The following is a 115,343-nucleotide window of genomic DNA, read 5'->3' as shown; positions in this document are numbered from 1 at the left end:
TGCGCGCCACAGTGAAATCTCGGGCCATGCCTCGAGAAGCGGGTGGGCGATGCGGCCACTGTCATCCACCGTCGCAGCGGCATCCCGGGAGATCGCTGGGGTGTCAGGAAGGACGGGGTCGATATCGAAGCGCACTTGCTGGGCGCCCAACGAGGTTTCGGCCGGTGCCCAGATCGTGTCGTTTGCGAGTCGAAGAACGAGAGTCACGCCGAGGGTGGAGGCATCCTGCGCCGCTCGATGGATATCCGTGGGCAAGGTGATCGTTGCCGTTTCCCCGGCGGCGACCGACGGCGTCGGGATGCGGGTGATGTAGAGCGGCCCATCGGGGGAGTCGACGTGAACGTCCAGGGCGAACTGCGACAGGTCGGCGAAGTACTGACGGTTTCTAATCGTTACAGTGCCAGCTTTGGCCGCTGCGGCCCCGGAGACGATGCGAACGGGGCTGAATATTCCGCGAGCCTCGAACATTGCGGGGCGGGGGACGCCATTCGCGTCGGCGATACCGTTCAGGAGTACCGTCCCGTCGTGCGGCGTGTCTCCGAAGTCGCCGCCGTAGAGACCGCGCCCAGTTCGGTCGGGATCCAGCGCGTGGTCCTTGAACTCCCAGATGAAGCCGCCTTGCAATCCCACTGTGCTCTCGATGAGGTCCCAGTAGTGAGCAAGATTACCGGTGGAGTTTCCTTGGGAGTAGGCATACTCGCACATGATCAGCGGACGGTCGGCTCGAGGATCCGCCGCGTAGGCGGCAAGCGCATCGAAGGAGGGGTACATCGGGCACAAAATGTCGGTCCCGTGATGGCCTGCATGCCAGTCGAGGGAGATAGCGCCCTCGTAATGCACCGGTCTCGAGGGGTCGTATCGGCGGACCCAACCGGCCGCCGCGTCGTGATTGGCGCCGTAGCCCGCCTCATTGCCGAGCGACCAAGCGATGACCGAAGGGTGGTTTTTGTCACGCAGGACCATTCGGGAGAGGCGATCCACGTAGGCGGGAAGATACCGCGGGTCGTCGCTCACGTACGGGAACGCGTGTGCTTCGATGTCGGCCTCATCGATGACGTAGAAGCCGATCTCGTCGCACAAGTCGAGGAATTGGGGGTCGTTCGGATAATGGGACGTGCGCACCGCGTTGAAGTTGAACTGCTTCAGGAGGCTGAGCTCCTCGAGCATCTGGGCGGTGGTCAGGACGCGACCTGTGTGCGGGTCAAAGTCGTGTCTGTTCACGCCCTGGATGAGCACAGGCTTTCCGTTGACGAGCAGCTCGCGACCGCTCACCTCTACGCGACGGAACCCGATTCTGAGCCTCGTCTCATCGCTGACGCGTCCACCGGGCTCAACGAGTTCGATCAGCAGCGTCTCCAGGTGAGGTGTCTCCGCTGACCACGGCGGCACGTCTAGGTCTGCAATCTCCACCGTCGCAGTGCCTGCGACGGGCTTCGGGGCAACCGACGCGGCCAGCCCGGCGCTCGCACGCTCGAGCCCCGTCGGCGCGGGGGCGCCCGCGGCATTCAGGGAGAGCAGGTCCATAAATCCGTCGGGGAACATCGCCGGAGGTTGTGTTGTCCGATCGGTGGACATTACTGGGAGTCCCTGGAGGGCAACGCGGGGCGCGATGTCGACGTCAAAGACTCGATCGAGGACTGTCACCCGAATCTGATGCCCCACGTCTCGCTCCGCGTCTAGCCCAACTGTGCTGACGGTGAGCCTCAGCGACCCCCGCTGGGTCTCAGGATCGAAGTCTGGGCGGGCGAAGACATCCGCGAGACGAATGGGCGCGAGCACGGCCAGAGTGATGGGGCGACTGATTCCTCCATGCCACCACTGATCCTGGTCTTCGATGTAGGTGCTCGAGGACCATTTGCTGACCCTCAACTCCACATGGTTCGTTCCCGAACGGACTGAGTCGGAAATGTCGAACTCCGCCGCCAGGTGGGAGTCAGTGCTCATCCCCACAAACTCACCGTTCACGAAGACGCGAAGGTGCCCCTCGGCCGCGCCGATGCTCAAGATCGCCCTGTTTCCGGCCAGGTCATCGATGTGCACGGTGGTGCGGTAGACACCTGTGGGATTGTGCGCAGGCGTCTGCGGAGGAACGGCGTCAAAGGGAATTGTGACGTTCGTGTAGTGCGGACGATCGGTCTGCTCGGTCATCGTCCACAACTCCGGAAGGGACACTTTGTGCCAGACCTCGCCCGGGTGACCGTCCGGGTCGGAAAGTAGCTGGAACTCCCATTCGACCAGGGTCCTGCTGGAGGGGCGTCGGAGGGCATGCATCGGAAGGCGCGAGACGAAGGGTTCGGTTGAGTCCGGGCCATGGAAGCGCGCCGTGCGGTGGGTCATCGAGTGCTCCTTTGAACTGCGGTCATGGTTCCTGCCCCGTTTGATGCCGCGGGACTCATCATCACGGTATCACGTGTTACTCAAAGGCTTCTGTAGAAAAGATGCTTACGGGGGTGCTCGGTCTCGACTCCGTGAGGCGACAAACCTTTGCGTCGTGACGGCGCAAGTTGGTGTGCCCGGATGTTGACGATGGGCACAAGACGGAAGCGTTGAATCTCTCTATTGATGAGTGCGTGGATACCACTGGCTAGTGGGGCAGCGCATCCGCCTCTGATGGCGCGTGCGTCGACCTGATCTGGGCGAGGATCCCATCCATCGTTCTGAAGACAGCGGCTGTGTCGGCGCCTGTATGCAGCGGGTGCTCGCGTAGGCCCTGCTTCAGGGCGTCCATCACTGCCCGCACCATGGGCACGTATCCGCTACCCTCACGGGGGTGGGTGATCAAGCCGGGCTCACGAAACACACGCCTTAGGTCGCCGGCATGGATTTCCAGGTCGGTCGTCGCCCAGAAGGGTGGCGAGAGGGTGAGCCAGCCCTCGGTACCCGCGACAGATGCGGTCAGCTCGGTGAACTCCACCATTGAACAGGCGCACTGCGCGTAGCGCCCCCCGCTGAACTCGAGGGTGAAGTGCGCGGAAAAGTCCAAACCGTCATCGCGCACTGCTCCGGAAGCAATGATGCCGGTCGGTTCGCCCAGCACGCTCTGAGCGAGCGTGACGGGATAGATCCCCTGGTCGAGCAAGGCGCCCCCGCTTCGGGACAGGTCGGTTCGGCTGCCAGTCGGGTCGGGGAAAGGAATTCCGAACGAGGCACGAAGATTGCGGACGTCTCCGATGACTCGGTCTCGGAGCTGTTCATGGAGCGCCGTGTAGACGGGACTGAACTTCATCCACATGGCCTCCATGAGGAAGACATCCTGGGCGCGAGCAATCTCGAACAGCCCCTCCACCTCTGCGGTGTTCAGCGCCATGGGCTTCTCGACGAGCACGTGCTTGCCCGCCTGCAGTGCGCGCTTCGTCATCTCGAAGTGGAGCGCGAAGGGGGTGGCGATGTAGACAGCGTCGACTTCCGTGTCCTGCAGCACGACCTCATAGTCCGCGGTCGAGCGCGGGATTCCGAATTCGGAAGCGAACCTCTCAGCATTCCCGCGATCTCGTGAGTGCACGAGTACGACATCGGCCAGTTCCTGCATATCTGGCACGACGCTGCGAGAGACTGCGCCTGTCCCGACAACGGCCCACTTGGTCACAAAATGCTCCAATTCCGAGATCAAGACTGCCGCGCCGCACTCCGGCCCCGGTCAACCGACCGGGACTACGATCGTGGTGTCGCTTACGCCCTCCGCGGTGGCCGTCATGCTGAACTTGCCGGCGCCGGTGGCGCGCACCACAGCCAACGCACGTCCATCGAACGTGGAGTGCTCCGAATCCACGAAGGACTCTGCCGTCACGGGCCGTCCGCTCGCGAACCCCAGAAGCGTGGCGGGACCGTCTAGCGATATCCTCACGATCCGGTCGGCTGCGGTGTGCAGAATTCCACCGGCGTCCTCGAGCTGCACCTCCACGAAGATGAGGCCCCCCATGGCGACTGCGTCCTTATCGGGACGTAGCGTCAAGCGGATGTCCGTCCCCGGTGTGGTCAGAGTGGTGCGGCCGGTTTCAACACCTTCGTTGCAGGAGACGGCAGTGAGCTCGCCGGGCTGATACTCCACATCGAAGTCGGCACGAAAGGCGCGAGTCTCGCCAACGCGGGCGATGCCCAAGCTCACACCGTCGAGGAAGAGCTCCACATCGGTTCCGGCGCTGTAGACCTCGACGTTCGTACGCTGTCCCTCCGACCCCCGCCATGACCAGCTCGACACGGTATCGCTCCACGCCCACGGTGACACCGCCCGGAAGCCCTGGCCGTAGCGTTCGGGACGCTGCACCGCAATGTATGGCTGGCGGCGCAACCCGAATACCGTCTCCCGGTAATAGGAGACCGGGCGACGGAAGCCCGTGATGTCGAGGTCGCCCGTGAAGGCAGTGAGTCCCGGAAAGGTCGTCGCGAACCCAGACCCGCTGTCGTCGGTGGGCTCGTCATAGCGAAGAACGCCGATACCCGCCTCGCCGAGGTAGTCGAATCCGGTCCAGGTGAAGTCACCCAGCACATGCGAATTCGACTGGACGAGGGCCCAGTTCGCGTCGATGTCGCCGGGCCACGTTTCGGTGCCCAGTATGACGCGATCCGGAAACAGCTCGCGGTCGAGTTCGTAACGCGCAACCCCGTAGTTCATGCCTGCAACGTCGAGGACGGCGAAGGACTCTTCGGTTCGGGACGTCACGGGCTCAGAGGACTGGATCTGATTCATCATCGCTCCGATGGCCCCCATCATCGTGTTGACGCCACCGCCGGCAGCACCCGGTTCGGCGGAGGCGCGTCGACGGCGACCTTCGAGGACCATGTCCAGGACGGATACGAATCCGTTGATGCCGTTGGTCACGAGCCTCGTGGGATCCAGCTCACGTACCTTCTCGGCCAAGCGGCGACTCCACACCGCGCCGAACCGGTCCCCGGTCTCAGGTATCTCGTTTCCAATTGAATAGAAGATGACCGACGGGTGATTGATGTCCTTCGCGACGAGTGACGCGATGTCTTTCTCCCACCACTGGGGGAACTCGAATGAATAATCGAAGGCCGTCTTGGCTTGGGTCCACATGTCGAATGCTTCGTCCATGACGAGCATCCCCAGCCGATCGCACGCGTCGAGCAGGGCGCTGCTTGCCGGGTTATGGGCGCTGCGAATCGCGTTGAAGCCGGCTTCCTTGAGCAGACGTACCTTTCGCTCCTCCGCGTCGCCGAAAGCCGCGGAGCCAAGCGGCCCGTTGTCGTGATGAATGCAAGCGCCTCGAAGCTTCACCGAGCGCCCATTGATTCGCAGGCCGCGGACGGGGTCGACCTTCAGCGTGCGGATGCCGAATTGAGTGGCCGTGCTGTCGATCACATCGTCGGCTGTCACTTCCACGCGCGCTGTGTACAGCTCCGGGGTGTCGACGTCCCAAAGTGCTGGCCCCGCGACGAGGAGTCGCTGCCTCGTGACTGCGGTGCTGTGAGGGAGCAGTGTGAGGGGCGTGGTGCCACGAGCGACTTCGGTCCCCGACGCGTCCTCGACCACGGTATCGATCCGTGCTGTGATGCTGGTCGACAGAAGGCTCTCGATGTCGGCCGATACGACTACGGTCGCCCACTCTTGGTCCACATCGGGGGTTGTAACCCGCAGTCCGTCGACCGCGACATGCACGGGGTTTTTGACGACCAGGTGGACATCGCGGTAGATGCCGGCACCGGTGTACCAGCGTGAGTCCAGGTGCGTGCGAGCATCGACCCGAATCTCGTTGTCGGTGTCGAAGTTGATGAACGGGTCAATTCGCACCGTGAACCGCGAATACCCGAAAGCATCCTGCCCTGCGAGCGCGCCGTTGACGTACACATTGGCGTTGCGGTACACGCCATCGAACTCCAGGGCTATGAGCTTTCCTCGGTCCTTCGACGGGACGTTCAGCAAGCGTCGGTACTCGAACGCACCGCCCCGGAAGTAGCCGGTCGTCTCTCCGCGCGGTGCTTCCTTGGAGCGTTCCGTTCCTATCAGAGCATCATGGGGCACCGTAACCTCACGCCAGTCGTTGCCTTCTGCCCCCCCGATCTCATCGAAGGGAGTCGCCTTGGCGCGAAAGCTCCAGCCGTCGTTGAGCGCCGCGCGCATCAGCGACCCATATCCACGTGGGGGAGACTATTGCTCTTCATCTAGGGCACTTTCCTGGTTGCATATCGAGGCTCGATCCCGCAGGGCTCACCAAAGTAACACGTGTCAACGCAGAGTGGGCGATGGACCCCTCGGAGGGCGTCTACGCGGAACGTCCTCGACGATGTCTGGAGTCCGTCCCTACGCCGCGTGGAAGTCATGCGACGATGGCATGATGACCACGAGCCCGGGATTGCCGCGCCCGGCGACGAGCGCCGACGTCGCCCGTCACGCCGGCGTGTCCCGGTCGACGGTCAGCAATATCCTCAACGGCAATGATGCTCGGTTCTCGGACGAGACGCGTAGGCGAGTCCATGAGGCGGCCCGTGAGCTGGACTATCGGCCGTCCGTCGCTGGGCGATCTCTCGTCAGCGGACGCAGCGACACCATTGTCGTCCTCGTGGCGAACTCTAGCTTCGCTGCGCACTTTCAGGACGCCGTTGATCGCGTCATGAAGAGCACCCGACAGATCGGAGGGAACGTCGTCATCCGAATGGCCGGCGAGACCCCCCAGGCGACTTCGGACGCCGTCGCCGTGTTGCGCCCGCTCGCCGTTGTCGACTTCGGAGTTCTCTCCCCGGACGAGCGTGCGTCCCTCGAGGCGCGCGGCACGATCATCGTGCCGTCCCTTCCAGTCACGCATGAATCAGATGACCTTGATGGCGGTATCGCAGCTCTCCAGGCGTCCGCGCTGTTGGAGCATCATCCAGCAGCGCTGTGGTTTGCGGGGTTGACGCGTCAAGAGCGGGATCCCTACGTCCCGAGTCGGTACGCCGCACTCGCGAAGGTCTGCGAGAGGGAAGCCCTACCCCGTCCGGGACGGATCGACCTCGAATTGACCGTGGAGAGCGGGGTGTCGGTCCTCCGGAGGGTGCTCGATGGACCGATGCCCGCTGGCATTGCCTGTTACAACGATGAGGTCGCTTTGACGCTCGTCGCCGCGGCGCGCGAACTCGGGGTGGAAGTGCCGAGCGCGATCGCGGTCGTGGGTGTGGACAACTCGCCGCTCGGGCGCATGTGGTCGCCGCCGCTCACGACAATCGACACTGACCTCCTGGGAATGGTCGACGCAATCACGGTGGAGTTGCGCATTCGTCTGGGAGAAGAAGGGCTCGAGATGCCTCGCAGCCACAACAACTTCTCGCTGGTCCGCGGCGGCACCGCCTAGCGAGCGGTTCGAGGCGCAGGGCGCGCCCATGTGCCGTCAGTGCCTGGGAGTCTCCTCGCCGCTTCGACTGAGCTGTCGGGGCTATATCCTTCGGGTCCCCACCGTCGACCCTTGCTCGTGCGGTTGACACGTCTCCCTGCTTCACGACTAGTGTGGTGACACGTGACACCAGGGTCACTGTACGACCATCGAGAGACACAATCATGAGCACTGAGCCTCCGACGTCCCCCTCGGTCCACGAGAACGGCCGGGTTGCGGACACGGCCTTTTGGCAGGCGGTGTCTCGCATTCGCGACGGTGCCCCCATCGCAGACGAAGCATCGACACTGCTGCGCGAGCTGACCGAGGAGGAGAAGCTGGGCCTCCTTGACGGAGACGGCGAGTTCTGGTCGGGCATGGCCGCTATGGGAAAGCAGTACAACGCCACCCCCATCGTCATGGGTGAGATCGCGAGACTGGGCGTGCCCGGTTTTCGCTTCAGTGACGGGCCGCGCGGGGTCGTGATGGGTGAGTCGACGGCGTTTCCCGTCTCCATGGCGCGCGGCGCGACGTGGGATCTTGCGCTCGAAGAGGAGATCGGCCGCGCCATCGGCGCCGAGATGCGCGCGCAGGGGGGCAACTTCTTCGGAGGGGTTTGCATCAATCTGCCGCGCCATCCAGCCTGGGGTCGTGCGCAGGAGACGTACGGCGAGGATCCGTACCTGCTCGGCGAGTTCGGTGCCGCTCTGGTCCGCGGTGTGAAGCGTCATGGCATGGCGGTCGCAAAGCACTACGCCCTCAATTCGATGGAGAACGCACGGTTCAAAGTCGATGTAGCCGCGGACGATGCAACCCTCCACGAGGTCTACCTTCCGCATTTCAGGCGTGTTGTCGAAGAGGGCGCTGATGGGATCATGACGTCCTATAACAGCGTCAACGGCGAGTGGGCGGGCGAGAACGAGACCCTTCTGGAGCGAATCCTTCGCGCTCAATGGGGCTTCGAGGGTGTCACCATCTCCGATTTCATCTTCGGTTTCAGGAATTCCGCAAAATCGGTTCGCGCCGGCCTCGACGTTGAGGCACCGATGAGGCAGCAGCGTGCGCGCGATCTTCCGAGCGACCTCAATGCGGGTCGTCTCAGCTGGGAGCATGTGGAGCGAGCCGCGCGAAGAGTGCTCACCACTCAACTGCGCTTCTTTGCCGGTGACCGTGACGCTGAGCCCGAGCCATCCGTCGTGTTTTCTGCCGATCATCGTGCGCTCTCGCGGCGAGCAGCTGCCACCTCGGCCGTGCTACTCAAGAACGACCTCGTGGGAGGTCTCCCGGTCCTGCCGTGGAACCCCCATGTGACGCGTTCCGTGGCAGTGGTGGGACGGCTGTCTGATATCCCCAACACCGGCGATAAGGGCTCCTCGAATGTGCACTCGCCGCATGTAGTCAGTCCCCTCGAAGGCATCCGCGCCGCTGTCCCTCACGCCACCGTCGTTCACGTCGGAGACGACGACCCTGTCGCGGCAGGCCTCGCGGCGTCGCGGGCCGACGTCGCCGTTGTGGTGGTCGGTTACACCGCCGAGGACGAGGGCGAGTATCTCGGTGACTCGATGCTCAGTACCCCGGGGCTGCGTGCGGTTTTTCCCGCGTTCCCGCCCGGGATGGCGATGCCATCGGCAGAGGATCGCAACGACAACCTCATGGGCACAGCCGCTGGGGGGGATCGCGTCTCGCTGCGGCTGCGGTCCGCGGATGTCGAGATGATCTTGGCAGTTGCCGAAGCGAACCCGCGGACGGTCGTGGCCATCGTGACCGCTGGGGCCGTGATCATCGAGGAATGGGAGCCTAGCGTCTCGGCCATCCTCGTCAGTTGGTACGCGGGGAGCGAAGGCGGCCATGCGCTTGCCGATGTCATTTTCGGGGCGGTGGACGCCTCCGGGCGCCTGCCCTACTCGATCCCTAAGACGGAGGACCACTTGCCGTTCTTCGACGCGGACGCGGAGGCAGTGACGTACGACCGCTGGCACGGCCAGCGGCTTCTCGATCGGGACGGGCACCAGGCGGCCTATCCGCTGGGCTATGGCCTCTCGTACACGGAGTTCACCATCGACGACGTCGTCGTCGGTCCACTTGAGGGCGAGCGTTTCGGCGTTACCGTTCGGGTTACGAACTGTGGTGACCGCCCCGGACGCCATGTCGTCCAGATCTACGGTGTGGTCGATGCGGAGGACTTTCCCCGCCGATCCCTGCTCGGTTTCGCCGCGATCGACCTCCCGCCCGGCGAACAGAGGGCGATCGAAGTGACGGCATCGGTGCGCCCGATGTTGCGGTGGACGGACTCAGGCTGGGCGCCCGCGAGCTCGGCGGCCGTGATTGAAGCGGCTTCGTATTCCGGGGACCCCAACGCGGTATCGGGTGCGCTCTCGCTCGGCTAACGACGGCCTGTTTCGTGTGATGTTGCGCTCTCGATGGACTTAGTAACACGCGTGCCCTACTCTAGTGACGCGTGTCACCTGGCTCGGCGCGGTCGCTGATGGAACCCGCACCAAACAGTCCACAGAAAGACGCGACACCACCGAGTCATCACGATTCGGATAACAGCAACTGACAAAGGAGTCCTTTCAGATGAAATTCACTGCACGCATCCGAGTCGCGGCAATCGCCGTCGTCGCGGTGACCGGCCTTGCGCTCGGCGGCTGCTCCGGCACCACCGAACGCCCGGCGGAGACCGGTTCGACGGACGACATCCTCAGGCTCTCCGTGGGCTCACCGCCCTCAAGCTTCGCCATCGGCAACCTGTCGGGCAACGACGCGATGATCACCCTCTCCCTCTTCGATACCCTCCTTCTGACCAGCACGGACGGTCAGATCGGTCCCGGCCTCGCGGAGTCGTGGGAGTACTCCGACGACCGCACGGAGCTGACGCTCCACCTGCGGGACGGTCAGGAGTTCACGGACGGAACGCCGGTCGACGGGGAGGCCGTCGCCGCATCGCTCGAGGTGTCGCGCGCAGGAGCCGGCACAGCAGCGGCGTTCTCCTCCGTCGAGTCCATTGCCGTAGCAGACGACACGACCGTGGTGATTTCGCTCAGCGCTCCCGACGCGTCTCTCGTGCCGGTTCTCGCCACGTTCAACGGTGCCTTGGGCGCCACTGCGTCGCTGGACGCCGAGGACGCGCAGCTCGAACCCGTGGGGTCGGGTCCTTACATTCTTGATGACGAGCAGACGACCGTCGGGTCTGTATACACGCTGACCAAAAACCCCGACCACTGGAACGCCGACGCGTATCCCTTCGAGACCGTTGAGTTCAGCGTCATCGCGGATCCGACCGCTGTACAGAACGCCCTGCAGTCCGGGCAGCTCGACTACGCCGGCGTCTCGTCGGAGTCGATTGCTGCACAGTTCGACTCGAGCAAGTTCACCAGCGGCACCAACATCCCGAGCTCCATGTCCTCGCTGTGGCTCATCGACCGCGAGGGTGCAGTCGTTCCCGCGCTCGGAGACGTGCGTGTGCGACAGGCGATCAACCTCGCCATCGATCGCAGCGGCATTGCGGCGGCCATCAACCCCGGCACCAACACCGCGACCAATCAGGTCTACAACCCCCGGGGTGAGGCGTTCAGCGAAGAGATACTCAACGCAGATGACTTCAACGTTGAGAAGGCCAAGGATCTGATGGCGGATGCCGGCTACGAAGACGGCTTCGACGTCACGATGCCGAGCACCTTCGTGTCCACCCCGTACGAGTCCGTGTTGGCGCAGGCACTGGGGGACATCGGCATCCGCGTGACGTGGGAAGCCGTTCCTTTCCAGGAGTTCTTCGCGAAGGTCCTGGGTCGCAACTACGGCATGTACTTCATGGTGAACGGACTGTCCGCAACGGACGCCGGCGACACGAATGCCGTACTGCGAGGCGTCTTCAACGCGTTCGAGACGGCCACGCCGGAACTCGACGCACTCCTGAAGACCGCGAATGCCGCCACGGACGAAGAGGCGGGTGCCGCGTTCCGTGCAATCAACGAGTACTTCGTCGAAGAGGCATGGTTTGCACCCGTGAGCGTTATCGGCGGCTACTACGTCCACTCGAATGACGTCGATTACACCTCGCCCGCCGTGCCCCAGCAGTCCGTGCGACCGTTCGCGCCCGCCGCGGACTGACGTCCCAACCCGAACGCTCATGCGGGGACCGACACCTGGTCCCCGCATGAGCGATGGAGTACACCGTGTTCACATTCCTTCTTCGGCGCATAGGCGCGGGCCTCGTGCTCATGTTCGTCGTCACCGCCATCACATTCTTCTTGACCTACGGCGCGAACATCCCCGTGGCACTGAATATCCTCGGACCGACCGCTACACCGGGTCAGATCGCCGCGCTGAATGCGGACCTCGGGTTGGACAGGCCGATCCTGGAGCAGTACGTGAACTGGGTCGCCGGCATCTTCCGTGGTGACCTCGGTGTCTCCTACTTCACGCGTCAGCCCGTTGCCGAAGCGATGGCGAGCCGCCTGCCGGTCACGCTGTCCGTTGTCGTCGTGGCCTGCATCATTACGATCGCCGTCAGCATCCTCCTCGGTGTCGCATCGGCTACACGCGGAGGCATCCTCGACTCGATCCTGCAGGGTATCTCTACGGTGGCCTATGTCTTCCCGGCGATCGTGCTGGGTGTGGTGCTCGTTTACGTCTTCGCCATCGTTCTCAAGTGGGTTCCGGCCATCGGATTCGTTCCCATCAGCGAGTCACCCGGGGGTTGGTTCGCTTCGGTGATCCTTCCAGGCTTCGTGCTTGCCATCGGCGGCATTGCCTCGCTCGCCGCCCAGATTCGTGGGTCGATGATCGATGAACTGAACAGGGACTACGTGCGCACCCTGCGCAGCCGCGGCATCTCGGACACGTCCATCCTGTTGAAACATGCCCTTCGAAACGCTGCAGGACCCGCGCTGACGACGTTCTCGCTCCTCTTCATTGCGATGTTCGGCTCGTCGCTTTTCATCGAGAAGATCTTCGCCCTGCCGGGCTTCGGCAGTTACGGGTTCCTTGCCACGACGCAAGGCGACCTCCCCGCGATGCTCGGGGTGACCCTGTTCAGTGTTGCCCTCGTCGTGGTGGTCAACCTGCTCGTCGACCTCGCGAACGGCTGGCTCAACCCGAAGGTGAGACTGTGATGACCGTCTACGACACCGAAACCGTGGTCGTCGCCGACGAATCCTCGGCAAAGAAGCGGGCCGGCGCCTTCGCGCGGCTCGTCCGCAAGCCTGCCGGTCTTGGTGCACTCGTCGTCATCCTCGGCATCGTCCTGCTGGGGATGCTCGCCCCCGTGCTGAGTTCCCACAACCCGAACTTCAGCTCACTTGCGCTGGTCAACGCGCCGCCGGGAACGGGCGGTTACATCCTCGGCGGCGACCAGTACGGGCGTGACATCTGGGCGCGAGTGCTCGCATCCATCAATGTCTCCGTCATCTCGGCTCTGATCGGTGCGGGCGTGGCTATCATCATCGGCACGGTGTTCGGCCTGATCGCGGGTTATGTGGGCAAGCGCGTAGACGCGACGATGTCGTGGATCTTCAACCTCCTCATGACCTTTCCCGCACTCGTGCTCGTCATCGTGCTGTCTCCTGTGACCGGCGGCACTTACCAGGCAATGATGCTCATCTTCGGCATCTTCCTTGCGCCGGGAATCTTCCGCCTCGTGCGCAACGCGGTGGTCGGCGTACGCAACGAGCTATATGTGGACGCGGCGAAGGTCGCTGGCCTGAGCAATTGGCGCATCCTGAGCCGTCATATCTTCTACGTGGTACGCGGACCGGTGATCATCGCAGCGGCATTCATGGCCAGCACCGCCATCGGGGTGCAGGCCGGTCTGGCGTTCCTCGGGCTCGGTTCCACACAGATTCCGAGCTTCGGCTCTATGACGAACGATGCCTTCGCCAACATCTATGCCTTCCCCCTTCAATTCCTATGGCCGTCACTGTCGCTAGCCCTGCTCACCGGAAGCCTCGTACTCCTCGGTAACGCTTATCGGGACGTCCTCGCCGGTCCCCAGACCTCCATGAAGCGCCGCCGCCGACTCACGTCTGAGACCGTTGCCGCAGTCACCCAGGTCACGGCGACCCGGCCGCATGCGGATACGCGGGGCGGGCTCCTCGCCGTGCGCAACCTCTGGGTGAACTACCCGCAACCCGACGGCAGCGAGAAGAGCGTAGTGAAGGGGATTTCTCTTGACGTGAGTCCCGGGGAGATCGTCGGCCTCGTGGGCGAATCGGGCTCAGGCAAGACACAGACCGCCTTCGCCACGCTCGGCCTGCTCCCGAAGGACGCCCGCGTCCATGCCGACGAAATGACCATCGCGGGTGAGGACCTTCTAGGCAAAGACTCCCGCGGCATGCGACGTGTACGCGGCAGCGTGATCTCCTACATTCCCCAGGAACCGATGTCAAACCTCGATCCGTCATTCACCGTCGGAAGCCAACTCGTGGAAGGCCTGCGTGCCGGTATGTCACGCAAGGAGGCCAAAGAGACGGTCCTGCAGCTGCTCGCGCGGGTGGGTATCCCGGACCCTCATGCGACGTTCCACTCCTACCCGCATCAGATCTCCGGAGGCATGGCCCAGCGGGTACTCATCGCTGGAGCAGTCGCCACGCGTCCCAAACTCCTCATCGCGGACGAGGCCACAACCGCGCTGGATGTCACTGTGCAGGCTGAAATCCTCGATCTGCTGCGTGACCTCCAGGGTGAACTGGGGATGGGCGTCCTACTGGTTACGCACAACTTCGGCGTCATCGCCGATCTCGCCGATCGCGTCATCGTCATGCGCAACGGCGAGGTCGTCGAAAGCGGCGACGTCCGTTCGATCTTCCGCAATCCCGCGCACGATTACACGAAGGAGTTGGTCGGCTCCATCCTCGATGAGGCCACGGTGCGCAGCGACCCACCCGCCCCGGCCTCAGACGTGAAGGAGGACTCGCCGTGACGAATCTGTTGGCCGTTTCGGACCTGCGGTTGCGGTACCCCGGCAGAGGATTCCGCACTCGTTCCCCCGAGGTGTTGAAGGGCGTGTCGCTCGGGATCGCGCCGGGCGAGACACTCGGCCTCGTCGGTGAGTCGGGCTCCGGCAAGACCACCATAGGACGGGCCATCCTAGGGCTTGCGACTCCGACGGGCGGGACCATCACATTCGGGGGCAGCGACATCACTCATTTGGCCACCCGCGCCCGACGCCGCTACGCCCGTGATATCCAAGTGGTCTTCCAGGACCCCTATACGTCGCTGAACCCCGCCTTGCAGATCGCTGACATCCTCTCGGAACCACTGATTGCCCAAGGGGTAGATGCAAAAGAAGCGAGCCGGAAGGTCCTTCAGCTCCTTGACCGGGTCGGGCTCCCAGCGAACGCCGCGCAGCGCTATCCGCGAGAGTTCAGCGGCGGTCAGCGACAGCGGGTGGCCATTGCGCGTGCGCTGGCGTTGAGCCCCAAGCTCATCGTGTGCGACGAACCCGTGTCAGCCCTTGATCTGACGACGCAAGCGCGTGTGCTCGATCTATTCATCGAGTTGCAGCGCGAGACCGGCGTCGCTTACCTCTTCATCACCCATGACATCTCGGTCGTCCGTCACATCAGCCACCGAGTCGCGGTCATGTATCGCGGCGAAATCGTCGAGACCGGGCCTACCGGGAGCGTGACGGACGAGCCGCAGCACGAGTACACCAAGAGCCTGCTGCTCGCGGCGCCGGTCGCGGATCCGGACCGTCAGAAGGCCCGTAGAGAGACGAGGCGCGCCCTCCGGCTCGCATCACTGGAGACATGATGTCTGGCGCGTCAGAGCCGTCGAAACTACCATTCCGATGGCCGGAGGACAGGTTCCGTGAGCGGGCAGATCAACTCTCGGCGATCGCCCGCTCAAAGGCGCGCTTGGCCTCCATGACATTCTGTCCACTCAGTTGTCGAAACGAGGCAAGAATCTCGTCCGCCAGATCGAAGGTCGGACTGACGAGCCACAGAGCTTGCAAACCGTCCCATAGGGCGACGAATCGTCGCGCCACAGCCTCCGGCTCGAGGTCCGGGTGGGCGAGACCGCGATGCTGGCGGTGGCGGAGCATGTTCGCGAAACCCTGGATCGCGGCGGCGTTGTGAGTCATGAAGTATGCGTGCGCTGGATGCTCCGGTTCCTGCGCGCGTGCGCTCAAATAGACGACCAGGCGAACTTTCCATTCGTGTTGCGCGTCAAGACGCGCCAGCACGGATACGACCTGGTCGGCGTCGCCCAGTTGGCTGTCGTCGCGACTTCCCACGTCGTCGGTGGTGAGCGTGTCCGACAGTTCGAGCGCCGCGACGAGCACGTGGTCCCTCGTCGGGAAGTGATAAAACAGGGAACGCTCACTGAGGCCTGCCACGGCTGCCACCTGCGACATCGTCAGCTCGATGTGGCCCCACTCCTCAATGACAGCAAGAGCGGCTCTCGCGATCACAGCCCGCCGTTGCGCAGACTTCGCGTACGGTCCACGTTCCGCCCGTGTGCTCATGCCGCCACATTAGCCCCAATTATGCAGTTAGCTCCGGTTTTAGAGCCAATGCTGCCTGGCAGGCTTGGCATTCCGCGAATACAGTGGCGACCAATTGGGGAGTCATATCTGCTTTTGACGCCCCAGTACTACCCACGCAGAGCCCGTTCGACGAAGGAGTCACGCCATGAATGAGTCGCCGTCCACCCCACCAGGAACCGATGCGCTGCCGTCACCGACGTCCGCGTCGATGGACGGAGCCGCCGCCATCGGGGAGGGGATACTGACACCCACCGACTCACTCGTCGCCCGCGCCCGCGTCAGCGCCGGGTACATCTGGCTGCTGGTGCTCGCGACGCTCGGCTCGTACGCGGCGCTCGTGGCGCCCATCGGCATCTCCCTCTCGCTCCGGGTGCAGGAACTCGCGCCGGAAAACACCGAGTGGTTGGGCTACGTCGTCGGCGCCGGCGCCATTGCGGCGACGATCTCTCAGCCGCTCGTCGGCATGTGGAGTGACCGTACCCGCTCCGGGCTCGGACGCCGCCGGCCGTTTGCGATCGGTGGCACCCTGCTCGGTCTGACGGGGCTCGCTCTGATGGCCGTGGCGCCGAGCGTGCCCCTGCTCGCCGCCGCGTGGGTCGTCACCCAGCTCGGCTGGGCCACCGTGCTCAGCATGCTTCTGCTGTCGCAGGCCGACCGGCTCCCCGAGGAGCAGCGGGGGAAGGTCGCCGGGCTCAGCGGCTTCACGACGATGATCGCCTCGGTACTGGGCGTCGGGATCGCCAGCGCATTCATCGGCAACAACTTCCTGGTCTTCCTCGTCCCCGGGGCCTTGGGCGCGGTGGGCATCGCACTGTGGGTCATCCTCGTGAAGGAGCCGAGCAGCCGCGACATCGTCGTAGCGAACAAGCTGACCGTAGTGGGAGCGCTTCGCGACATGGGGTTCAACCCCAAGCGTTACCCTGACTTCGCGTGGAACTGGTTCGGACGACTGTTCTTCAATTTCGGCGTGACATTCGCGACGACCTTCACCACCCTCTTCTTCGCGTCGCGCCTCAGCGAGGGAGGGCGCGTCGCTGACATCGGCGGCATCATCGTGATCCTGTCGCTCTTCGGTGTTCTCTCCGCCGCGGGTGGCGCCATGCTCGGTGGCTTCCTGTCCGACAAGGTCAAGCGCCGCCGCATCTTCGTGCTGCTGGCCGGGATCGCCTTCACCGCCGGCGCGCTCATGATGGCCTTCGGTGGTTCTGACGTCGTGGTGCTCTTCACCGGATCGATCGTCGCCAACATCGGCTTGGGCGTCTTCTCCGCCGTCGACCAGGCGATCGTGCTCGATGTGCTCCCCGAGCGTGACACCAATGCAGGACGCTTCATAGGGATCAACGGGTACTCGAGCTCGATCGCGCAGGGCCTTGCGCCGATCGCCGCCGCTCCGCTCCTGCTGATCGGTGTCACCGGTGCTGACAAGAACTATGGACTGGTGCTGGTCATCGCGGCGGCATGCACGCTCATCGGAGGCACAGTCGTGATGCTCAAGGTTCGCGGCACCAAGTAGTCGACGCCCACGAGAAATGACACTCCAATGACTGAGGCAACCGATCCGCGCTACCGTGACCGCACGCTGGCAGTCCCCGACCGCGTAGAAGACCTCATGGCGCGACTTACAGTCCAGGAGAAGGCGGGCCAACTGACCCAGTTCTTCTACTTCGGCGGACTCGGCGAGATCCCGGCCGACCTCGACCTCGGCTCGCTGCCGCCTGAGCACCAGGCGTTCGTGCGTCAGCCGAAGATGGTGGAGGATGCCGCGGCAGCGGGGCAAGCAGGTTCGGTGCTCTTCGTCACGGATCCTCAGATCGCCAATCGGCTTCAGAAGCTCGCTGTTGAACGGAGCCGTCACGGCATCCCGCTGATCTTCGGATTCGACGTCATTCACGGCCTCCGCACGATCTTTCCGGTGCCCATCGCGCAGGCGGCGTCCTGGGACCCGGTGATGATCGAGGCGAACCAGGCCGTCGCTGCGCGGGAGGCGCGGGCGGCGGGCATCCACTGGACATTCGCGCCCATGGTCGACGTCGCACGCGACGCACGGTGGGGTCGCATCATCGAGGGGGCCGGCGAGGACCCCTACCTGGGCTCAGCCGTCGCCGCCGCACAGGTGCGTGGTTTCCAGGGACACCTCGGCCCAGAGAGCATTCTGGCGGGCCCAAAGCACTTCGCGGGTTACGGGGCCGCTCGAGGCGGGCGCGACTATGACGACGTCGAGATCTCCGACTCGGAGTTGCGCAACGTCTACTTCCCGCCTTTCCAAGCGGCGATCGAGGCGGGGGCGGCGACCGTCATGAGTGCCTACATGGACCTCAACGGCGTACCTGCCACCGGCAACTCCTGGCTACTCACCGACGTCCTGCGCGACGAGTTCGGCTTCGAGGGACTCGTTGTCTCTGACGCCAACGCGGTGAAGTCGCTCGAGACCCAGCACTTCGCAGCCTCGGCGACCGATGCCGCGGCACGAGCGGTCGGTGCGGGACTGGACATGGAGATGTGCATGTTCGATCCGGCATTCGCGAACCTGCCTAAAGCCGTCGCGCGCGGAATCCTCGAAGAGGCGACCATCGACACGGCGGTGCGGCGCGTGTTGACGGTGAAGTTCGAAATGGGCTTGTTCGAAAACCCCTACGTCGACGAGTCTCTCTCCACCTCGGTGCTCGGCGCTGCACAGCACCGCGATCCCGCGAGGGTTGCCGCAGAACGCTCGGCCGTCCTGCTGAAGAATGACGCCGTACTCCCGCTGGATGCCACTAGTCTGGGGTCGATTGCGGTGATCGGCCAGCTGGCGGCCAGCAAGCGCGACACCCTGGGGCCCTGGGTGTTCGCCCACCGCACGGACGAAACCGTCACGGTCCTCGAGGGCATCCGTGCGCGTGTCGGCGATCGCGTGGGGGTCGAGCATGCGCTGGGCGCCGGCATCCCGGCCCGAGCGTTCCCTTCGATGTTCGACCGCCAGGATTCGACCGTCGTCAACACGCCAGCCGACTACGACGATGACGCGGCGATCGCCCGTGCGGTCGAGATCGCTGCGGCGGCCGACATTGCAGTCGTGGTCGTCGGAGAGCGCCAGAACCAGATCGGCGAGAACGCGTCGAGGTCGACTCTTGACCTTCCGGGTCGCCAGCTGGAGCAGCTGCAGCGCATAGCCGAGACTGGCACACCCGTCGTCTTGCTCGTCATGTCGGGCCGTCCGCTCGATCTGCGCTGGGCGGATGAGAACGTGCCGGCAATCCTTCAGATCTGGTACCCGGGCACGCGGGGCGGCGATGCGGTCGCCTCTTTGCTGTTCGGCGATGCCTCTCCCGCCGGGCGGTTGCCCTTCACCTGGCCGCGCCACGTCGGACACGTGCCGATGGTCTACTCGCATTTGCGGACCTTCGAGCCGGACAACCAGGGGCGGCGCTACTGGGATGAGGCGTCCACGCCGCTGTATCCGTTCGGTCACGGGCTGAGCTACGCGGCCTTTCGCTATGACGCACTGTCCGTCGACCGAGACGTGCTTCTCGTCGGCGACACGGCCACCGTCTCCGTCGAGGTCACCAACATCTCCGACCGCCCAGCGGACGAGGTCGTGCAGCTCTACATTCATCAGCGGTATGGCCGCTCATCCCGTCCGCTGCGCGAGCTGAAGGGATTTGAGCGGGTCACGCTTGCGCCAGGCGAGTCCCGCACGGTCACCTTCGACCTCGGCCCGGACGAGCTCCGCTACTGGAGCGCCGCAGCGAATGCGTGGGTTCAAGACGAGACCACCCTCGACATCTGGGCGGGTGGTGACTCGACGGCACCGCTGGCTACATCGATCACCGTCGCCGTCACCACTGAAGGAGAAATCAGATGAGTACCTTCCCTCCGACGTTCTTGTGGGGAGCGTCGACGTCGCCGCACCAGATCGAAGGCAACAACGTCAACAGTGACTGGTGGGCTCGTGAGGGGCTCGTGCCAGGCATGGAACCCAGCGGTGACGCCAACGACAGCTACCACCGGTATCGCGAAGATATGGAGATGCTCGCGGGTGCCGGACTGACCTCGTATCGGTTCGGTATCGAGTGGGCTCGCATTGAACCGCGACCCGGCCAGTTCTCCAACGCCGAACTCGCACACTACCGACGCATGATCGACACCGCTCTCGAGCTCGACCTGACACCGGTGGTAACCCTCCATCACTTCTCCAACCCGCGCTGGTTCGCCGAGGAGGGCGGATGGCTATCGCCGACGGCGACCGAACGGTTCGCCGCGTATGTCACGAAGGCGAGCGAGATCCTGGACGGCGTCAAGTGGGTCATCACAATCAACGAGCCCAACATGATGGCAATGATGGTCATGCTGCAAGAAGCGATGCGCGCCGGGCAGCTATCGCAATGGCAGAGCCCGACGGTAGAGGGCGAGTCTGACCGCGACCGGATCGCCGCCGCCCTCCCCGTACCCACGCCGGAGTATGCGCGCCCCTTCATCGCCGCCCACCTCGCGGCCCGCGCGATCATCCGCAAGCGCACTGATGCCAAGGTGGGCTGGTCCATCGCCAATGGCGCGCTCTACTCCACTCCGGAGAACGCCGCCAAGCTCATGGAGGTGAGGCACAGCGGGGAGGATCTCTACCTCGAGGCCTCGGTCGGCGATGACTTCATCGGTGTGCAGGCGTACTCCGCACAGGAGGTCGACGCGAACGGTCTCGTCCCTCATCCGGAGCACCCGGATAACACCATCACGGGTGCCGCATACCGTCCGGACGCGCTCGGTACAGCGGTGCGCCACGCCGCTGCGGTCACCGGGCTCCCCGTGTTGGTGACCGAGAACGGGATCGCCGCTACGGACGACACGCGCCGGATCGCCTACACGACGGAGGCGCTGCGGCACCTCGAGTCGGCGATCAAGGACGGCATCGATGTGCGCGGATACCTGCACTGGTCACTGCTCGACAACTACGAGTGGGGGCATTGGGGCCCGACGTTCGGCCTCGTCGCCGTTGATCGAGCAACGTTCGTGCGTACCCCGAAACCGAGCCTCGCCTGGCTCGGATCCGTCGCCCGAACCCACGGTGACTCGTTGGGAACAGCCTGATGACCACCACGCTCTTCACCGACGATTGGACCTTCCGCCGCGAGGGTGAACCGACGTCAGCGGTCGTGCGACTCCCGCACGACGCCATGGTCGGCGAAACCCGCTCGAGCGACGCGGCGACCGGTAATCACGGCGGCTACTTCCCGGGCGGGGCTTACGTCTACACGAAGACATGGCTGGTCCCGGACGACATCGCAGATCGGTCATACTCGTTGTTCTTCGAGGGCGTCTACGGCACCACGCGCGTCGTGCTCGACGGACGGGAGGTCGGGCGTTGCGACAGCGGCTACCGGGAGTTCACCGTGCCGCTCGACGGCCTCGGCCCGGGCGACACGGCAACCATCGAGGTGCACGTCGACAACTCCGACGTCCCGAACAGCCGGTGGTATACCGGCTCAGGGATCTACCGGCCCGTCTGGCTGGAGGCATCGGGCGCGCTGCGGATCGCACGCAACGGCGTGCATGTCATCACCCGGTCGATCGCCACCGCAGCCGACGTTGAGGTCCTCGTCCGGCTCGAGGGGAAAGCGCCACCGAGCGCGACCGTCTCGGTCGAGTTCGCCCACGCCGACGGTGTCGTGGCGCAGAGGGTGACGTCGACGCCGACGGGCGGTACCGTGACCGTGCCGGTGCGCGTCCCAGATGCGCACCCGTGGTCAGCCGAATCGCCGGAACTCTACGACGTCCGGGTGGACCTGGCAGTCAACGGAGAAACCGTCGACCGTCAGATAATCCGCACAGGCCTGCGCACGGTGCAGGTCGATGCCCGCCGCGGTCTGCGCATCAACGGCGAGCCCGTGCTGCTGCGTGGAGCCTGCGTGCACCACGACAGCGGCATCCTGGGCGCCGCAACCTTCGCCGCCTCCGAGTACCGCCGCGCGCGCCTGCTCAAAGCAGCCGGCTTCAACGCGATCCGCAGCTCCCACAACCCGCTCTCCCGCGCCCTTCTCGACGCCTGCGACGAACTCGGCCTCTACGTGATGGACGAGCTCACGGATGTCTGGCTTACGCACAAGACACCGCACGACGCTGCTGACCGCTTCGAGCAGACCTGGGAGGCGGACGCCGCGTCGATGATCGCAAAAGACCGCAACCGGCCCTCGGTGATCATGTACTCCATCGGCAATGAGATCGCCGAGACCGCGAAGCCCGGCGGTGTGGACGCCGCGCGGCGGATCAACCGCTACTTCGCCGCGAACGATCCCACCCGACCCACGACGCTCGCAGTCAACCTGCTGCTCAACCTCATGTCCAGCCGAGGCGCCTCCGCGTTCGAACGCGAGGAGTACACGGGCGACAAGAAGGCGAGCAAGCCCAAGAGGAGACAAGCGACCAGCTCGGCGGCGAACATGGTGACGGCCCGGCTCGGCAGCATCATGAACATCGTCTCCCGCCTCCCCGCGGCTGACCGCGCCAGCTGCGAGGCGTTCGCGGCGGTCGGCGTGGCCGGTTACAACTATGCGTACGGGCGCTACGTATCTGACCGCAGGAAATATCCCGAGCGTGTCATCGTGGGCAGTGAGTCCATGCCCGGAGACCTTCCGGCGATCTGGAAGCGCGTGACGAAGGTGCCCGGCGTCATCGGCGACTTCATGTGGACCGGATGGGACTACCTCGGCGAGGCCGGCATCGGCGTGTGGAGCTATGGATCCGAGTCAGGCAGCATCAACAAGCCCTACCCGGCGTTGGTCGCAGGTCCGGGCGCGTTCGACATCACCGGCATCCCCGGCGCCCCCGCTCTGCTCGCATCCGCGGTGTGGGATGCCGCAGACGCTCCGGGGATCGCGGTGCGACCCCTCGACATCGCCGGGAGACGCGCGAACAAGAGCCCCTGGCGCGCAAGCGATGCGATCTCCAGCTGGTCCTGGCGGGGGCTTTCCGGGAAGGCGCAGATCGAGGTCTACTCGGCCGACGATGAGGTCGAACTGCGCCTGAACGGTCGTTCTCTGGGTCGGAAGAAGACCGGGCTCCGGGCGGCCTACACCGCGCGGTTCCGCACGGTGTATGAACCGGGTGAACTGGTCGCGATCGGGTACCGCAACGGGCAGGAGACCGGCCGCGCCACACTCCGCTCCGCCAACACGCCCGCCCTCCGGCTCCGGAGCGAGTCCATCGCCCTGGCCGGCGCGGACGACCTCGCCTACGTGTGGATCGAGCTTGCCGACGAGCACGGCACAGTCGACTCCCACGCGACCGACACAGTGACCGTCGCTGTCACCGGGGCAGGGACGCTCGTGGGCCTCGGCAGCGCCGCGCCGAGCACCGAGGAATCCTTCACGGACCGCGAGCACAGCACACACCGCGGCCGCGCGCTGGCGATCGTTCGTGGCACAGCGGAATCGGGCGAGATCACCCTCGCCGTGGAGTCGAAACGCCACGGCGCGGCGATCCTCACCCTCCGCAACGAAGCCATCGTCACCGCCGAACCCGGCACGCCAGGAAAGGTCCACGCATGGCCGACACCGTAATCCGCCCCGGACAGCCGTGGCTTGATACCTCCGGCAACCGCATTCAAGCGCATGGCGGTTCGATCTTTTACGAGGACGGTGTCTTCACCTGGTACGGCGAGAACAAGGAATACACCACCCCGGGCAGCGGGAACTGGCACTGGGGCGTACGCGCCTACACCTCAACCGACCTCGCGAACTGGGACGATCGGGGCCTCATCATCCCGCCAGTCCTCGATGACCCGGCCTCGCCCCTGCACCCCGTGCAGAAGATGGATCGGCCCCACATCATCTTCAACGAGCGCACCGGCAAGTACGTTTGCTGGCTCAAGATCATGGGCGAGGACGAGCAGCAGACCCAGGCATCCACTGTTCTCGTCGCCGACGCGCTCCTCGGCCCCTACGAGATGGTGCGCACAGGACTGCGGCCACTGGGCATGGATGCCGGCGACTTCGACCTTGTCGTCGACCCCGCCACGGGGAAGGCCTACTACTTCTTCGAGAAGGTGCACACAGATCTCGTCTGCGCCGAACTGACCGACGACTACACGGATGTGTCAGGCGTCTCGAGCATCCACTTCCCGCACCCCGGGCCGCCGTACAATCGCGAAGCGCCTGCCTACTTCACGCGGGACGGTCTGCACTACCTGGTCACGTCGAGCACAACGGGCTACTTCCCGAATCCCTCCGAGTTCGCCAGCGCGCCGGACTTCCACGGCCCCTGGACCGTGCTCGGCAACGCACACCCCACCGATCCGTCACGCACGTCTTTCCACTCGCAGATCAGCTCGGTGTTCCGGCATCCGCACAAGAAGGACCTCTACATCGCGTTGGCCGATCGGTGGCTCCCGGAGCTTCCCGAGGGGATGCCGCACGTCTTCGACGCGATCGCCGCGCGAATGGAGGGGCGTCCCGGCCCTCAGGTCCAGGGCCTCGATCTCCGCGCGATCATGGCACTCGGCGCGGGCGACAACACCGCCATCGCCGACTACGTGTGGCTGCCCATCCGCTTCGACGGCGATACTCCCGTCATCGACTGGCTCGACGAGTGGAGCCCGGATGACTTCGACGACGTGCGAACGGCGGTCGGCGCATGAGAGCTAGCAGACTGCGCACCGAGTACCTCGACCGGCCATTGGGGCTGGGTATCGCCCAACCCCGATTCTTCTGGAACTGCGACGGCGGCCTCACTCAGACCGCCTACCAAGTGCGCGCGACGCGCCAGGGCGAGACCGTGTGGGATAGCGGAAAGGTGCTGTCCTCCCGCATGGTCGGAATCCGCTATACCGGCGAGGAACTCGGCAGTCGCGACCGCGTCGAGTGGACGGTCACGCTCTGGGACGAGCATGACGCCCCCGGGGAGCCAAGCTCCTCCTGGTTCGAACTCGGACTTCTGGATGCCGCCGATTGGAAAGCTCAGTGGATTACGGGAGACTATTCACCCAAGCGCAATGCCCGGTATCCGGTCGACTGCTTTCGACGACGGTTCCGAACTGAAAAGGTGGTCAGTAGAGCGCGGCTCTACATCACCGCTTGCGGCGTCTACGACGCCCACCTCAACGGGCGCCGCGTCGGCGATGTCGAACTTGCCCCCGGCAGCACCGACTACCGCAAGCGACTTCAATATCAGGCCTATGACGTCACCAGTCTCCTCGCCGAGAGCAACACGCTCGACGTTCGACTCGCCGACGGTTGGTACCGCGGATCGATCGGGGCGTTCGGCCCAACTAACGTCTTCGGGCGCGCTACCAAGTTCCTCGCCCAGCTCGAGGTCACCTACGACGACGGCACCACCGAGAGCATCCTGAGCGGGGACTCCTTCCAGTGGAGCAACGACGGGCCGCTTCGGTTCGCTGACCTCAAGGATGGCGAGATCTGCGACGGGAACCGCACTCCCGCGTACGGAGGGCGGGCGCGCGTGACGAAGCCGGCGATTGTGCCGACGGCATCCGACAATGTCACGGCGCGGACCAAGGAACGCTTCACCGCGGCACTGCTGACTACTCCGAGCGGCGCGCGTGTCCTGGATTTCGGGCAGAATATCGCCGGATTTGTTGAGTTCGCCGTCACCGCACGCCGCGGTCAGCGTATTCGGCTCCGGATGGGGGAGATGCTTGACGAGAGCGGGGAGTTCACTCAGGGAAACTTCCAGTTGCACAAGCCAGTCAAGGAATTCGGGCGCGCGACCGAAGTCCTCCTCATGACAGGGAAGACGAACCTCGTACGGGGGACGATGCAACCCACCCCCAAACAGCAGGTGGACTACCTCTGCGCCGACGGGCTTAACCGATATCGCACGAGCTTCGCCGTCTTCGGCTTCCGATACGCGCTCATTGAGACGGACGTCGAGTTCGATCCCACGGATTTCGCAGCCGTCGCGGTGTACTCCGACATGGAGCAGACGGGCGAGTTCGAGTGCTCGAACCCGGACGTGAACAAACTGCTGGACAACACGCGATGGAGCATGAAAGGGAACTTCCTCGACGTGCCCACGGACTGCCCAACCCGGGAACGCTTGGGATGGACCGGTGACGCGCAGGTCTTCTTCGACACCGCCGCTTACCTGATGGACGTCACGGGCTTTTATCGCAAGTGGCTGCGCGACCTTCACGATGCTCAGCAGAAGTCCGGGAAGGTGTCTGCGGTCGTTCCGTACAACGGCGTCGCGATGATGTATGACGCCACGGGTGGCTCGGTCGGGTGGGCGGACGCGGCGGTGCTTGTTCCCTACCGGTACTGGAAGCGGTACGGCGACGTCGACCTCCTGCGGGACTTCTACCCGATGATGCGGGACTATGCCGAGTACATGATCTCCCGCACGGGGCACAAAAACCGGAAGGCGGCCGCGGCCAACCCCTTCAACAACTTCGTCTACGAGAAGGGCATGCACCTGGGGGAGTGGCTCGAGCCGGAAGAATTCCGCGACGCCGTGACCGGGACCTCCCGACCCTCCCGAACCGAGGAGGCCACGGCCTACCTTCACTACACGATGCGCCACCTCGCCGAGATCTCCGGCGTGCTCGGCGAAAGCACGGATGCCGCCCGGTACTTGAGGTATGCAGATGGTGCGAAAAGGGCATACAACCACCTCTTCGTCCAGGGCCGGCCCATTGATACGGACCGACAGGCGAAGCTCGTCCGGCCGCTGGCGCTCGAGCTCCTCGACGCGGAGGTCATCGACGCCGTCGGAGAGCGACTCGTGAAGGCTGTCGAGAACCGCGACTATCGCGTCGGCACCGGCTTCCTCTCGACGCCCTTTGTGCTGCCCGTTCTCACTGCGATTGGTCGATCGGACGTCGCCTACCGGATGCTCGAGAACGAGCAGGCTCCCAGCTGGCTCGCCGAAGTCAAGGCTGGAGCCACCACCATCTGGGAAGACTGGGAGGGTAAGGAGAGCCACAATCACTACTCGCCTGGATCGGTCAGTCAATGGTTGTTCGATACTGTCGCCGGCATCCGCGTGGATGGCGAGAACCGATTCGTTATAGCGCCCACTCCAGGCGGAACGCTCACCCATGCCGGGGCGGTGTACACCAGCCAATACGGACGAGTTGAATGCGCGTGGGAGATGCATGGGGGCGAGCTCCGTGTCCGCGTCGTCATACCGGCGAACACGACCGCCGAGCTGCGACTCTCTGGGGCTGTCCACCACCTTCAACCCGGCGAGCACGAAGTGACTGCCTGAGCGGCAAAATCTACCCTCGCGGCGCTCCTGATTCGACCGCGGCGACCGTCCATTGCCTGCCTAGGGTGTTGTCCGACACGACCGGAGGGCGGTATCGCGCGCCCCATAAACCGAAGGTACTGAGCTTCCACACGTCTTGCAGATCGAGGGCCGCGCCCGCTGACGCGGGCGCGGCGGCGCACCTCTTTGACGGAAGATAGGCGGTGCCGGATGTCAGTGTCGATGCGGGTGATGAGCGCGGGGGATGGCTACAGGTATCTTCTCCGCACGGTCGCCGCTGCTGATGGCGAGCGTTCCCTCTCCACCCCGCTGACCCGCTATTACGCCGAGGCCGGCACACCACCCGGACGGTGGCTCGGAAGCGGGGTGCCGGCGCTCGCAGACGGGAGGATCCTGGCCGGATCGACGGTGTCCGAACCTCAGTTGGAGCTGCTCTTGGGAATGGGGCGAGACCCGGGAACGGGCGCGCCTCTCGGCCGGGCATATCCCGAGTACGCGGCGCTCGAGCAAAGTGCGAATGGCCTGTCCAGCGCGCTGGGCCAGCCAATAGCTACAAACCCTGGCGTCCGGCGGCGCGCTGTGGCCGGCTACGACTTCACCTTCTCGCTGCCGAAATCGGCATCCGTCCTGTGGGCGATCGCCGACGCCGACACCCAAGCCAAGATCGCCGACGCGCATCACCTGGCGATCGACGACGTGCTGGCATTCATGGAGCGGGAACTGGCTGCGACCCGCGCCGGCGAAGCGGGGCGTGACGGTGCCGTTGCGCAGGTCGAGGTCACGGGCTTGATCGCCGCAGCCTTCGATCACTTCGACTCGCGCGCGGGCGATCCGCAATTGCACACGCACGTTGTGGTGAGCAACAAGGTACGCACCGTGTTCGACGGCAAGTGGCGCTCGCTCGACGGGCGACCGCTGCATGCGGCGACCGTGGCTCTGTCCGAGTTGCACAACGCCGTCTTCGCCGACCATCTGACGCATGCACTCGGCCTCGGGTGGGAGCAGCGCGAACGCGAAGCGGATCGCAATCCTGTTTGGGCGATCTCCTCCGTGCCCGAGCATCTCGTCTCCGAGTTCTCCTCGCGCTCGCGACACATCGACGTCGAGAAGGACCGGCTCATTGATGAGTACATGGCCACGCACGGACGCGTCCCATCGAAGGTGACGATCATCCGGCTGCGGCAGCAGGCGACGCTCGCGACTCGTCCCGAGAAGCATCTCCGCTCGCTCGCCGACCTCACGCTCGAGTGGCGCACCCGTGCCAGTCGACTCCTCGGCCGCGACGCGACCGCTTGGGCGCGCGACGCGATGCATGACGAAAGAGCCTCCGCTCTGTTGCGTGCGGAGGATGTGCCCCTCGGCATCCTGAACCAAGTCGCCGCGCGCGTGGTCGAGGCCGCGAGCGAACGCCGTTCCACTTGGGGGCGGTGGAACCTCTACGCCGAAGCCGCACGGCAGACGATGGGGTGGCGCTTCGTCGCAACCGAGGATCGCGAGGCGGTCATCGGAATGATCACGGATGCTGCCGAGGAACTCTCTGTGCGGCTCACGCCGCCCGAACTTGCAGTCTCGCCGGCCGACTTCCGACGCGCTGACGGGACAAGCGTCTTCCGCCCGAGGAACTCAGAACGATACTCGTCGATTGCGCTGCTGAATGCGGAGGAGTGCCTGCTCGCCGCGTCGGGCACGACGAACGGTTCGGTCGTCAGCGCTGCAACCCTCGAGCACGCCGAGCGAGCCCGCCGCAATCACGGGCTTGTCCTCGGGCAGGATCAGCGCGCGGCGCTCCATTCGATTGCATCATCGGCTCGCGCGCTCGATGTCCTCATCGGGCCCGCCGGTGCCGGCAAGACGACAGCGATGCACGCGCTGCGACTCGCGTGGGAGCACGAGCACGGACGTGGCTCGGTCATCGGGCTCGCACCTTCTGCTGCCGCCGCGCGCGACCTTGCCGACGATCTTGGTATCGCCACTGAGAACACTGCGAAGTGGTTGCACGAGCATCGCCAAGGGCGTGCGGCGGTGCGCGCCGGTCAGCTCGTGATCATCGACGAGGCATCCCTCGCCGGCACTCTCGCGCTCGACCACATCTGCGTAGTGGCCAGGCACGCAGGCGCGAAGCTGCTATTGGTAGGGGACTGGGCGCAGCTGCAGTCGGTCGACGCGGGTGGAGCATTTCGGATGCTGGTCGAAGCACGCTCCGACGCTCCCGAACTCGCAGAGGTGCATCGCTTTCAGCAAGCGTGGGAGAAGGACGCGTCCCTCGACCTCCGCAACGGGCGGCTGCAAGCACTGGATGCTTACGGCTCGCACGGCCGCATCATCGGGGGCGACGCCGACGCGATGGCCGAGGAGGCCTACACCGCGTGGCTAACCGACGTGAGGTCGGGAATGGCGTCGGTGCTCATCGCCGATACGGGCGATGCCGTCGACGCCCTCAACCGACGGGCGCGCGCCGAGCTGATCCTCTCCGGCGTCGTGGATGCCAGTGCCGAAGCGCCGTTGCGGGATGACGCGGCGGCATCCGTGGGAGACATCGTCATCACCCGGAAGAACGACCGTCGACTGCGTTCCGGGCGCGACTGGGTACGCAACGGAGCCAGGTGGACGGTTTTCGCCGTTCGTCGCGACGGCTCGCTGCGCGTGACGAAAATCGGCGGCGCCGGCGCGCGACCGATCACTCTGCCGGCCGGGTACGTGGCTGAGAACGTCGACCTCGGCTATGCGGTGACCGCCTACCGAGCGCAGGGAGTCACGACGGACACCGCGCACGCAGTCGTCGAGCCCGGAACGACGCGCGAGAACCTGTACGTCGCAATGACGCGGGGGAGAGCGTCAAATATGGCGTATGTGGTCGTGTCTCGTCCTAACGACAATCACTCCGCCCGGCATCCGGGAGACCACGCGGATGCCACTGCCCGCGCCATTCTCGTAGGCGTTCTTGCCCATGTTGGCGCCGAGCTGTCTGCTCACGAGACCCTCGCCGCGGAGCAGGAGAGTTGGGGGTCGATAGCGCAACTCGCTGCCGAGTACGAGACGCTCGCGTCGACCGCCCAACGGCCGAGGTGGGCCAACCTCATGCGCGCATGCGGGCTCTCCGACGCCGTGGTCGAGGCTGCGATCGCATCGGATGCCTTCGGCGCTCTGACCGCCGGCCTCCGGCGCGCCGAAGGGCTCGGACACAACGTCGACGCGCTGCTCCCACGAATCGCTTCTGCGCGCGGGTTCGAGGACGCTCAGGATGCGGCGGCCGTGCTCCACGAGCGACTCGAGCGAGTTCTCGCTCAGCCGTCGAGTGGCAGCTCGCGGGGGAGTGGGCGTCGGCTGATCGCAGGTCTCATCCTCACGGCGATGGGGGAGATGGATGCCGAAATGCGGCGCGCCCTCAACGAACGGGCACAACTAATCGAGGAACGAGCCTCGGTGCTGGTCGAATCCGCACTGACGTCGCGAGAGAAGTGGATCGCGTTGCTCGGGCGCGTGCCCATCGACGCGGCGCGGGCGGGCGCCTGGCGGCACCAGGCGCGCATCGTCGCCGCCTACCGTGACCGGTACGGCGTATTCGAGGATGACGCGCTCGGTGCTGCCGCTATCTCGGCAAACCAGCGGATGGATGCCGCGGCTGCAGGAATGGCGCGGGATCGCGCGATTCGGCTATCGGCGGATGCCGCTCCTGCACAGTCGCAACGACCGCCGATGCGCACTCAATCCGTCCACAGTCTGTAGCCGGCGGTCCTATCCCAGCGTGAGGGGCGGGCGTACCCTGAGCGCAAGCGCTAGCTCCACGCCTGAAGGAGAGGCCTGGCCGATGTTCCAACTGCTGATCGCATTCGTGAGTCGCGTCTACGCGTTCTTCCAGCGGAGTATGCCGACGAACATCCTGATCCGCGCCACCCACACGCGGCGCGGCCTCAAGTGGGGGCTGCCCGCGATGCTCCTCGCGGTCGTCTACATCGTTATCGCCGCAGCGCTCGCACGGTGGGTCGCCGGCGGCGCGCCGGGATGGATCAACCTGCTCGTGCTGCTGTCCCTGTGGAACGCGCTCAAGTTCGCGGTCAATGGACCGATCACTGTCGTCCGGTTGGCGCGGGTGCGGGCGTACGAACGGCGCTACCGGGACGGGAGGCTCGCGGGTCAACCTCGACAGACGCCTGTGGACGATCGGACGCCGGTGGAGCCGCGCTGACTGATTCGGTGCCCGTTGCGGTGGCGGTCATCGAGCATTTCTGCGGGCGGGGCCTCTGACGCAACATCGCCTGGTCCTCGGACTCGACCACGTCGACCCCTGGGCCGATCACTCCGCCGCGTCGGCGGCGTCGGGGGAGCCCGCGATCTGCACCACGATCATCAACGACGGTGGCCCCGGCTGGCCGTACCTGCTGGTCTTGCTGTTCGTCTGGAACGCCTTCAAGTTTCCACTGGATGGGGCCCGTAAGCCTCATTCAACTCATCCACGTCCGAACGAATGAGCTGACGCCTCGATCACTTTCTTTCCGCGGAACTGGTCGTGCTTCGCGCAAGAGCCCTGGCACGGGCGACAATTGACCGCATGGCGAGGATGGACGATCACGAGAAGCTGCGGCGGTTCGTCTTGCGTGCGCGGCGGGTGCAGGCGCACTCGATCGTCCAGAACTGGGACGAGTTGCTGCGGCACGCGCAGGGAAGCTTCGACGGTCATATCGACGTGACCGGTCGCATGACCATCACGCGGCGCCTCCCGGCTGATGAGGAAGTCTTCGAGTCGTTGGCTTCGAGAGTGAGGCCGTTGACAGTTAAGTCTGAGCCCGTCTACTACGTGAAGGTCTTCGACGCGATCGAGCACCTCATCCGGGAAGCGGATGTCGACGACGTGCTCCGAGCTCGTCTGCAAGAGCTTCGGCGTGCGTGGGACGCTTCCGAGATTCAAGGAACCCAAGTTCAGGCATATTCTGTGCAATCGGCCCGCATTGATGGGTCCGACGCGACCAACAAGGTCTCGGACACACAGCTCGCCGCCGCTTGGCTGTATGCCGACCTTGTCCATGCTGACGCTCAAGGGCCGAAGCAGGACGCGTTGGCGTTCTCTCTTCGCGAGCGATATGCCGCGGCCGTGCGCGTGTTCTCTCATATGGCTGCTCTGACGGTGGCGACCTTGCGGATAGTCGAGTCGCTGCGGGATGCGCAGGTGCTCGCTCTGGACGACTCGGCGTGGCAGAACGATGTCACCATTGGTACGTCCGAACTGATCGAGGAGGCAAGGGCCTACGTTGCGCCGGTGGGTAGCGAGGTGCCGGACATGCGCGATTCTCTGGAGTTAACCGAGGACTGGAGCGCTTTCACTGTCACGGAACTGCTCAGGCAAGACCCGACCAACCATGTCCGCGTGGTGCTGCGCGACGGCAACGGCGAGATCACGGAGGCGCACGACGCGGCTGTCGCTCGTCGCCGCCCTGACACTTCCGTCGCTGAATGGGATGTGCTGGTCGCGGGCAGCGTCATGTTCAAGTTCTCCTTCGACATCCAAGGCGAGCGGATGACTGACGCCCACTTCCGAGGTTGGGAGGCGTTCGATTCGACCAATGGCCTCAAGCTCGCATCGACGCGCTTCATGCTTCAGTTCCACCGCTCTACTGCGGTGGCCTTCGAGGTTGGTGGAAGCGAGCTGCTGTCCCTTGGCCCGCCGGCTATCTCCGACATTGAACAACGTGAGCTGGAGGTGATCGCGGAGACGGTCAAGGACATCGTCAGGATCGAGCGTCTGAGCGGACAAACCGTCGAGCCCTGTAACGGCCGTTTTGACGACCGTGACCGTGTGCGGCTGCGGCGGGCTCGTTTGCTGATGGAGGGGCAGATCGTCCACGCCATGCGTCACCCGGTCACGGTAACGGCCCCTGAAGGCAAGCCGCCGCAGGTAGTGGTAATTGCCGCCGGGACGCTGGACGTCGGCGGCGCAGAAGTACCTACGCCGCAGACCGTCATGCGTCACCCTGCAATGACAGCTGCGGAGACCGGACTCGCTCCCGAGACGGGGCCTGCGGCGAAGACGTACCGGATGGAGCCGCCCCCTGGTGAACAGTTCTTGGCTTGGGTTCCCGGGCTCGCTGAGGTGTCTGGTGACGAAGACCTCCTCGTCACTGCGTCGTGGGAACTGATCGGCATCGATGAAGAGAGATTCAGCGGCTGACCAGTGGTAAGGAGTCCAGCGGGCGCGTACGAGCGAGGGTGTCCGTCCACGTTATTAGCCTGAGGGCGTCGCGATCGTGGGCTTGGAGCGACAGCAAGGGTTGCTCTGCTCGCCGAGATGACCTCGACGCGGGTGTCGATCGGCGTCGAGAAACTCTACAAGCTAAACCTCGGACTCATCGCCCTGGACCCGACCACAGGTCGCCCACCAAGTTAGAGATGCAGAAGCAGCGACACAAGCTCGTCCCCATGCACGCAGCGGTCATGCGTCACTGGTCGTCTATACCATCAACATATGACCCGTCGAAACTCAGCGCGCGCGATAGCCGAAGCCCGTCGGCGAGGTGCCGCACAGGAGCGCCGCGGTCAGAAACGGGAGACCTCGCCGCCTGCCAGCCCAGCGTCAACTAGCGTGCCAACCGCCCCGCAGGCTGCGTTGTGGGTTGCTTCCCGAGCCGGTGCGCGTGCCGGGCGCGGCTTTCGTTTTCAGGATCTGGTCGCCACGCTCGTTGCATTGCGTCTGTGGAGCGAAGGTGACGCGACAGCGGTCGTGACACCGGAAGGGTATGACGACATTTCGGTGCAGTCGTCGAGTGGGTCATTCTTCATCCAGGTGAAGTCGCGACGCGAGAGCGCGGGAGATTTCGCCCCGACAGACCTGCGAAAAGACTTACGTTCCGTCGCTAAGGCCTGGGTGAAGCGCAGGGAAGTCGAACTCCCCGCTGCGACAATCCTCTTGCTTGAGCGCCCGGTCGCTCGAATCCCAGTACCCGAGTGGGGGAGTGAGGCTGCACAACCTGGCTCGAGTCCTCCGAGCGAATTGGCCAAGGAACTGGATGCTCTGTCCTTCGAAAACGATCAGGATTCGGTTGCCTTTGCGGCCTCAGCCTCAGTTGTAATCTGTCCTGATCCGCACGCGCAGGCGATCAGCATCGTTGCCGGGGCTCGTAGTTTCCCGGATGGACTTGCGGAAATCATTGTGGCTTCCGTTTGCACCCAGGTGGGACAGGCTAGCGACGCCAACGCGGACCCGGATGTCGCGAGGCGCGCGGCCGTGGACATCGCAGGCATCGATGTCCTCATAGACCAGGTCCTTGCGACCGTTGACCTCGAGTTGCTCGATGAGGCAAGGTCGCTGGGGGTCTGCGAGGCAATCGACTGGAGATCATCTGCTGATGGTTCGGACCTACGTCAGGGCGTGCAAGTGGGAGCTCCTCATGTCGCTGCCGGATTGCTCGTGCCCCGTGTTGAACTAACCCAGCAGGTGATCGAAGTCGCGGCGGTCCGCCGGTTGGCGGTCATCGCCGGGCCGAGCGGCAGTGGCAAGAGTGCACTCGCCTACGCAGCCGCGCACGAGACCCGGGGTCTGTATCGCTGGCAGCATGTCCACTCGCTGACACCAACGGGGCGCACCGGGCGCGATGCCGTCGCACTTCTTTCCGCACGCATTGAGTCGTTGCGGCCGAGCGCGTATGCCCCTGTAGGAGTCCTCATCGACGACGCTGGGCGCCACGACCCAGATCTCCTCGATCGACTACTGAGACGGCTCGCGGATCTGTCGAACGTCATCACCGTTGTTTCGATTCGGGAGGAAGACCGCTTTCCTGTCCCGCTACTGTCGGCCATTGCCACGATAACGCCCATGCTTGACGACACCTTTGCAGAGCAACTTTGGCGAGACTACCGGGCTGACAATCTCACCGAATGGGCCGGATGGCGGGAACCAGCCGAGCGAGCAGGCGGCCTCCTACTGGAGTACGTCACTCTGCTCACCGAAGGCGTGAATCTTGACACGGTCGTCAGCGCGCAAGTCGCCGCACGCGAAGCAGACCCGAGTCGACATCTTGAGCTAGAGATCCTCCGGCTCGCATCGTGTGCCAACCAATACGGCGTCGCCGTCCCTGCCCACTCGATCGAATCCGCTCTGGATGCCGATCGCGGCGCATTCACCGCCGCCAGCCGCCGCCTCATCGACGAGCACCTCATCGTTGAGGACTCGGGCAACCTCATACGGCCGCTGCACGAGATCCGCTCCGCAGCAATCGCCCGGGCAGCTCACCCCTTCGGACAGCAGGAGACCCTCCAGCGCATTGTCCCTCTGGTGACCAGCGCCGAACTCGCGCGATTCCTCCGACGCGCACTCGGGTCCGGGGCTGACCAGGCCGTAGTGATCCAGGCCGCAACCGAGCGCATCACACGCGATCACACCCTCCAGACGCTCATCTCAGTCGCATCCGCTTTCCGTGCTGATGGACTTCGGCGGCGGGCCGACGACTGGAAGCGCATCCTCGATGAATGTGAAGTTGATGCTGGCAACGCTGTAACTGCGTTCACGATGTCCCGCACAAAGCCACGCCCCGACACAGAACAGCTCTTTAAACCCGAGATTCTGGCAGCCGTCGAGCGGCTCCGCAGCGTCCCGACCGATCCGGATCTGCAACCCCTATGGCAAGAGATTGACACGACGCTGGTCGAAGAGCTCACGACCGCCGCGGTCCCCGATGATGAGGCAATTCAACTCCTTTTGCAGGCCATCACCGTACTTCGCGGTTTTGACGTCACAGCCCTGGAGTCCACGGCGGGTGCAATCGGTGCACGCCTGACGGTATGGCCGCTGCACGACGCGGCCGATATGACGGAGGCGTTGCGCCGCGCGGCACCCGAACTTGCGGAACGCGCTGTCATTACAGCCGGCGGCGAGCAGCTCCTCCTGCGTAGGATCGCGACAGAAACACCGTGGCTAGCGTCGCTGGAACGCGTAGACGACGGGGTGGATGGCAGGTGGATCTTCGTCGACGAGGAGCTACAGCCGAACCAGAACGAGGCTGTCGTTGAGGTCTGCCGACTGGCCCTCGCTCTTGCGCCGACAGCGTTGATCGCACGGGTAAGTGCCGTTGATGCCCTCGGGCGTTTGGTCAAGCTCGGCGACTACCCGCTCGTTGACAAAGCGATTCCCCGAGAGAACCTGCCACATACCCTCGAAGTCTCCGAGAACAGAGCCCAGGCTCGAGCGTTGTCTCGAAAGTACGGCGCGGGCACGCTGACGTCCAAGCTTGCGGCTGAGGCTAAAGCACTCGGGGCGCTCATCGACCTGCTCCCCGAAATCACAATCGCCCACCTAGGTGATCGGACTGTGCCTCAAGCGATTGTTCGTCAGTTCGAATCAGTGAACGCGCTACTTTCCGAGATGGACTCCCCGGCAGACGAGGGCTACACGGACGAAGTGCCCGGCGCTCTCGGTGACTATCCCGTCGAGAGCGACGCCATCACCGTCGTGCGATCGATGCTCCAGCACGTCATTCCAAACCTTGCACGGGCAGATGTCGCCGAGCGGCGCCCCATCCTGACTGTCGGAACGCTCGACAGTCTCATCGCAAAGGTCGGTGCACTGATCGAACTCGACCGATACCGCTACCTCGCCGACCCGCCCGATTGCGCTCAGCTACTCGACTGTCTCCGCCATTTGCGAATGGTCGCGTCCGCCAGCGCAGGATCGGACTTATCAATGCGCGTATCCATGCGGGCTGCTGCTGGGCGACACACGGGAACCGCTCGGATCGCAGCAGCAGCCGCCGTTGCGACCGAGCGCTCTTCCGCAGCCTTGCAGAAAGAGGGTGAACGAACGCGACTTGCGCTCGCAAACGCGGGGTACGCGGTCGCTGTAGTGCCGAGCTCCTCCGACCACACGATGATGAGTTGGCCGCCCGGAGACCTAGTGATCATTGTGGAAGGAGAGAGCGTCCTCACCCATCTAAATGCTCTCGCATCTCTCGCGGATGCTGCGAGAGATGCTGTTGAACAGCCAGACCGGCGTGTATGGATTGGACTGCGCTCAGCCGATGGCTACTTGTCTGCCTCGATCTTCCAGGTTGCGCATCACGGGGTGATCCCGCTTGGCGATCGTGGAGCGCCTTCCGCATTCGCAGGCTCGATCGCTGCGACACCAATCTCTGGTCCCTACGGGGATTACCTTAAGCAAGCTCGTCGTCTCTCATCGATCGCGGCGGTCATTGCGATCCGCGGGAGCAATCTGATTCCCGACGAGGAAGGACGGGTGCTTGACGAATCGTGGGACCGTCTTGTCGGCCTCAAAGCGCAACTCGATGAACTCACCTCCGCTCACGCTGGAACCGAGTACGTGTCCGCGCTCAGCAACATTTTGACGGTCATCGGCTCAGCGATCACTGATGACCTGTCCACCGCAAAGGACTCAGCGGAAGAAGGCCGATCTGGATGGGATGAGATCGTGAGCCTGCAAAGCCCGCTGCTGCTTGACACAGACCAAGCGGCAACACCAGGAACCGATGCTGCGGTCGTCTATGGCACGGCCGTTGTCATCGCGGACATCGAGGACCATTTTGAGGATGCTGATGATCGCATTGCACAACTGCAAGAGCACGGTCCGAGTTCCTAAACGGGCAGGTCGTCCGTTATCGACTACTACATCACCCGCCAGGCCGCACGCGGTCTGACGATGGGCATGGTCACCAGAACCCTCGCCGCCGTTGCCCACTCGCATACATCTGCCGGTGTCAATAATCCCACTGACTGCGAACTGGTCCGCCGCGTCCGCCGCGGCCTGCGCCGGATCCTGGGGGTCGCACCCCGCCGCCCGGCACGCCCACTGCTGGTCGAGGACCTCCGCGACATCTCGGCTGCCGTCGATCGAACGACCGCGGCCGGAAAACGTGTCGCCGCGCTCATCATGCTTGGTTTCGCCCCGCCCTGCGCCGATCAGAACTCACCGCGCTGGACGTCGCGGACATCACCTCCAATCCGGGTGGGCTGCTGATCACCGTGCGCCGGTCCAAAGGCGACCTCCGCGCACTCGGCCAGACAATTGCGGTCGCCGAAAGGCGGTGGGCTGACTCGGATCCCCTCGCAGCGCTGCACGCCTGGCTGCACATCCGCCCCCGCGCGGCAGGACGGGTGTTCACCCGTGTGCACGCGAATGGCACCGTCTCGAGCTATCCGATCACTGCCGCCAGCGTGGCCCGAATCGTCAAGACTCGCGCGCACGCGGTGGGATTCTCTGCAGACCGGATTACCGCTCACTCACTGCGCGCCGGCCATGCCAGCGTCTCGATCTGCTGCATGAACGGGCTGGTCACAGACCGCATGAAGTCGTCGTCGAAGATTCGTCCCAGCGAACCCGAGGGGAGTGCCCCCTTGAACGCGGTCAGATCCTTCGGGTCCAGCGGCTCGCCGTCGTCGCCACGAATCGTGAAACGGATGCGCGTGTGCTGCGGGGTCTCTCCCGAAGTGTCGTCGGCCGGCACGGCGCCCTCGTCGGCGGACGCCTCTTCTTCGCCCTCGTCGAAGGGTTCGTCGTCGTCAGATGGGGCGATCACGGCGGCCATCCGACCAGCGAACCACACGCTGCGGGCCCGCCGCGTCTCGCCTATGCCTCTTGCCGTCGCTGCGCGTGCGCGGAAGCGGTCGTCCGCACTGTCCGAGAACCTGTCCGTTTACTCCCCGTAGCCGTCCGTAAACGTCCAGAGATAGACTGAGCCCCAGACGGCATCTGCTGTCTGGGGCTCAGTAAATTGCTGGCCTCGGAACCGGGAGTGCGGTCCCTAAGACCCCTCGGAATCAGACTCCGAAGTACAGCTCGTACTCGAACGGGTGCGGACGGGCCGCGATCGGCCGGATCTCGTTCTCGATCTTGTACTCGATCCACGTCTCGATGAGCTCGGGCGTGAACACGTTGCCGCGCGTGAGGAACTCGTGGTCGGCACGGAGCGCCTCGAGCGAGTCCAGCAGCGAGTTCGGCACCTGCGGAATGTTCTTGGCCTCCTCGGGCGGCAGCTCGTAGAGGTCCTTGTCGACCGGCTCGTGCGGCTCGATGCGGTTCTGGATGCCGTCCAGGCCAGCCATCAGCTGAGCGGCGAACGCCAGGTACGGGTTGCCCGAGGCATCCGGAGCGCGGAACTCGACACGCTTGGCCTTGGGGTTCGAACCCGTGATCGGGATGCGGATGGCAGCGGACCGGTTACCGGCGGAGTACACCAGGTTGACCGGAGCCTCGTAGCCCTTCACCAGGCGCTTGTAGGAGTTCAGCGTCGGGTTGGTGAACGCCAGCAGGGCGGGCGCGTGGGCGAGGATGCCACCGATGTACCACCGCGCGATGTCGGAGAGCTGCGCGTAGCCCTTCTCGTCGTAGAACAGCGGCTTGCCATCGAGCCACAGCGACTGGTGGGTGTGCATGCCCGAGCCGTTGTCGCCGAAGAGGGGCTTGGGCATGAAGGTCGCGACCTTGCCCCACTCGAGCGCCGTGTTCTTCACGATGTACTTGAACTTCAGGATGTCGTCGGCCGCGTGCACCATCGTGTCGAAGCGGTAGTTGATCTCCGCCTGGCCGCCGGTGCCCACCTCGTGGTGCGAGCGCTCCAGGATGAGACCAGCGTCGATCAGGCGCAGGCAGATGTCGTCGCGCAGGTCGGCCTGCTTGTCGACCGGGCTGACCGGGAAGTAGCCGCCCTTGTAGGGCGTCTTGTTGGCGAGGTTGCCGCCCTCCTCGACGCGACCGGAGTTCCAGGCGCCTTCCTCGGAGTCGACGTGGTAGAAGCTGGAGTTCTGCTTCACCTCGTAGCGCACGTCGTCGAAGATGTAGAACTCCGCCTCGGGAGCGAAGAACGCGGTGTCGGCGATGCCGGTGGAGGCGAGGTACTTCTCGGCCTTCTTGGCGACCTGGCGCGGGTCCTTGGCGTAGATCTCGCCGTTGCGGGGGTTGTAGATGTCGAAGAGCATGATGAGCGTCTTCGCCTCGCGGAACGGGTCGAGGTACGCCGTCGACACGTCCGGGATCAGCTGCATGTCGGACTCGTGGATGTTCGCGAAACCGCGGATCGACGATCCGTCGAACAACTGGCCGACGGTGAAGAACTCCTCGTCGACCGTGGATGCGGGAATGTTGAAGTGCTGCTGCACACCCGGGAGATCCGTGAAACGGATGTCGAGGAACTTGACGTCCTCGTCCTGGATGAACTTCAGCACCTCGGATGAATCACGGAACATGCGCTCTCCAAAGGTGGGGCTTGTGTCGGGACCCGTCGGGACGGGCACTATCGAACCTATCCCGAGGGGGTTGCCCTGCAGTATCTCCCGTGTTTCGGGCGTGTTACGTGAGGCGGTTAGGCTGGATACGTGCCCGAAACGCCTGTCGACAACGTCTATCCCGGCGAGCGGCTGGGTCTTCCCGCCGATGGCCCGGGCAGCATCGCCCCTCTCGGACGCCGCGTCGGCGCCCTGTTCATCGACTACACGAGCGCGTACATCATCGCCATCGCGATCACGCTGGCGACGGCGGGGGACTACGCCGCACCCCCGATGCTGATCCTGTCGATCTTCGCGGTGCTGCAGGTTCTCTTCATCCCGACGATCGGCGGCAGCCCCGGGCACCGCATGCTCGGCATGCGGCTGAACCTCGCCTCGGGCGGGTGGCCGGGACTGTGGCGTCCCATCGTGCGCACGCTGCTGCTGGTGATCGTGATCCCCGCGGCCATCTGGGACGCCGACCAGCGGGGACTGCACGACAAGGCCGCCGGAACCGTGCTCGTCCGCGGCTGAGACCGCCCTGCGGTCCCCGCTCAGCGGTCCCCGCTCAGCGCGGACGCGGCGCGCGGACCTTGGTGGGGTCGATGCCCTTGGGGATCGGCAGCGACGTGACCGACTTCGACACCGAGTCGACGCGCTTGATGACCGCGGCCATGGTCGCCCGGTCGATCTTCTTCGGCAGCGACTTGATCGTGGATGCCAGCTTCGAGATCGGCACCTCGTCCTCGCCGTGCCCGACGTACAGCACCGTCACCGGAACACCGGAGGCCACGCGCTGCACCTTGCCGCGCTCGTCTGCCACCAGCCGCGTGAGGCGGCCGCGAGACCCCTCGCCCACGATGACGACGCCGCCGCGACCGATCACGCGGTAGACCGCGTCCTGGGTCTTGGGGTTCACGCCGACCGGCATCTCGGAGGCCTGCCACTTGCGGCCGAGGCCCGTGGAGAGGATGTGGCCCGCTGCGCCCGGCATCCCGTCGATCTTCTGGTACATCGCACGCGTCGAGAGTCTCGTCATCGTGATCATCGCACCGAGGAAGCCGGCCATGAGGCCACTCAGGCCCCAGAGGACGACGCTCCACCAGGCGAACGGCGGGATGAGGAACCCGACCAGCACGCCGAGCGCGAGGCCCAGCACGATGATGCCGATGAGGACCCATCCGAGCCACGGATAGACATTCTTGGTGAAGGTGAACAGCGACTTGATCTGAGAGAACAGACCCGGGCGCTTCTCTGGTGCGGGCGTGCGTGCGGCCATGCCCTCCAGCCTACCTTTCAAGCGCATCCTCTCCTGCACAGGATCACACCGCCGCGATCCATCCCCGGATGCCACATGCGGGCGCCCCGCTGCGGCTTCCGCCGCGCAGACTCGTCCGCATGCACAGCCCTGCCGCCCCCGTCGACCCCACACCTCTCGCCGGAGGCGGCGCGGTGCTGCGGGTCGTGCGCCAGGGGGCGCCCTGGCCCGGCACGATCGTGCGGCATGCCGACGGCGAGAGCGCCCTGCACGTGGACGCCGAGCTGTTGCAGGGGACGACGGTGTGGCGCGCCGCCCCCGACGGTCACATCCTCGCGCCGAGGGAGGTGGTGCGCACCGCATCCGGCCACGAGGCGGTGTTCGCGCTCTGCCACGGCAGGTTGGACCACGTGCTCCACGAGCGGCGCGAGGCGCAGGCGCCGCCTTCGGCGGGGGAGTGCGTCACGGTCGCGGTGAGCGTGCTGCGTGGCACCGAGGAGGCGGGGCCGGGGGCATGCGGGCAGTGGTGGGTCACCACCGAGGGCCGTCCCGTGCTCGCACTGGGCGGCACGACCCCGGCAGCCCACGCCTCCCGCGACATCCTCACCCTGATGTCCGCTCACGTGACGGGAGGGGTGGCCGATGCCCTGCAGAGCGCGGGTGCCGCCGTCGCGGACCCGCGGCCGGACGCCCTCGAGCGCGCGGAGGATGCCCTGTTCGCCGCGGCGGAGCCGGCGCCGCTGGTGATCGACCTGCCGGCGCCGGCACGTGCACTGTCGGTCTCGGTCACGGCGCGGCCCCACACGGGGCCTGCGGCGGCGTTGCGGGGAGCGCTGGAGCGTCACGTCGACGGCGACGTCGCCGAACAGGTAGGGCACGCAGGCGACGAACTGCGGCGCCGCTGGCAGCGCAGCCGGGAGCGGCCTGCCGCGCGGCGCGCCGCACGGCAGGCCACGACTCGCGGGCGCACGCGGCCCGTGGGCACGCAGCCGCCGCCGACCGCCCCGAGTCGCGCCGCCGCTCGGCCGACCCGTGTCAGGCCCGTCGTCGTGGCGTGCGCGGTCGCGGGACTCGTCCTCACCGCGGGTCTGCTGTGGCCCTCGGATGACGGTTCGGCGACGGCGTCGCGGGAGGCCACGCCCGCCGAGATCGGTGACGCGTCTGCGGCGGCGACGCCCTCGCCCGTTCTGACGCCCATGGCGGCTGCGGACCCGGTCGCCGCCGCCGAGTCCCTGCTCAGTACCGCGGCCGCCTGCGCGGATGACACCTGCGTCAGTGCTCTGCGGGAGACGCCCGGGCGCCCGGTGATCGACGGCGTGCTGGCGCTCCCACCCGCAGAGCGGCACGTCACGCTCGTCGACGACTACGGGGGAGTCGCGGTTCTGCGCGTATCGGCCGACGGGGAGAGCTCGGACCGCCTGCTGGTCATCGTCGACGCCGGCCACAAATGGCTGATCCGCGACGCCTACGACGTCGCGGATCAGCCATGAGAGGTGCCGGGGTCAGATTCCGAGGGAGCCCTCGAAGTCCGCCGCCTCGAGGCGGGCCTTGACCGCGCCGAGGAACCGGGCAGCGTCGGCGCCGTCGACGACACGGTGGTCGTACGAGAGAGCCAGGTAGACGTAGGAGCGCACCGAGATGGCATCCTTTCCGTCCACCGACACGATGCCGGGGCGCTTCACGACGATGCCGGTGCCCAGGATCGCCGTCTGCGGCAGGAACACCACGGGGGTGTCGAACAGGGCGCCACGCGAGCCGGTGTTGGTCAGCGTGAACGTGCCGCCGGCCAGCTCGTCGGGCTTCAGCTTGTTGTTGCGGGTGCGCGAGGCGAGGTCCGCGATCTCGTGGGCGATCTGGGCGATGTTCTTGTCACCGGCGTCACGCAGCACGGGAGTGAGGAGACCTCGCTCGGTGTCCACCGCGATCGAGAGGTTCTCGCTGGCGGGGTAGACGATCTTGTCGCCGTCCACCGTCGAGTTGATCACGGGGAAAGCCTTGAGCGCCTCGGCGGCGGCCAGGGCGAAGAAGGGCAGGAACGACAGCTTGTCGCCCGTCTTCTCCTGGAAGGTGCCCTTCATCTTGTCGCGGTAGTTCGCCAGCTTGGTGACGTCGACCTCGACGACCGTCGTCAGCTGGGCGGTCTGCTGCATCGACGCGACGGCACGCTCGGCGAGCACCTTGCGCAGGCGCGACATCGGCTGCGTCGTACCGCGCAGCGGCGACACCTCCAGCGCCGGGGCGGCGGGAGCGGCCGGGGCGGCCTCTGCGGCGGGGGCGGACTCGGCCGGCTTGGCGGCAGCTTCTGCGGCGGCGAGCACGTCCTCCTTGCGGATGCGACCACCGACGCCGGTGCCCTTGACACTGGCGAGGTCCACGCCCTGCTGCTGCGCCAGGCGGCGCACGAGCGGAGTGACATAGGTGAGCGAGTCGTCATCGGCCGCGAGCGACAGCGAAGGCGACGTGGCCGGAGCGGGCGTGTGCTGCGGAGCCGGGGCGGCCTCGGCAGGAGCTGCCTGCTGCGCCGGAGCCGGCTGGGCGGGAGCCTCAGCGGGTGCGGCCTGCTGGGCAGGAGCCTGCTGCGCGGGAGCCTCGGCGGGAGCCTGCTGGGCGGGCTCCGGAGCCTGCGGCGCCGGCTCGGCGGGAGCCGATTCCTGCGGTGCGGGCGCCGCGGCGGGCGCGCCGGAGCCGATGCGGGCAAGAGCGGCGCCGACCTCGACGGTCTCGTCCTCCTGGGCCAGGATCTCGACCAGGGTGCCGGCGAAGGGCGAGGGGATCTCGGTGTCGACCTTGTCGGTCGAGATCTCCAGCAGCGGCTCGTCAACGGCCACCTCGTCGCCGACCTGCTTCAGCCAGCGGGTCACGGTGCCCTCGGTGACGCTCTCGCCGAGCTCCGGAAGAAGCACGTCCTTCGCGTCGGACGCGTCGGCCTGTGCCGCGGGTGCGGGCTGTTCGGCGGGCGCCGGCTGCTCAGCGGGGGCCGGCTGCTCGGCCGCGGGGGCCGGGGTCTCGGGTGCGGGGGTCTCGGCGGCGGGCGCTTCGGCGGCGGGTGCCGAAGCACCGGAGCCATCACCGATCTTCGCCAGTACCGCGCCGACCTCGACGGTGTCGTCCTCCTGCACGAGGATCTCTTCGATGACGCCGCTGACCGGCGAGGGGATCTCGGTGTCGACCTTGTCGGTGGAGATTTCCAGCAGACCCTCGTCCGCCTCTACCGTGTCCCCGACTTGCTTGAGCCAGCGGGTGACCGTTCCCTCGGTGACGCTCTCGCCGAGCGCGGGGAGGACCACGGAAGTGCTCATGAGCTTTGTCTCCTTCTGATGGCGAATTCTCAACCAGCTTAGTTGCCTGGGGGCTCCGGCGCGTCAGCGGGCGTGCAGCGGCTTGCCTGCGAGCGCCAGGAAGGCCTCGCCGAGCGCCTCACTCTGGGTGGGATGGGCATGTACATAGGGGGCGATGTCCTCGGGGTGGGCTTCCCATCCCACGGCGAGTTGCCCCTCCGTGATGAGCTCGCCGACCCGGTCGCCGGCCAGATGCACGCCGATGACCGGCCCGTCCGCCAGGCGGACGACCTTCACGATGCCGGCGGTGCCGAGTATCTCGCTGCGGGCGTTGCCGGCCAGGTTGTACTCGTAGGTGACCACCGCGTCGCCGTGCGCCTCTCGGGCGGCGGCTTCGCTGAGACCGACGGATGCCACCTCGGGGCTGCTGTAAGCGACGCGCGGGACCTGGGAGTCGGGGACGATCACGGGGCTGAGGCCGGCGATGCGCTCGGCGACCGCGATGCCCTGCTGGAAGCCGCGGTGCGCCAGCTGCAGGCCCGCGACGATGTCGCCGACGGCCCAGACACCCGCAACGCCCGTACGCAGCTGGTCGTCGACCACGACGAATCCGCGGTCGAGCGCCACACCGGCATCCTCGAACCCCAGTCCGTCGGTGGCCGGGCCGCGGCCGACGGCCACGAGCAGGTAGTCCGCGTGGAGTTCGGTGCCGTCCTCGAGTCGAACCGTCACGCCGTCGGGCGTCTGCGTCACGCCGGCGAACCGCACGCCCAGGCGCGACGCGATGCCGCGCTTGCGGAACGCACGCTCGAGTGCCTTGCTCAGTGCGACGTCCTCCGTGGGCACGAGGTGATCCAGCGCCTCGACGATCGTGACCTCGGCGCCGAAGGAGCGCCAGACGCTGGCGAACTCGACGCCGATGACGCCGCCGCCGAGGATCACCACGTGGGCCGGGATCTCGTCGAGCTCCAGTGCCTGCTCGCTGGTGAGGACGCGGCCGCCGATCTCGAGGCCCGGGAGGGTGCGGCTGTAGGAACCGGTCGCGAGCACCACGTCACCGCCGCGGTAGAGGTCATCGCCCACCTGCACGGCGCGGTCGGGGGTCAGCCGCCCCGCGCCGGAGACCACCGTGATGCCGCGGGCGGCGACGAGCCCCTGCAGGCCCGCGAACTTCTTGGCGACGATCGCTTCCCGGTAGCTGCGGACTCCGGCGATGTCGACCCCCTCGAGCGCGGCGCGCACACCCACCGTCGCGGCGTGACGGGCCGAGTCCGCCACTTCGCCGGCGTGCAGCAGCGCCTTCGTGGGAACACATCCCCGATGCAGGCACGTGCCGCCGAGCTTGTCCTTCTCGATCAGCACGACGCTCTTGCCGAGCTCCGCCGCGCGCAGGGCCGCGGCGTATCCGCCGCTGCCGCCGCCGAGGACCACGACGTCCGAGGTGTGCTCGGCCATCAGTGGCCTCCTGCGGCGACGAACTCGATGAGGCTGCGCACCGCGGCCGCGGTGGGTCCCTTGTCCGTCGCGCCGAAGCCGGCTCCCTTGTTCCATCCCGAGCCGGCGATGTCCAGGTGCACCCAGGGGATGCGCTCGGCGTCGGGTGCGTCCGAGATTCGGCCGACGAACCGCTGCAGGAACAGCCCCGCGAACATCGTGCCGCCGGCGGAGTCGCCGATCTTGGAGTTCTGCATGTCGGCGATGGGGGAGTCGAGCTCCTCCTCCATATGCGTGGGCAGTGGCAGGGCCCAGGCATCCTCACCGGCACGGCCGGCGGCCTCGAGGAACGCCTGCACCGCGGCATCCTCACCCATCACACCGGTGTGGCGCGTGCCGAGGGCGACGATGACGGCGCCGGTGAGCGTCGCCACGTCCACGAGCACGTCGGGGCGCTCGCGGCTGGCCGCCACCAGACCGTCCGCCATCACCAGTCGGCCTTCGGCGTCGGTGTTGAGCACCTCCACCGTGGTGCCGTCGAGCATGCGCAGCACATCGCCCGGGCGCGTCGCGTGCCCCGAGGGCATGTTGTCGGCGATGCACAGCCATCCGGACACCCGCACGGGCAGCTGCAGCGCAGCCGCGGCGCGAACGACGGCCAGCACGACGGCCGCACCGCACATGTCGTACTTCATCCCGACCATGCTGACGGCAGGCTTCAGCGACAGCCCGCCGCTGTCGAAGGTGATGCCCTTGCCCACCAGCGCGACGTGACGCTCCGCGCCCTCGGGGGCGTAGTCCAACCGCACGAGGCGCGGGGGCCGCGCGGACCCCTGGCCGACACCGAGGATGCCGCCGAAGCCCTGCTCCTGCAGCTGCTTCTCGTCGAGCACGGTGACGGTGACGGGCAGTTCGGCCACCGACTGCACCGCGCTGTCCGCGAGCTGCGCGGGGGACTGCCACTCCGCCGGGGTGTTCACGAGGTCCTTCACGAGCGCGGCGGCGTCGCCGACGGCGGTCACCTCGGCGAGGTCGGCTTCGGTCAGCTCCTGCGGGGTGTGCACGATCACGCGCGTCGCGCGCCGTTTGCCGCCATCGCTCTTGTAGTCATCGAACCGGTAGCCACCGAGCACCGCGCCCTCGGCGGCCGCCCGCCACAGCTCCGGTGCCGCGAGCGGCGCGGCGACGGCGAGCGACTCGAATCCGGTGGTGGTGCGCAGCACCGATCCGACGGCGTCGCGCACGGCTGCGGCATCCGGCGCGTCGCCCGTGCCGACGATGATCAGCGGAAGAGAGGAGATCGCCGGGAGGAACACCCGCTGCTGCGCGCCCGGGGCGCCGGTGAAGGCGAGGGCCGTGAGGGCGGATGCCAGACCGGGCCATGCGTCCAACGCATCGCCGGCGGCATCCAGCGGGGGAAGGGCCAGGACGAGGGCATCTGCCTGCGCCTCGGTCAGCGGAACGGTGCTGTGTGCGAGCTCAGGAAACGGCATTGCCCCATCCTAGGGTCGGCATGTTCGCTGTCAGCGGGAGTCACGACGGCCGCGTGGGCGCGCACGCCTCGTAAAGTTGGGGCATGCCGTTTCCCGGACCCCTCTATGAGCGCGTCGCATCCGCGCCGCCGGTCCCCGCCGGGCTCCCCATGATCATCGCGCTCACCGGTTTCACCGATGCCGGGGGAGCCGTGGCGCGCGTCATCCAGCAGTTCCGCGATGACCTCGAGCCGTCGCCGGTCATCACGTTCTCGAACGACGCGCTGCTGGACTACCGGGCGCGCCGGCCGATCGTGTCGTTCCAGGCCGACCACCTCACCGACTACCGCCCGCAGCGGCTCGAGCTCGCCCTGGCACACGATGCCGTGGGTCAGCCGTTCGTCCTGCTCTCCGGCTACGAGCCGGACTTCGGGTGGGAAGCCTTCTCCGAGACCGTGCTGGGCCTCGCCGAAGGTCTCGAGGTCTCGACTGTCACCTGGGTGCACTCCATCCCGATGCCCGTGCCGCACACCCGCCCGATCGGCACGACCGTCAGCGGCACCCGCGCCGAGCTGACCGAGGCGCATTCGGTGTGGCAGCCCCACACCCAGGTTCCCGCCACCGTCGGGCACCTGCTGGAGTACCGATTCGCGCAGTCGGGCACCCGCGTGGCGGGCTTCGTGCTGCTCGTGCCGCATTACCTGGCCGACACCGAGTATCCCGCCGCGGCGCTGGCGGCGCTCGACAGCCTGACCGTCGCGACCGGGCTCGTGTTCGACGGCGACGAGCTGCGCGAGGACAACCGCGAGTTCGTCGAGAAGGTCACCGAGCAGGTCTCGGGCAGCGATGAGCTGAGCCGGATGCTGCAGGGGCTCGAGGAGCGCTACGACTCGTATATGGCGGGGTCGAACCTCGGCCAGCCCATCATCCACACCGGCGACCTCCCGAGCGCGGATGAGCTCGCCGCCGAGCTGGAACGCTTCCTGGCGAGCCGGCCCCGAGGGGACGACGACAAGCGGGGCGGCGGCGGACTGGGCTGAGAACCGGGGAATGCCGAACGGACACTCAGCGTTATTTCAGGTGCGGCCCGTCGGGGTGCGCGCGCAACGTATGAGAGAATAGACAATCTGACCCGTTGTCGACTGGTCGTGGCTCCGCCCGCGGAGGCTCGATGGACTTGACAAGGGTCTTACTAGTGTCCGAGAACCAACCGACGATCGTTCGTCGGTGAAAGGCGAACCGTGACGTCAGGCACGAAGACCACCACGCGCTCCCGCGCCACCGCGGAGACCGCGGCCGCTGAGCCCGAGACCGACGAGACGACGACGTCCCCGGCCACGAAGACCCCCGCCAAGAAGGCCGCCGCAGCCAAGAAGCCGGCCGCCAAGAAGGCGCCCGCGAAGAAGGCGCCCGCGAAGAAGGCGAGCACCTCGAAGGCGAAGGCCGACGAGGAAGACATCGACGACGAGGAGATCGTCGACGTCGATCTTGAGGTCGACGTCGACGCGGATGCGTCGGACGGCGACGGGGACGACGACACGCCGGCCACCCCGGCCCGTACGAAGGCGAAGCCGGACGACGCCGCGGCATCCGACGATGACGACGACGAGGACGAGAAGAAGCCGGCGACCGAGCCGCTTCCCACCGGAGCCATCGTCATCTCCTCCAGCGACGAGGACGACGTCCCCGTCTACTCGACGCAGATCACCGGCGCCACGGCCGACCCGGTCAAGGACTATCTGAAGCAGATCGGCAAGGTGCCGCTGCTGAACGCGGCCGAAGAGGTCGAGCTCGCGATGCGCATCGAGGCGGGACTGTTCGCCGAAGAGAAGCTCTCGCACATGTCGGCTTCGGAGAAGTCGTCGCAGCTGGGCCTGGACCTGCAGTGGGTCGCCCGTGACGGCCAGCGCGCCAAGAGCCACCTGCTGGGCGCGAACCTGCGCCTGGTCGTCTCGCTCGCCAAGCGCTACACCGGTCGCGGCATGCAGTTCCTGGACCTGATCCAGGAGGGCAACCTCGGCCTCATCCGTGCGGTCGAGAAGTTCGACTACACCAAGGGCTTCAAGTTCTCCACCTACGCCACCTGGTGGATCCGCCAGGCGATCACCCGCGCCATGGCCGACCAGGCTCGCACCATCCGCATCCCGGTGCACATGGTCGAGGTCATCAACAAGCTCGCCCGCGTGCAGCGGCAGATGCTGCAGGACCTGGGCCGCGAGCCCACGCCCGAGGAGCTCAGCCGCGAGCTGGACATGACGCCTGAGAAGGTCGTCGAAGTGCAGAAGTACGGCCGTGAGCCGATCTCGCTGCACACCCCGCTCGGCGAGGACGGCGACAGCGAATTCGGCGATCTGATCGAGGACACCGAAGCGGTCGTCCCGGCGGACGCCGTGGGCTTCACGATGCTCCAGCGTCAGCTCGAGTCGCTGCTGGATTCGCTGTCGGAGCGCGAGGCGGGCGTCATCCGCATGCGCTTCGGCCTGGGCGATGGCCAGCCGAAGACCCTCGACCAGATCGGCGACACCTTCGGCGTGACCCGCGAGCGGATCCGTCAGATCGAGTCGAAGACCATGGCGAAGCTGCGGCATCCGTCCCGTTCTCAGTCGCTGCGGGACTACCTCGAGTGATGAGCGAGATTCCGATGTCGGCCGTTCCCAACGACGGCAAGGCCCTGACCGTGACGGTGGACGGCGCCACGTTCGAGCGGATTCCGATCCGCACGCGCGTCGTGATGCCCGCGGACGACCTCGATGCCTTCATCCGCGAGTACGCAGCGGACGTCGTGCAGCCGGGCGACCTGTTGTTCGTGACCGAGAAGATCGTCGCCATCACGCAGGGCCGGTCGTACCCGATCGACTCCGTGCAGCCGCGCAAGCTCGCGACGTTCCTGTCGAAGTACGTCACCAAGACCTCGTACGGGATCGGCCTCGGCATGCCCGAGACGATGGAGATGGCGCTGCGCGAATGCGGCACGCCGCGCATCCTGTTCGCCGCCGCGGTCGCCGCGGTCACGAAGGCGTTCGGGCGCAAGGGCGACTTCTACCGCATCGCCGGTGACAAGGCGCGCGCGATCGACGGCCCGACGAGCGGCACGATCCCGCCGTACAACAAGGCCGTCGTGCTCGGTCCCGAGCGACCGCGCGAGGTTGCGGCACATCTGCAGCAGCTTCTCGGCGGCGGATTCGACGTCGCCGTGGTCGATATCAACGACATCGGCGGCAACATCCTCGGGTCGACGATGGACAAGGCCGGGGAGGCGCGGCTCGTGCGGATTCTCCGCGACAACCCGCTGGGCCAGGGCCACCAGTCCACGCCGCTCGGCATCGTCCGCCCCTCCTGACGCGCTGCCGAGTGAGTATTCGGCACATCGAGTGAGTATTCGACCCCGCGAGTGAGCGCTCGCGGGGTCGTTTGCGTCGGCCGAGTGAGTATTCGTCGCGTCGAGTGAGTATTCGTCGCGTCGAGTGAGTATTCGACCCCTCCGTCATGGCGGATGCTCACTTGGGTCGGTCGCAAGGTGGACGCGTCGCCGACGGCATCCATTCGACGCCCGCCTCTGACTTGCGGCCGCCCCGCACTGCAGCATCTGCTGGCCTTCGCGGGCACCGCGAGAGCATGGTGCGGTGCCTGATGCGATCTTCGACCATACGAGAGTGGCAGCGGTCTACGATCCGCTGGACCCCGACTGAAGCGACCTCGAAGAGTAAGCGCGTCGTGATAAGTGAACTCGGCGCTGAGAGCGTGCCGACATCGGATGCGGCACCGGGACATTCGCCGTATTGTTGGCCACCCGCGGCGTACGGGTGATCGGGGTTGACCCGGCGGCTGCTTAAGTCGCGATCGCACGCGGGAAGCCGGGCGCGGATGCTGTGACGTGGGTTGACGGAACCGTCGACGATCTGCCCCCGTTGCAGGTAGACGCGGCGACGATGACCGCGAACGTCGCTCAAGTCTTCCTGAGCGACGCCGAATGGCTCGCAACGCTGCGAACAGCCCGCGCCGCGCTATGTCCCGGGGGCACGCTGGTTTTCGAGGGTCGACGGCAGGATGCCAGCTCAACGCCGTGACAGGCAGGGCTCAGACACCGCGAATACTCACTCGGCACCGCGAATACTCACTCGGCACCGCGAATACTCACTCGGCAGCGGGTCAGAAGCCCATCGCGGCGCGGTAGCGGGGGAGATGCCCGTGACGGATCCCCGTCGCCGTGGGCTTGTTCTCGAAGACACCCGCGCCCCAGTTGCCCTCCACCAGCAGCGGCCGCTCCGGGCCGACGACGATGTCCCAGCCCACGTACCGCACCTGCGGCACCACGAGCGCGACGTCGGTGATGAGCTCCCGCACCTGGTCCATGAGCGGCAACTGGAAGTCGGCGATGCGGTAGCCGGTCTCGGGGTGCGTCTCGTACAGGTTCCCGTGCACGTCGTAGCCCTTGCCCAGCGCGTGGCCGTTCTCATCGAGCACCGTGTAGAACCCACCGAACGACCCCTGGTCGCTCACCTGCCCGCGCCCGAACTTCTGCGCCATGTTGATGATCTCGACGGTGCCGTCATCCTTCACGAACGTCGTCACGCGCGTGGTGTTGACGGTGCCGGGGCATGTTGCGGCGATGTCGGGATGCTGCTCGATGTTCTCCTCGATGAGCACCTCGCCACGGGAGATGAGGTCGCGGTGGAACTGTCCCCAGTCCTCGACCTCGGAGGCGAGGTACCGACGCACGCCGAGCCCGGACTTGCTGACCGGCACCTTGGCGATGAGCACCGGATGCCGCTGCGCGAACGCTTCGAGCTCGGCCGCGTTGCCAGACGTCAGTTCGAGCCACTCCCGTCCGAGGAACCGGTCGAAGTCGCGATTGAAATCGATCTTGTTGTGGAAGCGGTGCACCTGCGTCGGGTCGTCGTACCGGTTGGAGAGCTCCAGGGCGAGCGGACTGGTCACCCACGTGGCGCGCTCGGCGCGCGTGAGGATCGCGAAGTCGAACTCAAGGTAGTCGTTGAAGCCGACGCGGTGGCGGGCAGCCGACCACAGCATGTCGGCGAGGACCACGGGGTAGCGCTTGCCGTGCACTTTCGCCGTGAAGCGCGCCCGGTCTGTGACCGACGCGACGTCGATGCGGCGGGCACGCTCGAGCAGAACGCGGAAGCGGTGTTGGAGCGCGAGGCCACGCGAGGCCATGGAAAGTCCTCCCCGGACGAAAAAGCGGTGCCCCGCCAGTCTAGGCGGGGCACCGCAACAGGCCGTGACGGCCGTAGGTCAGTGGGACTCGATCAGCCGCGCCGTCTCGTCGTGCCAGCTCGTGGCCACGGCACGGAGCTTCTCTTCGTACTTGCGCCCGTGGTGAGCGCAGAAGAGCAGTTCGCTGCCGTTCACCTCCGCGGCGATGTACGCCTGCGCTCCGCAGGAATCGCACCGGTCGGCCGCGGTCAGGCGGTAGTCGAGGACGGCGGTCTGGTCGTTGTGGGTTGAGGTCATGCTCATCTCGTGCCTCCTCGGGATGTCGCGCTGCTGTCGGTCCTCACATACAACCACGCAGACTCCTGGATCATGCCGCGATGCGACGACATTTCGCTCAGCGCGTACGCCCGCAACCGGGCCGGGCGTGTCGGTCTGCTGAGCCCTGTGTGTGTCGAGGGCTCGCTGTCAGCTCCCCCCGATACCCTTGAGGATTGTGACTTCCGAGTACTCCGCCCATCATCTCCAGGTACTGGAAGGTCTCGAAGCCGTACGCAAACGGCCGGGCATGTACATCGGCTCGACCGACTCCCGCGGCCTCATGCACTGCCTCTGGGAGATCATCGACAACTCCGTCGACGAGGCCCTCGGCGGCCACGGCGATCGCATCGACATCGTCCTGCACTCCGACGGCAGCGTCGAGGTGCGGGACCGCGCCCGCGGCATCCCCGTGGACATCGAACCCCGCACCGGGCTCTCCGGCGTGGAGGTCGTGTTCACCAAGCTGCACGCCGGCGGCAAGTTCGGCGGCGGCTCGTACGCGGCATCCGGCGGTCTTCACGGCGTCGGCGCCTCGGTCGTCAACGCCCTGTCCGAGCGGCTGGACGTCGAGGTCGACCGCGGTGGCAAGACCTGGGCGATGTCGTTCCACCGCGGCGAACCGGGTAACTTCGCCGGATCGACGCCGGATGCCCCGTTCAGCCCCTTCGAGCGCGCCAGCGAGCTGCGCGTGGTCGGCAAGACCCGCAAGGGCGTCACCGGGACACGCATCCGCTACTGGGCCGATCGGCAGATCTTCACGAAGGATGCCGCCTTCAACCTCGACGAGCTCGTGCAGCGCGCCCGCCAGACCGCCTTCCTCGTGCCGGGCCTCGAGATCGTCATCCGCGATGAGCGCGGCACAGCGCGCGGCGAAGAGGCGGTCGAGACCAGCTACCGGTTCGACGGCGGCATCTCGGAGTTCGCCGAGTTCCTCGCCCCCGACGCGGCCGTCACCGACGTGTGGCGGCTCACCGGCACCGGAACCTTCACCGAGACCGTGCCGGTGCTGCAGCCGACGGGCGCGATGGTGCCGACCGACGTCGAGCGGGAGTGCGTGGTGGACATCGCGCTGCGCTGGGGCACGGGCTACGACACGATGACCCGCTCCTTCGTGAACATCATCGCGACCCCCAAGGGCGGAACGCACCAGCAGGGCTTCGAACAGGGCCTCATGAAGGTGCTGCGCGCCCAGGTCGAGCAGAACGCCCGCCGTCTCAAGGTCGGCAACGACAAGCTCGAGAAGGACGACATCCTCGCGGGCCTCACGACCGTACTGACCGTGCGGCTGGCCGAGCCCCAGTTCGAGGGCCAGACGAAGGAGATACTGGGCACCCCGGCCGTGCGCCAGATCGTCGCGAACGTCGTCACGCGGGAACTGACGGCACGGTTCGCCTCCACGAAGCGGGACGACAAGACCCAGACCGCGCTGGTGCTCGACAAGGTCGTCTCCGAGATGAAGGCGCGCATCTCCGCGCGCACCCACAAAGAGACGCAGCGGCGCAAGAACGCCCTGGAATCCTCCTCCCTCCCCGCCAAGCTCGCCGACTGCCGTACGAACGACGTGGAGCAGTCCGAGCTGTTCATCGTGGAGGGCGACTCGGCCCTCGGCACGGCCAAGCACGCGCGAAACAGCGAGTACCAGGCGCTGCTGCCGATCCGCGGCAAGATCCTCAACGTGCAGAAGGCATCGGTGAGCGACATGCTCTCCAACGCCGAGTGTGCCGCGATCATCCAGGTGATCGGTGCCGGCTCCGGGCGCTCGTTCGACCTCGCCTCGGCTCGCTACGGCAAGATCATCCTGATGAGCGACGCCGACGTCGACGGCGCGCACATCCGCACGCTGCTGCTGACGCTCTTCTTCCGCTACATGCGCCCGCTGATCGAGGAGGGGCGCGTCTACGCGGCCGTGCCGCCCCTTCACCGCATCATCGTGGTCAACCCCGGCTCGAAGCCGAACGAGACGATCTACACCTACAGCGAGGCGGAGCTGCACGCCCTGTTGGCCAAGCTCACCAAGGCGGGCAAGCGCTGGCAGGAACCGATCCAGCGGTACAAGGGTCTGGGCGAGATGGATGCCGATCAGCTCGCGAACACCACGATGGACCGGGCGGGGCGCACCCTGCGCCGCGTGCGCCTGCAGGATGCCGACGTCGCCAACTCGGTGTTCGAGCTGCTCATGGGAAGCGACGTCGCCCCGCGCCGTGAGTTCATCGTCGATTCGAGCGACCGGCTCGCCCGCGAGCGCATCGACGCCTGACCCCACCGCGGTCGCTGATCCGGCGCAGCGAGACGAAACGCGCCGTTCCGAGCAGCGCTCGATCAATAGGGTGGGCAGATGACCCTGAGCCGGCCGCGCGTCATCCCCGTCCGCAAGGGGCAGGTGCGGCCCACGGGGTCCTGGCTCTACGTGTGGGTCGAGGTCGGCTCGGGCGCTGTCGCCTACGTGGGCGGCACCGGCTTCGACCCGGAGCTGCGGGCGTACCTGCACGTCGCGAGTGAGGATCCCCGACTCGGACGGGTGCGAGCGAGCGTCCCTCACTACGACGATCGGGACTTCGACGTGCTCGCGTTCGCGTTGCCGGAGGGTGTCGACCGCCGGCACGCGAGAGAGGCTCTGATTGCGCGCCTGTCCGCCGCCGGCGACGATGCGGCCGACCTGCGAGATGTCACCGACCACATCGTGCAGTCCCTGGAGGACCACCGTGGCACGGTTTCCTCGGAGACGGCCTACTGATGCGGTCCGCGGGCGGTCAGGCGATGACGGTGCCGACGGCGCCGATCACGTCTTCCAGGGGCTGGCCCGAGGCGTCCCGCTTCGCCCCCGGCGCGGCGAGGGTGCGCACGGCACCGTCCGGACCGACGGCACGCGGCTCGACTCCCACCCACGCGAGCGAGAGGGTGTCCTCGCCCTTCAAGAAGCGCTGCGCCCGCACGCCGCCGGTGGCCCGGCCCTTTGTGGGGTACTCCGCCAGGGCAGAGACTTTGCCGCTGCCGGCATCCGTTCCCGTCAGCGTCTGCGAGGTGTCGGCGATCGTGACCACGACCGCCTCGTCCTCGGTGCCCGCGGCGACGACGCCGAAGAAGATCGCCTGCTGCCCCTCGGCGAGGCGGATGCCGGCCATGCCGCCGGCCGACCGCCCCTGGGGGCGCACCGCGGTGGCCTCGAACCGCAGCAGCTGTGCGTCGGTGGTGACGAAGACGAGCTGAGCGTCGTCAGGAGCCACGGCGGCGCCCACCACGCGGTCGCCGGGCTTGAGCGCGATGATCTCCGCATCGTGCTTGTTGCCGATCTCGGTGGCCGCGACGCGCTTGACCACGCCCTGCGCCGTGCCCAGTGCGATCGGAGGATTCTCCGACAGCGGCACGAGGGCGATGACGTGCTCGCCGCCGCTGAGGCCGAGGTACTGGTCGGCGCGCGTCCCGGCGGCCGGCTGCACCGAGTTGCCGGGCACCGAGGGCAGGTCGACGGGGGAGAAGCGCACGAGCCGTCCGGTGCTGGTGACGGCGCCCAGGTCGCCGCGGGTGGTCGTGTCGACGCTGGAACGCACCGCGTCGTGCTTGCTGCGGCGGGCCGGCGGCACGATGCCGGTTCCACCGTCGCCGTCGGCATCGGTGCGCAGGTCGGCGCGGACCATGCGGCCCGTGGCGGACAGGAAGACGCGGCAGGGCGCGTCGGCGATCTGCAGGTCGGCGGGCGCGGCGGCGCGCGACCGGGCGGAGACCGGCGGTCCGCCGTTGAGCAGCAGCGTGCGACGCGGGGTGCCGTAGGTCTCGGCCACGGCGTCGAGCTCGCGGGCGACCTGCGCGCGCAGCAGCACGTCGCTGCCGAGCAGCTCCTCGAGGTGGGCGATCTCGCTCTTGAGCTGGTCGCGCTCGGCCTCGAGCTCCACGCGGGAGAACTTGGTCAGGCGCCGCAACCGCAGTTCCAGGATGTACTCCGCCTGCAGCTGCGACAGGTCGAACACGTCCATCAGGCGGGTGCGCGCCTGTTCGCCGTCGTCGGACGCGCGGATCACCTGGATGACCTCGTCGATGTCCAGGATCGCGATCAGCAGACCCTCCACCAGGTGCAGGCGCTCCTGGCGCCGGGCCAGCCGGTGCCGTGTCCGCCGCGTGACCACGTCGATGCGGTGCTTCAGGTAGACCTGCAGCAGCTCGCGCAGGCCGAGCGTCTGCGGCTGGCCGTCGACGAGGGCGACGTTGTTGATGCCGAAGGAGTCCTCCAGCGGCGTCAGCCGGTACAGCTGGGTGAGCACGGCCTGCGGGTCGAACCCGGTCTTGATGCCGATGACCAGGCGCAGCCCGTTGTTGCGGTCGGTGAAGTCGGTGAAGTCGGCGATCCCGGTGAGCTTCTTCGCCGTGATGGCGTCCTTGATCTTCTCCTTCACCCGCTCGGGACCGACCATGTACGGCAATTCGGTCACGACGAGACCGGTGCGTCGCGGTCCCAGCGATTCGATCGAGACCTTCGCCCGGGTGCGGAAGCTGCCCCGGCCGGTGGCGTAGGCATCCTTCACGCCGTCGAGACCGACGATCACGCCGCCGCCGGGCAGGTCGGGACCGGGGACGAACTCCATGAGCTCCTCGAGCGTTGCCTCGGGGTTGTCGAGGAGGTGCACGGCGGCGCCCACGACCTCGATGAGGTTGTGCGGAGCCATGTTCGTGGCCATCCCGACGGCGATGCCGGTGGTGCCGTTGACGAGCAGGTTGGGGAAGGCGGCGGCGAGCACCTCGGGCTGCTGGAACTGGCCGTCGTAGTTGGGGACGAAGTCCACGACGTCCTCGTCGAGACTCTCGGTGAGGGCGAGGGCGGCCGGCGCGAGCCGCGCCTCGGTGTAGCGGGCGGCGGCAGGTCCGTCGTCGAGCGAGCCGAAGTTGCCGTGGCCGTCCACGAGGGGAACCCTCAGCGCGAACGGCTGGGCGAGGCGCACGAGCGCGTCGTAGATCGCGGTGTCGCCGTGCGGGTGCAGCTTTCCCATCACCTCGCCGACGACGCGGGCGCTCTTGACGTGACCGCGGTCGGGACGCAGGCCCATCTCGGCCATCTGGTAGAGGATGCGCCGCTGCACGGGCTTCAGCCCGTCGCGGGCGTCGGGGAGCGCCCGCGAATAGATGACGGAGTAGGCGTATTCGAGGAAGGACCCCTGCATCTCCGTGGAGACGTCCACGTCCTCGATGCGCTCGACGACGGCGGCGGGGGCGGGGGCTTTGCGCGATGCGGCCATGTCCGGTGTTGCGTCCTCGGGTGACGGGGGAGAGTGGGCCGTCGACCCCGTATGGGAGACTGGCCGCGATGTCTTCCAGCCTACCTGCGGACCCGGCCGCGGCCCGCAGCCTCACCGGGGTCGTCACGCACCTGCGCGCGTCGCTCGCCGGTGAGGACGAGTGGCTGCGGCCCGCCCGCAGCGCGATCGTCTTCGTCATCGACGGGTTGGGCCGTTCCAACCTCGCCGCCCGTTCCGGCCACGCCCGGTTCCTCGCCGGCGCGATGACGAAGAAGGACATCGCACGCACGGTCTTCCCCAGCACCACCGCCGCCGCGCTCACCAGCCTGCTGACCGGGGTGGACCCGGGCATGCACGGCATCGTCGGGTACCGCCTGCGCATTCCCGGCACGGACGAGGCGCCCAACCAGCTCAAGGGCTGGGAGAGCCATGGGCTCGACCCCCTGACCTGGCAGCGGGCGGAGCCCCTCTTCGCCAGCGAGTCGCGGGCGGGACGCCCCTGCTTCGTCGTCACGAAGTCCGAGTACGAGAACACGGGGTTCACCGAGGCCACCCTGCGCGGGGCCGCGTTCATCGCGGCGGACGACCTCGACGAACGCATCGAGCGCGCGGCGGAGGCGGCGGCTCGGCATTCCGGCGCCCTCGTCTACCTCTACGCCCCCGAACTGGATTCGCTCGGGCACCGCTACGGCTGGGAGTCCGACGAGTGGTCGGCGGGCTTGGAACGGGTGGATGCCGCAGCGCAGCGGCTCTCCCAGCTCATCGCCCCCCGCACCGGTGTCGTCATCACCGCGGATCACGGAATGGTCGACGTGCCGCGGCACCGGCACCTGCTGCTGCGCGACGGCGACGGACTCACCGACGGGGTGCGGGTCATCGGCGGAGAACCGCGGATGCTGCACCTGTATGCCGAGCCCGGCGAGGCCGCCGCCGTGCACGCCGCCTGGCTGGCCGCGGAGAGCGGCCGATCATGGGTGCTCACCCGTGACGAGGCGGTGCAGGCGGGGCTGTTCGGCCCCACCGACCCCGAGGTGAGGCCCCGCATCGGCGACGTGCTCGTCGCCGCCCGCGCCGGAATCGCGTACTACGACGACCGCGCGCGCGACAAGAGGCCGCAGCGCATGGTCGGCCAGCACGGCTCCATCACGGCAGAGGAGCGGATCGTTCCGCTCATCCGGCTCGGAGCGTACGCGGGTTAGGACTCTTCGGTGCGCGCGCCGAAGACGATCTCGTCCCAGGAGGGCATCGACGGACGCCCACCACGGCGACGTCCGCCGTTCTCCTCGGAGCGGGACTCCTGGCCGGAGGGCGCTGCATGCTCGGTCGACTGAGGTGCGGCGGGCCGCGTCTGAGCGTCGGAGGACTCGAAGATCGCGACCGGCGACGGCGATGCCGTCTGCGGCGTGGCGGCCGTTCCCGGCAGCGGCTCGCGCTGTCCGCGGCGGCGGCGCAGCGCTTCGAGCAGGTCCGCCGTCTCTGACGAGGTCACCGGCAGGTCCGGCGCGCGCTTGATCGCCGCGGACTGCGCCGCCGGCGCGGTGGGGGTGCGCACGTCGGGCGCGTCGGAGTCCGGCTCGATCTCGATCGTGCGTCGGGGACCGAACGCGCCGCTGTCGAAGCGCGATTCGTCCTTGCCTGCGGGGTGGTCCAGAGCGCGCAGTCGCGGGATGAGGCCCTCGGGCAGAGAGCCCTGCCGGGACAGCTGCGTGGCATCGCTGTTCTGCGGCGCGAGCGTGCTGCGACGGGGGTCGAAAGTCCAGCGAGCGTCGTGATCGACGTCGTTCGCGGTGAACTCGAGCTTCACGATCCAGCCCGACTGCTCGCGCCAGCTGGTCCAGCGCTCACCCACGGCGCCCACTTCGGCCAGCTTGGCGCGCACGGCGGCCCCGAAAGTGGGCTGCGCGTCGGGCTCGAGTTCGCTGCCCACGAGCACGGGGACGGCGAGAGCCTGCCCCACGACATGCTCGCGCTCGGCGAGCACGGGGCCCTCATAGCGCCGGACGTCTTCGAGCCGGGCGCCGAGGAGCTCGGCGACCTCGGCCGCGGACAGGCCCGAGCGGATGTGCGCCTGGATGTCGCGGGGGCTGACCTTGGGCGCAGGCCTGTCGCCGTCGCGGTCGCGACGGGCCTTGCGCAGTTCGACCCGAAGCACGTCGTCGATGGGGAGGGCGAAGCGCTCGCCCCTCTCGGTGGCGAGGACGATCGTGCCGTCCTCGGTTCCGATCACCTTGAGCTGTTCCATGCGAAACACGCCTCCCAATCTGCCGCGTGCGGCCATGGTGTCACGCCCCGGCCCCGGACCCGGGAATATCCGGGGCGCGCCGCGAGTTTCACGGGTCGGCCGTGGAGGCAGGCTGGGGGTCAGCCGCGAGCATTTGCGAAAAGGCATCCCGTCATGCAAACTATGGCCGCCCGATCGGGCGAACACGCACGCTGAACTGGAAGTAGAGACGTTCGAGAATGGCCACCGATTACGACGCACCGCGCAAGACCGAGGATGACAGCGAGTCGATTGAGGCGCTCAAGGAGCGCGTGCCCGACAAGCTCTCGGGCGCCGTTGACGTCGAGGATTCCGACAACCCGTCGGGGTTCGAGCTCCCCGGCGCCGACCTGTCCGACCTCGAGCTCGACGTGGTGGTGCTTCCCCCGCAGGAGGACGAGTTCACCTGCTCGAACTGCTTCCTGGTGAAGCACCGCTCGCAGCTCGACCACGAGAGCGCCGCTGGCGCCGTGTGCTTGGAGTGCGCGGCGTAATACCCCTCAGACGCCCGACCGTGCAGCGCGGATCACCGCGCTGAGGCGGTCGGGCGTTCGGCTTGAGAGCAGCCACAGCGGGGCGGGATCACGCGGGTCGTCGAGGGGGACGCGCACGACGCCGTCGATCCCGGGCCTCACCAGCATCCAGGCGCGCGGATCGAGCTCCGGCCCGCGGGCGGCGCGGGCCGCTTCGCCCACGAGGGCTTCGGGATCGCCCAGAAACCGCAGCTCGATCTTGGCCCGCCCCGCGTGCAGCCAGCCGTCCCGCACCTCGATCACGGGGGAGAGGGCGAGCATGAGGGCGACCACGGCAACGGTGACCGCACCTCCCACGACGAGGCCGGCCGAGGGGTCGAAAGCGGTGAGAACGAGAGTGGCCATCGGGCCGACTACCGCGGCGCTCGCGAGCACCCAGAGCGAGGGAGTGAGCCGCTCGCGATACGCGTATGCCGGGCGAGTGCCGGCCTCTGTCTTCTGCATTAGCCTCGTGGGGTGACCGATTCCGTGGACGTTCCCATTGTTGCATCCGAGGTTCCGGCATACGCCCATCCCGGCGACGCGGGAGCGGACCTGGTCTCGACCGAGGCCGTGCGCCTCGAGCCCGGGCAACGGGCGCTGGTGGGCACCGGCGTGCGCATCGCCCTGCCCGAGGGCTACGCCGCGTTCGTCGTGCCGCGCAGTGGTCTCGCCGCCAAGCACGGCATCACCATCGTCAACGCGCCCGGCACGATCGACGCCGGCTACCGCGGCGAGATCAAGGTGGCTCTGCTCAACACCGATGCCCACGAGCCGTATGACATCGGCGTCGGCGATCGCATCGCCCAGCTGATCGTCATGCCGGTGCCCCGCGCGCGGTTCATCCCCATGGCCGAGCTGCCCGACAGCGTCCGCGGGGAGGGCGGGTTCGGCTCCACCGGCTACGACAAGACAGGAACCGACGCATGACCGACGAAACCCCCCAGGGCGCTCCCGCCTCCTTCCCCTCCAAGGCTGCGCCCGGCGATCGGGCAGCGAACGGGCCGTTCGACGAGTCCGAGGCGAATCCGGTGCGCCCCTACATCGACCTGGGCGGCATCAAGGTGCTGCCGCGCGAGGGGCTGAATCTTCGACTCGAGGTGGAGGAGCAGACCAAGCGCATCGTCGCCGTGGGCCTGGACTACGCCGACTCGACGCTCCAGGTGCAGCCCTTCGCCGCGCCGCGATCCACCGGACTCTGGGACGAGACGCGGGAGCAGATCCGCCAGCAGGTCCGCCAGCAGGGCGGGCGTGTCGAGGAGCGGGAGGGCCCCCTCGGCGCGGAGCTGCTCGCCGAGGTGCCTGTCGTGGCGGCCGGCGATGGAGCCCCCGCGGGGATGCGTCTCGCCCGCTTCGTCGGCGTGGACGGGCCGCGCTGGTTCCTACGAGGCGTCATCGGCGGAGCGGCGACCTCCGACACGGATGCCGCGGAGCGCGTGGAAGACCTCTTCCGCTCCCTGGTGGTCGTGCGCGGCAACACCCCGATGCCGCCGCGGGACCTCATCCCGCTGAAGATGCCCGCGACGCCGGGCAGCGCGTGACCACGCCCTCCGAGGGGCCGGGCATCACGCCACCGGAGCCCGAGCCGCGCGCAAGCGACATCCTCGGGCAGGCGCTCGGCGGCGCCGCACGTCGTGCGGGTCTGGACCCGAACGAGGAGCGACCGACGGGCCACGTCGTCTGGCACGCCATGGGCGGCTGGCGGGGCGTCGCGGAGTCGGTGCTGCCGGGCCTGGTGTTCGTCGTCACCTACACCCTCACCTATGACCCTTCGACCGACGAGTCGAACCTGCCACTCAGCCTGGGGCTGTCGGTCGGCCTCGCACTGGTGCTCACCGTCATCCGGCTCATTCAGCGCACCCCGCCGTCGGCGGCACTGGGCGGACTCATCGCCACCGCCGCGGCCGCCGCGCTTGCGCTGTTCACGGGGCGCGGCGAAGACAACTTCGTCCCGGGCTTCATCACCAACGCCGCGTACGGGACGGCTCTGCTCGTCTCGGCCCTCATCGGCTGGTCGCTCATCGGCCTCGCCGCCGGCTATCTCATGGGGGAGGGCACCGCCTGGCGACGCGACCCGCGCAAGCGGCGGGTGTTCTTCTGGTTGACCCTCGCCTGGGCGGCGCTGTTCTTCGCCCGCCTCGCCGTGCAGCTCCCGCTCTACTTCGCCGGTGACGTCACCACCCTCGGGACACTCAAGCTCGTCATGGGCCTGCCGCTGTTCGCACCCCTCATCGCCGTCACATGGCTCGCCGCGCGCGCTCTCTACCGCCGCCGCCCGGAGTGATACATTTATCTTGATATCAAGATAAATTGCACCCCCGGACGGGTAAGGCGCGCCTCACTAGCCGCGACCGACCGCACCGGGGGATGATGGAGATCGGGCGTCTGGGATGCCCTTTTCCGCGGCCGACGAAGGAGACACGCGTGTCCAGTGTTGACAGCTTCGGTGCCAAGAGCACCCTGACGGTCGGCAGCACCGACTATGAGATCTTCCGCATCGAGACGGTTCCGGGATACGAGAAGCTCCCGTTCAGCCTGAAGGTGCTGCTGGAGAACCTGCTGCGCACCGAGGACGGTGCGAACGTCACCAAGGAGCAGATCCAGGCGCTCGGCTCGTGGAACCCGGCTGCGCAGCCCGACACGGAGATCCAGTTCACGCCGGCCCGCGTCGTCATGCAGGACTTCACCGGCGTGCCCTGCATCGTCGACCTCGCCACGATGCGCGAGGCGGTCACTGCCCTCGGCGGCGACCCCAACAAGATCAACCCGCTGTCGCCCGCCGAAATGGTCATCGACCACTCGGTCATCGCCGACCTCTTCGGCACGCCCAACGCCCTCGAGCGCAACGTCGAGATCGAGTACGAGCGCAACGGCGAGCGGTACCAGTTCCTGCGCTGGGGCCAGACGGCGTTCAATGACTTCAAGGTCGTCCCGCCCGGCACCGGCATCGTGCACCAGGTGAACATCGAGCACCTCGCCAAGGTCGTCTACGACCGCGAAGTCGACGGCGTCCTCCGCGCGTACCCCGACACCTGCGTCGGCACCGACTCGCACACCACCATGGTCAACGGCCTCGGCGTGCTCGGCTGGGGCGTCGGCGGCATCGAGGCCGAGGCCGCCATGCTGGGCCAGCCCGTGTCCATGCTGATCCCGCGGGTCGTCGGCTTCAAGCTCACCGGCGAGATCCCCGCCGGCGTCACCGCCACCGACGTGGTGCTGACCATCACCGACATGCTGCGCAAGCACGGCGTCGTCGGCAAGTTCGTGGAGTTCTACGGCGCCGGCGTGGCATCCGTGCCGCTGGCCAACCGCGCCACCATCGGCAACATGAGCCCGGAGTTCGGTTCCACCGCGGCCATCTTCCCGATCGACGATGTCACCCTCGAGTACCTGCGTCTCACCGGCCGCCCGGAAGAGACGGTCGCCCTCGTCGAGGCATACGCCAAGGCGCAGTCGCTCTGGCACGACGCCGACCGCGAGCCGGGCTTCAGCGAGTACATGGAGCTCGACCTCTCCACGGTCGTCCCCTCCATCGCCGGCCCGAAGCGGCCGCAGGACCGCATCCTCCTCTCCGAGGCGAAGACGCAGTTCCAGCACGACATCCTGAACTACACCGAAGTGACCGCGGAGGACACCGTCGAGGTCGAGGGAACGTTCCCCGCCTCGGACCCCGGCACCACTCCGGGCGTCGAGCACGAGCACGTGTCCGAGGACGGCGTCTCGCACCAGCACGAGGACCAGCACGCCGAGTCCGCGCTGCAGTTCAGCGGTTCCACGCACCCGGCATCCAACCCCGTCAAGGTGACACCGCGCGAGGGCTCGCCGTATCTGCTCGACAACGGCGCGGTGACCCTCGCGGCCATCACGTCGTGCACGAACACGTCCAACCCGTCGGTCATGATCGCGGCGGGCCTTCTCGCCCGCAAGGCGCGCGAGAGGGGCCTGAAGCAGAAGCCGTGGGTCAAGACCACGCTCGGCCCGGGCTCGAAGGTCGTCACCGACTACTACGAGAAGTCGGGACTCGACAAGGACCTCGAGGGCCTCGGGTTCTACACGGTCGGCTACGGGTGCACCATCTGCATCGGCAACTCGGGTCCGCTCATCGAAGAGGTTTCGCAGGCGGTCAACGACCACGACCTGGCCGTCACCGCGGTGCTCTCGGGCAACCGCAACTTCGAGGGCCGCATCAGCCCCGACGTGAAGATGAACTACCTGGCATCCCCGCCGCTGGTCGTGGCCTACGCGCTGGCAGGCTCGATGAACTTCGACTTCGAGACGGACGCGCTGGGCAAGGACTCCGACGGCAACGACGTCTTCCTGAAGGACATCTGGCCCGCCACCGATGAGGTGCAGGAGATCATCGACTCCTCGATCTCCCGCGAGCAGTTCATCAAGCAGTACGCGACGGTGTTCGACGGCGACGAGCGCTGGCAGACCCTGCCGACGCCGACGGGCCCCATCTTCGAGTGGGACGAAGAGTCCACCTACGTCCGCAAGGCGCCGTACTTCGAGGGCATGACCACGGAGCTCACCCCGGTCAGCGACATCCGCGGCGCCCGCGTCATGGCGGCTCTGGGCGACTCGGTCACGACCGACCACATCAGCCCGGCCGGCAACATCAAGATCGGCACCCCCGCCGCTCAGTACCTCACCGAGCACGGCGTCGCACAGAAGGACTTCAACTCCTACGGCTCGCGCCGTGGCAACCACGAGGTCATGATCCGCGGCACGTTCGCGAACATCCGCCTGAAGAACGAACTGGTCGCCGCCGTCAACGACGGCAAGATCGTCGAAGGCGGCTACACCCGCGACTTCACCCAGCCGGGTGGGCCGCAGTCGTACATCTTCGACGCCTGCATGAACTACCAGGCCCAGGAGACCCCGCTCGTCGTCTTCGGCGGCAAGGAGTACGGCTCCGGTTCGTCGCGCGACTGGGCGGCCAAGGGCACGAGCCTGCTGGGAGTGAAGGCGGTCATCACCGAGAGCTTCGAGCGCATCCACCGCTCGAACCTCATCGGCATGGGCGTCGTCCCGCTGCAGTTCCCCGAGGGTGAGAGCTGGAAGTCGCTCGGGCTGGACGGCACCGAGGTCATCTCGATCACCGGGCTCGAGCAGCTGAACGAGGGCGTCACCCCGAAGACGGTGCGCGTCGTGGCCGAGCCCAGCGAGTTCTCGCCGGAGGGCAAGCAGACCGTCGAGTTCGACGCCATCGTGCGCATCGACACGCCCGGTGAAGCGGACTACTACCGCAACGGCGGCATCCTGCAGTACGTGCTGCGCAGCCTCGTCTGACGCAGGCGCGAACATCCGGCGAGCAGGCCCGGAGCCGTAGGGCTCCGGGCCTGCTCCCATCCCGCTGTCGGACGGCGCGAGTAGAGTGGGCTCCCGTCCCGATCACAGGAAGAGGACACATGTCGCTGCTTGATTCGGTGAACGGCCCGCGCGATCTGGACCGCCTCACGACGGCGGAACTCGAGCTGCTGGCCGGCGAGGTCCGCGAGTTCCTCATCGAGAACGTCTCCCGCACCGGGGGCCACCTGGGCCCGAACCTCGGCGTCGTGGAACTCACGATCGCGATCCACAAGGTCTTCCGTTCCCCGGACGACCCCATCATCTTCGACACCGGCCACCAGTCGTACGTGCACAAGCTGCTCACGGGCCGCAAGGACTTCTCGCTGCTGCGCTCACGCGGCGGGCTCGCCGGCTACCCGCAGCGCAGCGAGAGCCCGCACGATGTCGTGGAGTCCTCGCACGCGTCGAGCTCGCTCAGCTGGGCGGACGGCGTGTCCCGCGCCCTGACGCGCACCGGCCGCACCGACCGGCACGTCGTGGCCGTGGTGGGCGACGGCGCTCTGACGGGCGGCATGACGTGGGAGGCGCTCAACAACATCACCGACGACAACGACCGCAATCTCGTCATCGTCATCAACGACAACGGCCGCTCCTACGCCCCCACGATCGGCGGCATGGCGCGCTACCTCAACCGTGTGCGCACGGCCGAGACGTACCGTTCGCTGCACCGCGGATCTGCCAGCCTCTCGCGCCGTCTCGGCCCCGCCGCGCGCGCGGTGTACCGCGGTGTCCGTGGCGGCACCCACGGGTTCCTGTCGCGGTTCGTCAACAACGTCGCGCTCTATTCCAACCTCGACATCAAGTACCTCGGTCCGGTGGACGGCCACGACATGCCCTCCCTGCTCGAGACGCTGGAGCTGGCGAAGTCCTACGGTGCTCCCGTCATCGTGCACGCCATCACCGAGAAGGGCCGCGGCTACGCTCCCGCCCGCAGCGACGAGGCGGACCAGTTCCACGCCGTCGGCCGCATCGACCCCATCACCGGCGAGGCGATCGGGGGCGCCGGCTCCGGTGCCTGGACCGACGTCTTCTCGGAGGAGCTGGTGCGCGCCGGCGAGCAGCGCGACGACATCATTGCGATGACCGCCGCGATGCTGCGCCCCACCGGTCTGCTTCCGTTCGCGCAGCAGTTCCCCGACCGCGTGTACGACGTCGGCATCGCCGAGCAGCACGCCGTGGCATCCGCCGCCGGCCTCGCCTACGGGGGACTTCACCCCGTCGTGGCGCTGTACGCGACGTTCATGAATCGCGCGTTCGATCAGGTGCTCATGGACGTCGCCCTTCACAAGGCGGGCGTGACGTTCGTGCTGGACCGCGCCGGGGTGACCGGGCCCGACGGACCGAGCCACCACGGCGTCTGGGACCTCGCGATGCTGCAGCTCGTCCCGCACATCCGCATCGCCGTGCCCCGCGACGCGGAACGGCTGCGCGAGGAGTTCCGCGAGGCGATCGGCGTCGAAGACGCCCCCACCGTGGTGCGCTTCCCGAAGGGTGCCGTGGGCGCCGATCTCCCGGCGCTCGAGCGCCTGGCCGACGGCGTCGACGTGCTGGCCCGCAGCGGAGCGCAGGACGTGCTGCTGGTCGGCATCGGCCCGATGGCGCACCTGGCGATGGACGTCGCCGAGCGGCTGCGGGCGCAGGGGATCGGTGCGACCGTGGTCGACCCGCGCTGGGTGATTCCGGTGCAGCCGTCGATCGTCGAGCTCGCGGCATCCCATCGCCTCGTCATCACGATCGAGGACGGCATCCGTGTCGGCGGCATCGGCACGCGGGTGCGGCAGGTGCTGCGCGAAGCCGGCGTCGACACGGCCGTCGACGAGCTCGGCCTTCCCGACGAGTTCATCGACCACGCCAGCCGTGAGCAGATCCTCGCCGACGCCGGGCTCACCGCGGCCAAGATCGCCCAGGACGTGGTGTCGCAGGTGCTCGGAACCCGCATCCCGGTGGCGCGTCCGTCGGCCGACGGTGACGGCGACTGGACGGCGGAATCCGTCGACGCCCACGACCACGCGACACCGGGGCGCGACGACCGCAGCTGACGGCGACAGCGGCCGCCGCTGTCCCACCCGTCGACGTGAAAGCATGGACGGATGGACACCGCCACTGCCAACCTGACCCGCGACGAGACCGCCGAACGATCGGCGGCGATCACGGTGCAGAACATCCGGGTGGAGCTCGACCTGACCACGGCGCCGGACGCTGAGCGCACCGGGTTCACGACCGTCAGCGAGCTGGAGTTCGGCTCCCGCACCGAGTCGACGTGGATCGACTTCATCGGGGAGGCGGTCGAGCAGGTCGAAGTGAACGGCGTGGCTCAACCGGTGCAGTGGGACGGTGCGCGCATCCGCGTGACCGGCCTCGGCCCGCGGAACACGGTGCGCATCGTGGCGCGCGGCGCCTACAGCCGCACCGGTGAAGGACTGCACCGGTTCGTGGACCCGGTGGACGGGGCCACGTACCTGTACACCCAGTACGAGCCGGCCGACGCGAGACGCGTCATGGCCTGCTTCGAGCAGCCGGACATGAAGGCGCGCTACACGTTCGTCGTCACCGCCCCGAAGGGATGGGAGGTGCTGTCGAACCGGCCGGCGGTCGCCGACGTCGACCTCGGCGACTCCCGCAGGACCGAGTTCGCGCCCACCCTGCCCCTCTCGAGCTACATCACCGCCGTCGCCGCCGGTCCCTACCACCGCGTCGACGCGGAATGGCGCCGAGGCGAGCAGACCGTCGCTCTCGGCGTGCTCTGCCGCGCGTCGCTGGCGCCGCATCTGGAAGCGGACGAGATCCTCGAGATCACCCGGCAGGGGCTCGACTTCTTCACCGATGCCTTCGCCTACCCGTACCCGTGGGGCAAGTACGACCAGATCTTCGTGCCGGAGTACAACCTCGGCGCGATGGAGAACCCGGGTCTTGTGACTTTCACCGAGGCCTACGTCTTCCGGGGCGCGGCGACCGTCGCCCAGCGCGAAGGGCGGGCGAACACGATCCTGCACGAGATGGCGCACATGTGGTTCGGCGATCTCGTGACGATGAAGTGGTGGGACGACCTGTGGCTGAAGGAGTCGTTCGCCGATTACATGGGCGCCCACGCCACGGCCGCGGTGACGCGGTTCCGCGACGCCTGGGTCACCTTCGCAGCGCGCCGCAAGGCCTGGGCCTACCAGCAGGACCAGCTGCCCACGACCCATCCGATCGTCGCGGACATCCCGGACCTCGAAGCGGCCAAGCTGAACTTCGACGGCATCACCTATGCCAAGGGCGCCGCCGTGCTCAAGCAGCTGGTCGCCTTCGTGGGCGAGGAGGCGTTCTTCGAGGGTGCCCGTCGCTACTTCGCCGCGCACGCGTTCGGCAACACGACCCTCGACGATCTGCTCGCCGAGCTCGGGGCCGTCTCAGGGCGCGATGTGCGGGCGTGGTCGCGTGCCTGGCTGCAGACCACCGGGATGTCCACCCTCTCCGTCGAGCGCGGCCACGACGGGCTCACCCTCGTGCAGACCGACCCCCGCCCGCACCGGCTGGGGGTCGCGGTGTACCGGATCAGCGGCGGACGCCTGGTGCGCGGCGAATCGGGGGAGTTCGACATCGACGAGGCCCGCACGCCACTCGACCTACCTGCCGACGCCGACCTCATCCTCATCAACGACGGCGACCGCACATACGCCAAGGTGCGCCTGGATGCCGCGTCGCTCGACGCCGCGCACGCAGCCCTATCGACGATCGACGATGCGCTGGCGCGCGCGGTGATCTGGTCGGCGCTGTGGAACGCGGCGCGCGACGGCGAACTGCCCGTCGCCCGCTATCTGGACATCGTGCGCCGCCACGCGCCGGCCGAGCCGAACATCGCGCTGCTGACCGACGTGCTGGCCAACGCCGGTTTCGCGGTCGCGCACTACGTTCCCGAAGAGCGGCGGCCTGAGGAGAGCGCGGCATGGCTGCACACCACGTGGCAGGGGATGTGGGCGGCTGAGCCCGGCAGCGGGGCGCAGCTGGCCTGGGCACGCGCGGTGGGGAACGCCGCCGCTTACGACGCCTCTCGAGCCGGTGCGCTGCGTGCGGTGCTCGAGGGCACCGAGGCCCCGCCGCAGGGCCTCGCCCTCGACCCCGAGCTGCGCTGGAGCTGGTGGACGGCCCTGTCGACCGTGGGCGAGGCGACGACGGCGGATGCCGATGCCGAGCTGGCCCGTGACGACACCGCGACCGGCCGTACCGCCTACATCGAGATGTGCGCCGCCCAGCCCGTCGCCGACGTCCGCGCTGCCGCATGGCACCGCACCTGGGACGACACGACCCTCACCAACGACCACCTGAGCGCGACCATCGCCGGCGTCCGGGCCGGCGGCCGGCGCGATCTGATCGCCGTATTCGACGCCGACTACTACGCCCGCATCCGCGGGACATGGTCCGAGCGCAGCATCGAGATCGCGCGTCGCCTCGTGCGGGGCCTCTTCCCGGCATCCGAGTCACTCGAACCCGCAGACCGCTGGCTCAGCGAGAACGCCGACGCCCCCGGCGCCCTCCGGCGCATCGTCATCGAGCAGCGCGACCACCTCGCGCGCGACCTGCGCGTGCGCGCTGCGCAGTGACGGAGTCGTCCGCGTTCGGATGACAGGCGCGGGCGGTGCCCGGGCGCTGGCGCCGGGCGCCGCCCCTTCGGAGAAAGCCACGATCTCGGGCCCGCCTGTCCCATCGGCTCCGAAGAACGGTCCTTCTCCGCAGATGTGGCGACGGCCGGCGCGCGTGGGGGACCGGTGTGCCGGCAGCCCTTCCGCTCGTCAGCCCCCAGCGCCCGTCCGCAGGTCCCGCCGCGCGCGCGTCCCCGCGCCCGGAGCCCGGATCGCTCGCTCGCGGCCCTCGGGCCCTGGCCCCTGCCCGGATCTCGGGGATCGCCACGATCTCGGACCGCACTGCCCTCCCAGCTCCGAAGAACGGTCCTTCTCCGCAGAATCGGCTGTCTCCGAAGCGCCGGCGGACAGTCACCGCAGCGCCGCTCAGCGCGAGGCGCCACTCTCTGCGGCGCCGGCGTCGGTCAGTGCCCGTCGCCGGCGGCCGCACCGGGCGCACCCGCGGCCCCGCGCGCGACGGCGGCATCCTCGGCGACCGCGTCGTGATCGATGGCGCCGACCCGCGGCCGTAGCGCCCGTCGAGCGGTCCAGTACCACCCGAGCGGTACGCACACCGCCGAGAGTGCGACGTTCACCAGGTAGTACAGCGCCCCGCCGTCGCCGTCGCCGCGTACCAGCAAGAAAAGCGCCGTGGCCACCAAGCCGATGCCGGCTCCGAGTGCGCCGAAGGCCAGCACGTGCACGATCATGGGCCGGATCCGGCGCAGCGACCACCCCAACAGATACGCGACCGGTGCCCCGACGATGAGGGCCCCGACCGACCAGGGGAGGTAGAACACGGCGGCCACGACGACGAACGCCTGCAGCACGAGGGCATAGCCGCATGTCGCGAACGCGATGAAGCCGATCCACGCCGCCATCGCCCCGCGGACGAACTCGGCGGTCGTGAACGCCATCGGCAGCAAGTCGGTGCGCGGCCACTCATTCACGTGGTCCGTGCTCATGTTCCCACCGTCGCGATCATCGGCACGAACGTAGCACGGTGACGACGGCGGCCCCGAGCCGAAGCCCGGGGCCGCCGTGATGCGAACCGCGTCAGTGCTGCGCGATGCCGCGGATCGGCGGGTGGTGGAACGTGTCGCCGAAGACGCGCTCCGACGCTCCCTCACGGTCGAGGTACGGCGAGGCGCCGCCGTCGATGAACGGCCACCCGGCGCCCAGGATGAGGCAGAGGTCGATGTCCTCGACCTCGGGAACCACACCCTCGTCGAGCATGATGCGGATCTCCTGCGCGAGCCCGTCCTGCACACGGCGCAGGATGTCGGCTTCGGATGCCGGAGACGACCCCACCGCACCCTTGAGCGCTTTCTCCGCCTGCTTCGTCCAGCCCGACACGCGTCCGGACTTGTCCTTCTCGACCACCGCGTCCAACTGCGCGAGGGCGTGGAAGTTCTCGTTGGCGTAGAAGCGGTCGGGGAAGGCGGCGACCATCGTGTCCTGCACGTGGGCCGCGACCTTCCAGCCGACCAGGTCGATCAGCTGGAACGGTGTCATCGGCAGACCGAGCGGACCGAACGCGCGCTCGACCGTCAAGAGCGGCGTGCCCTCGTAGACGGCTCGCGCCGCCTCGCCCATGACCTTCGCCAGCAGGCGGTTCACCACGAAGCCGGGCGCGTCGGCGGTGAGCACCGCGTTCTTGCCGAGCCCCTTGGCGACGACGAAGGCCGTCGACAGCGCGGCATCCGACGTCTTCGGCGTCTTCACGATCTCGATGAGCGGCATGACCGCCACCGGGTTGAAGAAGTGGAAGCCGACGAGGCGCTCGGGGTGCGCGAGCGTGGCGCCGATCTCCTCGACCGACAGCGATGAGGTGTTGGTCGCCAGGATCGCGTCGTCGGCGATGATCTTCTCGATCTCGCCGAACACCTGCTGCTTGACGCCGACCTCCTCGAAGACCGCCTCGATCACGAAGTCGCAGTCCGCGTACTGGCTCTTGTCCGTCGTTCCGGTCACGAGGCCCCGCAGCTTGTTGGCGGTGTCCGCGTCGAGGCGGCCCTTCGCCTCGAGCTTGCCGATCTCCTCGTGGATGTAGGACAGACCCTTGTCGACGCGCGCCTGGTCGAGGTCGGTGATGAGCACCGGCACCTGGAGCTTCCGCACGAACAGCAGCGCGAACTGACTGGCCATGAGACCGGCGCCGATGACGCCGACCTTGGTGACCTTCTTCGCGAGCTGCTTGTCGGGTGCGCCCACGGGACGCTTCGCGCGCTTCTGCACCAGGTCGAATGCATACATGGATGCCGCGAACTGGTCGCCGGTGATGAGCTCGGCCAGCGCGTCGTCCTCGCGGGCGAAGCCGTCGGCCTTGCTGCCGCTCTTCGCCTTGTCGAGCAGGTCGAGAGCCACATAGGGCGAGCGCGGCACGGTGCCGATCTTCGACTCGAGCATGCCGCGGGCCATCTTGATGGCGACGGGCCACTTGGTGAGACGCTCGATCTTGCCCGGCTCGTGCTTGCGGGTGACCTTCACCGAGCCGCTGAGCACGCCGTCTGCCCACGCCAGCGAATCCTCGAGGTAGGTGGACGCCGGGAAGATCGCGTCCATGATGCCGAGGTCGAAGGCCTGCTGGGGCTTGAGCGTGCGGTTCTGCTTGAGCGGGTTCGAGATGACGACCTCGAGCGCGTTCTCGATGCCGATCAGGTTCGGCAGCAGGTACGCGCCGCCCCAGCCGGGAATGAGGCCGAGGAACACCTCGGGCAGCGCCACGGCGGCCGCGGATGCATCGACCGTGCGGTACGTGGAGTTAAGCGCGATCTCGAGGCCGCCGCCGAGCGCGAGCCCGTTGACGAATGCGAACGAGGGCACGCCCAGCTCCGACAGCGAGCCGAGCACCTTGTGGCCGAACTGCGCCACCAGGCGTGCGTCGTCCTTCGAGCCGAGGCGGGAGATGTCGGAGAGGTCGGCGCCGGCGGCCAGGATGTACTGCTTGCCGGTGATGCCGACCGCCTGGATTTCGCCCGCGGCCGCGCGCGCCTTGAGGCCGGCCAGGGTCTGGCCGAGCTCCGCGAGCGTGGCAGGTCCCAGCGTGTTGGGTCGGGTGTGGTCGCGGTCGTTGTCGAGCGTGATGAGCGCGAGCACCTTGCGGCTGCGCAGCGTGATGTCGCGCACGGGGGAGTGGGTGACGACCTCCCCGTCGGTGGCGGCGGGCGAGAGGATGGGCGAGAAGTCGATGGATTCGTAATCGGTCATCGCAGTGTTACTTCCTCTTCTTGCCGTCGAAGTGCGGGTTCTCCCAGATGACCGAGCCGCCCTGGCCGAGGCCGACGCACATGGCCGTCAGGCCGTACCGCACGTCGGGACGCTCGGCGAACTGCGCCGCGAGCTGGATCATCAGGCGCACGCCGGATGCCGCGAGCGGGTGGCCCACGGCGATGGCGCCTCCCCAGGGGTTCACGCGCGGGTCGTCGTCGGCGATGCCGAAGTGGTCCAGCAGCGAGATGACCTGGATCGCGAACGCCTCGTTGAGCTCGAACAGCCCGATGTCCGAGATCGTGAGACCTGCCTTGCGCAGCGCCTTCTCGGTCGAGGGGATCGGGCCGATGCCCATGATCTCCGGCTGCACGCCCGCGAAGGCGTACGACACCAGGCGCATCTTGGGTGCGAGTCCCAGCTCCTTCACGGCCCCGCCGCCGGCCAGCAGCGACATCGTCGCGCCGTCGGTGAGCGGCGACGACGTGCCGGCGGTGACGCGACCGTGCGGGCGGAACGGGGTCTTCAGGTTCGCGAGGTCTTCCATCGTGGTCTGCGGACGGCGACCCTCGTCGGCCGTCGCGAGGCCCCAGGCGCCCTCGGCATCCTTGATCGCGACCGGAACGAGGTCCGGCTGGATCTTGCCGGCGTCGTACGCGGCCTGCAGCTTCTGCTGGCTGAGCATGCCGTAACGGTCGGAGCGCTCCTTGGTCAGGTGCGGGAAGCGGTCGAAGATGCGCTCGGCGGTGACCCCCATGTTCAGCGCACCGGGGTCGACCATCTTCTCGGCGACGAATCGCGGGTTCGGGTCGGCGTTCGTGCCGATGGGGTGATGCCCCATGTGCTCGACGCCGCCAGCGAGGGCGATGTCGTACATGCCGACGCCGATCGAGCCGGCCATGGTGGTGACGCTCGTCATCGCGCCGGCGCACATGCGGTCGATGGCGAAGCCGGGAACCGTCTGGGGGAGCCCGGCGAGGATCGCCACGGACCTGCCGAGGGTCAGCCCCTGGTCACCGGTCTGGCTCGTCGCCGCGATCGCGACGTCGTCGATGCGATCGGCGGGCACGTTCGGGTTGCGCTGCATGAGTCCGATGGTCGCCTTGACGGCGAGGTCATCGGAGCGGGTGTTCCAGTACATGCCTTTTTCGCCGGCGCGCCCGAAAGGGGTGCGCATACCGTCGACGAAGAAGACGTCCGAAATCTCGGCCACTCTGCCTCCAAAAATAGGGATTTCCACCAGCCTAGGAACCCCCACGAGGCGGGGAGAATCGGTTGGGCTGAATCTACGAAGCGCTTTCCGGCGCGTCCGACACCGTTTGCACGGAACGCACAAACGCGTCGGTGATCGCCTGTGCAGTTCGTTCAATCTGCCAGGGCCGCGCTCCCTGCGCCGCGAGGGCGGCGGAGACGGATGCCACGTTCAGCGGCTCCGGCGGCGACCAGGCGACGCGGCGGAGTGTGTCGGGGGTGAGGAGGTTCTCCGTCGGCATCCCGAGCTCCTCGGCGATCTTCTCGACGTCGGGACGTGCGGCCTTGAGCCGGGCGTCCGCCGCCGGGTTGCGGTCCGCCCACGCGCGCGGCGGCGGCAGGCTGTCACCCGACCCGCGCTCCGGGGGCAGGGACTCGTCGGCGCGGCCGGCTTCGATTGCCGCCCACCAGCGATCGAGCTGCGACCGGCTCGCGCGTCCGGTGAAGTCCTTGACCTTCGACAGCTCCTGTTTGCTTGCGGGATCCGCACGCACCGCGGCCACCAGCGCCCGGTCGGGCACCAGCCGTCCCGGTGAGACGTCCTGTTCGCGTGCGTACTCCTCGCGCGCCGCCCACAGCGCCCTGGCCACGGCGAGGGCACGGCGGCCGCGCACCGTGTGCAGTCCGCTCAGTCGGCGCCACGGCTCCTCACGCGGCGGCTTGGGGGCACGCTCGAGCACCGCCTGGAACTCCTCGGCGGCGAGTTCCGTCTTGCCCTGCTCGGCCAGCTCCTCGTCGAGCACGTCGCGCACGTCGACCAGCAGCAGCACATCGAGGGCGGCGTATTCCAGCCACGCCTGCGGCAACGGGCGCGTCGACCAATCCGCGGCCGAGTGCGCCTTGTCGAGCGTGATGCCGAGGGTGTCCTCCACGACCGCGCCGAGGCCCACGCGCTCGTGTCCGAGCAGCCGGGCCGCCAGCTCGGTGTCGAAGATCGAGGGCGGTTCGAGGCCGATCTCGCGCAGCGACGGGAGGTCTTGGCTCGCCGCGTGCAGCACCCACTCCTCGTCGCCGATGGCCGCCTGCAGCGGGGTCATGTCGCCGATCGCGGGCGGGTCGAACAGATACACGCCGGCGTCGCGACGGAAGACCTGCACGAGGTAGGCACGCTGGGAGTAGCGGAAGCCGCTCGCCCTCTCCACGTCGACGGCGACGGGACCGTGCCCGGCGGCCAGAGCCTCACAGGCCGCCCTGAGCCCCTCGGCATCCTCGATCACACGGTACTCAGCCACGGGCGCTCCGACGCGGTCCGAACACTGCTATCTCCTCCGACCCGGGCGGCAGACCCGCCAACATGCATACCAATTCTGCCCACGCCTGCACGTGATGGGCGATGTCGCTGGTCGGCGACCACGACGCGCGCAGCTCGATCTGCGCTCCGTCGCCCTCGTCGGCGAGCGAGCCGAAGCCCTTCGAGAGCGTCTTCGTCGCCGTGCCGGACTCGGAGTGATACCGCGCTCCACGGGAATCGAGGGCATCGACCAGCCACGACCATGCGACATCGGCCAGCAGGGGATCGGTGCCGATCTCGGTTTCCAGCGGCGCCTGCGCGAAGCACACGATGCGCCACGGTCCACCCCAGGCATCGTCGCCGGTCGGGTCATGCAGCAGCACGAACCGGCCGGTGCCGTACGGGGAATCCACGCCGTGCTCCTGGGGCCGCACGTCGCCGGCGAGCGCAAGGGCGTCGGGGGCGAGCCCGCTGGGCGCGGGGATCTCGCGCACGACGAAGTCGGAGCGGAAAGCGAGGGAGCGCATTCGGTCCGCCGCGTCGGCGAACGTCTGGGGCTCCGCCGGAGGGCGCGGATCATCCACGTCGACAGACTAGAGTGAGCGCACAATGATGGCCTCCAGGCGCGCCGTCACGCCCGGCGCCTCGCTCTCGTCGCGAACCCTCGTCGGCGCCCTCCTCGTCACCCTCGGCACCGCGCTCGGCGGGGTGATCGGGTGGATGGGCCTGCTGTCGGTCAGTATGGCGCGTCGAGTCGTCACACCGGCCGGGCGCGCGCCGGACACCACCATCGTGCAGGTGGACCCCGCGGCGCAGACCATCACCCTCTCGCGCACGCCCGACACCGAGCTTCCCGGGCGGTACGGCCTGTTCACCACCGGAACAGCGTCGTACGTCAAGCTCGGCTCGGTGCTCTCGGAGGACTCGGCCACCGTTACCCGCAAGCTGCTCACCCACATCCCCGCCGACGCGACGCTCGCCCCCGCCGCCGCCTTCAGCGGCTGGTACTACGACGACCCCACTCAGCTGCATCTGCCCTACACGGCGGAACTGATCGGCGGACCGCTCGGACCCTGCCCGGCGTGGCTGTTCCCCGCCGAAGCCGATACCGGCACCTGGGTCATCCAGGTGCACGGCCGCGGCACGACGCGAGCGGAGTGCCTGCGCGCGGTCCCGGTGTTCCACGCCGCCGGCATCACCTCGCTCGTCGTGTCGTACCGCAACGACGGCGAGGGCCCCCGCAGTCGCTCGGGCACCTATGCGCTGGGCGCGACCGAGTGGCGCGACGTCGACGCCGCCGTCGAGTTCGCTCGACGCCACGGGGCCGAGCGCGTCGTGCTCATGGGCTGGTCGATGGGCGGCGCCATCGCGCTGCAGGCCGAGCTGAACTCGCCGCACCGCGACCTCATCGCCGGCGTCGTGCTGGACTCGCCCGTGATCGACTGGCGCATCGTGCTCGGCTACCAGGCAGCTCTCCTCAAGGTCCCGACGCCCGTCACGAAGCTGTCGATCGCGGCGCTGGGTGCCGAGTGGGCCACCCCCGTCACCGGCACGGGGGCGCCGATCCCGTTCGAGCGGCTGGACGTCGTGGCGCGGGCGGGGGAGCTGCGGCATCCCATCCTCATCCTCCACAGCGACGACGACGGGTTCGTGCCCTCGGACGCCTCCCACGATCTCGTGCTGGCCCGGCCGGACCTCGTCGAACTCGAGGTCTTCGAGGTCGCCCGCCATACGAAACTCTGGAACTACGACGAGCAGCGGTGGAGCACCCGCATCACCGCCTGGTTGCGCGCCCATCACCTGGCCCCCGCCGATTCTGCGGCCGGGGCGTGAACCGGGCCGCGCCCGTCGCGCCACGACTAGGATCGACTCACATGACGACCACCGGCACGGGCATCGTGCATCTGAGCGAGCGCGAGCCCCGGGTCACCGGCGACGAGATGGTGGCGTCGCTGATCCCGCCGCCCCAGTTCGACGACGCCACGTTCGAGACGTACCGCGCGGATGACACCTACCCCTCCCAGCAGGAGGCGAAGGAGCTGCTCGCCGCGTTCGCGGGCGGTGGCGCACCGGCAGCCCGCGGCGGCTTCTTCCGTCGCGCGAAGAAGACCCCCGAGCTCAAGCCGGGCGTGTACCTCGACGGCGGGTTCGGCGTGGGCAAGACCCACCTGCTGGCGGCGATCTACCACGCGCTTCCCGCCCGCCGGAAGTACTTCGGATCGTTCATCGAGTACACGGCTCTCGTCGGCGCGCTGGGATATCAGAAGACCGTCGAGCTGTTCCGTGGCGCCGATCTGCTCTGCATCGACGAGTTCGAGCTCGACGATCCGGGCGACACGATGGTGATGACCCGCCTGCTCGGCGAGCTCGTGGCATCGGGCACCCGCTTGGCCGCCACGTCCAACACTCCGCCGAACGCCCTCGGCGAGGGCCGCTTCGCCGCCCAGGACTTCCTCCGCGAGATCCACGCCATGTCCGCGAGCTTCCAGACGCTGCGCATCGATGGCACCGACTACCGTCAGCGCTCCGTCGACGGCCACGCCGTGGTGCTGGACGAAACGGAGTACCAGCGCGCGCTGGAGGATGCCGCCGCTGCCGGCACCGTGTCGGACGACGACTTCTCGGCCGTCATCGCGCACCTCGCCACCGTGCATCCGTCGCGCTACATCCGCCTCATCGAAGGGCTGCAGGCCGTGGGGCTCCGCGGCGTCACCCGACTCGAGGACCAGTCCGCGGCCCTCCGGTTCGTCGCCTTCGTCGACCGCGCCTACGACGCCGAGCTTCCGATCCGGGCGACGGGTGTGGCTCTGGACCAGGTCTTCGGCGATGAGATGCTGACCGGCGGCTATCGCAAGAAGTATCAGCGGGCGATCTCACGCCTCGTGGCTCTCACCCACTCCTGAGCGATCCGCCAGCCGGCTCCCGGCCGCGCGAAACGTGATGTTTACCGTGCGCGCCGCTGCGTAACGAACGCGAAACACGACCTGCACGGTGGCAGAAACGGCGCGTCGCGAGACTGGGCGTGCACGCCGCGGAAACCCGTACCCACCGCGACGTGACCCTGTCACTGATCAATGTGAGGTAACACCTATGGACGCACCCGGCAACATCGCCTGGGGGATCATGGCCACCGCGCTCGTGCTTTTCATGACGCCCGGTGTCGCCTTCTTCTACGGCGGTCTGGTCAAGGCCAAGAGTGTGGTCAGCATGATGATGATGAGCTTCGGAGCGCTCGGACTCATCAGCGTGCTGTGGATTCTCTACGGCTTCAACATGAGCGCGGTCGGCAGCACGTGGGAGTTCGCCGGCAACCCTTTCAGCGACTTCGCGCTGAACGGCCTCGCCTCGGGTGAGGACGCGAACACGTCCCTCATCGGCGTCGCGTACGGCGCGACCTTCGCGATCATCACCGTGGCGCTCATCTCCGGTGCCATCGCGGACCGCGCCAAGTTCGGCTCCTGGATGCTGTTCGCGGGCCTGTTCGCGACCATCGTCTACTTCCCGGTGGCCGCATGGGTCTGGGGCGGCGGCTGGATCTTCAACCTGGGCTCGAGCATGGGCTACGACACCGAGGTCATCGACTACGCCGGTGGCACCGCGGTGCACATCAACGCCGGCGCCGCGGCGCTTGCCCTCGCCCTGGTGCTCGGCAAGCGCATCGGCTTCCAGAAGGGCATCCACAAGCCTCACAACGTGCCCCTGGTGATGCTGGGTGCGGCGATCCTCTGGTTCGGCTGGTTCGGCTTCAACGCCGGCGCGGAATGGCTCTCGGAGGACATGGGCGGTGTCGGCCTCATCGGCATCAACACGATCGGTGCCACCGCCGCCGCTGTGCTCGGCTGGGTCATCGTCGAGAAGCTCAAGGACGGCAAGGCCACGTCGATCGGTGCGGCCTCCGGAGCGGTTGCGGGTCTCGTCGCCATCACCCCGGCGTGCGCCAACCTCAGCCCGGGCTGGGCTCTGCTGCTCGGCATCATCGCCGGTGCCGCCTGCGCCATGGCGATCGAGCTGAAGTGGAAGCTCGGCTTCGACGACTCGCTCGACGTCGTCGGCATCCACCTCGTCGGTGGCCTCATCGGCACGATCTACCTCGGCTTCTTCGCCACCGAGACCGGTCTGTTCGTCGGCGGCAACGCCGAACAGCTGATCATCCAGGTGATCGCCGCGCTGGGTGTCATGGTCTACTCCTTCGTCGTCGCCGGCATCCTCGGCTTCGCGATTCAGAAGACGCTCGGCTTCCGCATCAAGAACGAGGACGAGATCGCCGGTGTCGACACGGTCGTGCACGGCGAAGAGGGTTACGCCCTCGTCGACTGAGTCCACACCTCACGCAGCAGGGGCGTCGCGGCATGGCCGCGGCGCCCCTGTCGCGTGCCGGGTCGGGTCGCTGGACCTGGCTAGGGTGGGGCCGTGGAATCCCGCAGCATCCTGCACCGCCTGGCCGCGCTTCTTCGCCCCTCACGGCGCCGGAACGTCCCACCCGCCGCCGGGGAGCCAGGAAGGTCCGGGGTCGCCGCGACCGTCGAGGTCGACCCCCGCTCGGCGCGGGCCTTGCGCATCGCATACGCACCGGAACGAGACGGCGCACCGGACGCCGGCGAGGTGGTGTGGACCTGGGTGCCGTACGCCGAGCGCGACGGCCGGGGCAAGGACCGCCCGGTGCTCGTGATCGCGCGACAGAGCGCCGACCGGGTGTATGCCGTCAAGCTCACCAGCAAGCCGCGCGACGGTGATCGCGACCACGTCCCGCTCGGCGCCGGGGAGTGGGACGCGAAGGGTCGCCCCTCGTGGGTCGACGTCGACCAGCTCTACAGCGTGCACGCGGCGGGTATGCGACGCGAGGCATCCGCCGTTGATCGCGCGACGTTCGCTCGGGTCGCCGACGCATTGCGGGTTCGGCATGGCTATAGGGTGGCGCCATGAGTCGCCCGGTCACCGCCGTCACCACGATCGCCGCCGCCGCAGCCATCCTCACCGGGTGCGCTGCGGCAACACCCGCACCCACGCCCGATGCGTCGTCGTCCGTCGTCGCATCGGCGACACCTGTTGCGCCGACGCCCGCGGCGACGACGCCGCCGGCCGAGACGGCCCTGGTCTTTCCCGAATGCGAGGCCCTGGTCCCGCTGCCGCTGGTCCGCGACGTGTTCGCGCCCACCGCGGTGCCCTGGGAGCCGGGGGAAGCGGATCGAGATCAGACGGAGGGCAGGCTCGGCCCGATCGCCCAGGGGACTCTTCAAGAAGCCGACGACGTACGACTGTGTCAATGGATCGTCGAGGGCGGCTCCGACGGCGGTGTGAGCACCTTCACCTCCGAGCTGCGGCCGAGCGATCGGGACGACCTCATGAGCGCCCTCGAGCAGTCGATGTTCGACGATGTGGCTCTGGACGGCGCCACCGGCTTCGGCATGTACAGCGACGGCGAACTGAGCGGCTCGTATACGGTGCACGCGTTCGTCGGGCCCACGTGGCTTGTCGCCCTGGGTTCTGGCGGCCTCGAGCACGGCATCCCCGTTGCACAGGCCGCAGTGGACGCCCTCCACGCCGCGAATCCGCACCTGGTCGATCCGGCATCCTGAGTCGTGTCGCAGGCCCGGGTGCGGGTCAGCTCACCGCCGAGATGACGCCGGTGACGAGCAGGGCGATGATCGTCGACCAGCCGACGATCGCGACGGCCTGCCACGCGAGGATGCGCGCCTTGCCGACGCCGACCGCGGCGAGCATGGTGGCGGTGAAGTGCGTGGGCAGCAGCAGCGGGCCGAGCAGGCTGACCCCGGGGACCCCGTAGCGGTCCAGGGCGCGGAGGAACTTGGCGCGGCGGGTCGGGTTGCCTCCGAGGTTCTCATGCGTGGTGGCGAGATCATCCTGCACCGGGGCTCCGCCGCCGACGGTCACCGCTTCGCGCGCCCGCACGCTCTCGCGGCGCCGGGTGACGACGGCCGTGCGCGCACCGGAGCTCAGCAGCACCAGCACGGCGACGCAGAGGAAGTTGCCCACGACGCCGGCAATGACGGCGATGACGGGGTGGATGCCGCCGAAGATGCCGATGGCCGCGGCGCCCTCGCCCTCGATGAACGGCACGGCGCCCGCGAGAGCGAGGATGAGGGGCTGGACGAGGTCCGGCACCTGGGCGACGAGGTCCTGGAAGCGGTCGATGAGGGTCATGGGGCTCTCCTGTGTGTGGGCCGGCCGGTCGGGTGACGGCGGCGATGACACCAGTCCACCGCCTCGGCGTCGAGCCGGTAAGTGCCGTTCTGTCACCGTTTCGGGGGCACTTCCCACGCGGCATCCGTGACATCTGTCATGCCCATACAGTGGACGGGTGACCCGCCCCGCCACGCCCTCGATCGACGCGGCCGCCCGCAGCGAGCTCCGCCTCACGAGAGGGATCAGGGTCACCTGGTGGTACACCCTCTCGGCGATCGTGTTCTTCGAGCTGGTGCTCCTCACCCTCGCGATCTCGGTGCTCGCCGACGGCGAAGCCACCCCGTTCGTCGTGGCCGTCGTCGCGGGTGGTGGTCTTGTCTGGTGCGCGTCGACGGTGGTGCTGTTGACGGACTACCGCGACCGCACCGACACCGGCCCGCTGGCGCCGTGGCCGCGGACGCTGGCGCCGCTGCTCACGGCCGCAGCCTACGGCGCCGCCATCGTCACGCTCACGGGCCTGTGGGTGCTGGCAGCCCTGCCACTGGCGCAGGCGCTCATGTTCCTGAACTGGCAAGCGGGGGTGCGGCTGCGGGTCGTGCTGCTGGTCACCGTCGTGCTCGCAGCGCTCTGGGCCATCGACATGCAGGAGACGCTCGGGGACCGGGGTTTCATCGGCATCTACGTCGTGTCCCTGCCCGGCATGACGGTCGCGTCCCTGTGGTGGTGGGACGTGCTCATCGCGCTGGACCGCGCGCGCGCCTCGGAGGCGCGGCTCGCGGCGACCCAGGAGCGCCTGCGCGTAGCCACCGACGTCCACGACCTGCAGGGCCATCACCTTCAGGTGATCGCCCTGCAGCTCGAGCTCGCGGAGCGCCTGTTGGCCCGCGATCCGCAGGCAGCGCTCGAGCACCTGCAGACCGCGCGCACGAGCGTCGACGAAGCCCGTCAGGGAACGCGCGACCTCGCCACGAGGTTCCGCGCCGTGCCCCTGCGCGACGAGCTCGCCAATGCCGTGGATCTGCTCCGGGCCGCCGGGATCGCGGCGGAGGCATCGGTCGACCCGGATGCCGACCTCGCCCCGGCGGCGGTGCTCGGCCCCGTCATCCGTGAGACGACGACGAACGTCCTGCGGCACGGGGGCGGCGGATGGGCGCGTCTGGCGCTGACACGGGTCGGATCGTCCTGGCTGTACGAGATCACCAACGACAGGGGAGCGGACGTGGCGGCGGCGCAGGACGGCGCGGGTCTGGACGGACTCGCGAGACGGGCGGCGGATGCCGGGGGAGTGCTCGATGTGCGCCGCGCCCCCCGGGAGTTCGCCGTCAGCATGACCGTGCCCGCCCAGGTCGGGGTTCTGCCGTGATCCGGGTGCTCGTCGCCGACGATGAGGGCATGATCCGCTCGGCGCTGGCTGCTCTGCTGCGCCTGGAGGACGACATCGACGTCGTCGCCGAGTGCACGGACGGCGCCCATGCGCTCGCCGAAGCGGTGCGGCTGATGCCGGATGTGTGCCTGCTCGACCTCGAGATGCCGCACCTCGACGGCGTCGAGGTCGCCGAACGCCTGAGCCGCACCGTCGCCACCCGCTGCGTCATCGTGACGCGTCATGCGCGTCCGGGCGTGCTGCGGCGCGCACTGGCTTCCGGAGTCGCCGGCTTCCTGCCGAAGTCCCGCGGTGCGGACGAGGTGGCCGCCGTCATCCGGCGCGTGGCGGCCGGCGCACGGTACGTGGACCCCGAGATCGCCGCGGACGCGCTGAGTGACGAGCGCTGCCCGCTCACCGCACGCGAACTCGACGTGCTGCGGGCCGGGCGACGCGGGGAGACGACGGGGCAGATCGCCCGCACGCTGTCGCTGGCCCCCGGGACGGTGCGCAATCACGTGTCGGCGGTGCTGACGAAGCTCGCCGTGGGTACGCGCCAGCAGGCGACCCTGATGGCGGAGGAGCGCGGCTGGCTCTGAGGAGCCCGGGTGGCCGGGGTGGAACGGTCGGCCGAAGGCGAACGGCGCGGATGATCGCCACGGATAGGGTGTGGCCATGAAACGACGCCCCTCCGGCACCACCGCGCTGTGCGCCATCGCCGCCGTGCTCACCGTCGGCGGTGCGGGAGGGATCTTCCTCACGCGCGCCGCCTGGACGCCGTGCGTCGCTGACGGGACGAGCGTGCCCTGCCTCGAGGCGATGGATGGGCCGCTTCACCTCTCGGCGCTGCAACTGTTCTGGATGCTGGCGTTCGCGCTCACCCTCTGGGCGGTCGGCCTCGTCGGAGCGCACACGGGTCGCGTCGTGGCGTGGACGGCCGTGGCTGTCGTGGCGATCATGAACCCGTTCACCGAGTACCTGCTGTGGCTGGGAATCGCCGGCGGCCACTGGGACGTGCCGCCGGGGACGGGCTACACCCAGGCGTTGACCTTCGTCGTCGCGGGGCTGCTGGTCGCCGTCGCCGCAGGCCTCCGGAGGCGGCGGCCAGCGAGGTGTGCGGGCGCGAAAAAGCCCCGTTCACTCGCTTCCGCGTGATTCCGGGGCTACATCCGGTGGGCGATACCAGACTCGAACTGATGACCTCTTCCGTGTGAAGGAAGCGCGCTACCAACTGCGCCAATCGCCCGTCGCCCCGAGGGGCCTCAACGAGCATACCGGATGCCACGCCCCGCTCCGAACCACAAGGGCCAGACACGCGCGGGGTGCCGCCGGTTTTGCACTCGGCTCGGAGTCGGCTAAAGTCATTCAAGTGCCGGAGCGATCCGGTGCGAAATGCGGATGTAGCGCAGTTGGTAGCGCACAACCTTGCCAAGGTTGGGGTCGCGAGTTCGAGTCTCGTCATCCGCTCGAGTGTAAGGAATCTCTCCGGAGATTCCATGGCACGTGGGGTCAAACCACACGGTGGCGTGGCCGAGCGGCTAGGCACCGGCCTGCAAAGCCGTTTACACGGGTTCGAATCCCGTCGCCACCTCCACTCAGAACTCAACAGCCCTTACGGGCGCGATTGGCGCAGCGGTAGCGCGCTTCCCTGACACGGAAGAGGTCACTGGTTCGATCCCAGTATCGCGCACCACCAGAACCCCCCGGGAGACCGGGGGGTTCTTGCTTTTTCCGCACGCGCGCCCGGTCAGCGCCGCATGCCCTGGTGAGCCCCGAAACCCGGGTGTACTGTCCGGGCGATGAGCAGCGCCGCCTACGACAGGGTGAGATTCATCGGATACGCGATCCCCACCACGCCGGCGGACATCATCGCGTTCGGCGATCAGAGCGGCCGCGGCGCGATGGCGGGCACCTACCGGGCGGCTGACGACCTCGCCGCCGACGTGCGCGGCCGCGCAGCGGTGATGAGGGCCGCGGTGGACCTGGCCCGTGATGCCCTGCCCGACCTGGGCGACCCCTCGGTGCTGAACGTCTTCGTGGCGCCGGAGTTCTTCTGGCACGGACCTGTCGGTCCGTACGTCTCCGCGCCCGGCGAGCGCGATGCGGCCGAGATCATCCTCGACGTGCTCCGGGAGCTGTTCCCCGCGCCGCAGTACCCGCACTTCCTCCTGGTGCTCGGCTCGGTGGTCACCACCGAGGTCGCCGACATCGCCGCGGTGGTCGAGTCCGTCGACGCCCGCACCCGCACCGACATCGTGCGTCACCTCGGTGAAGGCGTGCAGCGGTCAGCCGGGGTGATGCGCGGTGTCATCTTCGACATGCTGGCCGACTTCATCCGAAGCGCCCACGCCTATCCGCTGGTGCGGGTGCGCAACCGCGCCCTGATGATCAGCGCCACGCCGGTCGACGGCATCCTGTCGCCGCTCGGCGCCGAGGCGTTCACGACGCAGAAGCACTACGACTCCAACGAGGACTTCCTCCTCTGGGAGGTCACCGGAAAGCCCGTCATCACGGAGCCGATGGCGGCATACGCCGGGCTCGACCTCTCCGCGGGGGATTTCAAGGCCCACGCGGCCGACCCCTACGGCATCTTCGCGGTCCGGGGCGACCGCTCACCGGTGAACGTGGCGGTGGAGGTGTGCCTCGACCACGCCGATCGCCGGCTGCGCAAGAGCAGCGCCCGCAGCCCGTGGCCCCGGCCCACCGACGGCCTCGACCTGCACCTCGTGCCGTCGTGCGGAATGCAGCTGCACCCGCCGGCCGTCGCGGCGCGCGCCGGGGGCTGGGCGTTCAACTGCGACGGCCGGTACCCGCTGGGGAACCTCGGCACCGAGGGCGTGCGTCGGCAGGGCTTCGTGGCGGGAGTGGAGTGCGTCTACGCCGACTACATCGACTCGGCGAGCCCGGCACACGGTGCGCACACCCAGCTGGCGCGCGTGCGCACCGGCGCGAGGCTGTCCGATGAGAACGCCCCGGGGGCGATGGATGCCACATTCACGCCGCCGCCGGAGGTGACCCTCGACATCCTCCCGGTGCCCCGCACCGACGACATCGACGCACTCTTCGCCGGCGGGGGCGGCGCGGTGCACATCTACGGCAGGAGCGAGCCGATGCCGCTTCGATACTGACCCGCGCACCCGACTGCAGACAGGCCCCGCGACGGCGGGGGATAGGCTCACCGCATGGCACACCTCGTCCTCACCGTCGTCGGCGACGACCGCGCCGGTCTCGTCCGCGTTCTGGCCGACACCGTCGCCGCGCACGGGGGCAATTGGGAGCGCAGCGAACTCGCCGAACTCGCCGGCGCCTTCGCCGGCGTCGTCGTCGTCAGCGTGCCCGAGGCCCAGGAGATGGCGCTCACCTCGGCCCTGCGGGGCCTTGACGGCCTGCTGCGCGTCACCGCGCACACCGGGGCGGATGCCGCGGCATCGGCGGACAGCGACCGCGACAGCGACAGCCACGTCACGTTCAGCGTGCTGGGCAACGACCGCCCCGGAATCGTCCGGGACATCACCGCGACGCTCGCCGCGCGCGGGCTCAGCATCGACGCGTTCGCCAGCCGCACCCTCGACGCCCCGATGGCGGGCGGCACACTGTTCGAGGCGACCGTCGACGTGCGCGTTCCCACCGGCGTCGACGTCGCGACCGTCGTGTCCGCGCTGGAACGGCTCGCGGGCGAGATCCAGGTCGACATCACGGTGGGCGAGCGGTAGCACATCTCGGACGCGCCGGGACCCGGCTACGATCAGGGGACCGGTAACCCACGGAGGTAGTGAATGTTCGTCCTGTACGCGCTGTATGCGGTGCTGTTTCTTCTCGGCTTCTACCTGTTCGGGTTGTCGTTCGCGATCGACACGACGCCTGTGAGCGGCTTCGTCTTCGCCGCCGGCGTCATCGCCGTCTCCCTGGCCCTCGCACTGATGGTGCACGCCCCCGGCACCGCCCGCCGCGAAGACTCCTGAGCACCGCGCGCTACCGCGCCAGCGGCAGCACCGCGAGCCCGACGATGACCGGCGCCGCAACCGCCCCGCGCAGCATGTAGCGACGCCACGGCACGTCGATGCCGTCGGCTCGCAGGCGCTCGTGCCAGAGCAGGGTCGCCAGCGACGCCCACGGCGTCACGAGGGGGCCTGCGTTGACGCCCACCAGCAGGGCACCCAGACGCGCGGGGGAGTCGGCGACCGATTCCAGCGCCAGGTAAGCGGGCAGGTTGTCGATCGCGTTCGCGGCGATCAGTCCCGCACCGGCGACCCGCAGCAGCTCGACGACACCGTCGCCCGCCCCCACCACGAGTCGCAGCAGCTCCGCCGACCCCCAGGCCTCGAGCGTACCGACGGCGAGGAAGAGTCCCGAGGCGAAGACGACCAGCTGCCACGGCAGCAGCCGCAGCCCGAGCGCACGGGGATTGCGCCACCCGTGGACGACCGTGAGGGCAACCGCCGCGGCCAGAGCCGGCTGCCAGGGCGGCAGTCCCGAGACGAGCAGCGGCAGCAGCACGACGACGATGACGGATGCCGCGCGCAGCAGCACCGGGTCGGCCACGCGGGGCGTCGGAGACGGCGTGTAGCGTCCCCGAAGCTCGCGCCGGTGCACGACGAGCAGCAGCAGCACCGTCACCACGACGGCGACGAGGGCCGAGGGCCACATGAGCGCGACGAAGTCGCCCGGCCCGCCGGTGTCGACGCGGTGCGCGGCGAGAAGGTTGGTGAGGTTCGACACCGGCAGCAGGAGCGAGCCGGTGTTGGCCAGCCACACCGTCGTGAACGCGAAGGGCAGCGGATCCAGCCCGTTCGCCCGGGCGACGGCCACGACGACGGGGGTGAGCAGCACCGCGGTCGTGTCGAGCGACAGGAAGGCCGTCACGACGACGGCGAGCCCGACGACGGCGAGCCACAGCACGATCGTGCGTCCCCGGGCGAGGCGTGCCAGCCGCGCCGCCACCACGTCGAAGACCCCGGCCGCGGCCGCGAGCTCCGCCACGATCGTCACGGCCACGACGAACAGCAGGATCGGCCAGACCCGGTCGGCGACCGCCAGCGCGTCGGATGCCGGGAGCACGCCGACCACGACGGCGACCCCGCTGAGCAGCAGGAGGACGGCACCGATCACGGCGAGCTTCACGGCATCCATCATCGTGGTCCGCGCACCCCACTAGAATCGTGCCCATGGAACTGAGCCGGACGACCGCTGCGAACGTCGTCGCGGCCACCGGCACGCGAACGCTTCAGGCCTGAGCGGGCAGGGCGCCGAGCGCCCGAAGCTGAGCACTCAACGTTCCGAGCCACCCTCTGGAGAAGTTCCTGTGACTGACGTCGTGATCCCCTCTGACGTGACCTACCCCGCCGACGGGTTCGCCCTCTTCCCCGACCGCAGCGTCATCGCGCTGCGCGTGAACGGCGAGCTGAAAGACCTCGCGACGACCGTCGCCGAGACCGACGAGGTCGAGCCCGTGACGATCCACAGCCCTGACGGCCTGTCGATCCTGCGCCACTCCACGGCGCACGTGCTCGCCCAGGCGGTGCAGCGCATCCGGCCGCAGGCGAACCTCGGCATCGGCCCGCCGATCGAGAACGGCTTCTACTACGACTTCGGCGTGGCGGAGCCCTTCACGCCCGAGGACCTGAAGGCCATCAAGAAGGAGATGGAGCGCATCGTCCGCGAGGGCCAGCGCTTCGTCCGCCGCGTCGTCACCGATGAGGAGGCTCGCGCCGAACTCGTCGACGAGCCCTTCAAGCTCGAGCTCATCGATCTGAAGGGCGGCACGAAGGATGCCGCGGAGGGCGCCTCGGTCGAGGTCGGCGCAGGCGAGCTCACCATCTACGACAACGTCAGCCGCGACGGCGAGACGGTCTGGAAGGACCTCTGCCGCGGACCGCACGTGCCGAGCACGCGCATGGTCGGCAACGGCTGGGACCTCACCCGCATCGCGGGGGCGTACTGGCGCGGCAGCGAGAAGAACCCGCAGCTCCAGCGCATCTACGGCACCGCCTGGCCCACCAAGGACGAGCTGCGCGCCTACCAGCAGCGCCTCGAGGAGGCCGCCAAGCGCGACCACCGCAAGCTCGGCAAGGAGCTCGACCTCTTCTCCTTCCCCGATGAGATCGGCTCCGGCCTGTCGGTGTGGCACCCCAAGGGCGGCGTCGTCCGCGGCGAGATGGAGCAGCACGCCCGCCGGCGCCACATCGAGGGCGGCTACACCTACGTGTACACCCCGCACATCTCGAAGGAAGACCTCTTCCTGCAGTCCAACCACCTCGTGACCTATCGCGAGGGGATGTTTCCGCCCATCCGCATGGACGAGGAGCGCGACGCGGACGGCCACATCGTCAAGCAGGGCCAGGACTACTACCTGAAGCCGATGAACTGCCCGATGCACATCCTCATCTACAAGGAGCGTGCCCGCAGCTACCGCGACCTGCCCATGCGTCTCGCCGAGAACGGCACGGTGTACCGCAACGAGCTCTCCGGCGCCCTCCACGGCCTCACCCGCGTGCGCGGGTTCACGCAGGACGACTCGCACCTGTTCGTCACCCCCGACCAGCTCGAAGCCGAGACGACGCGCGTGCTGGAGTTCGTGCTCTCGATGCTGCGCGACTTCGGGCTCGAGGACTTCGAGCTCGAGCTGTCGATGCGCGACGACGAGAAGGAGAAGTGGATCGGCTCGGAGGAATTCTGGGAGTACTCCACCAATGCCCTCCGCAACGTCGCCCACGCGAGCGGACTGAAGGTCACCGAGGTCCCGGGCGAGGCCGCCTTCTACGGCCCCAAGATCGATCTGAAGACCCGCGACGCCATCGGGCGCACCTGGCAGCTGTCGACCGTCCAGGTCGACGTCAACCTGCCCGAGCGCTTCGACCTGGAGTACACCGGGCCCGACGGCGAGAAGCACCGGCCGATCATGATCCACCGGGCGCTGTTCGGCTCGATCGAGCGGTTCTTCGCGATCCTGCTCGAGCACTACGCGGGGGCCTTCCCGGTGTGGCTCGCGCCCGTGCAGGTCGTCGCCATCCCCGTCGCCGAGCAGTACGGCGACTACCTCGACGGCATCGTCGATCAGCTGCGGATGCAGGGCGTGCGTGCCGAGGTCGACCACTCCGACGACCGGATGCAGAAGAAGATCCGCACCCACACCACGCAGAAGGTGCCGCTGCAGCTGATCGCGGGGGAGCAGGACCGCTCCGCGGGAACCGTGTCGTTCCGCTTCCGCGACGGCACGCAGACCAACGGGGTGCCCGTCGACGACGCCATCGCCCTGGTGCTGCGCGCCATCGCCGACCGCGCCCTCGTCGACACGGCGGAGGACCTGGCGTGAGCGACGGGGAACTCGTCGACGCGGCGACCCTCGCCGGGGTGCCGGACGAGTTCCAGCGGCTGTGGACGCCGCACCGCATGGCGTACATCCACGCAGGCGCCGACGCGATGCGAGCGCACTGCCCGTTCTGCGCCGCCCCGAAGATGTCGGATGCCGATGGGCTGATCGTGCACCGCGGGCGCACCGCCTACGTGCTGCTCAACCTCTTCCCGTACAACTCCGGCCACCTGCTGGTGTGCCCGTACCGCCATGTCGCGACGTACGACCAGGCGACGACGGAGGAGGTCGCCGAGATCGCGGAGCTGACGCAGACGGGAATGCGGGTGCTCCGCGAGGTGGCGCGCTGCGACGGCTTCAACATCGGCATGAACCAGGGTGCGGTCGCCGGCGCCGGTGTGGACGAGCATCTGCACCAGCACATCGTGCCTCGGTGGGCCACCGACGCGAACTTCTTCCCGATCATCGCCAAGACCAAGGCGCTGCCGCAGCTGCTGGGCGAGGTGCGCGAGTCGGTCTCCACAGAGTGGGAAAGGCAAGCGGCGCAACCCCGATAGCCTGGCGGGACGCTTTCGAGAGGAAACCTCCTTCATGACGTCCCACCGCGCGTTCACCACCGCCGTCGCCGCCGCATTCCTCGCCGTCTCGCTGACGGCGTGTTCCACCTCCCCGACCGACGGTGCGCAGCGCATCGATGTGCCAGAGGAGAGCGCCGCCCCCACCCCTGAGGCCACCACAGAGGAGGCCACGGCACCGCAGGACGCGGCCGCCGGCGGCATGGAAGGCGCGCTCGCCGAGCGCGACGCCTTCCTCGAGGCCCAGCAGCAGCCGCTGGATGGCACGGCGCTCGTCGCGAAGACCCCCGAGCAGACCGAGCTCATCAGCCAGCAGCGCGCGTACGTCGAGTCGCAGGGCGGCACGTGGAACGCCGACGCCGAGAGCATCACCCTCGCCCTCGCGCTGGACGCCTGCGAGACGTCGATCCTGAACGGCCACGCGGTGGACGTCGAGGTGTTCCGCGCCCACGTCACGTCATCGCCCCTCATCTCCGCCGTCTCCGGCGGCGACCCGCAGGCCATCGAGGGGGCGCTCAGCATCATGGTGTTCGGCACGGGGTTCATCTGCCCCGCCGACGCCCCGCAGTGGGAGTCCGCCTGGAGCGAGACCGGCGGGGTCTACTGACAACCGGCGTCTGCTGAAAACGGAGGGGTCGGCTGAGCCGGCCCCTCCGTTTCTTCGTCTGTGTCAGCGCACCTGCTGCACGGCGAACTGCAGCCGCGGGTGCGCATAGAACTCCTGCGACTCCACGAGCGCCAGCTCGCGCTGGCCGGACTCGTGGGTCGTCCGCAGCAGGTCGAAGACGCTCGACGTGGTGCTCGCCAGCGCCTCGGCGGCGCTGCCGGTGCGGCGATAGTGCGCGGTGAACAGCGCCGCCGTCACGTCGCCCGACCCGTTGGCCTTCATCGGCAGCAGCGGGGTCTGCACGATCCACGCGCCGGCGTCGTCGACAACGAGCATCTCGATGGTCCCGTCGGCACGGTCAGGGCGCTCGACGCTCGTCACGAGCACCGTCTTCGGCCCCATCGCCCGGGCGAGATCCGCCGCTTCGAGGGTCTCGTCGATCGTCGCCGGCTCGGTGCCGGTGAGAAAACCCAGCTCGAACTGGTTCGGCGTGATGATGTCTGCCGCCGGGACGACCTTCTCGCGCAGCAGAACCGGGATCGCCGGGGCGACGAAGCATCCGGACTTGGCATTGCCCATCACGGGGTCGCACGCGTACACGGCATCCGGATTGGCCGCTTTCACCCGCGCGACGGCATCGACGATGACATCGCCGATACCCTCGCTGCCCTGGTACCCCGAGAGGACGACGTCGATCTCGGGGAAGACGCCGCGCTCCTCGATGCCGGTGATCACCTCGCGCACGTCGTCGGGGGAGATGAGCGGGCCACGCCAGGCGCCGTAGCCGGTGTGGTTCGAGAACGTGACGGTGTACACCGGCAGCACCTCGACGCCGATGCGCTGCAGCGGGAACACCGCAGCGGAGTTGCCGACGTGACCGTAGGCGACGGCGGACTGGATGGACAGGATCTTCACGAGTGGTGACCTTCTTTCATCGGGTCGCCGCGCGGACGGCGGCAGCGGTGTCGGCGGCGAGACGTTCGGCTTCGTCGTCGGTCAGGGTGTGGACGGTCAGGCGCAGCCGCTGGGCGGCGCCGGGGTCGGCGAGGATGAACTCGTCGCCGGGGCGGGCGAGCCACCCGCGGCGCATGAGCTGTTCCGCGACGGCGCGCGCGGGGGCGCCGACGTCGACCCAGAGGCTGAGTCCGTCGCCGGGCGCACAGGGAATGCCGTGCGCGGCCAAGCGGTCGGCGAACGCGCGGTTGCGCGCGAGGTAGTGCTGTCCGGCGCGGTGCACCCCGGCCATGACGTCGGGATCGGTGACGAGCGCCACGGTCAGGCGCTGCAGCAGGTGGCTGACCCAGGTGCTGCCGGGGCTCAGGCGCATCGCGAGACGGTCGGCGGTGTCGGGGTCGGACGCCGCGACGGCCAGGCACATATCCGGTCCCAGGAACTTCGAGACCGACCTGACGAGGGCCCAGCGGCGGTGGGTCGGCGGAACGATCGAATGGTACGGGCGTTCTGTCAGCAGCGCGGAGTGGTCGTCCATGACGACGAGGACGTGAGGATGATCCGCAAGTATCGCGCGCAGCTCCGCCGCGCGTCGGGCGGTGAGGCTGACGCCGGTCGGATTCTGGGCTCGCGGGGTGCAGATGACCGCGCGCACACCCTCCGCCAGCGCCGCCCGCAGCCCGTCGACGGTCATACCCTCGGCGTCGACCGGGACGGGGACAGGACGGTATCCGCCCAGCCTCACCGTGCGGATGCAGGAGAGGAAGCACGGGTCCTCGAGGGCGACGGCGTCGTCGCGGACGAGGGCCTGCGCGAGCAGTCGTTCCATGGCATCCACGGCGCCGCCGGTGACGGTGATGCGCATGGTCTCCGGGTCGGGCGCATCGGGCGCCAGCCATGCCCGCGCCCACCGCTCGAGCTCCGGGTCGAGGACGGGTTCGCCGTAGAGCACCGGCCGCCCGGCGATCGCGGCGAGGGCGCGGGAAGGATCCGGGATCAGGGACGGGTCGGGATTGCCGTCACCCACATCGCGCAGCACGCTGTCCTGGGCGAATCCCTCGGCCGGCATCGCGCCCGGGGCAGCCACACGTGTGCCGCCGCGTCCCAGAGTGGTGACCATGCCGGCCTGGCCCAGCAGGCGGTAGGCCGCGACGACGGTGTTCCGATTGACCCCTCGCCGCTGGGCGAGTGCGCGCACGGAGGGGAGCGCATCGCCGGGGGCGAGGATGCGCCCGTCGATGAGATCGCGCACGCTGTCTGCGATCTCCGCCGCCGAGGCACCGGTGATCGCGTCGCCCACCTGCGCTTCGTTCACGCTGCGAATATACAGCTAGGACAGACAAATCTCTGACATAGGCCAAAGTTCGGCGCTCGGTCGAACCCAGGGCGGCGTCAGGCCGGCGGGTCACCCGCCGCCGTGAGCCGCGCGATCGCCGCGACCGTGCGATCGATGTCGTCGGGGGTGGTCGCCCAGCTGGACATCGAGCAGCGCAGGACCGCGCGCCCACGCCATTGGGCTCCCGTGAGGGCTGCCGTGCCGTCGGCGAGGATCGCCGCCCCCAGTCCACGGGTGGCTTGGTCGGTGTCGAGACGGAACATCACCTGCGTGTACACGACGTCGTTCACCAGCGTGATGCCAGAGATCTGCCGCAGCCCGGCCTCCAGGCGCCGGGCATTGGCGTGCAGCCGGTCGACGAGTTCGGCGACGCCCGTGCGGCCCAGCTGCCGCAGCGCCGCGAAGGCCGGGACCCCTCGGCCGCGGCGGGAGAGCTCCGGGGTCACGTCCCACGGGTCAAGGCTGGTGTGGATGAGGTAATCCCCACCCGCGTGGAACATGGCGGTCGAGTCGGCCGGGTCGCGCACGATCGCCATGCCGCAGTCGTACGGCACGTTCAGTGTCTTGTGCGCGTCCGTCGACCACGAGTCGGCCTCGCCCACCCCCGCGGTGAGGCCCCGCAGTCCCGGCGTCGCCGCAGCCCACAGCCCGAACGCTCCGTCCACGTGCACCCAGGCACCGTGGCGGCGGGCGAGGGGAATGAGATCGGCGAACGGGTCGAACGCGCCGGAGTGCACCTCTCCCGCCTGCAGGCACACCACCGTCGGCGCGTCCGCGCCGCCATCCGTGAGCGCGTCGGCCAGCGCCCCGGGCAGCATCCGCCCCTCGTCATCGGCGGCCACGACGATGATCTCGTCTGTGCCGACGCCTGCGAAGCGCAGCGCGCGGTCGACGGCGCCGTGGCGATCGGCGCCGACGATGAACCGCACCGGGGGCGCTCCGCGCAGTCCCCGCCGAGCCATGTCCCATCCCGCGCCGCGCAGAACCGAGTTCTGCGCGGCGGCGAGGCACACGTAGTTGGACATCTGCGCGCCGGTGACGAAGCCGACCGATGCCGCCGGGGGCAGCCCCATCAGGTCGCACACCCACGCGCCCGCTGTGCGCTCCATCGCGACGACGGCGGTGGTCATCGTCGAGGATCCCGAGTTCTGATCCCACGCCGACACGAGCCAATCGGCGCCCAGGGCGGCCGGCAGGGTGCCGCCGATCACGAACCCGAAGAAGCGTCCGCCCGGGATGGCGACCAGTCCCGGATCGGCGCGGGTCGCGAGGTCGGTCACCACCTGTTCGGCATCCGTCCCCTCGTCCGGCATCGGGCCCCCGAAAGCCGCGAGCATCTCGTCGAGACCTGCACGCGGCCAGACGGCCCGCTCATCGAGCCCCTCGAAGAATCCGGTCGCCGCGCGGTGCGCTGCGGCGAGGGCGCGCTGGCGCTCATCCATGCCGCACAGTGTCCTCTCGCCCCGGCGCCGCCGCCACCCCGCCGTTCCCGCAAGAGGGGGGAGATACGGCAGAGGCCTCGACCCTTAGACTTGTGCGCATGTCCGGCCACTCCAAGTGGGCGACGACCAAGCACAAGAAGGCCGTCATCGACAGTCGTCGCGCCAAGTCGTTCGCCAAGCTCATCAAGAACATCGAGGTCGCTGCCAAGCTCGGCGGTGCGGATCTCTCAGGCAACCCGACCCTCTACGACGCCGTCCAGAAGGCGAAGAAGACGTCGGTCCCCAACGACAACATCGACCGCGCCATCAAGCGCGGCGCGGGCATCGGGGGAGAGGCCGTCGAGTACACCTCGATCATGTACGAGGGATACGGGCCCAACGGCGTCGCCCTCATGATCGAGTGTCTGACGGACAACAAGAACCGCGCCGCGGCCGAGGTGCGCACGGCACTGTCGCGCAACGGCGGCAACCTCGCCGATCCCGGCAGCGTCGCCTACAACTTCACCCGCAAGGGCGTCATCGTGGTGTCGTCGGAGAACACGACCGAGGACGACGTCATGCTGGCCGTCCTCGACGCCGGTGCCGAGGAGATCCAGCCGCACGCGCAGGGCTTCGAGGTGCTCACCGAGGCATCCGACCTGGTGAAGGTCCGCACCGCGCTGCAGGATGCCGGCATCGATTACGAGTCGGCGGACGTCGAGTTCGTGCCGAACCTCAAGGTCGAGATCGACGCCGACACCGCCCGCAAGGTGTTCCGGCTCATCGACGCCCTCGAGGACAGCGACGACGTGCAGAACGTCTTCAGCAACTTCGACCTCACCCCCGAGGTGCAGGCCGAGCTGGAGAACGACGGCGAGGACTGACGTCGGAGCCGAACGCGACCCCGACGCGGAGCGCCTGAGTCGCGTGCCGGCGCTCGCGCCGTAACGTGAGGGAGTGGCATCTTCCGGCAACCTCCGCGTGCTCGGCGTCGACCCCGGTCTGACGCGGTGCGGGGTCGGTGTCGTCGACGTCGCGCGCAACCGCTCGGCGTCGCTCGTGCACGTGGGCGTTGTGCGCACCGAGCCGTCGATGCCGATCGAGCAGCGGCTCGCGGCGATCGCCGCGGGGCTGCGCGCCGTGCTCGATGAGCACCGGCCCGACGTCGTCGCCGTGGAGCGCGTCTTCGCCCAGAACAACCGCAGCACGGTGATGGGCACGGCTCAGGCCAGCGGCATCGCGCTGCTGCTGGCGGGGGAGCGGGGCCTCGCCGCTGCGACCCACACGCCGTCGGAGGTGAAGGCCGCGGTGACCGGTTACGGGTCCGCCGACAAGCTGCAGGTGCAGACCATGGTGGCCCGGGTGCTGCGACTGGACGCGCTGCCGCAGCCGGCGGATGCCGCGGACGCGCTGGCCCTGGCTCTCTGCCACGCGTGGCGCGGCGGGTTGACGGGGACGGGGTCGGCCTCGGGGTCGGGGTCGGGGTCGGGGTCGGGGTCGGGGACGCTGACGCCGGCGCAGCGGGCGTGGGCGGATGCGGAGCGCGTGACGCGGCGCTGAGGGCTGCGGAGGTCGTCGTTTCCTCCACAGGCGAATGCCGGCAGAAGTTATCCACAATCGGGCCCTGGCCTGCGATTTCGTGTCTCTCAATGTCGGTGGCCCTCGTCAGAATAATGGGTATGAGCACCCGCCCGGCAGCCACCACGAGACGCGATACGCGGTCGCGCGGCGCGGTGCTGACCGAGCTGGAACGCACCCGCGCGCGCATCGCGGCGCTGCAGGCCGAAGAGCTCGGGTTGCTGGCCCGGGCGGATGCGATCGCCGCGGAGCACACCGCCCGCGTGCCCTCCAGCGCGGGCCGGGAGAGGGAGATGCCGCTGCGGGAGATGGCCGCCGACGTCGCCACAGTGATGCGCCGATCCGACCGGGTGATCCAGGACCGGATGCATGACGCGACCGTGCTGGTGACCGGGTTCGCCGCGACCGTCGCGGCGTTACGGGCCGGGGCGATCGACACGGCGCACGTGCGGATCATTCAGGATGCCGGCGCCCGCATCACCGACCCCGACGCGCGAGCCCGATTCGAACAGGCCGCCCTGGTCGTCTGCGAACGGGAGACACCGGGGCGGGCGAAACCGATCATCGCGATGATCGCGCAGAAACTGCACCCCGTACCCCTGGCCGAGCGTCACGCCGAGGCCGCCGCCGGCCGGCGGGTGTGGGTGCGAGACCTCGACGACGGCATGGCGGAGCTTGCCGCGGTGCTGCCCGCGGTGCTGGCGTACGCGATCCGCGATCGGCTCACCCAGCACGCCCGCGAGGTGATTGCCGCCCGGCGCGCCGCCGCAGAGAAGCCGACGGGCAGCGGCCACGCGTCGACCCAACCGGGGGACACCGACCCTGCGACTACCGAGCCGACAGACCCTGGGGCGACCGACACGCGCACCCCCGACCAGGTCCGCGCCGACGTCCTCACCGACCTGCTGCTCACCGGCCACGCCAGCACACCCGTCTCCTCGAGCAGCATCCCCGCCGGGCAGGCGATCACCGCGCACGTGCAGATCGTCATCCCCGCCGCCACCCTCACCGGCGAAGGCACCGCACCGGCCGAACTCATCGGATACGGGCCCATCGACCCCGACACCGCCCGCCACCTTGTCGCCACCGCAGACCTCTGGGAGCGGGTGTTCACCTCCCCGACCACCGGCGCCGTCCAGCACGTCGACACCTACCGCCCCAACCGGGCACAACGCAGGCACCTCGACGCCCGCGACGAGCACTGCCGGTTCCCCGGATGCCGAAGACCCGTCTACTACTGCGACCACGACCACACCGTCGACCACGCCCGAGGCGGACCCACCGCGTTGTGCAACCTCGCCAACCTCTGCGTCCGCCACCACACCCTCAAACACGCCAGCGCCTGGACCGTGATCCAGAAAGCCGACGGCATCCTGGAATGGACCAGTCCCACCGGCCGGATCCACCTCGACATCCCACGACGCGTCCTCGAATTCACCGCCCTGGCCGCCGCCGAAGACCCACCCCCGTTCTGAGGGTGCTCCCGCAGGCAGTGGGGGGAGGTGGGAAGACAGGGTCGGCCCCGGCCCAGGCGCGTGTCGATAGAACAAACGTCCGAAGGCGGCCGTAGGCTCGGAGCATGATCTCCTCCGCACGCGGGCGCGTGCTGCACCTCGATTCCGACACCGTCATCGTCGACGTCGGCGGTGTCGGCTTCTCCATCGCGGTCACCCCGCAGCTCTCGCGCGGGTTCCACGTCGGTGACGACATCGTGCTGCACACCCACCTGGTCGTGCGCGAAGACGCGCTGGCACTGTTCGGGTTCGCCACGCGCGACGAGCTCAGCGTGTTCCTCCAGCTGATCAGCGTGTCGGGCGTGGGCCCCAAGTCCGCCCTCGGCGTACTCGCCTCGCTGACCGTCGATCAGATCGCGCAGGCGGTCTCGGCCGAAGACGACGCGCCGTTCCGTCGCGTGTCGGGAATCGGACCCAAAACGGCGAAGCTCATCGTGGTGCAGCTCGCGGGCAAGCTGCAGGCCCTCGGGCTCGGCGCCACGGCAGGCGCGGTCGCCCCGGGAAAGGCCGACGACAAGGTCATCGCCCAGGTGGTGGCCGCTCTCGTCGGCCTCGGCTGGAGCGAGCGGATCGCGGCAGAGGCCGTGGGCCCTGTGGCAGAGGCGGCATCCGAGCGTCAGCGCGGCGACGTCTCGGCATTGCTGCGCCTGACACTTGCCCAGCTGGGACCCTCCCGCAAGGAGCCCGCCGGTGGATGACGACACCCGCAATCCCGCCGAGCCGCAGGACGAGATCGAGCTCGCCGTCGAGGGGGCACTCCGACCCAGCTCCCTGGCCGAGTTCGTTGGCCAGCACAAGGTGCGCGGCCAGCTGCAGCTGCTGCTCGAGGCGGCGCGCATCCAGCAGCGCCCGGCCGACCACATCCTGCTCTCCGGGCCCCCGGGACTGGGGAAGACCACGCTGGCGATGATCGTCGCCCACGAGAGCGACCGGCCGCTGCGCCTGTCGTCGGGGCCCGCCATCCAGCACGCCGGAGATCTGGCGGCACTACTGTCGAGCCTCACGCCCGGTGAAGTGCTCTTCATCGACGAGATCCACCGCATGGCCCGGTCGGCCGAGGAGATGCTGTACCTCGCGATGGAGGACTTCCGCATCGACATCATGGTGGGCAAGGGCGCGGGTGCCACCAGCATCCCGCTCGAGCTGGCGCCCTTCACCCTCGTCGGGGCGACGACGCGCTCGGGCATGCTCCCCAACCCGCTGCGGGACCGATTCGGGTTCACCGCGCACCTCGAGTACTACGAGCCGAGCGAACTGGAGCGCGTCGTCGAGCGTTCGGCCCTCGTGCTCGGCGTCGGGCTTCCGGCGCATGCGCGCGCCGAGATCGCCCGACGCTCCCGCGGCACGCCCCGCATCGCCAACCGCCTGCTGCGGCGCGTGCGCGACTACGTCATCGTGCACGGCCAGGGCGGGCGCGCGAGCGCCTTCGACGGCGGGCCCGCGGCGACGCAGGCAGACGTCAACGCCGCGCTCGAGCTGTACGACGTCGACCCGATCGGGCTGGACCGACTCGACCGCGCGGTGCTCGACGCGCTCGTCCGACGCTTCCGTGGCGGACCTGTGGGCTTGAGCACTCTCGCCGTGACAGTCGGCGAGGAGGCCGAGACGATCGAGTCTGTGGTGGAGCCGTATCTCGTGCGCATCGGGTTCATGGGGCGTACGCCCCGCGGCCGCATCGCGACCCCCGAGGCGTACGCTCACCTGCGCGTTCCGCACGCCGAAGGGGCGCTGCGCATCGATGACCTATAATCGCTGAAGGCTTTCGCCGCAACCTCTGCTGGGGTGCCTTACGGCATGCCCGAACCGAAAGGTGACCTCACCTCCATGGAATTCGCTGTCTTCTTCGCCGAGTACGGCCTCATCCTGCTGCTCGGCGCCCTGCTCGTCTTCATGTTCTGGAGCTCGCGCCGTCGCATGCAGCGCCAGAAGGCCGAGCAGGAGGCGAAGGCGCGCCAGACGGTTCCCGGCGCCGAAGTGCTCCTGCAGGGCGGCCTCTACGGCACGATCGTGTCCTACGACCCCGAGAACCTCGACCAGCCGGCCATCGTTGAAATCGCGCCGGGCGTCGACATCAAGGTCCACAGCCAGGCGATCCTGCGCATCGTCGACCCGGCCGAGGGCGTCGTCACCGAAGACGAGCTCATCGAAGCCGAGACCGCCGAGGACGAGTACGTCGCCGACGTCGCCGACGGCGACATCACCTCCCTCGACGACGACCGCAAGCGCGCGTCGGGCGGAACGAATGACACCGACCCGGGCACCAAGCCCCTGGCCTGATCCGCCTCGCCGCTTCGGCGGCGTGCGAGAAAGCTGACCACACGTGGCCACTTCCACCCCCGTCCGGCACGCCTGGCGCGCGTTGACCGGACTCCTGGTCATCACCGCCCTCCTGTTCGGCATCAACGCGCTCGGCGTCCACGTCTTCAAGCAGAGCTCCTGGCTCCCCGAACTCGCGCTGGACCTGCAGGGCGGCACGCAGATCGTGCTCGAGGCTCAGACCGAAGACGGTGCCGAGCCCAGCGCCGAGCAGATGAACCAGGCGGTCACGATCATGCGTCAGCGCGTGGACGCGTCGGGCGTCGGCGAGGCGGACGTCACCACCGAGGGCGGCCGCAACGTCGTCGTGCAGATCCCTGGCGAGGCCGACGAGGCCACGCGCGAGCGCATCCAGCAGGCGGCACAGCTGCAGCTGCGTGCGGTGCTGGCCACCGGCGCCCCCGCGAACACCTTCATCGGCGAGGACGGCAACGAGACGCCATACCCGCAGCCGGACCCGTCGCTGCAGGCGACTCCCTCGACCGAGCCCACCAGCGGCAGCGACATGGCCTGGATCACCCCGGCTCTCGAGGCCGCGTACCTCGCCTACGACTGCGCTGACCCGGCGAACGACCCGGCATCCGCGCCCGCCGACCAGCCGCTGATCACCTGCGACCCGTCGGGGACGGTGAAGTACATCCTCGGACCGGTGGAACTCGACGGCTCGTCGATCGCCGACGCCAGCCACGGCATCGTGCAGCAGAACGGCCAGTGGGCGGTCAACCTGGTGTTCGACAACGAGGGCACGAAGCAGTTCGGCGAGATCAGCCAGCGCCTCTACAACCAGACCCCGCCGCTCAACCAGTTCGCGTTCGTGCTCGATGGTGCGGTGCTCTCCGCGCCGTCGATGAACGCCGTCATCCTCGACGGCAAGCCGCAGATCACCGGCAGCTTCACGCAGGAGTCCGCCCAGGTGCTGGCCGACCAGCTGAAGTACGGCGCTCTGCCGATCAGCTTCGAGGTGCAGAGCTCCAGCACGATCTCGGCGACCCTGGGCTCGCAGCAGCTGCAGATCGGCCTCATCGCCGGTCTCATCGGCCTGCTGCTGGTCGCGCTGTACTCCGTCGCCGTCTATCGCGCCCTCGGATTCATCATCATCGCGTCGCTCGTGGTCATGGGCGTGCTCACGTACGTCTCGCTCTGCATCCTGGCCTGGCGCATGGGCTTCCGCCTGTCGCTGGCGGGCGTCGCCGGCGTGATCGTGTCGATCGGCTTCACCGCCGACTCGTTCATCGTGTACTTCGAGCGCATCCGAGACGAGCTGCGCGACGGCAAGAGCATCACGGGAGCCGTCGAGGACGGCTGGGCTCGCGCCAAGCGCACGATCTACATCTCGAAGTCGATCAACGTGCTGGCCGCTGTCGTGCTGTACATCCTCGCCGACTCGACGGTGAAGGGCTTCGCTTTCACCCTGGGACTCACGACCGTCATCGACGTGCTGATCTTCGTGCTGTTCACCCACCCGGTGCTGCAGCTGCTCGCCCGCACGCGGTTCTTCGGATCCGGTCACCCGCTGTCCGGGCTCGACCCGACGGCCCTCGGCGCGGTCTACCGCGGACGGGCACAGTTCCGCACGCCGATCGTCGCGTCCAAGACCGCGGCGGGCAAGCGCGCGACGCGCGCCAGGGGAGAGGCCGAACGGCGTCAGACGATCGCCGAACGCAAGCAGGCCGAACTCGCCGCCGCCCAGCGTGGCGCGAAGACGAGCGCCATGAAGGATGGGGACAACTGATGGGCTCCATGCGCAACTTCGGAAACGACCTCTACACGGGCAAGCTCTCGCTCCCGTTCGTCGGGAAGCGGCGGCTGTGGTTCATCCTCGCCGCGGTCCTCGTGATCGGCGCGGCCCTCGTGCCGCTCTTGCGGCCGATCCAGTTCTCGATCGAGTTCACCGGCGGCTCGCAGTTCACCGTTTCGAACGTGGCCGAGACCGACCAGGCCCTCGCCACCGACGCGGTGCAGGAGGTCGTACCCGGCGCCACGACGAAGGTCGCCACGGTGGGCGGCGACGCCATCCGCGTGCAGACCGACCAGATGACGGATGCCGAGACCGTCGCGGTGACCAACGCCCTCGCCGATGCGTACGGCGTGGCCCCCGCCGAGGTGACGTCGTCGTACATCGGACCGGCATGGGGCGCGGACGTGACCCGTCAGTCGCTGTGGGGACTCGCGATCTTCCTGGCGCTGACCTTCCTGATCCTGGCGCTGTACTTCCGCACCTGGAAGATGTCGGCCGCCGCGATCATCGGCCTGCTCGACGTGCTCATCATCACGATCGGCATCTACGCCCTCTTCGGCTTCGAGATCTCGCCGGCGGCGGTGATCGGGTTCCTGACGATCCTCTCCTACGCCCTGTACGACACGACGGTCGTGTTCGACAAGATCAGGGAGAACACGCAGGAGGACGGCGAGATATCGGGCCGCCTGTTCGGGGAGTCGGTGAACCTCGCCGTGAACCAGACGCTCGTGCGCTCGATCAACACGACGGTCGTCGCGATCCTCCCCACCGGTGCCATCCTCTTCATCGGCGCGCTGTGGCTGGGCGCGCAGACGCTCACCGACATCTCGCTGTCGATCTTCGTCGGCACGATCGTCGCGGCGTATTCCACTGTGTTCGTCGCCGCTCCGCTCTACTCGCTGCTGCGGGAGAACGAGCCGGCGATCAAGGCCCGCGATGCACGGGTCCGTACCGCCCGCGAGCTGGCGCTGACAGACGCCTGAGGCGGCGGCTTCCCGCAGCGGGGCGGGCGTAGAATTGATGGGTTGAAACGACCGGAGGTGAGCGCATGACAGAGGCCGTGCCCGCCGCCCAGACATCGTCGCTGCGCCGCCTCGTCCCGCGCATCTTCTCGCGGGCCGCGCGGCGCGACGATGTCGAGAAGCTGCTGCGGACGGTGCGCACGCACCACCCCAAGGGCGACCTGTCGATCATCGAGCGCGCGTACGCCGCGGCGGACCGCGCGCACGCGGGGCAGAAACGCCAGAGCGGCGAGCCGTACATCACCCACCCGCTCGCCGTCGCGCAGATCCTCGCCGATCTGGGCCTGGGGCCGCGCGCCATCGCCGCGGCGCTGCTGCACGACACGGTGGAGGACACCGATTACCGGCTCGACCAGCTGAGCGCCGACTTCGGCGACGAGGTCGCCATGCTGGTGGACGGGGTCACCAAGCTCGACAAGGTGAAGTACGGCGACGCCGCGCAGGCCGAGACGGTGCGCAAGATGATCGTGGCGATGTCGCGCGACATCCGGGTGCTGCTGATCAAGCTGGCGGACCGCCTGCACAACGCGCGCACCTGGGGGTTCGTCCCGCCGGAGAAGGCCGCCAAGAAGGCCACCGAGACCCTCGAGATCTACGCGCCCCTGGCACACCGCCTCGGCATCCAGGCGGTCAAGTCCGAGCTCGAGGACCTGTCGTTCGCCGTGCTGCATCCCAAGCTCTACGCCGAGATCGACAGCCTGGTCACCCAGCGCACCCCGCAGCGTGAGCAGTACGTGCAGTCCGTCATCGACGCGGTCGAGGCCGACCTGCGCGAGCTGCGCATCCGCGGCCGCATCATGGGTCGTCCCAAGCAGCTGTACTCCGTCTACCAGAAGATGGTGGTGCGCGGTCGCGAGTTCGACGACATCTACGACCTCATCGGCATCCGCGTGCTCGTCAACACGGTGCGTGACTGCTACGCCGTACTCGGCGCCCTGCACGCCCGGTGGACGCCGCTCCCGGGGCGTTTCAAGGACTACATCGCCACACCCAAGTTCAACCTCTACCAGTCGCTGCACACGACCGTCATCGGTCCGGGCGGTCGCACGGTGGAGATCCAGATCCGCACCCACGAGATGCACCAGCAGGCCGAGTACGGCGTCGCTGCTCACTGGAAGTACAAGGAGCAGATGGCCGGCGGCAAGACCGACGCCAAGTCGGTGGACGCCGACATGGCGTGGCTGGCGCACATCTCCGACTGGCAGGCCGAGACAGCCGACCCGGGGGAGTTCCTCGACTCGCTGCGGTTCGAGATCGGCGCCAAAGAGGTCTACGTCTTCACCCCCAAGGGTCGCGTCATCGGCCTGACCGCCGGGGCCACCCCGGTCGACTTCGCCTACGCCGTGCACACCGAGGTGGGGCACCGCACCATGGGTGCCAAGGTCAACGGGCGTCTGGTTCCGCTGGAGTCCGAGCTGAAAAGCGGCGACGTCGTCGAGGTGTTCACCTCGAAGAACCCCGACGCCGGACCCAGCCAGGACTGGCTGACCTTCGTCAAGAGCACCCGCGCGCGCAGCAAGATCCGCGGCTGGTTCACCAAGGAGCGCCGCGAAGAGGCGATCGAGCAGGGGAAGGATGCCATCGCCCGCGCGATGCGCCGCCAGAACCTGCCCCTGCAGCGCCTCATGAACCAGGACTCGTTCTCGGAGGTCGCGCAGCAGCTGCGCTACGAGGACGTCTCTGCGCTCTACGCCGCCGTCGGCGAGGGTCACGTCTCCACCCAGTCCGTGCTCGAGAAGGTCACGGCGCTCGTCAGCGCCGTCGACGACACCGCCACGGGGCCGATCAGCCTGCCGCAGGTAGGGCGCACGCGCCAGCCGCGCAGCGGCGACTCCGGCATCCTCGTGCGCGGCGCCCCCGACATCCTCGTGAAGCTCGCGAAGTGCTGCACCCCCGTCCCGGGCGACCAGATCGTGGGCTTCGTCACCCGTGGCAGTGGCGTCTCGGTGCACCGGGCCGACTGCACGAACGTGCAGGCACTCATGGCCGACCCGGAGCGCCTCATCGAGGTGGAATGGGCGCCCACGAGCAAGAGCATCTTCCTGGTGCACATCCAGGTGGAGGCGCTCGACCGCTCGGGACTGCTCAGCGACGTCACCCGTGTGCTGAGCGAGAACCACGTGAACATCCTGTCCGCGAGCGTCTCGACCACGAACGACCGGCTGGCGATCAGTCGGTTCGTGTTCGAGATGGGCGACACCGTGCACCTGGACCGTGTGCTCAACGCGGTGCGGCGCATCGACGCGGTCTACGACGTGTACCGGGTCACCTCGTCCTGAGCGGCCGTGCCCGGCGGTGGCCGGGCACTCGAGACGACCTGCTCCCGAAGGAACGCCGCCGCCGCGCGCTTGTCGGGGACCGGCCCCGCTGCGGCCAGCCACGCCAGCGCCGCCTCCCTCAGGTGAGGCGCGATCGCCATCAGGCGCAGGGCCGCGTCGCGGTCGGCCGCGTCGCGTGAGCGCGCGAGGTCGGCGAGGGTGCGCGTCGGAGTGGTGACCGCGACACCGCCGAACACGTCGGCGTCGGCGGCATCCAGCCGCACGTCGCTGTAGCGCACCCGCGCGTCGAGCGGCGGGCTCAGGCGACGGGTGACGACGCGCTGTACGGCGTGCCGTGCCGGTGGCGTGTCCAGCGCGCCGTGCACCCACGCCGCGCTCAGGTGGGTCGCCGCCAGGCTGCGCCCCACGAGTGGCGCGAGCGAGGCCGCCCGCAGCTCCCGCGTCTCAACGGCATCCGCCGGCATGTAGCCCTCGCCGACCTCCACGAGGTCGCCGTCCAGCCGCGCTGCCGCGAGTTCGGCGGCCGACAGGCGACCGCCGGCGAAGTAGAGGAAGGGTGACGGCATGTGGCCCATCGTCACTCATCGTGGCGGCGCCGCGTATGCACGAAGGCCCCGACTGTGGACAGTCGGGGCCTTCGATGCTCGGTGGAGAGCGGGTCAGCCGCCCAGAGCGGACAGCCACGCCTTGCGGGCCGACAGGGCCTCGGTCGCGGCGGCCTCTGCCCGAGCATCGCCGGCGGCGCGGGCGGCTTCGACCTCGGCCTCGAGCTTCTCGATCGCGTCGTGCAGCTGACGCGTCATGTCGTTGGCGCGTGCCTTGGTCTCGGGGTTGTTGCGCTTCCAATCGGCCTGCTCGCGGGTGCTGACCGACTGCTCGATCTTGCGCAGGTCGTCATCCAGCGCGCGCTCGACCTCGCGGGGGAAGATGCGACCCAGCTCGTCCCAACGACGCTGGATGCCGGTGAGCAACTGGCGCGCCTTCGCGATGTCCTTCTCGTCGGGAACCGCCGCGGCTTCGACCAGCAGAGCGCGGCGCGCGGCGATCTTCTCCTTGGAAGCCTCGGCGTCCGCATTCTCACGTTCCGCGCGGGCGCCGTAGAGCGCATCGCCGGCCGCCTTGAACCGCGCCCAGAGTGCGTCGTCGACCTTCTTGCCGGCCCGGCCCGAGCTCTTCCACTCGTCGAGCAGGTCGCGGTATGCGGCGATGCCGTCCTCACCGCGGGGCGCGAGCGCTTCCGCGCGCTCGACGAGGCGCGTCTTGCGGTCACGCGCGGCCTTGTGGGTCTCGTCGAGCTCCGCGTAGAACTCGCGGCGGTGCTTGTCGACCGTGCCACGCGCGTCGCGGAAACGCTTCCACAGCTGCTGCGCGGTCGACTTCGGCAGACGGGGACCGTTCTGCTGGTGGGCCTGCCACTGGTCGAAGAGCGACGTCATCTCGCTCGTGGCCTGCTTCCACTGCACGGACTTCGGGTCGCGCGCCGCGAGCGCCTCGGCCTGTTCCACGAGACCGGTACGGTGGGCGATCGCCTGCTGCACGGCCTCGCGGGCGGCGGCGACCTCGGTCTCGGACGCCGTCGCGAGTTCGGCATCCAGCGCCTCCACGCGGGCGGCGAGGGAGGCGAGATCGCCCACGGCCATGGCGCCGGTGATCTTGTCACGCACAAGCCCGACGGCCGAGCGCAGGTCGGCCGCGCTGGCGCCGCCGCGGCGGTGGCGCACCTCGAGCAGCGTCACCTCGCTGACGAGATCGGTGAACTTGCGCTCGAAGTAGGCAAGCGCCTCGGCGGGCGTGCCGTCCGGGTACTGGCCGACGGCACGCCAGTCGTCGCCCTCGCGGACGAAGACGGTGCCGTCGTCGTCGACGCGCCCCCACGATGCCGACGGCGCGACCGTCGGGAGCACGGGCTTCACGGCGGCCTGCGGGGCCCGCGGCATCGGCGGGCGCGGGCCGGGCGCGGGTGCAGGTGCAGGTGCAGGTGCAGGTGCGTCGCTGGCCGGGGCCGGGGTCGCGTCGGCGGCGGGCTCGGCAGGCTCTCCGGACTCTGCTGCCGGTTCGGCGGGCTCGGCCGGTTCGGCGGACTCGGCTGCCGGTTCGGCGGGCTCAGCCGGTTCCGCGGGCTCCGGCGACGCGGCCGGCTCCGCCTGGTCCGTCGATTCGGGCTCCTCAGGCGACTCCGGGGAGTCGGCAGGCTGCTCAGCCGGTTCGGCGGGCTGGGCGGTCGACTCGGCGGGTTCCGCCGGTGCGGCGGACTCCTCGACGGAGTCACCGGCATCCGTCGTCGTCTCTGCGGGCGCGGTTTCGGGCGCGTCGGTGGGCTGGATCACGGCGTCCACCTCGTCACCCGTAGCGGGCGCGTCGGTGTCGGGCATGTCGGGAGTGGGCTCTGCTGCGGCGTTCACGGAATATTCCTCGTCGCGGCTTGCGCCGCCTTCGCTGGTGGTCGGCTCACAGCCTAGTACGGCAGGGGGCCCGGGTCAGGGGGTGGTGGTCGGTGTGGGTTCGGGGTCCGTTGTGGCATCCGGGTCGGGAAGCGGAAGATCGGGCGCCGGTGTGGTCTGCGTGGGCGTGGGGGTCGGTTCGGGCTCCGGCACACCTGGACCGGCCGTGTAATACAGCACCTGTCCGCCGATGATGGCCAGCAGCAGCGCGCTCCCGGCGATCCCCGCGACGAGGTTGTCGCGCCTGCGTCGACGCTGCCGCCCGCGCTGGTAATCCAGGCGCGCCTGGTAGACCCGCGCGCGCTCTCGTGCGACGCGGTCGTCACGGCCCTTCGCCCCTGGTGCCACGGAACCTCCCTCGATCCCGGGTGCCCGGGGTTGATGCCGAGCCTACGCGGCCGCGAAAGCGAGCCGCAAAACGCCGCCGCCGCGCCGAGGTCGGTGGCCGCGGCTAGCCTGGAAGGGTGACAACCCCCGCGGCGCTCTTCCAGGGCCAGACGCCCCTGCCCGTGCGCATGCGGCCCGTCTCGCTCGACGAGGTCGCGGGGCAGCGCCACCTGCTGCGCCCCGGCTCGCCGCTGGTCGCTCTCGCTTCGACCGAGACCCGGGGAGTCGCCGCGACCTCGGTGATCCTCTGGGGACCGCCCGGCACCGGCAAGACCACGCTCGCCCAGGCCGTCGCCCGCTCATCGGGCCGCCGCTTCGTGGAGCTGTCCGCCGTGACCGCGGGCGTCAAAGACGTGCGCGAGGTCATGCAGGAGGCGCTGACCCAGCGCGACATGTACGGGCAGTCGACCATCCTCTTCCTCGACGAGATCCACCGCTTCACCAAAGCCCAGCAGGACGCGCTGCTGCCCGGCGTCGAGAACGGCTGGGTGGTGCTCATCGCCGCGACCACCGAGAACCCGTCGTTCTCGGTCATCTCGCCGCTGCTGTCGCGTTCGCTGCTGCTGACGCTGCAGCCGCTCACCGACGACGACCTCGGCATGCTCATCGATCGCGCGGTCAGCGACCCACGAGGACTGGCCGGCGCCGTCACCCTCGACGACGACGCCCGGGCCGCGCTCATCCGCCTGGCCTCGGGCGACGCCCGCCGCGCACTCACCGCGCTCGAGGCCGCGGCATCCATGGCCGACCCCGGCGACGACACGCCCGTGATCACCGCGGACCTCGTCGCGCAGGCCGTCGACCGGGCGCTCCTGCGCTACGACCGGCAGGGCGACGAGCACTACGACGTCATCAGCGCGTTCATCAAGTCGATCCGCGGCTCCGACGTGGATGCCGCCATGCATTACCTCGCCCGCATGATCGAAGCGGGGGAGGACCCGCGCTTCATCGCCCGGCGCCTGGTGATCTCGGCATCCGAAGACATCGGCCTCGCAGACCCGCAGGCGCTCACGATCGCGGTCGCCGCTGCCGACGCGGTCGCCTTCATCGGGATGCCGGAGGGACGCATCCCGCTCGCCGAAGCGACGGCGTACCTGGCCACGACGGCCAAATCCAACGCCGCGTACAACGCCATCAATGCCGCGATCGCCGATGTGCGCGCCGGCGGGTTCGGGCGCGTGCCGATGCACCTGCGCGACGCCCACTACCCGGGAGCCAAGCGCCTGGGCCACGGCAAGGGCTACGTGTACCCGCACGACCTCGACGTGGGCGTGGCGACGCAGCAGTACCTGCCGGACGAGCTGCGCGGCCGCCGCTACTACGAGCCCACGGCGCGCGGCGTCGAGCGCGACATCGCCGCGCGCGTGGAGAAGATCCGCAAGATCCTCGGCGACTGACCGCCGACCGCGACACCGGCGGCCCGGGCCTCGGCAGTGGCGAACCCGTCACCGAGCGCCGGGGGGAGGGGCGCGCATCCCTTCACTGTGGAGACCCGGCCCCCACGCACGAGCCGGCCGGCGCGCCATCGGTGGACGAGCGGGCCGATTCCACGCCCGTGCAGGGGGCGCCGACCCTCAGAAGGCTCACACCCGCCGTCTGATACTCTTGATCGGCTCGAAACCCAGTTTTCGGGCATCCCCTCTTCTCTTCACCACCTACCGGCATGCCCCGGCGTGCAGTCCGGACAGGGCGAGGAGAGGCGATACGTCCGTGAGCCGCGAAAGACGCGGCCACGTCATCGGAAGGAACACTTCGTGGCAACGAAGTCCCAGGACCGCCGCAAGGTCCGTCTGTCGCGCGCCCTCGGCGTCGCACTGACCCCGAAGGCCGCCCGCTACCTCGAGAAGCGTCCCTACGCTCCCGGCGAGCACGGCCGCACCAAGCGCAAGCAGGACAGCGACTACGCCGTCCGTCTGCGCGAGAAGCAGCGTCTGCGCGAGCAGTACGGCATCCGCGAGAAGCAGATGCGCAACACGTTCAACGAGGCCCGCCGCAAGGACGGCCTGACGGGTGAGAACCTCGTCGAGCTGCTCGAGATGCGTCTGGACGCGCTCGTCGTGCGTGCCGGCTTCGCCCGCACCACCGCACAGGCCCGCCAGCTCGTCGTGCACCGCCACATCCTGGTCGACGGCCAGACCGTGGACCGCCCGTCGTTCCGCGTGAAGCCGGGTCAGCTCATCCACGTCAAGGCCAAGAGCGAGGGCCTCGAGCCCTTCCAGGTCGCAGCCGCCGGCGGTCACGCCGAGGTGCTGCCGCCCGTTCCCGGCTACATCGAGGTCGAGCTCGACAAGCTGCAGGCGCGCCTCGTGCGTCGCCCGAAGCGCGCCGAGGTGCCCGTCACCTGTGACGTGCAGCTCGTCGTGGAGTACTACGCCGCGCGCTGACCCCCCGGGTCAGGCCGCGAGGTCGAGTGGAGGGCGTCGGGGCAACCCGGCGCCCTTCGCCGTTTGCACCTAACATTGAACCGCGCCGCCTTTGCGGCGCATCAGATTCGAGGATGTGGTGACGTGAAGAAGCTGGTGTGGTTCGTCCTGGGGATCGCCGGTGGCTTCATCCTCGCCCACATGGTCGACAAGGACCCGCGTGGCCACGAAGTGCTCACCGACCTCGACGCCCGCATCACGGAGTTCACCGACCGCATGGGCGACGCCTATCGCGAGCAAGAGGCGCGCCTTTCCGAGGTCGTGGCCGCAGTGACCCCCACCGCCGACTGATTCCCCCCACCCGTCCGGCCCCGTCACACGGGTGCTGGACCATGCCTTCGAGGACACCCGAATGAAGACCGCTGAGATCGCCCAGCGCTACCTCGACTACTTCGAGAACAACGGCCACGTGATCGTGCCGTCCGCCTCGCTGGTCAGCCCCGACCCGTCGGTGATGTTCACCATCGCCGGCATGGTCCCCTTCATCCCTTACCTCAACGGCACGGTGCCGCCGCCCTACAAGCGCGCCGCCGACGTGCAGAAGTGCATCCGCACGAACGACATCGAAGAGGTCGGCAAGACCGCGCGGCACGGCACCTTCTTCCAGATGCTCGGCAACTGGTCCTTCGGCGACTACTTCAAGGAAGGCGCCATCGGCTACGCCTGGGAGCTGCTGACGTCGTCCGAGGCCGACGGCGGCCTCGGGTTCGCCGAGCGAGACCTGTGGGTCACCGTCTACGAAGATGACGACGAGGCCGCAGCGCTGTGGCAGAAGGTCGCGGGGCTGCCCGCCGACCGCATCCAACGGCTCGGCCGCGAGGACAACTACTGGACCACGGGCCAGCCGGGACCGGCCGGTCCCTGCTCGGAGATCTACTTCGACCGCGGACCGGCGTACGGCCGCGACGGAGGTCCGGCGGTGGACGACGACCGGTTCACCGAGATCTGGAACCTCGTGTTCATGCAGTACGCGATCGCGAACGTCACCTCCAAGGTCGACTTCGACATCGTCGGCGACCTGCCCAACAAGAACATCGACACCGGCATGGGTCTCGAGCGCGTCGCGTTCATCAAGCAGGGCGTCGAGAACATGTACGAGACCGACCAGGTGCGCCCCGTGCTCGACCGGGCCGTCGACCTCAGCGGCCGCCGCTACGGCGCGGTGCACGAGGACGACGTGCGCTTCCGCATCGTCGCCGACCACGTGCGCTCGTCGCTCATGCTGCTCTCGGACGGTGTCACCCCGTCCAACGAGGGGCGCGGCTACATCCTGCGCCGTCTCATGCGTCGTGCCATCCGCTCCATGCGGCTGCTCGGTGTCGACGCGCCGACCTTCCCCGAGCTGTTCGCGGCATCGCGCGATGCGATGAAGGACGCCTACCCCGTCGTCGAGACCGACTACAGCCGCATCTCGGCGTACGCCGTCGCCGAGGAGGAGACCTTCCTGCGGACGCTCGCGTCGGGTTCGACCATCCTCGACATGGCCGTGGAGCAGACGAAGGATGCCGGCAAGACCCGCATCGCCGGCTCCGAGGCGTTCCTGCTGCACGACACGTACGGCTTCCCGATCGACCTCACTCTCGAGATCGCCCAGGAGGCAGGGCTCGACGTCGACCGCGCCGGGTTCGACTCCCTCATGCAGGAGCAGCGCACCCGCGCGAAGGCCGACGCGCGCTCGCGCAAGCGCGCGCTGGCCGACCACAGCGTCTACAGCGCCTTCCGCGCCGCCGGCGAGACCGTCTTCAGCGGCTACACCGACCTCGAGACCGAGTCCCGGGTGCTGGGCCTCATCGTCGACGGCGCCTCGGTGGAGCGCGCACTGGCCGGTCAGACCGCGGAGGTCATCCTCGCCGAGACGACGCTCTACGCCGAGTCCGGCGGCCAGGTCGCCGACAAGGGGATCATCGTCGGACCGGGCTACGAGCTCGACGTGCTCGACGTGCAGCGTCCGGTGGCGGGACTCATCAGCCACACCGTGCAGGTGCGCAGCGGCGAGGTCGGCGTGGGTCAGCCCGCGACGAGCGTGGTGGATGCCGCGAACCGCCGCGCCGCGCGTCAGGCGCACTCCGCGACCCACCTCGTGCACGCAGCACTTCGGGACACGCTCGGCAAGACCGCGACGCAGGCGGGCTCGCTCAACCGCGCCGGCTACCTGCGCTTCGACTTCACATGGGGCCAGGCACTGTCGCCCGAGACGCGCAGCGAGATCGAGGAGATCGCCAACAACGCCGTGCGCGACAACCTGGAGGTCACCACCCGGGTGCTCGCACTCGACGAGGCCAAGGCGCTCGGAGCCCAGGCTCTGTTCGGCGAGAAGTACGGCGACGTCGTGCGCATGGTCGACATCGGCGGCCCGTGGTCGCGCGAGCTCTGCGGCGGCACGCACGTGTCCTCCAGCGCCGAGATCGGACTGGTGAACCTCGTCGGCGAGTCGTCGGTGGGCGCCTCCAACCGCCGCGTCGAGGCCCTCGTCGGGCTCGACGCCTTCCGGGAGCTCGCCGCCGAGCGGGCGATCGTCTCGCAGCTGACCGCGACGCTCAAGACCCCGCGCGACCAGCTGCCCACCCGCATCGCGGAGCTGGCGGCGAACCTCAAGGCCGCCGAGAAGAAGATCGCGCAGTTCGAGGCGCGGGCGCTCGGCGACAAGCTGCCGCAGCTCGTCGCCTCGGCCGAGCGTGTCGGCCCCTTCCAGGTCATCGCCCAGTCTCTGGGCACGGCGTCGTCGGCCGACGACGTGCGCACCCTGGCGCTGCAGGCGCGTGACCGCCTCGGTTCGGATGCGGCTGCGGTCGTCGCCCTCGGCGCCGAGGTGTCCGGCCGGCCCGTCGTGATCGTCGCGACCAACGAGGTCGCTCGCACGGCCGGCGCGAAGGCCGGTCTGCTCGCGAAGGGCGCCGCCGCTGCCCTCGGCGGCGGCGGAGGCGGGCGTGACGACGTCGCGCAGGGTGGCGGAACGGATGCCGCGGCGCTGCCGGCCGCGCTCCGATCGATCGCCACCGCGCTGGAGTCGCAGTCGGCGTGAGCGGGTTCCGTCGCGGCGTGCGGATCGGGGTCGATGTGGGCAAGGCCCGGGTGGGCGTCGCCCGCAGCGATCCCGACGGCATGCTCGCCACTCCGCTCGAGACGGTGCCGCGCGATGACCGCGCCGTCGCGCGGGTGCTCGAGTTGGCCGCCGAA

The 115,343-nt window shown here is 68.3% G+C and carries 88 protein-coding genes and 4 tRNA genes (2 of these 92 cut by a window edge); 63 read left to right on the top strand and 29 right to left on the bottom strand.

The annotated features are described in order from the left end of the window. The 3 genes from QNO14_RS06730 to QNO14_RS06720 form a co-directional block, all read right to left on the bottom strand. Positions 1-2,337, bottom strand: partial view of a glycoside hydrolase family 2 TIM barrel-domain containing protein gene (locus QNO14_RS06730; protein WP_257506089.1) — the 5' portion only. The gene continues 702 nt to the left of window position 1, outside the view; only the first 2,337 of its 3,039 coding nucleotides appear in the window; the start codon lies at positions 2,335-2,337; the stop codon falls past the left edge of the window. 247 nt (positions 2,338-2,584) lie between these two features. Beyond that, positions 2,585-3,586, bottom strand: a complete 1,002-nt coding sequence (locus tag QNO14_RS06725; RefSeq protein WP_257506088.1) for a Gfo/Idh/MocA family protein — start codon at positions 3,584-3,586, stop codon at positions 2,585-2,587. 51 nt (positions 3,587-3,637) lie between these two features. After that, positions 3,638-6,079, bottom strand: a complete 2,442-nt coding sequence (locus QNO14_RS06720) for a glycoside hydrolase family 2 TIM barrel-domain containing protein (RefSeq protein ID WP_257506087.1) — start codon at positions 6,077-6,079, stop codon at positions 3,638-3,640. A 214-nt stretch (positions 6,080-6,293) separates the two neighbouring features. Between QNO14_RS06720 and QNO14_RS06715 the strand changes: the two genes are divergently transcribed. From QNO14_RS06715 to QNO14_RS06690, 6 genes are all read left to right on the top strand, one after another. Then, positions 6,294-7,286, top strand: a complete 993-nt coding sequence (locus QNO14_RS06715) for a LacI family DNA-binding transcriptional regulator (RefSeq protein ID WP_257506086.1) — start codon at positions 6,294-6,296, stop codon at positions 7,284-7,286. 203 nt (positions 7,287-7,489) lie between these two features. Further along, on the top strand, positions 7,490-9,691 hold the full coding sequence (locus QNO14_RS06710) for a glycoside hydrolase family 3 protein (protein WP_257506085.1): 2,202 nt from the start codon (positions 7,490-7,492) through the stop codon (positions 9,689-9,691). A gap of 190 nt (positions 9,692-9,881) precedes the next feature. Beyond that, positions 9,882-11,414, top strand: a complete 1,533-nt coding sequence (locus tag QNO14_RS06705) for an ABC transporter substrate-binding protein (RefSeq protein ID WP_257506084.1) — start codon at positions 9,882-9,884, stop codon at positions 11,412-11,414. 53 nt (positions 11,415-11,467) lie between these two features. After that, on the top strand, positions 11,468-12,418 hold the full coding sequence (locus QNO14_RS06700) for an ABC transporter permease (protein WP_257506083.1): 951 nt from the start codon (positions 11,468-11,470) through the stop codon (positions 12,416-12,418). Further along, the gene (locus tag QNO14_RS06695) at positions 12,418-14,223 is read left to right on the top strand and encodes a dipeptide/oligopeptide/nickel ABC transporter permease/ATP-binding protein (RefSeq protein WP_257506082.1); all 1,806 of its coding nucleotides are present in this window, start codon (positions 12,418-12,420) and stop codon (positions 14,221-14,223) included. Before QNO14_RS06700 ends, QNO14_RS06695 begins: the two co-directional genes overlap by 1 nt. Further along, positions 14,220-15,056 carry an ATP-binding cassette domain-containing protein gene (locus tag QNO14_RS06690; RefSeq protein WP_257506081.1) on the top strand — a complete coding sequence of 279 codons (837 nt, stop codon included), beginning with the start codon at positions 14,220-14,222 and terminating at the stop codon, positions 15,054-15,056. The genes QNO14_RS06695 and QNO14_RS06690 overlap by 4 nt, the downstream gene beginning before the upstream one ends. Before the next feature lie 70 nt (positions 15,057-15,126). Here QNO14_RS06690 and QNO14_RS06685 read toward each other — a convergent pair whose 3' ends face one another. Continuing rightward, positions 15,127-15,771 carry a TetR/AcrR family transcriptional regulator gene (locus QNO14_RS06685; protein WP_257506080.1) on the bottom strand — a complete coding sequence of 215 codons (645 nt, stop codon included), beginning with the start codon at positions 15,769-15,771 and terminating at the stop codon, positions 15,127-15,129. Between the two features lie 166 nt (positions 15,772-15,937). Here QNO14_RS06685 and QNO14_RS06680 point away from each other — a divergent pair, with 166 nt between their 5' ends. The 10 genes from QNO14_RS06680 (at position 15,938) to QNO14_RS06635 (ending at position 37,564) form a co-directional block, all read left to right on the top strand. Then, positions 15,938-17,305: an MFS transporter gene (locus QNO14_RS06680; RefSeq protein WP_257506079.1), complete on the top strand. Its 1,368-nt coding sequence runs from the start codon at positions 15,938-15,940 to the stop codon at positions 17,303-17,305. Positions 17,306-17,524: 219 nt separating this feature from the next. Continuing rightward, positions 17,525-19,636, top strand: a complete 2,112-nt coding sequence (locus tag QNO14_RS06675; RefSeq protein WP_257506078.1) for a glycoside hydrolase family 3 N-terminal domain-containing protein — start codon at positions 17,525-17,527, stop codon at positions 19,634-19,636. Continuing rightward, the gene (locus QNO14_RS06670) at positions 19,633-20,856 is read left to right on the top strand and encodes a glycoside hydrolase family 1 protein (RefSeq protein WP_257506077.1); all 1,224 of its coding nucleotides are present in this window, start codon (positions 19,633-19,635) and stop codon (positions 20,854-20,856) included. The genes QNO14_RS06675 and QNO14_RS06670 overlap by 4 nt, the downstream gene beginning before the upstream one ends. Continuing rightward, positions 20,856-23,324 carry a glycoside hydrolase family 2 TIM barrel-domain containing protein gene (locus QNO14_RS06665; protein WP_257506076.1) on the top strand — a complete coding sequence of 823 codons (2,469 nt, stop codon included), beginning with the start codon at positions 20,856-20,858 and terminating at the stop codon, positions 23,322-23,324. The genes QNO14_RS06670 and QNO14_RS06665 overlap by 1 nt, the downstream gene beginning before the upstream one ends. Then, positions 23,309-24,400, top strand: coding sequence for a family 43 glycosylhydrolase (locus tag QNO14_RS06660; RefSeq protein ID WP_257506075.1), 1,092 nt, complete (start codon positions 23,309-23,311; stop codon positions 24,398-24,400). Before QNO14_RS06665 ends, QNO14_RS06660 begins: the two co-directional genes overlap by 16 nt. Next, entirely contained in the window at positions 24,397-26,988 is a 2,592-nt protein-coding gene (locus tag QNO14_RS06655; protein WP_491759213.1) for a family 78 glycoside hydrolase catalytic domain, read from the top strand. Before QNO14_RS06660 ends, QNO14_RS06655 begins: the two co-directional genes overlap by 4 nt. A gap of 210 nt (positions 26,989-27,198) precedes the next feature. Further along, entirely contained in the window at positions 27,199-30,714 is a 3,516-nt protein-coding gene (gene mobF / locus QNO14_RS06650) for a MobF family relaxase (protein WP_285184606.1), read from the top strand. Positions 30,715-30,853: 139 nt separating this feature from the next. Continuing rightward, on the top strand, positions 30,854-31,174 hold the full coding sequence (locus QNO14_RS06645; protein ID WP_285184605.1) for a sulfate permease: 321 nt from the start codon (positions 30,854-30,856) through the stop codon (positions 31,172-31,174). 372 nt (positions 31,175-31,546) lie between these two features. Next, positions 31,547-33,151: a hypothetical protein gene (locus QNO14_RS06640; RefSeq protein WP_257506049.1), complete on the top strand. Its 1,605-nt coding sequence runs from the start codon at positions 31,547-31,549 to the stop codon at positions 33,149-33,151. 411 nt (positions 33,152-33,562) lie between these two features. After that, positions 33,563-37,564 carry a DUF4297 domain-containing protein gene (locus tag QNO14_RS06635; RefSeq protein ID WP_257506048.1) on the top strand — a complete coding sequence of 1,334 codons (4,002 nt, stop codon included), beginning with the start codon at positions 33,563-33,565 and terminating at the stop codon, positions 37,562-37,564. 637 nt (positions 37,565-38,201) lie between these two features. Here QNO14_RS06635 and QNO14_RS06630 read toward each other — a convergent pair. Together QNO14_RS06630 and glnA are read right to left on the bottom strand one after the other, a co-directional pair. Beyond that, positions 38,202-38,510: a hypothetical protein gene (locus QNO14_RS06630; protein WP_257506047.1), complete on the bottom strand. Its 309-nt coding sequence runs from the start codon at positions 38,508-38,510 to the stop codon at positions 38,202-38,204. A gap of 232 nt (positions 38,511-38,742) precedes the next feature. Continuing rightward, positions 38,743-40,167, bottom strand: coding sequence for a type I glutamate--ammonia ligase (glnA, locus tag QNO14_RS06625; protein ID WP_257493500.1), 1,425 nt, complete (start codon positions 40,165-40,167; stop codon positions 38,743-38,745). Between the two features lie 129 nt (positions 40,168-40,296). Between glnA and QNO14_RS06620 the strand changes: the two genes are divergently transcribed. After that, the gene (locus QNO14_RS06620; RefSeq protein WP_257493501.1) at positions 40,297-40,719 is read left to right on the top strand and encodes an RDD family protein; all 423 of its coding nucleotides are present in this window, start codon (positions 40,297-40,299) and stop codon (positions 40,717-40,719) included. A gap of 34 nt (positions 40,720-40,753) precedes the next feature. On the opposite strand, the gene QNO14_RS06615 is transcribed toward QNO14_RS06620, so the two are convergent. After that, positions 40,754-41,464, bottom strand: coding sequence for a DUF4191 domain-containing protein (locus tag QNO14_RS06615; RefSeq protein ID WP_257493502.1), 711 nt, complete (start codon positions 41,462-41,464; stop codon positions 40,754-40,756). Positions 41,465-41,583: 119 nt separating this feature from the next. On the opposite strand from QNO14_RS06615, the gene QNO14_RS06610 reads away from it, so the two are divergent. Next, positions 41,584-42,933 (top strand): hypothetical protein, encoded by a 1,350-nt coding sequence (locus QNO14_RS06610; protein WP_257506046.1) that lies wholly within the window; start codon positions 41,584-41,586, stop codon positions 42,931-42,933. Positions 42,934-42,945: 12 nt separating this feature from the next. Here QNO14_RS06610 and sucB read toward each other — a convergent pair whose 3' ends face one another. The 3 genes from sucB to QNO14_RS06595 form a co-directional block, all read right to left on the bottom strand. Further along, positions 42,946-44,742 carry a 2-oxoglutarate dehydrogenase, E2 component, dihydrolipoamide succinyltransferase gene (gene sucB, locus QNO14_RS06605; protein ID WP_257493504.1) on the bottom strand — a complete coding sequence of 599 codons (1,797 nt, stop codon included), beginning with the start codon at positions 44,740-44,742 and terminating at the stop codon, positions 42,946-42,948. A gap of 63 nt (positions 44,743-44,805) precedes the next feature. Next, a complete protein-coding gene (gene lpdA / locus QNO14_RS06600; protein WP_257506045.1) occupies positions 44,806-46,176 on the bottom strand; it encodes a dihydrolipoyl dehydrogenase in 1,371 nt (456 codons plus the stop codon). Then, positions 46,176-47,648 (bottom strand): leucyl aminopeptidase, encoded by a 1,473-nt coding sequence (locus tag QNO14_RS06595; RefSeq protein ID WP_257506044.1) that lies wholly within the window; start codon positions 47,646-47,648, stop codon positions 46,176-46,178. The genes lpdA and QNO14_RS06595 overlap by 1 nt, the downstream gene beginning before the upstream one ends. 83 nt (positions 47,649-47,731) lie before the next feature. Between QNO14_RS06595 and QNO14_RS06590 the strand changes: the two genes are divergently transcribed. From QNO14_RS06590 to QNO14_RS15325, 4 genes are all read left to right on the top strand, one after another. Continuing rightward, positions 47,732-48,667: a proteasome assembly chaperone family protein gene (locus QNO14_RS06590; RefSeq protein WP_257493507.1), complete on the top strand. Its 936-nt coding sequence runs from the start codon at positions 47,732-47,734 to the stop codon at positions 48,665-48,667. A 201-nt stretch (positions 48,668-48,868) separates the two neighbouring features. Further along, a complete protein-coding gene (locus QNO14_RS06585) occupies positions 48,869-50,254 on the top strand; it encodes an RNA polymerase sigma factor (RefSeq protein WP_257506043.1) in 1,386 nt (461 codons plus the stop codon). Between the two features lie 14 nt (positions 50,255-50,268). Next, positions 50,269-50,967 carry a coenzyme F420-0:L-glutamate ligase gene (locus QNO14_RS06580; RefSeq protein ID WP_257493756.1) on the top strand — a complete coding sequence of 233 codons (699 nt, stop codon included), beginning with the start codon at positions 50,269-50,271 and terminating at the stop codon, positions 50,965-50,967. 409 nt (positions 50,968-51,376) lie between these two features. Further along, entirely contained in the window at positions 51,377-51,460 is an 84-nt protein-coding gene (locus QNO14_RS15325) for a class I SAM-dependent methyltransferase (RefSeq protein ID WP_350338825.1), read from the top strand. A gap of 316 nt (positions 51,461-51,776) precedes the next feature. Here the strand turns inward: QNO14_RS15325 and QNO14_RS06575 are convergent, their stop codons facing one another. Beyond that, positions 51,777-52,802, bottom strand: a complete 1,026-nt coding sequence (locus QNO14_RS06575) for a sugar-transfer associated ATP-grasp domain-containing protein (RefSeq protein ID WP_257493509.1) — start codon at positions 52,800-52,802, stop codon at positions 51,777-51,779. A 78-nt stretch (positions 52,803-52,880) separates the two neighbouring features. Further along, positions 52,881-53,105 (bottom strand): DUF7455 domain-containing protein, encoded by a 225-nt coding sequence (locus QNO14_RS06570; protein ID WP_257493510.1) that lies wholly within the window; start codon positions 53,103-53,105, stop codon positions 52,881-52,883. Positions 53,106-53,292: 187 nt separating this feature from the next. Between QNO14_RS06570 and QNO14_RS06565 the strand changes: the two genes are divergently transcribed. Next, positions 53,293-55,377, top strand: coding sequence for a DNA gyrase/topoisomerase IV subunit B (locus tag QNO14_RS06565; RefSeq protein ID WP_257493758.1), 2,085 nt, complete (start codon positions 53,293-53,295; stop codon positions 55,375-55,377). A gap of 78 nt (positions 55,378-55,455) precedes the next feature. Further along, on the top strand, positions 55,456-55,854 hold the full coding sequence (locus QNO14_RS06560; protein ID WP_257506042.1) for a hypothetical protein: 399 nt from the start codon (positions 55,456-55,458) through the stop codon (positions 55,852-55,854). Between the two features lie 16 nt (positions 55,855-55,870). Here QNO14_RS06560 and QNO14_RS06555 read toward each other — a convergent pair whose 3' ends face one another. Further along, the gene (locus QNO14_RS06555) at positions 55,871-58,345 is read right to left on the bottom strand and encodes a DNA gyrase/topoisomerase IV subunit A (RefSeq protein WP_257506041.1); all 2,475 of its coding nucleotides are present in this window, start codon (positions 58,343-58,345) and stop codon (positions 55,871-55,873) included. A gap of 68 nt (positions 58,346-58,413) precedes the next feature. Here QNO14_RS06555 and QNO14_RS06550 point away from each other — a divergent pair, with 68 nt between their 5' ends. Next, positions 58,414-59,544, top strand: a complete 1,131-nt coding sequence (locus tag QNO14_RS06550; protein WP_257506040.1) for an alkaline phosphatase family protein — start codon at positions 58,414-58,416, stop codon at positions 59,542-59,544. Here QNO14_RS06550 and sepH read toward each other — a convergent pair. Further along, the gene (gene sepH / locus QNO14_RS06545; RefSeq protein WP_257493515.1) at positions 59,541-60,587 is read right to left on the bottom strand and encodes a septation protein SepH; all 1,047 of its coding nucleotides are present in this window, start codon (positions 60,585-60,587) and stop codon (positions 59,541-59,543) included. The genes QNO14_RS06550 and sepH overlap by 4 nt on opposite strands. Positions 60,588-60,805: 218 nt before the next feature. On the opposite strand from sepH, the gene QNO14_RS06540 reads away from it, so the two are divergent. After that, complete coding sequence (locus tag QNO14_RS06540; protein WP_257506039.1) at positions 60,806-61,099, top strand: DUF4193 domain-containing protein; 294 nt, start codon at positions 60,806-60,808, stop codon at positions 61,097-61,099. A 6-nt stretch (positions 61,100-61,105) separates the two neighbouring features. Here QNO14_RS06540 and QNO14_RS06535 read toward each other — a convergent pair whose 3' ends face one another. Then, complete coding sequence (locus QNO14_RS06535) at positions 61,106-61,582, bottom strand: DUF3093 domain-containing protein (protein ID WP_257493518.1); 477 nt, start codon at positions 61,580-61,582, stop codon at positions 61,106-61,108. A gap of 12 nt (positions 61,583-61,594) precedes the next feature. Between QNO14_RS06535 and dut the strand changes: the two genes are divergently transcribed. The 6 genes from dut to pepN all read left to right on the top strand — a co-directional run bounded on the left by dut (position 61,595) and on the right by pepN (position 71,052). Next, positions 61,595-62,047 carry a dUTP diphosphatase gene (gene dut / locus QNO14_RS06530; protein ID WP_257506038.1) on the top strand — a complete coding sequence of 151 codons (453 nt, stop codon included), beginning with the start codon at positions 61,595-61,597 and terminating at the stop codon, positions 62,045-62,047. Next, positions 62,044-62,658 carry a DUF3710 domain-containing protein gene (locus tag QNO14_RS06525; RefSeq protein ID WP_257493521.1) on the top strand — a complete coding sequence of 205 codons (615 nt, stop codon included), beginning with the start codon at positions 62,044-62,046 and terminating at the stop codon, positions 62,656-62,658. The genes dut and QNO14_RS06525 overlap by 4 nt, the downstream gene beginning before the upstream one ends. Continuing rightward, entirely contained in the window at positions 62,655-63,401 is a 747-nt protein-coding gene (locus QNO14_RS06520) for a DUF3159 domain-containing protein (protein WP_257493522.1), read from the top strand. Before QNO14_RS06525 ends, QNO14_RS06520 begins: the two co-directional genes overlap by 4 nt. 140 nt (positions 63,402-63,541) lie before the next feature. Further along, entirely contained in the window at positions 63,542-66,409 is a 2,868-nt protein-coding gene (gene acnA / locus QNO14_RS06515) for an aconitate hydratase AcnA (RefSeq protein ID WP_285184600.1), read from the top strand. 119 nt (positions 66,410-66,528) lie between these two features. Then, on the top strand, positions 66,529-68,508 hold the full coding sequence (dxs, locus tag QNO14_RS06510) for a 1-deoxy-D-xylulose-5-phosphate synthase (protein ID WP_257493524.1): 1,980 nt from the start codon (positions 66,529-66,531) through the stop codon (positions 68,506-68,508). A 51-nt stretch (positions 68,509-68,559) separates the two neighbouring features. Continuing rightward, the gene (gene pepN / locus QNO14_RS06505) at positions 68,560-71,052 is read left to right on the top strand and encodes an aminopeptidase N (protein ID WP_257506034.1); all 2,493 of its coding nucleotides are present in this window, start codon (positions 68,560-68,562) and stop codon (positions 71,050-71,052) included. A 443-nt stretch (positions 71,053-71,495) separates the two neighbouring features. Here the strand turns inward: pepN and QNO14_RS06500 are convergent, their stop codons facing one another. The 5 genes from QNO14_RS06500 to QNO14_RS06480 all read right to left on the bottom strand — a co-directional run bounded on the left by QNO14_RS06500 (position 71,496) and on the right by QNO14_RS06480 (position 77,346). Continuing rightward, positions 71,496-72,035 carry a hypothetical protein gene (locus QNO14_RS06500; RefSeq protein WP_257506033.1) on the bottom strand — a complete coding sequence of 180 codons (540 nt, stop codon included), beginning with the start codon at positions 72,033-72,035 and terminating at the stop codon, positions 71,496-71,498. A 91-nt stretch (positions 72,036-72,126) separates the two neighbouring features. After that, the gene (locus tag QNO14_RS06495) at positions 72,127-74,280 is read right to left on the bottom strand and encodes a 3-hydroxyacyl-CoA dehydrogenase NAD-binding domain-containing protein (RefSeq protein WP_257506032.1); all 2,154 of its coding nucleotides are present in this window, start codon (positions 74,278-74,280) and stop codon (positions 72,127-72,129) included. Positions 74,281-74,287: 7 nt separating this feature from the next. Beyond that, positions 74,288-75,493: a thiolase family protein gene (locus QNO14_RS06490; RefSeq protein ID WP_257493528.1), complete on the bottom strand. Its 1,206-nt coding sequence runs from the start codon at positions 75,491-75,493 to the stop codon at positions 74,288-74,290. A gap of 73 nt (positions 75,494-75,566) precedes the next feature. Next, positions 75,567-76,763: a ribonuclease D gene (locus QNO14_RS06485; protein ID WP_257493529.1), complete on the bottom strand. Its 1,197-nt coding sequence runs from the start codon at positions 76,761-76,763 to the stop codon at positions 75,567-75,569. Then, the gene (locus QNO14_RS06480) at positions 76,756-77,346 is read right to left on the bottom strand and encodes a DUF3000 domain-containing protein (RefSeq protein ID WP_257493530.1); all 591 of its coding nucleotides are present in this window, start codon (positions 77,344-77,346) and stop codon (positions 76,756-76,758) included. Before QNO14_RS06480 ends, QNO14_RS06485 begins: the two co-directional genes overlap by 8 nt. Before the next feature lie 25 nt (positions 77,347-77,371). Between QNO14_RS06480 and QNO14_RS06475 the strand changes: the two genes are divergently transcribed. The 5 genes from QNO14_RS06475 (at position 77,372) to QNO14_RS06455 (ending at position 82,338) form a co-directional block, all read left to right on the top strand. Next, positions 77,372-78,595, top strand: a complete 1,224-nt coding sequence (locus QNO14_RS06475; RefSeq protein ID WP_257506031.1) for an alpha/beta hydrolase family protein — start codon at positions 77,372-77,374, stop codon at positions 78,593-78,595. A 41-nt stretch (positions 78,596-78,636) separates the two neighbouring features. Beyond that, the gene (gene zapE, locus QNO14_RS06470; protein WP_257506030.1) at positions 78,637-79,665 is read left to right on the top strand and encodes a cell division protein ZapE; all 1,029 of its coding nucleotides are present in this window, start codon (positions 78,637-78,639) and stop codon (positions 79,663-79,665) included. Between the two features lie 187 nt (positions 79,666-79,852). Next, complete coding sequence (locus QNO14_RS06465; protein ID WP_257493533.1) at positions 79,853-81,079, top strand: ammonium transporter; 1,227 nt, start codon at positions 79,853-79,855, stop codon at positions 81,077-81,079. A 93-nt stretch (positions 81,080-81,172) separates the two neighbouring features. Then, entirely contained in the window at positions 81,173-81,685 is a 513-nt protein-coding gene (locus QNO14_RS06460) for a type II toxin-antitoxin system PemK/MazF family toxin (protein ID WP_257506028.1), read from the top strand. Further along, positions 81,682-82,338, top strand: a complete 657-nt coding sequence (locus QNO14_RS06455; RefSeq protein WP_257506025.1) for a hypothetical protein — start codon at positions 81,682-81,684, stop codon at positions 82,336-82,338. The genes QNO14_RS06460 and QNO14_RS06455 overlap by 4 nt, the downstream gene beginning before the upstream one ends. Before the next feature lie 25 nt (positions 82,339-82,363). Here QNO14_RS06455 and QNO14_RS06450 read toward each other — a convergent pair whose 3' ends face one another. Next, entirely contained in the window at positions 82,364-82,924 is a 561-nt protein-coding gene (locus QNO14_RS06450) for a small multidrug efflux protein (protein WP_257506024.1), read from the bottom strand. Between the two features lie 157 nt (positions 82,925-83,081). Here QNO14_RS06450 and QNO14_RS06445 point away from each other — a divergent pair, with 157 nt between their 5' ends. The 3 genes from QNO14_RS06445 (at position 83,082) to QNO14_RS06435 (ending at position 85,424) form a co-directional block, all read left to right on the top strand. Then, positions 83,082-84,269: a sensor histidine kinase gene (locus QNO14_RS06445; RefSeq protein ID WP_257506023.1), complete on the top strand. Its 1,188-nt coding sequence runs from the start codon at positions 83,082-83,084 to the stop codon at positions 84,267-84,269. Continuing rightward, entirely contained in the window at positions 84,266-84,868 is a 603-nt protein-coding gene (locus QNO14_RS06440; RefSeq protein ID WP_257506021.1) for a response regulator transcription factor, read from the top strand. Before QNO14_RS06445 ends, QNO14_RS06440 begins: the two co-directional genes overlap by 4 nt. Positions 84,869-84,944: 76 nt before the next feature. After that, positions 84,945-85,424, top strand: coding sequence for a hypothetical protein (locus QNO14_RS06435; protein WP_257506019.1), 480 nt, complete (start codon positions 84,945-84,947; stop codon positions 85,422-85,424). Positions 85,425-85,442: 18 nt separating this feature from the next. Here QNO14_RS06435 and QNO14_RS06430 read toward each other — a convergent pair. Next, positions 85,443-85,515 (bottom strand) — tRNA-Val (locus QNO14_RS06430). Between the two features lie 148 nt (positions 85,516-85,663). On the opposite strand from QNO14_RS06430, the gene QNO14_RS06425 reads away from it, so the two are divergent. From QNO14_RS06425 to QNO14_RS06400, 6 genes are all read left to right on the top strand, one after another. After that, positions 85,664-85,736, top strand: a tRNA-Gly gene (locus QNO14_RS06425). Between the two features lie 53 nt (positions 85,737-85,789). Further along, positions 85,790-85,863 (top strand) — tRNA-Cys (locus tag QNO14_RS06420). A gap of 24 nt (positions 85,864-85,887) precedes the next feature. Continuing rightward, positions 85,888-85,962 (top strand) — tRNA-Val (locus tag QNO14_RS06415). Between the two features lie 106 nt (positions 85,963-86,068). Further along, positions 86,069-87,397 (top strand): hypothetical protein, encoded by a 1,329-nt coding sequence (locus QNO14_RS06410; RefSeq protein WP_257506018.1) that lies wholly within the window; start codon positions 86,069-86,071, stop codon positions 87,395-87,397. 54 nt (positions 87,398-87,451) lie between these two features. Continuing rightward, on the top strand, positions 87,452-87,982 hold the full coding sequence (locus QNO14_RS06405) for a glycine cleavage system transcriptional repressor (protein ID WP_257493543.1): 531 nt from the start codon (positions 87,452-87,454) through the stop codon (positions 87,980-87,982). Between the two features lie 63 nt (positions 87,983-88,045). Then, entirely contained in the window at positions 88,046-88,231 is a 186-nt protein-coding gene (locus QNO14_RS06400) for a hypothetical protein (RefSeq protein ID WP_257493544.1), read from the top strand. A gap of 10 nt (positions 88,232-88,241) precedes the next feature. Here QNO14_RS06400 and QNO14_RS06395 read toward each other — a convergent pair whose 3' ends face one another. Beyond that, a complete protein-coding gene (locus tag QNO14_RS06395) occupies positions 88,242-89,399 on the bottom strand; it encodes an SLC13 family permease (RefSeq protein WP_257506073.1) in 1,158 nt (385 codons plus the stop codon). Positions 89,400-89,571: 172 nt separating this feature from the next. Between QNO14_RS06395 and thrS the strand changes: the two genes are divergently transcribed. The 3 genes from thrS to QNO14_RS06380 are packed head-to-tail and all read left to right on the top strand — an operon-like array spanning position 89,572 to position 92,760. Continuing rightward, positions 89,572-91,581, top strand: coding sequence for a threonine--tRNA ligase (gene thrS, locus QNO14_RS06390; RefSeq protein ID WP_257506017.1), 2,010 nt, complete (start codon positions 89,572-89,574; stop codon positions 91,579-91,581). Further along, positions 91,578-92,135, top strand: a complete 558-nt coding sequence (locus QNO14_RS06385; protein WP_257493546.1) for an HIT family protein — start codon at positions 91,578-91,580, stop codon at positions 92,133-92,135. Before thrS ends, QNO14_RS06385 begins: the two co-directional genes overlap by 4 nt. Positions 92,136-92,169: 34 nt before the next feature. Then, entirely contained in the window at positions 92,170-92,760 is a 591-nt protein-coding gene (locus QNO14_RS06380; RefSeq protein WP_257506015.1) for a hypothetical protein, read from the top strand. Positions 92,761-92,823: 63 nt separating this feature from the next. Here QNO14_RS06380 and pdxY read toward each other — a convergent pair whose 3' ends face one another. The 3 genes from pdxY to QNO14_RS06365 all read right to left on the bottom strand — a co-directional run bounded on the left by pdxY (position 92,824) and on the right by QNO14_RS06365 (position 96,489). Further along, on the bottom strand, positions 92,824-93,675 hold the full coding sequence (pdxY, locus tag QNO14_RS06375; RefSeq protein ID WP_257506013.1) for a pyridoxal kinase PdxY: 852 nt from the start codon (positions 93,673-93,675) through the stop codon (positions 92,824-92,826). A 16-nt stretch (positions 93,676-93,691) separates the two neighbouring features. After that, positions 93,692-95,035 carry an aminotransferase class I/II-fold pyridoxal phosphate-dependent enzyme gene (locus tag QNO14_RS06370; RefSeq protein WP_374113957.1) on the bottom strand — a complete coding sequence of 448 codons (1,344 nt, stop codon included), beginning with the start codon at positions 95,033-95,035 and terminating at the stop codon, positions 93,692-93,694. A 68-nt stretch (positions 95,036-95,103) separates the two neighbouring features. Then, positions 95,104-96,489, bottom strand: a complete 1,386-nt coding sequence (locus QNO14_RS06365) for a pyridoxal phosphate-dependent decarboxylase family protein (protein WP_257506012.1) — start codon at positions 96,487-96,489, stop codon at positions 95,104-95,106. A 98-nt stretch (positions 96,490-96,587) separates the two neighbouring features. Here QNO14_RS06365 and QNO14_RS06360 point away from each other — a divergent pair, with 98 nt between their 5' ends. The 9 genes from QNO14_RS06360 (at position 96,588) to QNO14_RS06320 (ending at position 106,915) form a co-directional block, all read left to right on the top strand. Then, complete coding sequence (locus QNO14_RS06360; RefSeq protein ID WP_257493551.1) at positions 96,588-97,352, top strand: YebC/PmpR family DNA-binding transcriptional regulator; 765 nt, start codon at positions 96,588-96,590, stop codon at positions 97,350-97,352. Between the two features lie 73 nt (positions 97,353-97,425). Next, positions 97,426-98,028, top strand: a complete 603-nt coding sequence (gene ruvC / locus QNO14_RS06355; protein ID WP_257506011.1) for a crossover junction endodeoxyribonuclease RuvC — start codon at positions 97,426-97,428, stop codon at positions 98,026-98,028. A gap of 119 nt (positions 98,029-98,147) precedes the next feature. Beyond that, entirely contained in the window at positions 98,148-99,521 is a 1,374-nt protein-coding gene (locus tag QNO14_RS06350) for an HNH endonuclease signature motif containing protein (RefSeq protein WP_257506009.1), read from the top strand. A gap of 104 nt (positions 99,522-99,625) precedes the next feature. Next, positions 99,626-100,258: a Holliday junction branch migration protein RuvA gene (gene ruvA, locus QNO14_RS06345; protein WP_257506007.1), complete on the top strand. Its 633-nt coding sequence runs from the start codon at positions 99,626-99,628 to the stop codon at positions 100,256-100,258. Then, positions 100,251-101,309, top strand: coding sequence for a Holliday junction branch migration DNA helicase RuvB (gene ruvB, locus QNO14_RS06340; protein WP_257506003.1), 1,059 nt, complete (start codon positions 100,251-100,253; stop codon positions 101,307-101,309). Before ruvA ends, ruvB begins: the two co-directional genes overlap by 8 nt. 75 nt (positions 101,310-101,384) lie before the next feature. Beyond that, entirely contained in the window at positions 101,385-101,837 is a 453-nt protein-coding gene (locus QNO14_RS06335) for a preprotein translocase subunit YajC (protein ID WP_257506071.1), read from the top strand. A 43-nt stretch (positions 101,838-101,880) separates the two neighbouring features. Then, positions 101,881-103,608, top strand: a complete 1,728-nt coding sequence (secD, locus tag QNO14_RS06330; RefSeq protein WP_257506002.1) for a protein translocase subunit SecD — start codon at positions 101,881-101,883, stop codon at positions 103,606-103,608. Beyond that, the gene (gene secF, locus QNO14_RS06325; RefSeq protein WP_257506001.1) at positions 103,608-104,597 is read left to right on the top strand and encodes a protein translocase subunit SecF; all 990 of its coding nucleotides are present in this window, start codon (positions 103,608-103,610) and stop codon (positions 104,595-104,597) included. Before secD ends, secF begins: the two co-directional genes overlap by 1 nt. 65 nt (positions 104,598-104,662) lie before the next feature. Next, on the top strand, positions 104,663-106,915 hold the full coding sequence (locus QNO14_RS06320; protein ID WP_257493558.1) for a RelA/SpoT family protein: 2,253 nt from the start codon (positions 104,663-104,665) through the stop codon (positions 106,913-106,915). Here QNO14_RS06320 and QNO14_RS06315 read toward each other — a convergent pair. From QNO14_RS06315 to QNO14_RS06305, 3 genes are all read right to left on the bottom strand, one after another. Beyond that, positions 106,885-107,481, bottom strand: a complete 597-nt coding sequence (locus tag QNO14_RS06315; protein ID WP_257506000.1) for a type IV toxin-antitoxin system AbiEi family antitoxin — start codon at positions 107,479-107,481, stop codon at positions 106,885-106,887. The genes QNO14_RS06320 and QNO14_RS06315 overlap by 31 nt on opposite strands. A 93-nt stretch (positions 107,482-107,574) precedes the next feature. Further along, entirely contained in the window at positions 107,575-108,852 is a 1,278-nt protein-coding gene (locus tag QNO14_RS06310) for a DUF349 domain-containing protein (RefSeq protein ID WP_257506069.1), read from the bottom strand. Between the two features lie 540 nt (positions 108,853-109,392). After that, on the bottom strand, positions 109,393-109,704 hold the full coding sequence (locus tag QNO14_RS06305) for a dioxygenase (protein WP_257493560.1): 312 nt from the start codon (positions 109,702-109,704) through the stop codon (positions 109,393-109,395). 167 nt (positions 109,705-109,871) lie between these two features. On the opposite strand from QNO14_RS06305, the gene QNO14_RS06300 reads away from it, so the two are divergent. The 5 genes from QNO14_RS06300 to ruvX all read left to right on the top strand — a co-directional run. Further along, a complete protein-coding gene (locus QNO14_RS06300; RefSeq protein ID WP_306814835.1) occupies positions 109,872-111,140 on the top strand; it encodes a replication-associated recombination protein A in 1,269 nt (422 codons plus the stop codon). A gap of 357 nt (positions 111,141-111,497) precedes the next feature. Continuing rightward, the gene (gene rpsD, locus QNO14_RS06295) at positions 111,498-112,127 is read left to right on the top strand and encodes a 30S ribosomal protein S4 (RefSeq protein ID WP_257493563.1); all 630 of its coding nucleotides are present in this window, start codon (positions 111,498-111,500) and stop codon (positions 112,125-112,127) included. A 123-nt stretch (positions 112,128-112,250) separates the two neighbouring features. Then, positions 112,251-112,457, top strand: a complete 207-nt coding sequence (locus QNO14_RS06290) for a hypothetical protein (protein WP_257493564.1) — start codon at positions 112,251-112,253, stop codon at positions 112,455-112,457. A 61-nt stretch (positions 112,458-112,518) separates the two neighbouring features. Continuing rightward, complete coding sequence (alaS, locus tag QNO14_RS06285; protein WP_257505998.1) at positions 112,519-115,188, top strand: alanine--tRNA ligase; 2,670 nt, start codon at positions 112,519-112,521, stop codon at positions 115,186-115,188. Then, positions 115,185-115,343, top strand: the 5' portion of a protein-coding gene (gene ruvX / locus QNO14_RS06280) for a Holliday junction resolvase RuvX (protein WP_257493566.1). Its footprint extends 315 nt past the window's final position; 159 of the gene's 474 nt are visible here — the first part of the coding sequence; its start codon is at positions 115,185-115,187; the stop codon falls past the right edge of the window. Before alaS ends, ruvX begins: the two co-directional genes overlap by 4 nt.

It is taken from the genome of Microbacterium sp. zg-Y625 (assembly GCF_030246925.1).
Taxonomy (GTDB): Bacteria; Actinomycetota; Actinomycetes; order Actinomycetales; family Microbacteriaceae; genus Microbacterium; species Microbacterium jiangjiandongii.
This window is presented reverse-complemented; position numbering and strand designations above follow the sequence as displayed.

Excerpts from the sequence above, each read along its gene's own strand:
- dxs (WP_257493524.1), top strand. The coding sequence starts at position 66,529 with ATGTCGCTGCTTGATTCGGTGAACGGCCCGCGCGATCTGGACCGCCTC.
- QNO14_RS06645 (WP_285184605.1), top strand. The coding sequence starts at position 30,854 with ATGCCGACGAACATCCTGATCCGCGCCACCCACACGCGGCGCGGCCTC.
- QNO14_RS06310 (WP_257506069.1), bottom strand. The coding sequence starts at position 108,852 with ATGCCGCGGGCCCCGCAGGCCGCCGTGAAGCCCGTGCTCCCGACGGTC.
- QNO14_RS06435 (WP_257506019.1), top strand. The coding sequence starts at position 84,945 with ATGAAACGACGCCCCTCCGGCACCACCGCGCTGTGCGCCATCGCCGCC.
- QNO14_RS06630 (WP_257506047.1), bottom strand. The coding sequence starts at position 38,510 with ATGGCCGCCGTGATCGCCCCATCTGACGACGACGAACCCTTCGACGAG.
- QNO14_RS06590 (WP_257493507.1), top strand. The coding sequence starts at position 47,732 with ATGCCGTTTCCCGGACCCCTCTATGAGCGCGTCGCATCCGCGCCGCCG.
- sepH (WP_257493515.1), bottom strand. The coding sequence starts at position 60,587 with ATGGAACAGCTCAAGGTGATCGGAACCGAGGACGGCACGATCGTCCTC.
- QNO14_RS06655 (WP_491759213.1), top strand. The coding sequence starts at position 24,397 with ATGAGAGCTAGCAGACTGCGCACCGAGTACCTCGACCGGCCATTGGGG.
- QNO14_RS06660 (WP_257506075.1), top strand. The coding sequence starts at position 23,309 with ATGGCCGACACCGTAATCCGCCCCGGACAGCCGTGGCTTGATACCTCC.
- QNO14_RS06335 (WP_257506071.1), top strand. The coding sequence starts at position 101,385 with ATGGAATTCGCTGTCTTCTTCGCCGAGTACGGCCTCATCCTGCTGCTC.
- QNO14_RS06670 (WP_257506077.1), top strand. The coding sequence starts at position 19,633 with ATGAGTACCTTCCCTCCGACGTTCTTGTGGGGAGCGTCGACGTCGCCG.
- QNO14_RS06350 (WP_257506009.1), top strand. The coding sequence starts at position 98,148 with ATGAGCACCCGCCCGGCAGCCACCACGAGACGCGATACGCGGTCGCGC.
- QNO14_RS06395 (WP_257506073.1), bottom strand. The coding sequence starts at position 89,399 with ATGGATGCCGTGAAGCTCGCCGTGATCGGTGCCGTCCTCCTGCTGCTC.
- QNO14_RS06570 (WP_257493510.1), bottom strand. The coding sequence starts at position 53,105 with ATGAGCATGACCTCAACCCACAACGACCAGACCGCCGTCCTCGACTAC.
- alaS (WP_257505998.1), top strand. The coding sequence starts at position 112,519 with ATGAAGACCGCTGAGATCGCCCAGCGCTACCTCGACTACTTCGAGAAC.
- QNO14_RS06475 (WP_257506031.1), top strand. The coding sequence starts at position 77,372 with ATGATGGCCTCCAGGCGCGCCGTCACGCCCGGCGCCTCGCTCTCGTCG.
- pepN (WP_257506034.1), top strand. The coding sequence starts at position 68,560 with ATGGACACCGCCACTGCCAACCTGACCCGCGACGAGACCGCCGAACGA.
- QNO14_RS06665 (WP_257506076.1), top strand. The coding sequence starts at position 20,856 with ATGACCACCACGCTCTTCACCGACGATTGGACCTTCCGCCGCGAGGGT.
- QNO14_RS06700 (WP_257506083.1), top strand. The coding sequence starts at position 11,468 with ATGGAGTACACCGTGTTCACATTCCTTCTTCGGCGCATAGGCGCGGGC.
- QNO14_RS06500 (WP_257506033.1), bottom strand. The coding sequence starts at position 72,035 with ATGAGCACGGACCACGTGAATGAGTGGCCGCGCACCGACTTGCTGCCG.
- glnA (WP_257493500.1), bottom strand. The coding sequence starts at position 40,167 with ATGTTCCGTGATTCATCCGAGGTGCTGAAGTTCATCCAGGACGAGGAC.
- QNO14_RS06455 (WP_257506025.1), top strand. The coding sequence starts at position 81,682 with ATGAGTCGCCCGGTCACCGCCGTCACCACGATCGCCGCCGCCGCAGCC.
- QNO14_RS06685 (WP_257506080.1), bottom strand. The coding sequence starts at position 15,771 with ATGAGCACACGGGCGGAACGTGGACCGTACGCGAAGTCTGCGCAACGG.
- QNO14_RS06320 (WP_257493558.1), top strand. The coding sequence starts at position 104,663 with ATGACAGAGGCCGTGCCCGCCGCCCAGACATCGTCGCTGCGCCGCCTC.
- QNO14_RS06495 (WP_257506032.1), bottom strand. The coding sequence starts at position 74,280 with ATGACCGATTACGAATCCATCGACTTCTCGCCCATCCTCTCGCCCGCC.
- QNO14_RS06410 (WP_257506018.1), top strand. The coding sequence starts at position 86,069 with ATGAGCAGCGCCGCCTACGACAGGGTGAGATTCATCGGATACGCGATC.
- QNO14_RS06595 (WP_257506044.1), bottom strand. The coding sequence starts at position 47,648 with ATGCCGTTTCCTGAGCTCGCACACAGCACCGTTCCGCTGACCGAGGCG.
- QNO14_RS06715 (WP_257506086.1), top strand. The coding sequence starts at position 6,294 with ATGACCACGAGCCCGGGATTGCCGCGCCCGGCGACGAGCGCCGACGTC.
- ruvA (WP_257506007.1), top strand. The coding sequence starts at position 99,626 with ATGATCTCCTCCGCACGCGGGCGCGTGCTGCACCTCGATTCCGACACC.
- QNO14_RS06555 (WP_257506041.1), bottom strand. The coding sequence starts at position 58,345 with ATGGCCGCATCGCGCAAAGCCCCCGCCCCCGCCGCCGTCGTCGAGCGC.
- QNO14_RS06465 (WP_257493533.1), top strand. The coding sequence starts at position 79,853 with ATGGACGCACCCGGCAACATCGCCTGGGGGATCATGGCCACCGCGCTC.
- QNO14_RS06450 (WP_257506024.1), bottom strand. The coding sequence starts at position 82,924 with ATGACCCTCATCGACCGCTTCCAGGACCTCGTCGCCCAGGTGCCGGAC.
- QNO14_RS06400 (WP_257493544.1), top strand. The coding sequence starts at position 88,046 with ATGTTCGTCCTGTACGCGCTGTATGCGGTGCTGTTTCTTCTCGGCTTC.
- QNO14_RS06300 (WP_306814835.1), top strand. The coding sequence starts at position 109,872 with ATGCGGCCCGTCTCGCTCGACGAGGTCGCGGGGCAGCGCCACCTGCTG.
- mobF (WP_285184606.1), top strand. The coding sequence starts at position 27,199 with ATGTCAGTGTCGATGCGGGTGATGAGCGCGGGGGATGGCTACAGGTAT.
- QNO14_RS06365 (WP_257506012.1), bottom strand. The coding sequence starts at position 96,489 with ATGGATGAGCGCCAGCGCGCCCTCGCCGCAGCGCACCGCGCGGCGACC.
- QNO14_RS06405 (WP_257493543.1), top strand. The coding sequence starts at position 87,452 with ATGGCACACCTCGTCCTCACCGTCGTCGGCGACGACCGCGCCGGTCTC.
- QNO14_RS06560 (WP_257506042.1), top strand. The coding sequence starts at position 55,456 with ATGACCCTGAGCCGGCCGCGCGTCATCCCCGTCCGCAAGGGGCAGGTG.
- QNO14_RS06705 (WP_257506084.1), top strand. The coding sequence starts at position 9,882 with ATGAAATTCACTGCACGCATCCGAGTCGCGGCAATCGCCGTCGTCGCG.
- QNO14_RS06680 (WP_257506079.1), top strand. The coding sequence starts at position 15,938 with ATGAATGAGTCGCCGTCCACCCCACCAGGAACCGATGCGCTGCCGTCA.
- secF (WP_257506001.1), top strand. The coding sequence starts at position 103,608 with ATGGGCTCCATGCGCAACTTCGGAAACGACCTCTACACGGGCAAGCTC.
- QNO14_RS06615 (WP_257493502.1), bottom strand. The coding sequence starts at position 41,464 with ATGGCCGCACGCACGCCCGCACCAGAGAAGCGCCCGGGTCTGTTCTCT.
- QNO14_RS06640 (WP_257506049.1), top strand. The coding sequence starts at position 31,547 with ATGGACGATCACGAGAAGCTGCGGCGGTTCGTCTTGCGTGCGCGGCGG.
- QNO14_RS06710 (WP_257506085.1), top strand. The coding sequence starts at position 7,490 with ATGAGCACTGAGCCTCCGACGTCCCCCTCGGTCCACGAGAACGGCCGG.
- QNO14_RS06525 (WP_257493521.1), top strand. The coding sequence starts at position 62,044 with ATGACCGACGAAACCCCCCAGGGCGCTCCCGCCTCCTTCCCCTCCAAG.
- QNO14_RS06720 (WP_257506087.1), bottom strand. The coding sequence starts at position 6,079 with ATGCGCGCGGCGCTCAACGACGGCTGGAGCTTTCGCGCCAAGGCGACT.
- QNO14_RS06380 (WP_257506015.1), top strand. The coding sequence starts at position 92,170 with ATGACGTCCCACCGCGCGTTCACCACCGCCGTCGCCGCCGCATTCCTC.
- QNO14_RS06550 (WP_257506040.1), top strand. The coding sequence starts at position 58,414 with ATGTCTTCCAGCCTACCTGCGGACCCGGCCGCGGCCCGCAGCCTCACC.
- QNO14_RS06535 (WP_257493518.1), bottom strand. The coding sequence starts at position 61,582 with ATGCAGAAGACAGAGGCCGGCACTCGCCCGGCATACGCGTATCGCGAG.
- QNO14_RS06575 (WP_257493509.1), bottom strand. The coding sequence starts at position 52,802 with ATGGCCTCGCGTGGCCTCGCGCTCCAACACCGCTTCCGCGTTCTGCTC.
- lpdA (WP_257506045.1), bottom strand. The coding sequence starts at position 46,176 with ATGGCCGAGCACACCTCGGACGTCGTGGTCCTCGGCGGCGGCAGCGGC.
- zapE (WP_257506030.1), top strand. The coding sequence starts at position 78,637 with ATGACGACCACCGGCACGGGCATCGTGCATCTGAGCGAGCGCGAGCCC.
- QNO14_RS06540 (WP_257506039.1), top strand. The coding sequence starts at position 60,806 with ATGGCCACCGATTACGACGCACCGCGCAAGACCGAGGATGACAGCGAG.
- QNO14_RS06610 (WP_257506046.1), top strand. The coding sequence starts at position 41,584 with ATGCACAGCCCTGCCGCCCCCGTCGACCCCACACCTCTCGCCGGAGGC.
- QNO14_RS06315 (WP_257506000.1), bottom strand. The coding sequence starts at position 107,481 with ATGCCGTCACCCTTCCTCTACTTCGCCGGCGGTCGCCTGTCGGCCGCC.
- QNO14_RS06360 (WP_257493551.1), top strand. The coding sequence starts at position 96,588 with ATGTCCGGCCACTCCAAGTGGGCGACGACCAAGCACAAGAAGGCCGTC.
- sucB (WP_257493504.1), bottom strand. The coding sequence starts at position 44,742 with ATGAGCACTTCCGTGGTCCTCCCCGCGCTCGGCGAGAGCGTCACCGAG.
- QNO14_RS06695 (WP_257506082.1), top strand. The coding sequence starts at position 12,418 with ATGACCGTCTACGACACCGAAACCGTGGTCGTCGCCGACGAATCCTCG.
- QNO14_RS06580 (WP_257493756.1), top strand. The coding sequence starts at position 50,269 with ATGTCGGCCGTTCCCAACGACGGCAAGGCCCTGACCGTGACGGTGGAC.